General features: G+C 60.3%; 90 protein-coding genes and 1 tRNA gene (2 of these 91 only partly in view). 44 read left to right on the forward strand and 47 right to left on the reverse strand.

The genetic code is table 11. From position 1 onward, the window contains the following. Positions 1-1,331: the 3' portion of a penicillin acylase family protein gene (locus J8C06_RS07680; protein WP_211428130.1), read on the forward strand. Its footprint begins 1,216 nt before the window's first position; the window shows 1,331 of its 2,547 coding nt (coding positions 1,217-2,547); the start codon falls outside the window, past its left edge; the stop codon is at positions 1,329-1,331. Here J8C06_RS07680 and J8C06_RS07685 read toward each other — a convergent pair. From J8C06_RS07685 to J8C06_RS07695, 3 genes are read right to left on the reverse strand one after another with little or no spacing between them, the layout of a single operon-like run. After that, positions 1,328-2,599: a thymidine phosphorylase gene (locus tag J8C06_RS07685; RefSeq protein WP_211428131.1), complete on the reverse strand. Its 1,272-nt coding sequence runs from the start codon at positions 2,597-2,599 to the stop codon at positions 1,328-1,330. The two genes, J8C06_RS07680 and J8C06_RS07685, sit on opposite strands and share 4 nt — an antisense overlap. A 10-nt stretch (positions 2,600-2,609) precedes the next feature. Then, entirely contained in the window at positions 2,610-4,106 is a 1,497-nt protein-coding gene (locus J8C06_RS07690) for an energy transducer TonB (protein WP_211428132.1), read from the reverse strand. Between the two features lie 39 nt (positions 4,107-4,145). Next, entirely contained in the window at positions 4,146-4,775 is a 630-nt protein-coding gene (locus J8C06_RS07695) for an RNA polymerase sigma factor (protein WP_246602006.1), read from the reverse strand. A 285-nt stretch (positions 4,776-5,060) separates the two neighbouring features. On the opposite strand from J8C06_RS07695, the gene rpsU reads away from it, so the two are divergent. Together rpsU and J8C06_RS07705 are read left to right on the forward strand one after the other, a co-directional pair. Beyond that, positions 5,061-5,261 carry a 30S ribosomal protein S21 gene (gene rpsU, locus J8C06_RS07700; protein WP_211428133.1) on the forward strand — a complete coding sequence of 67 codons (201 nt, stop codon included), beginning with the start codon at positions 5,061-5,063 and terminating at the stop codon, positions 5,259-5,261. A 159-nt stretch (positions 5,262-5,420) separates the two neighbouring features. After that, positions 5,421-7,022, forward strand: coding sequence for a penicillin-binding transpeptidase domain-containing protein (locus J8C06_RS07705; protein WP_211428134.1), 1,602 nt, complete (start codon positions 5,421-5,423; stop codon positions 7,020-7,022). A 72-nt stretch (positions 7,023-7,094) separates the two neighbouring features. Here the strand turns inward: J8C06_RS07705 and J8C06_RS07710 are convergent, their stop codons facing one another. Together J8C06_RS07710 and J8C06_RS07715 are read right to left on the reverse strand one after the other, a co-directional pair. Then, positions 7,095-8,129 carry a M28 family peptidase gene (locus J8C06_RS07710; RefSeq protein WP_211428135.1) on the reverse strand — a complete coding sequence of 345 codons (1,035 nt, stop codon included), beginning with the start codon at positions 8,127-8,129 and terminating at the stop codon, positions 7,095-7,097. Between the two features lie 29 nt (positions 8,130-8,158). Further along, a complete protein-coding gene (locus tag J8C06_RS07715) occupies positions 8,159-9,439 on the reverse strand; it encodes a M16 family metallopeptidase (RefSeq protein ID WP_211428136.1) in 1,281 nt (426 codons plus the stop codon). Between the two features lie 172 nt (positions 9,440-9,611). On the opposite strand from J8C06_RS07715, the gene J8C06_RS07720 reads away from it, so the two are divergent. Next, entirely contained in the window at positions 9,612-10,574 is a 963-nt protein-coding gene (locus J8C06_RS07720) for a GGDEF domain-containing protein (RefSeq protein ID WP_211428137.1), read from the forward strand. Positions 10,575-10,608: 34 nt separating this feature from the next. On the opposite strand, the gene J8C06_RS07725 is transcribed toward J8C06_RS07720, so the two are convergent. Continuing rightward, positions 10,609-10,872, reverse strand: a complete 264-nt coding sequence (locus J8C06_RS07725) for a glutaredoxin family protein (RefSeq protein WP_281423816.1) — start codon at positions 10,870-10,872, stop codon at positions 10,609-10,611. Positions 10,873-11,156: 284 nt separating this feature from the next. On the opposite strand from J8C06_RS07725, the gene J8C06_RS07730 reads away from it, so the two are divergent. From J8C06_RS07730 to J8C06_RS07765, 8 genes are all read left to right on the forward strand, one after another. Further along, positions 11,157-11,879, forward strand: coding sequence for a hypothetical protein (locus J8C06_RS07730; protein ID WP_211428139.1), 723 nt, complete (start codon positions 11,157-11,159; stop codon positions 11,877-11,879). After that, a complete protein-coding gene (locus J8C06_RS07735; protein WP_211428140.1) occupies positions 11,876-12,667 on the forward strand; it encodes a hypothetical protein in 792 nt (263 codons plus the stop codon). Before J8C06_RS07730 ends, J8C06_RS07735 begins: the two co-directional genes overlap by 4 nt. Positions 12,668-12,669: 2 nt before the next feature. After that, the gene (locus J8C06_RS07740; RefSeq protein WP_211428141.1) at positions 12,670-13,761 is read left to right on the forward strand and encodes a hypothetical protein; all 1,092 of its coding nucleotides are present in this window, start codon (positions 12,670-12,672) and stop codon (positions 13,759-13,761) included. Positions 13,762-13,802: 41 nt separating this feature from the next. Beyond that, positions 13,803-14,564, forward strand: a complete 762-nt coding sequence (locus tag J8C06_RS07745; protein WP_211428142.1) for a hypothetical protein — start codon at positions 13,803-13,805, stop codon at positions 14,562-14,564. 135 nt (positions 14,565-14,699) lie between these two features. Further along, positions 14,700-16,580: a serine/threonine-protein kinase gene (locus J8C06_RS07750; protein WP_211428143.1), complete on the forward strand. Its 1,881-nt coding sequence runs from the start codon at positions 14,700-14,702 to the stop codon at positions 16,578-16,580. A 198-nt stretch (positions 16,581-16,778) separates the two neighbouring features. Continuing rightward, positions 16,779-17,546 carry a pilus assembly FimT family protein gene (locus tag J8C06_RS07755; protein WP_211428144.1) on the forward strand — a complete coding sequence of 256 codons (768 nt, stop codon included), beginning with the start codon at positions 16,779-16,781 and terminating at the stop codon, positions 17,544-17,546. An 86-nt stretch (positions 17,547-17,632) separates the two neighbouring features. Next, entirely contained in the window at positions 17,633-19,249 is a 1,617-nt protein-coding gene (locus J8C06_RS07760) for a PilW family protein (protein WP_211428145.1), read from the forward strand. A gap of 92 nt (positions 19,250-19,341) precedes the next feature. Then, positions 19,342-25,356 carry a hypothetical protein gene (locus J8C06_RS07765; protein ID WP_211428146.1) on the forward strand — a complete coding sequence of 2,005 codons (6,015 nt, stop codon included), beginning with the start codon at positions 19,342-19,344 and terminating at the stop codon, positions 25,354-25,356. 89 nt (positions 25,357-25,445) lie between these two features. Here J8C06_RS07765 and uvrB read toward each other — a convergent pair whose 3' ends face one another. The 4 genes from uvrB to J8C06_RS07785 all read right to left on the reverse strand — a co-directional run bounded on the left by uvrB (position 25,446) and on the right by J8C06_RS07785 (position 32,252). Further along, on the reverse strand, positions 25,446-27,431 hold the full coding sequence (uvrB, locus tag J8C06_RS07770) for an excinuclease ABC subunit UvrB (RefSeq protein WP_211428147.1): 1,986 nt from the start codon (positions 27,429-27,431) through the stop codon (positions 25,446-25,448). Positions 27,432-27,507: 76 nt separating this feature from the next. Continuing rightward, positions 27,508-28,677, reverse strand: coding sequence for an acyl-CoA dehydrogenase family protein (locus J8C06_RS07775; RefSeq protein WP_211428148.1), 1,170 nt, complete (start codon positions 28,675-28,677; stop codon positions 27,508-27,510). Between the two features lie 49 nt (positions 28,678-28,726). After that, positions 28,727-30,418 (reverse strand): S41 family peptidase, encoded by a 1,692-nt coding sequence (locus tag J8C06_RS07780; protein WP_211428149.1) that lies wholly within the window; start codon positions 30,416-30,418, stop codon positions 28,727-28,729. A gap of 7 nt (positions 30,419-30,425) precedes the next feature. After that, the gene (locus J8C06_RS07785; protein ID WP_211428150.1) at positions 30,426-32,252 is read right to left on the reverse strand and encodes an HD domain-containing phosphohydrolase; all 1,827 of its coding nucleotides are present in this window, start codon (positions 32,250-32,252) and stop codon (positions 30,426-30,428) included. Between the two features lie 332 nt (positions 32,253-32,584). Between J8C06_RS07785 and J8C06_RS07790 the strand changes: the two genes are divergently transcribed. Both J8C06_RS07790 and J8C06_RS07795 read left to right on the forward strand, forming a co-directional pair. After that, positions 32,585-33,985 (forward strand): phosphoglucomutase/phosphomannomutase family protein, encoded by a 1,401-nt coding sequence (locus J8C06_RS07790; protein ID WP_343216846.1) that lies wholly within the window; start codon positions 32,585-32,587, stop codon positions 33,983-33,985. Continuing rightward, positions 33,954-34,382 (forward strand): FtsB family cell division protein, encoded by a 429-nt coding sequence (locus tag J8C06_RS07795; protein ID WP_211428152.1) that lies wholly within the window; start codon positions 33,954-33,956, stop codon positions 34,380-34,382. Before J8C06_RS07790 ends, J8C06_RS07795 begins: the two co-directional genes overlap by 32 nt. A gap of 83 nt (positions 34,383-34,465) precedes the next feature. Here J8C06_RS07795 and J8C06_RS07800 read toward each other — a convergent pair whose 3' ends face one another. The 4 genes from J8C06_RS07800 to ruvA form a co-directional block, all read right to left on the reverse strand. After that, complete coding sequence (locus J8C06_RS07800) at positions 34,466-35,833, reverse strand: spinster family MFS transporter (RefSeq protein WP_211428153.1); 1,368 nt, start codon at positions 35,831-35,833, stop codon at positions 34,466-34,468. A gap of 148 nt (positions 35,834-35,981) precedes the next feature. After that, complete coding sequence (locus J8C06_RS07805; protein WP_211428154.1) at positions 35,982-37,568, reverse strand: phytoene desaturase family protein; 1,587 nt, start codon at positions 37,566-37,568, stop codon at positions 35,982-35,984. A 151-nt stretch (positions 37,569-37,719) separates the two neighbouring features. Further along, entirely contained in the window at positions 37,720-38,175 is a 456-nt protein-coding gene (locus J8C06_RS07810) for a hypothetical protein (protein ID WP_211428155.1), read from the reverse strand. 37 nt (positions 38,176-38,212) lie between these two features. Then, entirely contained in the window at positions 38,213-38,866 is a 654-nt protein-coding gene (ruvA, locus tag J8C06_RS07815) for a Holliday junction branch migration protein RuvA (protein ID WP_211428156.1), read from the reverse strand. Between the two features lie 165 nt (positions 38,867-39,031). On the opposite strand from ruvA, the gene J8C06_RS07820 reads away from it, so the two are divergent. The 3 genes from J8C06_RS07820 to J8C06_RS07830 all read left to right on the forward strand — a co-directional run bounded on the left by J8C06_RS07820 (position 39,032) and on the right by J8C06_RS07830 (position 43,191). Beyond that, positions 39,032-40,306 carry a ferredoxin:protochlorophyllide reductase (ATP-dependent) subunit N gene (locus J8C06_RS07820; protein ID WP_211428157.1) on the forward strand — a complete coding sequence of 425 codons (1,275 nt, stop codon included), beginning with the start codon at positions 39,032-39,034 and terminating at the stop codon, positions 40,304-40,306. Positions 40,307-40,406: 100 nt separating this feature from the next. Further along, on the forward strand, positions 40,407-42,056 hold the full coding sequence (gene bchB, locus J8C06_RS07825; protein WP_211428158.1) for a ferredoxin:protochlorophyllide reductase (ATP-dependent) subunit B: 1,650 nt from the start codon (positions 40,407-40,409) through the stop codon (positions 42,054-42,056). Positions 42,057-42,117: 61 nt separating this feature from the next. Further along, complete coding sequence (locus tag J8C06_RS07830) at positions 42,118-43,191, forward strand: hypothetical protein (RefSeq protein ID WP_211428159.1); 1,074 nt, start codon at positions 42,118-42,120, stop codon at positions 43,189-43,191. Between the two features lie 97 nt (positions 43,192-43,288). Here J8C06_RS07830 and J8C06_RS07835 read toward each other — a convergent pair whose 3' ends face one another. Next, entirely contained in the window at positions 43,289-47,401 is a 4,113-nt protein-coding gene (locus J8C06_RS07835; protein ID WP_211428160.1) for a two-component regulator propeller domain-containing protein, read from the reverse strand. Positions 47,402-47,459: 58 nt separating this feature from the next. Here J8C06_RS07835 and J8C06_RS07840 point away from each other — a divergent pair, with 58 nt between their 5' ends. Together J8C06_RS07840 and J8C06_RS07845 are read left to right on the forward strand one after the other, a co-directional pair. After that, positions 47,460-48,125 carry an FFLEELY motif protein gene (locus tag J8C06_RS07840; protein WP_211428161.1) on the forward strand — a complete coding sequence of 222 codons (666 nt, stop codon included), beginning with the start codon at positions 47,460-47,462 and terminating at the stop codon, positions 48,123-48,125. Then, positions 48,091-49,488, forward strand: coding sequence for a patatin-like phospholipase family protein (locus J8C06_RS07845; protein ID WP_211428162.1), 1,398 nt, complete (start codon positions 48,091-48,093; stop codon positions 49,486-49,488). The genes J8C06_RS07840 and J8C06_RS07845 overlap by 35 nt, the downstream gene beginning before the upstream one ends. 79 nt (positions 49,489-49,567) lie before the next feature. Here the strand turns inward: J8C06_RS07845 and J8C06_RS07850 are convergent, their stop codons facing one another. Both J8C06_RS07850 and J8C06_RS07855 read right to left on the reverse strand, forming a co-directional pair. Then, positions 49,568-50,485 (reverse strand): DNA methyltransferase, encoded by a 918-nt coding sequence (locus J8C06_RS07850; RefSeq protein ID WP_246602104.1) that lies wholly within the window; start codon positions 50,483-50,485, stop codon positions 49,568-49,570. A gap of 58 nt (positions 50,486-50,543) precedes the next feature. Continuing rightward, positions 50,544-51,803, reverse strand: a complete 1,260-nt coding sequence (locus J8C06_RS07855; protein ID WP_246602007.1) for a TolB family protein — start codon at positions 51,801-51,803, stop codon at positions 50,544-50,546. 38 nt (positions 51,804-51,841) lie between these two features. Here J8C06_RS07855 and J8C06_RS07860 point away from each other — a divergent pair, with 38 nt between their 5' ends. From J8C06_RS07860 to J8C06_RS07885, 6 genes are all read left to right on the forward strand, one after another. Then, positions 51,842-52,426, forward strand: a complete 585-nt coding sequence (locus J8C06_RS07860; RefSeq protein ID WP_211428163.1) for a hypothetical protein — start codon at positions 51,842-51,844, stop codon at positions 52,424-52,426. Positions 52,427-52,450: 24 nt separating this feature from the next. Continuing rightward, positions 52,451-54,271, forward strand: coding sequence for an LIC_10190 family membrane protein (locus J8C06_RS07865; protein WP_211428164.1), 1,821 nt, complete (start codon positions 52,451-52,453; stop codon positions 54,269-54,271). A 98-nt stretch (positions 54,272-54,369) separates the two neighbouring features. Further along, positions 54,370-54,945: an acyltransferase gene (locus tag J8C06_RS07870; protein WP_211428165.1), complete on the forward strand. Its 576-nt coding sequence runs from the start codon at positions 54,370-54,372 to the stop codon at positions 54,943-54,945. After that, positions 54,890-55,669, forward strand: a complete 780-nt coding sequence (locus J8C06_RS07875; RefSeq protein WP_211428166.1) for a glycosyltransferase family 2 protein — start codon at positions 54,890-54,892, stop codon at positions 55,667-55,669. The genes J8C06_RS07870 and J8C06_RS07875 overlap by 56 nt, the downstream gene beginning before the upstream one ends. 19 nt (positions 55,670-55,688) lie before the next feature. After that, positions 55,689-56,789, forward strand: a complete 1,101-nt coding sequence (locus J8C06_RS07880; RefSeq protein WP_211428167.1) for a DegT/DnrJ/EryC1/StrS family aminotransferase — start codon at positions 55,689-55,691, stop codon at positions 56,787-56,789. A gap of 212 nt (positions 56,790-57,001) precedes the next feature. Continuing rightward, positions 57,002-58,870: a lysophospholipid acyltransferase family protein gene (locus tag J8C06_RS07885; protein WP_211428168.1), complete on the forward strand. Its 1,869-nt coding sequence runs from the start codon at positions 57,002-57,004 to the stop codon at positions 58,868-58,870. A 60-nt stretch (positions 58,871-58,930) separates the two neighbouring features. Here the strand turns inward: J8C06_RS07885 and hutF are convergent, their stop codons facing one another. Genes hutF through hutI form a run of 3 tightly spaced genes read right to left on the reverse strand, consistent with a single transcriptional unit; the run spans position 58,931 to position 62,383 of the window. Then, entirely contained in the window at positions 58,931-60,370 is a 1,440-nt protein-coding gene (hutF, locus tag J8C06_RS07890) for a formimidoylglutamate deiminase (protein WP_211428169.1), read from the reverse strand. After that, positions 60,367-61,176, reverse strand: a complete 810-nt coding sequence (hutG, locus tag J8C06_RS07895) for an N-formylglutamate deformylase (protein WP_211428170.1) — start codon at positions 61,174-61,176, stop codon at positions 60,367-60,369. Before hutG ends, hutF begins: the two co-directional genes overlap by 4 nt. Further along, positions 61,145-62,383 carry an imidazolonepropionase gene (gene hutI / locus J8C06_RS07900; protein WP_211428171.1) on the reverse strand — a complete coding sequence of 413 codons (1,239 nt, stop codon included), beginning with the start codon at positions 62,381-62,383 and terminating at the stop codon, positions 61,145-61,147. The genes hutG and hutI overlap by 32 nt, the downstream gene beginning before the upstream one ends. 145 nt (positions 62,384-62,528) lie before the next feature. On the opposite strand from hutI, the gene hutU reads away from it, so the two are divergent. Beyond that, entirely contained in the window at positions 62,529-64,199 is a 1,671-nt protein-coding gene (hutU, locus tag J8C06_RS07905; RefSeq protein ID WP_211428172.1) for a urocanate hydratase, read from the forward strand. A gap of 5 nt (positions 64,200-64,204) precedes the next feature. Beyond that, a complete protein-coding gene (cobU, locus tag J8C06_RS07910) occupies positions 64,205-64,750 on the forward strand; it encodes a bifunctional adenosylcobinamide kinase/adenosylcobinamide-phosphate guanylyltransferase (protein WP_211428173.1) in 546 nt (181 codons plus the stop codon). A 69-nt stretch (positions 64,751-64,819) separates the two neighbouring features. On the opposite strand, the gene J8C06_RS07915 is transcribed toward cobU, so the two are convergent. From J8C06_RS07915 to J8C06_RS07925, 3 genes are all read right to left on the reverse strand, one after another. Beyond that, positions 64,820-65,215, reverse strand: coding sequence for a hypothetical protein (locus J8C06_RS07915; RefSeq protein ID WP_211428174.1), 396 nt, complete (start codon positions 65,213-65,215; stop codon positions 64,820-64,822). A 14-nt stretch (positions 65,216-65,229) separates the two neighbouring features. Further along, complete coding sequence (locus J8C06_RS07920; RefSeq protein WP_211428175.1) at positions 65,230-65,514, reverse strand: hypothetical protein; 285 nt, start codon at positions 65,512-65,514, stop codon at positions 65,230-65,232. Positions 65,515-65,706: 192 nt separating this feature from the next. Continuing rightward, positions 65,707-66,150, reverse strand: a complete 444-nt coding sequence (locus tag J8C06_RS07925; RefSeq protein WP_211428176.1) for a YkvA family protein — start codon at positions 66,148-66,150, stop codon at positions 65,707-65,709. A gap of 237 nt (positions 66,151-66,387) precedes the next feature. On the opposite strand from J8C06_RS07925, the gene J8C06_RS07930 reads away from it, so the two are divergent. After that, a complete protein-coding gene (locus J8C06_RS07930) occupies positions 66,388-67,674 on the forward strand; it encodes a cation:proton antiporter (RefSeq protein ID WP_211428177.1) in 1,287 nt (428 codons plus the stop codon). A 15-nt stretch (positions 67,675-67,689) separates the two neighbouring features. Here J8C06_RS07930 and rfaE2 read toward each other — a convergent pair whose 3' ends face one another. Next, on the reverse strand, positions 67,690-68,166 hold the full coding sequence (gene rfaE2, locus J8C06_RS07935) for a D-glycero-beta-D-manno-heptose 1-phosphate adenylyltransferase (protein WP_211428178.1): 477 nt from the start codon (positions 68,164-68,166) through the stop codon (positions 67,690-67,692). Positions 68,167-68,271: 105 nt separating this feature from the next. Between rfaE2 and J8C06_RS07940 the strand changes: the two genes are divergently transcribed. From J8C06_RS07940 to pxpB, 3 genes are read left to right on the forward strand one after another with little or no spacing between them, the layout of a single operon-like run. Beyond that, positions 68,272-68,553 (forward strand): hypothetical protein, encoded by a 282-nt coding sequence (locus J8C06_RS07940; RefSeq protein WP_211428179.1) that lies wholly within the window; start codon positions 68,272-68,274, stop codon positions 68,551-68,553. A gap of 6 nt (positions 68,554-68,559) precedes the next feature. Then, a complete protein-coding gene (locus J8C06_RS07945; RefSeq protein WP_211428180.1) occupies positions 68,560-69,330 on the forward strand; it encodes a LamB/YcsF family protein in 771 nt (256 codons plus the stop codon). Continuing rightward, entirely contained in the window at positions 69,327-70,043 is a 717-nt protein-coding gene (pxpB, locus tag J8C06_RS07950) for a 5-oxoprolinase subunit PxpB (protein ID WP_211428181.1), read from the forward strand. The genes J8C06_RS07945 and pxpB overlap by 4 nt, the downstream gene beginning before the upstream one ends. A gap of 5 nt (positions 70,044-70,048) precedes the next feature. On the opposite strand, the gene J8C06_RS07955 is transcribed toward pxpB, so the two are convergent. Both J8C06_RS07955 and J8C06_RS07960 read right to left on the reverse strand, forming a co-directional pair. Then, the gene (locus J8C06_RS07955) at positions 70,049-71,548 is read right to left on the reverse strand and encodes a magnesium chelatase (RefSeq protein ID WP_211428182.1); all 1,500 of its coding nucleotides are present in this window, start codon (positions 71,546-71,548) and stop codon (positions 70,049-70,051) included. 58 nt (positions 71,549-71,606) lie between these two features. Next, the gene (locus tag J8C06_RS07960) at positions 71,607-72,623 is read right to left on the reverse strand and encodes a hypothetical protein (protein ID WP_211428183.1); all 1,017 of its coding nucleotides are present in this window, start codon (positions 72,621-72,623) and stop codon (positions 71,607-71,609) included. Between the two features lie 227 nt (positions 72,624-72,850). Between J8C06_RS07960 and mqnE the strand changes: the two genes are divergently transcribed. Continuing rightward, entirely contained in the window at positions 72,851-74,002 is a 1,152-nt protein-coding gene (mqnE, locus tag J8C06_RS07965) for an aminofutalosine synthase MqnE (protein ID WP_246602008.1), read from the forward strand. 84 nt (positions 74,003-74,086) lie between these two features. Here the strand turns inward: mqnE and J8C06_RS07970 are convergent, their stop codons facing one another. From J8C06_RS07970 to J8C06_RS07980, 3 genes are all read right to left on the reverse strand, one after another. Further along, entirely contained in the window at positions 74,087-74,425 is a 339-nt protein-coding gene (locus tag J8C06_RS07970) for a hypothetical protein (protein WP_211428184.1), read from the reverse strand. Then, positions 74,422-75,540, reverse strand: a complete 1,119-nt coding sequence (gene ygfZ, locus J8C06_RS07975) for a CAF17-like 4Fe-4S cluster assembly/insertion protein YgfZ (RefSeq protein WP_211428185.1) — start codon at positions 75,538-75,540, stop codon at positions 74,422-74,424. The genes J8C06_RS07970 and ygfZ overlap by 4 nt, the downstream gene beginning before the upstream one ends. Before the next feature lie 635 nt (positions 75,541-76,175). Next, on the reverse strand, positions 76,176-76,322 hold the full coding sequence (locus tag J8C06_RS07980; protein WP_211428186.1) for a hypothetical protein: 147 nt from the start codon (positions 76,320-76,322) through the stop codon (positions 76,176-76,178). A 244-nt stretch (positions 76,323-76,566) separates the two neighbouring features. On the opposite strand from J8C06_RS07980, the gene J8C06_RS07985 reads away from it, so the two are divergent. The 5 genes from J8C06_RS07985 (at position 76,567) to queG (ending at position 81,745) form a co-directional block, all read left to right on the forward strand. Next, on the forward strand, positions 76,567-76,815 hold the full coding sequence (locus J8C06_RS07985; RefSeq protein ID WP_211428187.1) for a hypothetical protein: 249 nt from the start codon (positions 76,567-76,569) through the stop codon (positions 76,813-76,815). 3 nt (positions 76,816-76,818) lie between these two features. Further along, entirely contained in the window at positions 76,819-77,100 is a 282-nt protein-coding gene (locus J8C06_RS07990) for a hypothetical protein (RefSeq protein ID WP_211428188.1), read from the forward strand. Positions 77,101-77,547: 447 nt separating this feature from the next. Further along, positions 77,548-79,194 carry a collagen-like triple helix repeat-containing protein gene (locus J8C06_RS15300; RefSeq protein WP_211428189.1) on the forward strand — a complete coding sequence of 549 codons (1,647 nt, stop codon included), beginning with the start codon at positions 77,548-77,550 and terminating at the stop codon, positions 79,192-79,194. 116 nt (positions 79,195-79,310) lie between these two features. After that, positions 79,311-80,735, forward strand: a complete 1,425-nt coding sequence (der, locus tag J8C06_RS08000) for a ribosome biogenesis GTPase Der (protein WP_211428190.1) — start codon at positions 79,311-79,313, stop codon at positions 80,733-80,735. A gap of 38 nt (positions 80,736-80,773) precedes the next feature. Then, on the forward strand, positions 80,774-81,745 hold the full coding sequence (queG, locus tag J8C06_RS08005; RefSeq protein WP_211428191.1) for a tRNA epoxyqueuosine(34) reductase QueG: 972 nt from the start codon (positions 80,774-80,776) through the stop codon (positions 81,743-81,745). A 43-nt stretch (positions 81,746-81,788) separates the two neighbouring features. Here queG and J8C06_RS08010 read toward each other — a convergent pair whose 3' ends face one another. Continuing rightward, positions 81,789-83,792 carry a tetratricopeptide repeat protein gene (locus J8C06_RS08010; RefSeq protein WP_211428192.1) on the reverse strand — a complete coding sequence of 668 codons (2,004 nt, stop codon included), beginning with the start codon at positions 83,790-83,792 and terminating at the stop codon, positions 81,789-81,791. Positions 83,793-83,808: 16 nt separating this feature from the next. Further along, complete coding sequence (locus tag J8C06_RS08015) at positions 83,809-84,870, reverse strand: ABC transporter permease (protein WP_211428193.1); 1,062 nt, start codon at positions 84,868-84,870, stop codon at positions 83,809-83,811. Positions 84,871-84,937: 67 nt separating this feature from the next. On the opposite strand from J8C06_RS08015, the gene J8C06_RS08020 reads away from it, so the two are divergent. After that, positions 84,938-85,888, forward strand: coding sequence for a DUF445 domain-containing protein (locus tag J8C06_RS08020; RefSeq protein ID WP_211428194.1), 951 nt, complete (start codon positions 84,938-84,940; stop codon positions 85,886-85,888). Positions 85,889-85,921: 33 nt separating this feature from the next. Here J8C06_RS08020 and J8C06_RS08025 read toward each other — a convergent pair. Together J8C06_RS08025 and J8C06_RS08030 are read right to left on the reverse strand one after the other, a co-directional pair. Continuing rightward, a tRNA-Arg gene (locus J8C06_RS08025) sits at positions 85,922-85,995 on the reverse strand. A 41-nt stretch (positions 85,996-86,036) separates the two neighbouring features. Further along, entirely contained in the window at positions 86,037-86,750 is a 714-nt protein-coding gene (locus J8C06_RS08030; RefSeq protein WP_211428195.1) for a DUF2499 domain-containing protein, read from the reverse strand. Between the two features lie 106 nt (positions 86,751-86,856). On the opposite strand from J8C06_RS08030, the gene J8C06_RS08035 reads away from it, so the two are divergent. Then, a complete protein-coding gene (locus J8C06_RS08035) occupies positions 86,857-87,795 on the forward strand; it encodes an ABC transporter ATP-binding protein (protein WP_211428196.1) in 939 nt (312 codons plus the stop codon). A 199-nt stretch (positions 87,796-87,994) separates the two neighbouring features. Here the strand turns inward: J8C06_RS08035 and J8C06_RS08040 are convergent, their stop codons facing one another. Then, on the reverse strand, positions 87,995-89,491 hold the full coding sequence (locus J8C06_RS08040) for a mechanosensitive ion channel family protein (protein WP_211428197.1): 1,497 nt from the start codon (positions 89,489-89,491) through the stop codon (positions 87,995-87,997). A 207-nt stretch (positions 89,492-89,698) separates the two neighbouring features. Between J8C06_RS08040 and J8C06_RS08045 the strand changes: the two genes are divergently transcribed. Beyond that, on the forward strand, positions 89,699-90,667 hold the full coding sequence (locus J8C06_RS08045) for an FAD-dependent oxidoreductase (RefSeq protein ID WP_211428198.1): 969 nt from the start codon (positions 89,699-89,701) through the stop codon (positions 90,665-90,667). A 99-nt stretch (positions 90,668-90,766) separates the two neighbouring features. Here the strand turns inward: J8C06_RS08045 and J8C06_RS08050 are convergent, their stop codons facing one another. Together J8C06_RS08050 and J8C06_RS08055 are read right to left on the reverse strand one after the other, a co-directional pair. Further along, positions 90,767-94,690 (reverse strand): S8 family serine peptidase, encoded by a 3,924-nt coding sequence (locus J8C06_RS08050; RefSeq protein WP_211428199.1) that lies wholly within the window; start codon positions 94,688-94,690, stop codon positions 90,767-90,769. Positions 94,691-95,027: 337 nt separating this feature from the next. Further along, on the reverse strand, positions 95,028-100,130 hold the full coding sequence (locus J8C06_RS08055; RefSeq protein ID WP_211428200.1) for a S8 family serine peptidase: 5,103 nt from the start codon (positions 100,128-100,130) through the stop codon (positions 95,028-95,030). A gap of 368 nt (positions 100,131-100,498) precedes the next feature. Between J8C06_RS08055 and fmt the strand changes: the two genes are divergently transcribed. The 4 genes from fmt to J8C06_RS08075 are packed head-to-tail and all read left to right on the forward strand — an operon-like array spanning position 100,499 to position 103,774. After that, the gene (gene fmt / locus J8C06_RS08060) at positions 100,499-101,473 is read left to right on the forward strand and encodes a methionyl-tRNA formyltransferase (protein WP_211428201.1); all 975 of its coding nucleotides are present in this window, start codon (positions 100,499-100,501) and stop codon (positions 101,471-101,473) included. 20 nt (positions 101,474-101,493) lie between these two features. Continuing rightward, positions 101,494-102,279: a DUF309 domain-containing protein gene (locus J8C06_RS08065; RefSeq protein ID WP_211428202.1), complete on the forward strand. Its 786-nt coding sequence runs from the start codon at positions 101,494-101,496 to the stop codon at positions 102,277-102,279. Between the two features lie 8 nt (positions 102,280-102,287). Next, positions 102,288-102,635, forward strand: coding sequence for a DMT family protein (locus J8C06_RS08070; RefSeq protein WP_211428203.1), 348 nt, complete (start codon positions 102,288-102,290; stop codon positions 102,633-102,635). Next, on the forward strand, positions 102,632-103,774 hold the full coding sequence (locus J8C06_RS08075; protein ID WP_211428204.1) for a tetratricopeptide repeat protein: 1,143 nt from the start codon (positions 102,632-102,634) through the stop codon (positions 103,772-103,774). Before J8C06_RS08070 ends, J8C06_RS08075 begins: the two co-directional genes overlap by 4 nt. A gap of 163 nt (positions 103,775-103,937) precedes the next feature. Here the strand turns inward: J8C06_RS08075 and J8C06_RS08080 are convergent, their stop codons facing one another. From J8C06_RS08080 to J8C06_RS08120, 11 genes are all read right to left on the reverse strand, one after another. After that, positions 103,938-104,654: a M48 family metallopeptidase gene (locus tag J8C06_RS08080; protein ID WP_211428205.1), complete on the reverse strand. Its 717-nt coding sequence runs from the start codon at positions 104,652-104,654 to the stop codon at positions 103,938-103,940. Further along, positions 104,654-105,148, reverse strand: a complete 495-nt coding sequence (locus J8C06_RS15490) for a hypothetical protein (protein ID WP_455423688.1) — start codon at positions 105,146-105,148, stop codon at positions 104,654-104,656. Before J8C06_RS15490 ends, J8C06_RS08080 begins: the two co-directional genes overlap by 1 nt. Before the next feature lie 25 nt (positions 105,149-105,173). Beyond that, positions 105,174-107,732 (reverse strand): type I restriction endonuclease subunit R, encoded by a 2,559-nt coding sequence (locus tag J8C06_RS08085; protein WP_455423689.1) that lies wholly within the window; start codon positions 107,730-107,732, stop codon positions 105,174-105,176. Continuing rightward, positions 107,722-107,988: a four helix bundle protein gene (locus J8C06_RS08090; RefSeq protein WP_343216847.1), complete on the reverse strand. Its 267-nt coding sequence runs from the start codon at positions 107,986-107,988 to the stop codon at positions 107,722-107,724. The genes J8C06_RS08085 and J8C06_RS08090 overlap by 11 nt, the downstream gene beginning before the upstream one ends. A gap of 156 nt (positions 107,989-108,144) precedes the next feature. Next, positions 108,145-108,531, reverse strand: a complete 387-nt coding sequence (locus J8C06_RS08095) for a type II toxin-antitoxin system VapC family toxin (protein WP_211428206.1) — start codon at positions 108,529-108,531, stop codon at positions 108,145-108,147. After that, positions 108,528-108,773: a type II toxin-antitoxin system Phd/YefM family antitoxin gene (locus tag J8C06_RS08100; protein ID WP_211428207.1), complete on the reverse strand. Its 246-nt coding sequence runs from the start codon at positions 108,771-108,773 to the stop codon at positions 108,528-108,530. The genes J8C06_RS08095 and J8C06_RS08100 overlap by 4 nt, the downstream gene beginning before the upstream one ends. 173 nt (positions 108,774-108,946) lie before the next feature. Then, on the reverse strand, positions 108,947-110,200 hold the full coding sequence (locus J8C06_RS08105; protein ID WP_211428208.1) for a restriction endonuclease subunit S: 1,254 nt from the start codon (positions 110,198-110,200) through the stop codon (positions 108,947-108,949). Next, positions 110,191-111,108, reverse strand: a complete 918-nt coding sequence (locus tag J8C06_RS15495) for a hypothetical protein (RefSeq protein WP_455423690.1) — start codon at positions 111,106-111,108, stop codon at positions 110,191-110,193. Before J8C06_RS15495 ends, J8C06_RS08105 begins: the two co-directional genes overlap by 10 nt. A 17-nt stretch (positions 111,109-111,125) precedes the next feature. Further along, on the reverse strand, positions 111,126-112,616 hold the full coding sequence (locus J8C06_RS15500; RefSeq protein ID WP_455423691.1) for a type I restriction-modification system subunit M: 1,491 nt from the start codon (positions 112,614-112,616) through the stop codon (positions 111,126-111,128). Between the two features lie 3 nt (positions 112,617-112,619). Then, the gene (locus J8C06_RS08115) at positions 112,620-112,823 is read right to left on the reverse strand and encodes a MerR family transcriptional regulator (RefSeq protein ID WP_211428209.1); all 204 of its coding nucleotides are present in this window, start codon (positions 112,821-112,823) and stop codon (positions 112,620-112,622) included. Between the two features lie 294 nt (positions 112,824-113,117). Next, positions 113,118-115,343 carry the 3' portion of a UvrD-helicase domain-containing protein gene (locus tag J8C06_RS08120; RefSeq protein ID WP_211428210.1) on the reverse strand. It continues 1,614 nt past the right edge of the window, so the window shows 2,226 of its 3,840 coding nt (coding positions 1,615-3,840); its start codon lies off the right edge, out of view; it ends in the stop codon at positions 113,118-113,120.

Genomic DNA, 115,343 nt, shown 5'->3' on the forward strand with positions numbered 1-115,343 from the left:
TAGATACGGTCACCCATGAGGTCACCGTCACCCGCCATGGACCTATCTTGCTCGAACGGGATGGGCAACGGCTTGCACTTCGGTGGACGGCGCTGGATATCACGCCACATGAGTCCCGCTGCTACCGGCGGCTGGGTCGCGCCACCAACTGGAACGAGTTTTGCCAAGCACTGGCCGATTATGGCGGCGCAACCCAAAACTTCGTCTATGCCGATGTGGAGGGCAACATTGGCTACTACGGCGCCGGACGCATTCCGCGCCGGAAACAGGGCAACGGGACGCTCCCGGTCCACGGCGCAACCGATGAAGGCGACTGGCTCGGACTGATTCCTTTCGATGAGCTTCCCCACGTTTTCAATCCGCCCACCGGGATCATCGTCACGGCCAACAGCCGTATCGCCGGGCGCAGCTATCCGCACTTCCTCACCACCCAGTGGTCGCCACCCTACCGCGCGCGCCGGATTTATGACCTGCTGACCGCGCAACCGAAGGTGTCAGCAGCCGACTGCCTGCGCATTCAGGCCGATGTCACCGCGCTTGGCGCGCTTGGCTTCGTCCGGCAAGTGCTCCAGATTGCCGAAAACGACCCGGAAGCGGCCAACGACGCTGAATGGCAAGCTACGCTCCAGCTTTTCCGCCAGTGGAACGGCGAACTCACGCCTGAATCGCAAGCTGGTGTCTGGGCGGCATTGCTGGCGGACGCGGTTCGGGAACAACTGCTGACAGCCATGTTTGGCGCGCCCCCAACGGAAACGGTTTCGCGCGTCCGGCGGCGTGAGCTGACTGACTGGCGGCTCGTCGTGTTTGGAGGGCCGGAGCTGGCCTACCTTCTGGCGACCCAGCCAACCGACTGGCTGCCCAAAGGCATACCAAGTTACGCTGCGCTCTTGCGCCAAGCGCACCAGACAGCGCGGCAGCGCCTGGCGGCGCGGCTAGGCAACGATCCCAGCCAGTGGACGTGGGGTCAATGGCGGCCGATTACCTTCTCGCACCCCCTATCGCAAGCCCCACTCATCGGACGCCAATTCCAAACCCCGACCCTGGCCCAGTTCGGCGGCGGACGCTTCATTTTGGCGACACCCAACGTCGGCGAAGCGGTCTCGATGCGCTTTGTTGCCGATGTGAGTCAGTGGGACGCCACCCGCCTGGGACTTCCACTCGGACAATCAGGCGACCCACGCAGCCCACACTGGAGCGATCAACTTGAGAGCTGGAAAACCTGCCAGCCACCGGTTTTCCCGTTCGGGCCGACCGCCATTGAAAAAGCTGCCGTCGGCCGGTTGACCCTGCGCCCACCGGCCGCAAGCACCGGTTCGACGGCCGTTCATTAGTGCACCGCGATGGTGACAGCCGCCCGCAAACGGCGCTCAACTTCCGGCACCGGGCCGGCATCATTGTAGTGGATCCGCGCCAGCGCATCACCGGCGGCAACAGGGCTTCCCAGCTCAACTTCCATGCGAAAACCCACCGCCGGATCGATGGGCGAGGCGAGCGTTTGGCGTCCTGCCCCGAGGACGACGGCGGCCATGCCAATGGCTTCGGTGTCCATGGCGGTCACCGTGCCCGATTGCGGCGCGCGAACGACAAGTTCGTGCGCGGCCTGTGGGAGCCGCGTTTCATCTTCGGCTACACGCGGATCCCCCCCCTGTGCCTCGATAATCGTTTGCCATTTCGCCAGTGCCTGGCCAGATGCCACCACGTCGCGGGCCAGGATGTGGCCGGCAGCGACTGACTCAGCCGCGCCACCCAACCAGAGCATGTGCGCCGCAAGCTCAAACGTCAGCTCGGCAAAGCGTCCGGTCGTCACTTCGCCACGCAGGAACTGCTGGGCCTCGATGACTTCCAGGGCGTTGCCAACGGCCCAGCCAAGTGGTTGATTCATATCGGTCAACAGCGCCACGACGCGCTTGCCCATCGCCTCGCCGGTCGCCGTCAGCGAGGCGGCCAACTGCTGGGCGTCGGACTGGGTCTTCATGAAGGCCCCGCTCCCGACCTTGACATCCAACACCAGGGCGTCAATGCCTTCGGCCAGCTTTTTCGACATGATGCTGGCCGTAATCAAGGGAATGGACTCCACCGTTCCCGTCACATCGCGCAGGGCATAGAGCTTTTTGTCGGCCGGAGCAATCTCCGGCGTTTGTCCGATGAGGGCAACCCCCAGGCGCTCCACCAGCGCCCGAAACGTGTCCAGTGAGAGGCCGGTCTGAAACCCTGGAATGGCTTCGAGTTTGTCGAGCGTCCCCCCGGTGTGACCGAGGCCACGCCCAGAAATCATTGGGACGGCAACCCCGGCCGCCGCAACCAACGGAGCCACCCCCAACGAGGTTTTGTCACCGACCCCACCGGTGCTGTGCTTGTCCACTTTGGCAACTGGCAAGTGGGAAAAGTCCACAACCGCGCCTGAAAAGAGCATAGCCTCTGTCAGGGCGCGCGTTTCAGCAACGGTCATCCCACGCCAAAAGGCGGCCATCAAAAAGGCCGCCATCTGGTAATCAGGAATATCGCCGCGCGTGTAGCCGGCAACGAGTGCCGAAAGGTCGGCAGCCGACACTTCGCCGCCATCGCGCTTTCGACGAATGATCTCAACCGTGGTCGGCATGCCAGCGGGCCTAAAGCAACCTAAACTCCATCGAGAACTTCACCGTTGCCGACACCGGACGACCATCGGCTATCGCCGGTTGGAACCGGCACTGACGAGCTGCTTCGATGGCTTTCTCATCCAGGCCATAGCCCAGCGACTTGACGACGCGGATGTTGCTCAACGAACCATCCGGTCCGACGGTTGCAGAGAGCACAACCGTTCCCTGAATTTTGTTGACTCGGCCTTCCTCGGTGTATTTCGGCTTGACAGAGTAAATAAGCTTCGGGCGCTGCGTGATGACACCGGTGCCATCGCCATCACCGCTGCCGCGTCCGGCCGGACCACCGGCCACACCGCCGCCAACACCGCCGCCACTACCGGGACCGCCACCGGGACCTGTTCCGCTTCCGACGCTTCGCCCGTCACCGCCACTACCAATCCCGGCGTTTTGCTTACCTGTCCCATCCGAGGGCTTCGTCGTGTTGCTGCTGTTTGGATCGCCGATGGGCACTTTCAGGTCCGGTGGCGGCACGGCGCGGGGATCGGCAATGATCTTCGGCGCGACCGGAAGTGAAGGCTCCTCGATACGCGGTTTTGTCGTCGGATCAACAATCTGCTGATCCTTGTCGAGCGTTGGCTCAGGCAAACGCCCTTTCATTGGTGGATCAGGGTCCGTTTTGCCACCACCACCACCGCCTTTCCCCGGTGTCTTCAAACCAAAACCGGCGCCACCACCACTATCCCTGTCGTCAGGTGGCGGAGGCGGGGGGAGCGGGGGCAGCTCCAGCATCGAAATGAGTTGCAGGTCTTCCTTTTCTTCCTCCTGAACAACCGGCGGCGGCGCGGATGGCCACACCAGCATCACCCCGATCAACCCTGACATCAGGAAAAACGCGAACAGAAAGCACAAACCAAAAAGCTGGGCGCGGCGCCGTTCCAAGCGCGTCAGCGTGAACTGTGCCGCCACGAAACCACGGGGGTCACTCCCCAAACGTCGAGATAGCTCACCAACCTCGCGCCCAATCCGCGTCCACAGTGGCGGCAAGTCAACCTGCGTTAGATTTGGCGCGTCGGGAACCGGAACCGAAGGCTTGCGACTCAGGAAGGCGCTGGGCTGGCGGACAAACTGGCCAAGCTTACGGAACAAACTCCGTGAAGCCGGCTCGAAATACAGCCCGGCTGAAAACATATCCTGCTCGGCTGGCGAGGGTTTATGCCAAAAAAACTGTGCCGGATGACGGATGAAATCTCGACCGGTATCCCTGAGATTGCCCCACAACCGAACCAAAAATGGGGCGTCCTGGAGCCCGGCAAAGCTTGGAACAGGTATCTCATGGGACGGGAAGCGGGAGGTATCCTCTGCTGATGCCCCGGTCACTGTCGCTGTTTCAGAAATCCGATTGAAGTCGTTCACCGTCATTACCCTCCCGACATGTCGAAAGCCATACTGGCCAAGCTGAGTTTCGAGTTCCACGACATCTGGCGACGGCTCGCCGGACTTATCCCAAAGATAGTCGTCTCGCATGGTTTTGGCTCCCTTTTCTGCCAAGCTCCCAATGTTGCTTTATTTGCTATCAGCATTCCAGTTTTGACCACTAGGTAAGCCAAGCCGCTCGCGCAACAGTTTGAGTCCGCGATGTAAGTTTACACGCACGGAATCCGGCGTCAGCCCGGTGGCGGCGGCAATTTCGGGTCCGGTCAGTCCTTCCACCAAGCGTAAGGTCAGGGTTTCAGCATAGGTTTCCGGCAACTGGCGGATTTGGCCGAGTACCGTCCGCGCATCGAGCTGGGCATCGAGCCGTTTATCCACAGCGGACGTGATTCCTGATGCCGCATCGAGCGGTTCAGTTTGATGCGTACGGCGAAAAAAATCAGCCGACCGCTGCCGCGCAATGGCAGCTAACCAGCCACCGAAAGCCGCCGGTTCACGGAGCGCCGGCAGTTGCCGAAAAGCTGTGAAGAAAACGTCCTGCATCACGTCGTCCACCTCATAGAGCGGCAGGCGCGCCAAAAGTAAGCCGTGAACCATCGGCGCAAACATCTGGTAGAGCCGTTCAAAGGCGGCGACATCTCCCTGCTGCGCAGCCGTTGCCACTGTCGCCACATTGGACAACCACGCTTCAACTTCCGGCGACGACGGTTGGACGGCCACCCGGTCAGAGCCAGCGTGGGGCGACATATCACGATTGACCATTCAGTTCTCATCCCACGAAGCATTGCCAGCCTCACACCTTACGCAAAAGCTTGCCCATGGGTAAAGACGGATTTGAAACAAAACCGTTAACACTCGTGCGCAAAAAACCATAGCCCTGGTTCGTTAGACGTTCGATGCGTCAAAAGGTTTCATGCGACGCCCCAAACGCTTGGCTCAAGACGTTAGACGCTTGTCCACGGCTGCCTTGACAAAGGTTTTTGCAATACATAACCATGCTCTGCTTCGAAAAAACTCTGTGAAGCAGCAAGGTGGTGAACAATACGCATGGCCGTCGTCGAAGTCGCGCCGAATGAGTCTATTGACAGCGCATTGCGGCGCTTCAAGCGGATGGTGCAACGCGAGGGCATTATTGCCGATGTCAAGCGGCACCGGTTCTTCGTGCCGCCAGGTGAAAAACGGCGTCTCAAATCTGAGTTAGCCCGCAAGCGGCAACGTTCCAGCATGCGCAAGCGTCGGATGGAGTAGCACCGCGCACAACAGGCACTAACGCCTCAACCATAACAATCTTTTTCAACCCAGCGGTGGTCAGGGGACATTCGGAGTTATCTTCCGAGCGTTTCCGGCTGCCGCTTTTTTCTGGATAGCTTCTTTTTTGAGTAGCGTCTCTTGAGACAGGAGGCTTGCATGCTGAATCAAGTCGGTCAGCGTCGCCACGGTCTATTACGCAACGCCGTCATCACCGGCTGGCTGATGACGAGCTTGGTTCTGTGTAGCGGATTCACCGGGCTGGCCCGTGAGACGAAGCCATCCCAAAAATCAGCGCGATCAACCAAGCCACCATCTACCGCGGCGCGTCCAACGACAAAGCCAAGTGAACCCAAAGGCGTCCAGAAGACAGCGCGGAAACCAGCGAGTCCATCAAGCGCCGGCGTCAAAACCACCACCGCCAACGCTCCCAGAAACAAGCGCGCGGCTGGCAACCCAGGTACGGTAACCAAAGCGGCAACCCCGACGCGGCTCAACCCACAACCATCCAGGCGTCAACCAGACACCGCTCGTCAGACGGCGCCATCGGCCGCAACGGCGCGCACCAAACAGGCCCGGGTGTCAGCCGAGCAAACCGCCAAAGCCAAACGTGGGGCCGACCCGCGCCGTAGCTACGAAACCCAGGCAACTGCCGGTCGCCGAAGCCGCGCACACGCGGAACATGTCCGCGCCATGCGCCGGCGCGCCGAACAAGCCCGACTGGCCGAACTCGCTCGCATCCGCGCCCTCGATGAATCGCTCCAGCACGCAGCCCAGTCCAGCATCGAGCAAGACGACCTCCGTGGCGAAGACCCGACCATTCGCCAGATTGCGCTCAACGCGCTCGGCGGCCGCGCTGGTACGGTCGTCGTCATGGAACCAGCCACGGGACAAGTACTCAGCATCGTGAACCAGCAGTGGGCCATTCGGACGCCGTTCAAACCCTGCTCGACCATCAAGGTCCTGACTGCCTATGCCGCCCTTCAGGAACAGTTGACAACGGCAGATGAAGCCATCACCACCGGGGGACAAAGCTGGACCCTGCGGACGGCAATGGCGCGCTCAAATAACGAATACTTTCAGGTCCTGGGCCGGCGACTAGGCTTTGAACGGGTCGTCGCCTACGCCCAGCAAGCCGGCTTCGGGCGTAAAACCGGCATCAATCTCCCAGGTGAAACCAGCGGTGTCATCCCACGCCTGCCACCGGCGGATATGGGACGAACCTGTAGCCACGGGGATGGGTTTGGCGTCACGGCTATCCAGTTGGCGACCTTCATCAGTGCCATTGCCAACGGCGGAACGCTCTACCGCCCGCAAATCTTGCGCTCGCCACAAGATACGGCGACGTTCAAACCGATTCCCGTCAAGAAACTGGCGCTTTCCGAGCAAGTTCGTGGCGACTTGCTGGCCGGGATGGTGAGCGCCGTCGAGCGTGGCACCGCGCGTCGCTCCGGCGCGGCAGCGTTTGGCGTTGCCGGCAAAACCGGAAGCTGTAACTGCGACTTCGGCGCACGCACGCGCGTTGGGCTATTCGTGTCGTTTGTGGATGCGCCGGGCAAGCCCGGACTACTCGTCACCGTCATCACCAAGGGATCAACCGCCCGTGGGTCGAACGCTTCCGTGATCGCCGGAGAGGTTTACCGTGGGGCAGCGGTTGCCAGCCGAACGAAGCTACGGCCACGAGTCGTACCGACGACCAACCTACCTGGCGACCTGCCTGATGCGGACTCAGACGAAGAAGATGATGAGTCGAATGACTGAGCGACCACACCCCAACGGACTTGGCCGAACGTCTCGACCCTGAAACGGCCGCTTCTACCATCCGGGTTTCAACTAGCGCGCGGCTTTGGCAATCTTCGGCAGCGCACTCAAGACAGTATCGCCAACGATCTTCAAGCTGCGCGGACTCAGTTTGTCAGGCGTGTCACGCGCCGTGTGCCAGTAGGCGTTTTCCGGCCCGCCGGGCCCAAAGTTGACTTCATCTGTGCCATAGGTAAAGTCAATCAGGTCAACGGCCGGAATCCCGGCCTTCAAAAATGGCAAATGATCATCGGCAATGGCATGCGTCGTTTTTGGGAAATGTGCCCCATAGCCAAGGTCATGGGCGGTTTCATGGATGATGTTCGCCAACCAGGCCGATGACTGATATTCCTTTGGAATCGCCAGATCGGCGTCGCCCACCATGTCGAGCAAAATCATGGCCTTGATGCGCTTCATCTGCCCAGTTGCTCGAAGTTGCTCGACGAAGTGCCGCGAGCCATAGGTATTGTCATCCCCTTCCCATTCAACGACGGCTTCCTCGCCGTCAAAAAACACAAACTGCACGGTCTGGGAAAAACCCCGTTCTTCAGGCGACATGGCGGCCAACACGCGGGCCAGTTCCAAAACGACCGCGGTGCTCGACCCGGCGTCATTTGCGCCGACAAATACTTCATCTTCCATGTATTTCGTGTCGTAGTGGCTGGCAATGAGCAAAACGTCTTGGCTCGCGCCGGGCAACTCCGCAATCACGTTCTCCATGCGAATCGTGGGGAACTTTTTTGATGGCGTCCTGGCAGTGAAAGGCTGCGTCGTCACCTTCAGTCCGTAGCTTTTCAACTCTCCAATCAGCCACTCGCGCAGCTTTCCCAAGGCAGCCGAACCGGCCGGGCGCGGTCCATAGGCGACTTGCTTTTCAATGTGTCGGAAAGCCCGCTCCGCATCGAATGGCGTTGAGCGTTCGCGCGCCGTGGTTGTCGCGGCCGGACGGGTTGGTTCAGCCGCCGGGACAATCGTGGGGCTCGGCGCTGACTTGCAACCGGTCGCAAGGGCGACGGCCAAGCACAGCCCAACGAGGCAACCACGTGAAGCGGGGGGTAAGCATCGCATGAGATGTGAAAAAGCCTCCAAGCAAACCGTCATTCAGCCGCATCCGCCGTGACCGGCCCAGCCACGACCCTGGTGAATGCGGATGGGTTGAGATGAACTTGGCTAACGCGCAGGATGTCTTCCACCGTGACGGACTCAATCAAAGCCGGGTAACGCTCGGCGTAATCAACGCCCAGCGCATGAATCTCGGTTTCTATCAAAAACAACGCGCGCTGGGCATTGGTTTCAAAGTTGAAGACAAAACTGCCGGTCAGATAGGCCTTGGCGGCGGCAAGCTCCTCTGGTGTGACCGGGACTTGTTGGATGCGTTCAATTTCGGCCTGGATTGCCGCCAGGGCTTTTGATTGGTGCTCCGGCGACGTGCCGATATAAGCCACAAACCGTCCCGGATCAATGCCGGCCGTGGCGGTAATGTTCGCGTAGGTCGTGTAGGCCAGCCCTAGGTCGTCCCGTAGGATGCGCGGAATCCGCGCCGTCATCCCAGGACTATCGCCCAAGATGACATCCAACACCCGTAGCGCGTAGTAGTCGGGATGAGACCGGGGAATCCCCAAGTGACCGAGCATGACGTGAATTTGTTCTTTGTCCGGGCGCACAATGCTCCGCTGCCGAGGCGTGGTTTGGCGGGTCACGGCCGGCACACTTGGCAGTTTGAAGTCAGCCGCCGGTGACCAGTCCCCCAGCGCTTCGGTCAACAGCCGTTCCATGTCGGACACGGGCAGATCGCCGACCACCGCGATGAGCAGGTTGTTGGGAACGAAAAACCGCGCATGAGCGGCACGCGCATCCTCGGCAGTAAGCATCGAGACGGTGGACTCATAACCGACAATCGGCCGTCCGGCTGGATGGCCACCATACACCAGCTCGTCAAAAGCGTCAGATGCGACAACCCGCGCATCATCGGCCCGTGACCGAAGCTGAGCCAGCCGCCGCGCCTGGCACTGCGCAAAACGCGCTTCGGGAAATTGGCTGTGGCGCAAAAGATCAGCCGCAATCGTCAAGAGATATGGAAAATCATCGCGCAGCGCCGTCAGACTCAATCCACTTCGCGCATAGCCACCAAACGTGTTGAGCCGTCCGCCGGTGGACTCAATCGCCAAAGCGATGTCCTGTGCTGTCCGGCTGATGGTGCCTTCATCCAGCAAGTCGCCCACGAGCGACGCCAGCCCAGCTTGCGCATCCGGCTCATAGCGTGAGCCGTAGGCCACAATCGCATACATGGCAACGACGGGGAGATTAGGCTGTTCAGCGCATAGCGCGACGCATCCATTTGGTAGGACGATACGATGGGCAGCTTGTGGGATGGGCATATCAGAGCAATTCGAGTTGAGCCGTTGCGTGGCCTGTTTGCTTTTTGGGGAACATCTTGATGGATACAGCGCTCATGGCTATTCTGACGGCGTGAACAGTCTCAGTCAGACACAAAAATTGCAAGCCAACCCGCTTGCCCGCCCGCGGCAGGCCCGCCCAGCGCTTGTTCACATGCGTGGTGACTACCTGGGCAGTTCTTTCCGCATCGAGCGGAGTGTCATGCGCATCGGCCGTGGTTCGGATGCTGAGTTGCGGCTTGAAAATGATGATGAAGCGTCGCGTCTCCATGCCAAAATTGAGTGTTCCGAAACCCCAACTGGTCACTTTCAGTACTGGTTGACCGACCTGCGGAGCACGAATGGCACGCAGCTCAATGGCATTCCACTGACGCCGGGTGAGCCAGTGTTGCTGCATGACGGAGACAAATTCTCGATTGGCCGGCATATTCTGAAGTTCACCTTCCTAGACGACATTGACGAAGAATTCCACCGCCGGATCACAGACCTCATCACGCATGACGACCTGACGGGACTGCTCACCCGCAAAAGCTTCATTCTGGAAATGGAGCGGGAAATGGCACGTTCGAATCGCTATGGCCACCCGTTCGGACTGCTGATGATGGATATTGACTTCTTCAAGCGAGTCAACGATACCTACGGGCACCTGATTGGCAGCCAAGTCCTGCGTGAAGTGGCCGTGGTCATCCGGCAAACGCTGCGCGATTCCGACATCGCCGGACGCTATGGCGGCGAAGAGTACATTGCGCTCCTGCCGGAAACTGACCGGGTTCGGGCGCATGAAGCCGCCGAACGCATTCGGGCCGCAATTGAGAGCGCCCCGTTCACGGCGTCGCTCCACGACCCCAATCTCAAGCTCAACTTGACCATTAGCGTAGGGATTTCGAGCTACCCGGGAGACGCCACCCAAGTCAACGACTTGATTGAGCGCGCCGATGAAGCCATGTATGAGGCGAAAAGGCGCGGCCGCAACCTGGTTCAAATCGCTGGACAATCGTCAGCCACGCGCACGACACCGCCATCGCTTCCTACGGCCGGCCGACCAATGCCTCGTTTGGAAGCCAACCCAACCGAACACCTCACCATCGAACAACCGAAACCGGCCGGAGATTCGTGATGGCGCGTACTCACTGGCGAGCTACCGCTTCTGGCTAGTTGCCGCTTTCGGTGGATACGCTAGCATCCATCGCCAGTTCAGCCGTCAGACGATTGGGGTCAAACGGATTGAGCGAAAACATGCGGTCGCCAATCTCGATGACCGGAACCTTGGCCGACCGACCTAGCCGCTCAATAATATAAGACTTGGCAGCCGGGTTGCTTTCTAGCAAGATGTCCTCAAACGCGACATTGCGTTGTTTGAGGAACTGCTTGGCTAGCATGCAATCAGTGCACCACTTGGTTGAATAGACTTTCAAAGCGACTCTCAGCAGGTAATAAACTGACGACCACTTTCAGGATGGTAGCTAACTTGCGGACGAGTGTCCAATCAGACCGACATCTTCAGCAGTGGAACCCCGTTGAACCAGCTTGCTTCACGGCCGAGCGACACAGGGACTGAACCGGTAATATCACGCGCCACCCACGTTAGCAGACAAAATTCAAAGGAACTGGTAAAACTCAACAACGTTCGACGCACCAATGCGACTGACGACAGCTCAACCCGAGTGAGGCCGAGACACCGCCACAGCGCATACCGACAATGACAGTTAACCATATTCACCGGCTCAATCTTTCAGCCACCCCCTTCCACAATCGGCGACTCTTCTGGCTCGGACTAACGGTCGCGTTTGGACTCCTCTGTGGGGTTACAGGCTGGCTGGCCCAACGCTACCGGCAACTAGCCGGAGATGAACAACGCTACGTTGATCTTCGGAACGCCTCGCGGACCATGCTTGAGCGCGAGCAAGCACAACTCAACAAGGTACAGAAACAGAGCGCCGAGACAGGGCGGCAGCCCACCCCAGAGCAGGCGCGCGCCATGCGCGAAGCACTTTACTTGCTTGAGCGGCGCCAGCTTTCCTGGTCGCGCCTCATGCTTCAGATGGAACAGCAACTCCCATCCAACATTCGCATCTTGCAGATCGCGTTTACGGACAAAGACGATGAGCGCTTGGGAGCGGGCGGCCGAGCCGACCAAGACAAGAATCAAGACAAGAATTTCGACGCGCCGTTGCCGGTGTCGCAGGACATTCCATTTACCGTGACCGTTCGCGCTCCGACGCCGGAAGCGGTTACGGATTTTATTCGCGCTTGTGATCGCCAAGGGACGTTTTACTTCAACCCTGACACGCAGTCCATTCCATCCGATACCCGGACGGCTACGGACAAAAAGGAAGTCGAATTCATGTTGCGTGGGCGTTACCGTCCGGGCAGCCCGGCGCTAACGCCAGACACCCCACCACCACTAGAGGTCAAACGATGACTTGGCTACAGCGGCACCCACTGGCTTGGCTCGGATGGCAGGGGACAGTTATCCGTCGGGGCTACTTTCGGTGGATTGAATGGGCTGGACTGTTGGCTTTCGTCTTGGGCTTGGCGGCCGTCCTCACGGGCTACCAAACGCTGGTCGCTCCCTTGAGTCAGCAACTCAACCGTATTTCACGCGAAACGAGTGACCTCCGGCGCCAGACCGAAACAGCCCGGATGGAACGACAACGCTTGGAACGAGAAGCGGGGGCCTTTACCGAGGCAATGGAGAACTGGCGTCGCTTCGAGCGGGAGCACTTGCGCGACACCCGCACCGGACAACTCGCGCTGATTGACGAAATCAATGCCCTGGCCCGCCAACATCAAGTCAAGCTGACGGATACCATCGCCTTCGCTCTCACTGATCAGTCCAAGCCGGGTTCGGGTGGGGCATCCGCGAATAACCGTACCAATCAAAGCATCCAGATGTACCCATCGTTCGATGTCAAGTTTGGGATTGCCGGCAGCTATCGCAACATTCGGCGCTTCGTTCATGGTCTTGAGCAAAGCCGCCAGTTTATCTTGCTGGAGCTTCTGAGCCTCACGCCCGAAGACAGGGAGGCCAAGCCAGGCCAGGCGTTTGACGTGACAGCCACAGGAATGCCGGCATCCACGTCGGGAGATATTGCTGTAACCTTAGCCCTGACCGCCTACTTTCGGCATGAGCGATCCGAAGCAGTCGCAGCCCTGGCAACTGCGCGGCGCTCCGCCCAGGGAACCGCAGTTCAGCCGGTGAGACAGTAGCCATGAATCAAACGCACAAAACAATCGTTGTTGGCGGACTCTTCGTTGGCTCATTGGCGCTCCTCCTTTACGTCTGGTTCAGTGATGGCACGTCATCATCCGGCGGGGTCGCGCCGCTGCGCCCCGGACTCATCCGGGCAACGGATTTAGAACAGGGCACAGCGCCAACGAAGGAAGTTATTGCCTCCCAACCGACGGTGGCGGATGGTCTGCTCGTTCGCATGGCGCGGGTGACGCTCACGCCGGCACGGCCACGCTCCGTGCCGGAAGCAACGCGCAACATTTTTGATTATCCACCCCCGCCACCACCAAAGCCTGTTCCACCACCCCCGCCACCGCCGATTACGCTCCAGTCGCTTTCGCCACAGCGTGTCTTTGCCCGGTCAACACTCAGCTATGAACTCCTCGTGCAAGGTCAGCCCCTGCCTGAAGGGGCGCGGGTCATCCTGGACGGGCAACTCGTCGCTTCTGAGCGAACCAGTGACAACCAGCTACGTGTGCGCCTGACGCCCGACCTGACGGCAAACGCCCGCAATGCGACGGTGCGGGTCATTGTTCCTGGGCAAGCTACAAAGTGGTACTCCAACGACCTGACATTGATGGTTGAAGCTCCCCCCAATCCAAATGACCAGTATCGGTACATTGGTCTCGTCACGGATGCCGGAGGGCAAAATCCACGGGCCATCCTGGCAACTGACACCGAGTATCAAACCGTTCGCCCAAGTGAGCCGATTGGACGCTTTCGGGTCAAGACCATCACCCGCGACCAAGTCGTGCTGGAAGATACGCAACTACCGGGCGTCAGCCACACAATGCCGCTCTCCAGCGGCCCGCCGCTGGCAGGCGGGGTGCCACCGGTCAGCGGCTACCCGCAACCTCCTCAGCCCGTCTATCAAGCGCCACAGGGCTATCAGCTCCAACCTCAGTACAACCCCGGCCAACCTGTTACCAGCGATCCCAACCTGACGGTCAAACCCCAGGAAGGCAACGTCGGCATGCCGGTCATTGTTGGCGAGCCCGGTGTCCTCAAGCCGGTGGACGGTCAAGGGCGCCCCCAGCGACCTTTCAATCGCCAGCGTCCGCCCAACCAATAACCTTCACTTGCTTCACACCTGCTTTAGAACACTCGCTAGCGATGCGTATTTCCGGCTATAGCCGCCTGCGGACGACCACGGCGCGTTTGATTGGTTGGCGTCGGCGACGCCGTCGCCCTGAGCGCGGCTACCTGCTGCTCTTTTTCATATTTGCGTTGGCGGCAATGATGATTGTGCTCACCCTGACGGCCGACACGAGAGAAGCCGAGCGACAACGGGAACGCGAAGCCGAGTTTATCGCGCGCGGCTGTGCCGTCGCCCGCGCGATTGCCCGTTACAACAACGCCGGACGCATTGCTCCACTCAATCCTGGGACGCCATTTCCGCTCAAGCTCAGAGACCTGACCAAAGAAGTGAACATCAACGGGCTGCGGATGCGATTGCTCCGCCCCTCGGCCATCAACGACCCCTTTACCGGCCGCGAGTGGCGAGTCGTACGGATTGGCGATCCGCTGGTAAGGCGCTATCTGGAGCGCTGGTCAGCCTTCACCGGACAGCCCGTGCCAGCCAACTACGTGGCGCTCACCGCCAGCGTGCTGAACCAGGGCGGCTTTGGGGGGAACTTCGATCCACTGGGCGGCGCATCTGAACCCGGCGAGGATGACGACGACGATGGATTTGCCTCACCGCGGCCGATTGTCGGCGTGGTGGGCCGGCTGCCCAAGCCGGCCTTTACAGCGCTGTTTGGCGAAGACGTTACCTACGACGAATGGCTTTTCATGTATGGACCCATCGTGACTCGCCCGGATGGCATCGTCATTGGCGGCACACCCTGCGAGCGGCCAATCTTACCGCCACCGTAAACTTGCAGCCAATGACTGGACGCTCCCCAGCCCAACGTGTGATAGTTAGATAGGCTCAGTCCGCACATCATCTGGCGAAGCCTCTCCCGGTGCGCTAACGACTTGGTCTGATACCAATCCGGTCCTGATCTCTGTATGAAAGAGTGTCCCAAGTGCAAACACTGCTTTGAGGATGAACTCCTGACTTGCCCGCACGATGGGGCGGCGCTGGCTCAGTCCTTTCGTGGGAGCGTTCTTCTCGACAATAAATACCGACTCGAAAAGTGCCTGGGGCGGGGTGGCATGGGCGCGGTCTATCGCGCCAAGCACATCCATTTAGGGCGGACCGTGGCCATCAAAACCTTGCTTCAGGAATATGCGGCCTCGGATGCCACCGCAATTAATCGCTTTCAACGTGAAGCCCGCGCCGCCAGTGCGGTTGAGCACCCTAATGTGGTTCGGGCGCTGGATTTTGGCCTCACGGCCGAGGGAACGCGGTACATCGTTATGGAATATGTCGAAGGGCGACCGCTCAACGACATCATTTTCCGCGAAGCACCCATGGCCCCGTCGCGGGTGCTCAAGATTTTCAAGCAAGCCATTGCCGGTATCGCCGCCGCTCATGACCTGAAGCTTGTCCACCGCGACCTAAAACCCGCCAACATCATGGTTTATGAACCAGTGAAGAGTGGCAACCTGGAGGACATGGGGCTCATCCTCACCGAAGCCGACGCCCAGCCTACTGAAGAACCCGAAATGACCGTCAAGGTGCTTGACTTCGGGTTGGCAAAAATCCTCAACGATGAAATTCTCGGCGATGACCATGCTGACCTGAAAACCGGCATCATGGGAACGCCCTTTTACATGTCACCGGAACAATGTTCGTCCAAGCCGGTGGATGCGCGTTCAGACATTTACAGTCTGGGCGTCATTCTTTACCAAATGCTCACCAAGGACGTTCCCTTTCGGGGTGACTCCTTCGCGGCGATTGTCTCTGGCCACTTGACTCAGTCGCCACCAAGCATTCGAGCGCGGAACCCCGATGTGTCGCCAGAGCTTGAGGCGGTCATCTTGCGCGCGCTGGCCAAAAATCCGGCGAACCGCCACGCCAGTGCCCGCGAGTTGCTGGCCGAACTCGAAGCGGCCATTGCGCCCAAGCCATCGGCAAATACGGCGGCCCTGCTGCAAACCATACCGACCCTGTTCATCACCAGTGTCCCCGGCAACTGTAGCGTTGAGGTGGACGGTGACTTTCGAGGCAAGACCAACGCCAACGGCAAGCTCGAACTGCGGCTGCCGCCGGGGGAATATCGCATCCGGTTCACGTCCCCTGGCTGGAACGACCAGGCGCGGACGGTTGTGATGAGCCAGAGCGACCAAACGCTGGAGATTAAGCTGACCCACAAGACAACCGTCATGGCAACAGTGCCGGTGGGCCCTCCATCGCTCCCATCCCGGCCGGCTCCTGGCAGCTTTGCTCCCGCGACGCAGACGCTGTCACCCAGCACTGGGGGACTACGGCCGCCAGGTGAAAGAGCACTGGCGCCAACCAGCACTTCTTCACTAAGTGCATTGCCAAACGCCCCCCTGTCAGGCGCGGTCATCAGCACAAGTCTCAACCTGACAATTGACAGTCTGCTCGCCATCCTCGGCATCATCGCCGGCCTTGCCGCCTTCACGGTATTTCCATCCGATCCACTCTCGCTGCGCTGGGAGAAAACGCTGATGTCGGGGATCAGTTGGTGGGTTGCCGCAGCCGGGGTCCTCGCCACGCTGGCCGTGCCGGTCTGTCTTCTCTTGGCGGATTATGCCTATCCCTATCGGCCAGTCCCGCTGCTTGTCACCATCTTCAACATTGCCCGCGCTGGTTTTCTGGTCGTGTTGGTAGGCGGCACGGTGATTGCGGCCCTGGGGGCGCTGCTCAATCACTGGGAGCTACCTTCCTTTGCCTGGTTTGCCATCCGTGGGGCAGCGATTATTGCCTTCGCTGGGTTGTACCGCCGCCTGGCTGCCCGCCGGCGGGCAGTGATCGTCTGAGAAGTGTCTGGCTGAGACCGTTACTTTTTGTGACAGTCCTTGCCTGAGCTTCGTGGCGTGCCAGTCCGTCACCAAGTCGCTTTCATCGCATAAGGTCTTTACTGACACCATGTTACCGATAGCCAACGCAAAGCCGAGGGCTGTGGCATAGGATTTGTCTATTCTTTGGGCAGAAACTATCCAAGCGCGAGGTCAGGTATGCAACGCACAGGGCATCGGCTCTACCGTCAGGAACGTGGTTACTCACTTATCGAGATCATCGTTGTCGCCGCACTGATTGGTATCCTGGCAGCAATCTCGGGGATTTTTGTCATTTCCTACCGAAAGTCGGTAGCGGCTGATTCAGCCGGGAGCGATTTGGCCGCGGCCATTCGCGAAACCCGCGCGACGGCCATGGGACAGCGCAATACCTATCAAATGATCTTGTTCCGCCGACCGACCGAGAACTCCGATGGCTATGTCGTCATCCGCTACACGAACAATGCGCTCAACGTCACGACGGATACGGGTTACACCACCACGGCGACCCTGATCAGCCGCAATAGCTTGCCCACAGATTATCGGTTTCAACGCTTCACAGAAAGTGGAGCGGGGGTCATTACGCCCCCGCCAACCATCTTAAGTCTGCCGGAGCTTCCCTTCACAACGAACACATTCACATTCCTCACCGAGCGCGGCGTGGACCTTGGTATGAGCGGGCCGAGTGCCATCCTAACCTTCAAAAGCGATGGCTCGATCATCAACACCCCGCCCAACGCTGACCCAACCTCGAATTTGAACAATGTCCCCTTCAATGGTGTCATTTTCCTGAGCAGTGATATTGGCGACCCAGCCACGCGGAGTCGGCAGGCGCGCGCGCTGACTATCCTTGGACTGACCGGACGGGTAACCATGTGGAAAAACGCGGGTGGAAACGCCCCCGGCACGGGTATCTGGGTCAGCGGTAGCCGCCAAGCCAGCGAGTGACTGATGGTGGCACGCACTTCCACTGCCCAGTCATTCCTGACCAACAGCAGTCCAACCCAAATCTGATTTTTTGGAGGCTTGCCTCTATGCCATCGTCCACACGTTTTTCATTGCCTATCGCCCGGCTCCCCCGCCGTCCAGATTTGGGGTTCTCACTGGTTGAACTCCTGGTTGTCGCTGGCATCCTAACAATTGCCATGGCGGCCGTGATGGGAACGTTATCGCTGGCGCTCCAGACGAGTCGTAATAACTCCTCGCTGGTCGAGGCAAATAACAATGTCCGGGCCGCGCTCAATTTCATTAAAAATGATTTGGACAATGTTGGAGAGTTGCCGCTGACCAGCGTTTTCTCTACCGGAACGGCGAACCCAAAGTTAGGCGCACCAGCGGTCTACGTGCGCAGTGGCTTTTTGCAAGCGCGTGGCTTTCCGGTTGGCGTCGGCAGCACTGCGCCCAATCGCATTGGGGGAGTTGTGCCACTATTGGAAAGTGGCACCATTAGCACAACCTGCGACATTATCTCCCCAATCCAGGCCTGGACTAGGGTGGCTGGTGGAGCAACCGCCGTGGGGTCTTTTACGGCACCCAATATTGTTGCCAACCAAGGCTACGCTGCGGTGGATGGCACTTCAGCCGCAACCCGCTATCCGAATCTGCGCGTTTATCCAGGAGCCTGTGACCGAACAGAAGTCGCCACGGCCTACGGCAACGGGAGTCACCAACTCATCACCTTGCAGGTCAATCCTGTGCCGGTTGCCCTGCGCGTCAGAGTGCCAGACCCGGCTAACCCAGGTGGCGAGATTATTCAGCGCCAAATTTTCCCGGTTGAAGCAACATTCTCGGCGCGGGCGCAAGTGAGTGGTTCCAGCCTTGTCTTGCAGCCAGAAATCTACCCCGGCCCTGAAACCTATGGGGGAACGATTCCGCCGGGAACGCCAATCAATCTCAACCCGCGACGGGTCGCTCCAAACGTTGTTCTGAACGCAAACCCATTCGTCAATCCAGCCGACATTCTGCTTGGACGGCGGCTACGCCCCTACGTGGATACGCTGTTGTTGACCTACCAGTACACGCCACCGGGTTCACCGCCGCCGCCACCCACCCTGCTTTCGGTGCTCGGCTTGGTCACTGGCATTGACGGCAACAACATTGTTTTGCAAGGCAATGATTTGGCCGGCATCAACCCCGCCAACTGGGGGGATATCATCCAGAATAATGTGCCCGTCACCATTACGCGCATGCGCCTGTCGCACTATTTCGTCGGGTGGAACGGTGGCGACGCCCCGCCCATTCTGTTCTATCGGGAGGGAGGATTGCTGGCCCCGCTTGCCTTCGATGTTGAAAATTTTCGCATGTCTTTTGACTTGGTTGACGAGGGAGCCGTCACTGCGGCGGGCGTGCCCATCCAGGGAATTATGTTCAATACCGATCAAACAACCCCAGCCCCACCAGCCACCAGTTTAGGCGTGCCGGTTTCCTTTCCGCCAGGCGCGGGTCCATCGCCCGACCCCAACCCACCCCGCTCGCCGCTCACCACTAAAACTCAAGTGCGAATGGTTCGGCTGACGGTGTATGGACGCACCAATGAGCGCGAACGAGCGCTCATCAATGCTGACGCGCCCATTCCCGATGCTTTCAATCGCGGTTATTTCCACGTATCGGAGCGCACTACGGTTGGGTTACGTAACCTCGCGCCCCAGTAGTGAACTTCCACACCCAGTACATGACTGTCAAACGAACCCACACACCTGACATCCCTTGACCATGCAAGACTCTCTTGAAGGATGACATTGCCATGACACCACGATTTGCCAACTTGCTACGTCGCCAAGCTCGCCGCCGGGAGCGTGGGGTGGCGCTTGCTATCGCGCTCGTCCTGTTGGGCGTGCTGCTGGTCTTTACTTCCGTTTCCGCTACGCTCATAACGACCGAGGCGCGCCAGACGGCAGCGGAATACCAAAAGACTCGCACCTTCAACGCCGCGATTGCTTACTTGGAAACCATCACGGCCAATGTCAATCGCATCCTTTCACGCTCGCCAAACATCACGGCTGAAGACTTGGGACCGACCGGTATAGCGAGCAATAAGCCGCCTTTCGTTTTTGAAGACGGGCAGCCACTTTACACCTTCACGGCTGACACCCCCTTCGTTCCGCCTGGTGCATCCTCCCAAACGACGGTGACGGTCAATGACGCCCCCTTCAATGGCATGACGGCGCTCCGTCGCCAGTTTGTCCTGGGAGCGGCCGCCAAGGCAAACAATGCCAATGAGGAGGCACGCCTGATTCGGCAGGTCAACTTCTATCAGATACCGGCCTTCCAATTTGCCGTCTTTGGCTTTGATTGCTTGCAAGTTTCGCCTGGTCCACAGTTTTACTTGGGGGGGCGAACCCACGTGAACCGGCATTTATACCTTGGGGCTGGCAATCGTGCCTGGTTCTTCGGTCCGGTTACGGTAGCTGGCGAAGTCCTCCGCCGGATTACGCCGAGCAACAAACTCCGCGCCGACAACTCCCGCGTCCTCAATCCAAACCTCTCTGCCAGCGGGCCAGACCCGACCGCGCTGGCGGACAGTGTGACGCTCCCCATCATCTCCAGTCTTCCACCCGACAAAGGACCCCGTGGATACTCAAATGACCCAACGGTGTACCGTGTCGCGCCGGTCAACTGGCTCATCAATGACATCAACCTACCGGTTGGTGTTGGGAGTGGAACCCCGACTGCGCCGGGCCCCAACAACGGCGGCATCGGCACGCCCTGGGGGGTCACCGGCGGTCAGTCGCCCGGCAAGCAACGCATCGTGCCACTGCTCCTGCCAACCCAAACGAATGGTTTCAATGCCATTGAAATTCTGCGGCGGGCAAACCCGAATGAGAACCTCGAAGTTCTGCAAAATTCGCGCTTCGTCAACGGTCAGGTTTCAGCCCGCGCCAGCACCATCCGCATTTTATTGGATGATGACCTCGAGCACTTTCCGCCGGCGGCCCCCGGTGGAACCCGGGCCTATGATCTGGAAGCCCTCAGCAATCCAAACACGACACTGTTTCAGCAGTTTTGGATTGGGAACAACCCTAATGTCGTCGAATTCAATCCACTGACCGGGAATGACCACCCAGACCAGCCGGCGACCGTCCTTCCGGCCGGGAGCGGCGGACCGCCGCAAAAGTTTGACCAAAACGACCTGCTCGTGACCGCCCCCTCTGCTCAACGCCGGGTCTTGCCGCCGCAAACCAACTTAGTCAATCAACAGGCGTATTTTCAGTCCACAGCCAACAACGCTGACGATCCGATAAACCGCAAGCGCACCTACATCAAGATCGAGTTGCTGGTCAATAATAACCCCGCCGGGGCCTCAAATGTGTTTCCGGCGCGCTATGACATTACGCCGCATATTCTCAATCTTGGTATTACCTCTGGACCCATCCCGGTGCTGCGTGACCTACCGGCAGCTAACTTGGCGGGCGGACAGCCGGAACCGGAAACGACCTATGCGGCGGTTTACGCGCTCAACGATGGAGGGAGCATCACCCGTCTCCAAGATCAAAATGCCGCCAACCTTCCGCGCAACTTCCTTCCATTTTTGACGGAAAGCGCAACCGGCAGCTTCATCGGGCGTTTTGCGCAAGCCTTTGGGGCTCCCCCCACCGTCGCCATTAGCAGCCCGACTGGCTTGGTTAATCAGCGTGTTACCTACTGGTATGAACCCAACACCATCTTGACGCTTCAGCGGACGATGCTGCCCTTCACGCCGCAGACCAACGTCAACATGGCGAATGCCGACCCGCCACAGGTTGATGATCGCGGGCGTCCGGTGATTACAACTGAAACAGCGTCGCTGCGCGGACGACTGGATAACAATGGCGACCCAGTTGTGAACGGCTATCCGGCGCGCTTCAAGAGCCTGTTGGCCAAGCCGTACTTCCGCTTCACCGATGACTTTGACAACAATAGCTACATCAAGGGTTCCTATGACATCGGTCCCGACGGCACCCGCAACACGGCGGATGACATGTTTCTGATGCCGAACCCGATGAAAAGTGAACTCCCCCGGGAAGAAATCTTCAACGGTGAAAACAGCAATGGTGACAAGCGGCAAGAACGCTTTATCCGGCGGGTGCGCGTTCAAGCGGCTCGCTTGCAGCAACTGACTGCTGGTTTGGCTCCAGTTGCAGTGACCAGCGGAACGACGCTCACGCCGCGCCGGTTTCTCGTGCCCGATCTCACGACACCCGGTCATGACCCGGTCTATGACAGCGGTATTGTGAACGGCGTGCGTTACCAGACGAGCTTCAACCAAATCATGCGCTCGCCGAACTTCTGGACGAATGATCCAGGCAGTCTAGCCCGCGTGCTCCGGGTTGAAAGGCAACTGGTGCGCCTACTGCGTCACTTCGTGTTCCGTCCTGGCATCCCTGGCTTCTATGCCATGCGGCACGATGACGTCAGCATCACCGGCGGCCCGGTTGCGCCGGGCGCGGGTGCCAACAGCTTGGGCGACAGCTTGCTGGACAACGACCTAGGTTACTTCAACCAGGGACCGGCAACGCTAACGGGTTCCAACTACGTCGTCGGACCGTACACGAGAATGCTCAACACCAACCTCAACACCACGGCTGGCGATGCGCCAGTGGCTGGTGCGCCGCCAACCGGGTATCCTGGTACCGGTCCGACTGGAACGATTGACCTTCAGGACATGACGCCCTTTGCCAACGTCGCCGACCAGCAACTCTTGGCCAAATGTCTGTTCAACCCGACCGGACTGACGCCGGCAGAACAGGTTCGGCTGTTTCCACATTTGCTGCGCACCGCGCCACAGTTCACGGTCAACTTTCTCCAAACGCTGCGTGGGGCGGAGCTGGGCACGCCGGGTCGCTCAACCGATCCATCACTTGGTAACATCACGGGGATTGGCGATTTTGCCACGGCTCAAATCTTGGGCACACCGGAAATGGCCCGTGAGAACCTGACCTTCGACTGGAACGGCGATGGCATCATCGAGCCTCCGCACTACCCCTTTGAAAATCAGCGGGTTGATCTCCACGGAGGGCGCCGCATACCTGACACTGAGGGCGGCCAGTGGTTCCCCGGCGATGGCGACACCGACGACGGTGGAGAGCAAATGTCCGCGCTCCCACGCTCCGTCGGCAGTACAAGCCAAGGCACCAACGGACAGGGAGTGATCCGGATGGGCTACTCCCCGGAAAGCAATGTCAATGCTTTGCTTCCATCTACCCTCCGGGTGTTGCATACACCGCCGCCCGACAATGAGCTGAACCGCATTACCCGACGCACGACTTCCATACCGATTGAAATCATCTTCTGGGAAGCCGCGTACAACGACGGCGACCCAAACTTCCAGCCGCTCACCGATCCGGCTGTCGTGGCCAACCCACTCCTTTTCAGCGACTCGGTTCTCAATCAGGCTGATCCTGGCCAAACATCCCTCATTTTCCCAGCGTCAGCCGGGTTCACCGAAGCCGGTGACTTCCGGAGCTGCTTCCGGATCAAGGTTCCGTTCAATACGTTTCTCGGCAAGGCCAGCGCCAGTGTCAATGTGCCCGGCCTTGGAACGGTGACCGTCGGCTACAACGTCCGCGAGGCCGTGGCCATCATCTTCCAGCACCCGTTGGCTTCACGGGTGTATCCGGGCGCGGTCGGCATCGAGCCGACTGGGATTGGTCCAACCACTCCGCCCCTGGATACGGGCGCGGCAACCAACCCGTTAACGCTGATTGGACCCCCAGCCGGGACGAAAAACCTCAATCTTGAAACCCAAGTTGGGCGGCGGCTTGGACTGAGTGATGCCCACTATGCTTTTCCGGGCCACGCCTACATCGCCTTCCAACCCAATGAGACCAACCCGCTCCTGCCACCTGGTCCAGGTGCGTCCCTCATTCCACGAATACGCATCGAGATGGATCGCGCCTTCCCCATCAATGTCTATGACCAGCGGGAAGGGCGACACGTCAACCGCCGCTACGGACTCCAGGGGATTGCAACCGCATCGGACTACTACGATGGCAGCATTGGTGGCGCTCCCAATCGGGTGGTGGCGAATGTCTGGCCCCTCTGGCCTGGCAACGGCGTCGGAGACAACCAGCTCGCCGACAACCAGCGCATCTTGGCTAACATGGCTTACAAGCTTCCCATGCCAAGCCCGCTCGCTTATGAGCGCCGGGGTCTGATGAATTTGACCGATCTCAACATAGGGAATCTCAAGCGCCTCTTCCGCGGCGACTTTGACGCCTACCTTGCCACCGTCGAAGCGGCTACCTCCGCCTTGACAGCTAACCCGAGTGGGGGCTTTACCTCCGGACGTCCCGTTCAATCGGGGGCCTCCGGTTCACGGATTGATGTCTCCGACAACGGGTTCGTCGTTTATTTCTCTGACCGACGCGGCGACTTCAACAATGATGGCATTTACGATTTCAATGATGTCTATGGTGAGAACAACGTTCTCAACGCCCTGGACGACAGTTTTGAAACCGACCCCGACACGGTGTTTGACCCACAGCAGGGCATTACCGTCTCGTATGCCAACGTTGCCAACGCTCCTGGTCCAAAACCTGGTGATAGACGCCTCCGGCGGGATGTCGCCTGTGAAACGCAACCAGTTACAACGCCGACCCTGAGCAATCCGGCGCGCTGTGGCGAGGCGCCGCATGGCGCCGTGCCGGTCAACGATGGCTATGAGTATTTCGGAGCATCGGCCAATCCCAACGCACCAACCGCCGGCAACGGGCATGGCGTGGTCGCCCAGTCCACACGCTATACCTACACACCCAACCCGGACGGCACACGCACCATTTCTGGCACCTTCACCGGCGTCGTGTATCCATCGAATGTTTTCCCGACAGCACTCACGGCTGATACCAACGGCGGTGCCGGCATGCGCACGTGGCGGGTTGTGGATTCGGCCAAGACCGGACGTATCCGGGCATTCCGCCGGGCGCTCAGAATCACGAACGCGATGGACATTCCCCGCTACTTTGTGGATCGCCCAACCGGCAGCGGGCGGGGCTTCACCGGACTGACGGTCGTGACAGAAAATCCGTCATATCTCTACGGCAACATCAATGCCATTGGCGTAACGGAAAACATTCAAGGGGCCGACACGTCACTCAATAGCCGAATTCCGAGGGGCGGGCCAACCCCATCCGAGAACTATGCGCAAACTGGCAACGCCAATGTCCCGACACCCCCGCCATCGGACTGGTGCAGCAATCCGCTTGAACCTAACGATCCACTCCTGCATGGCTCGATGGGTATCTACGCTGATGCTGTCTCGATTCACTCCAACGGCTGGTCAGATGGGCGGATGTTTATCACCGGCTTAAACTACCTTTACCGCCCACAGAACAATGCACTTGATCGAATTGCGGTGCGTACGACTATCAAGGCGGCTTGGCTAACGGGCGCGCCACGTACCGGAGCGGGCAACAATAACCTTACTGGGCAGGTTCAGGATAGTAACAACGACGCACCAGACCCTGAGAGCAGTATGAATTTCGACAACAATACCGACGGGGGTCTGCATAACTTCCCACGGTTTGCCGAAGACTTCGGTGGCACCGAGCACAGCCGCAACTTCAACTACAACGGGTCGTTCATCTTCCAGTTCTTCAGCCACCAGGGGAATGGACCGTTCCTCATCGGGGGCGACGGCAACTACACGCCGCCTAACCCACGTAACTGGAACTTCGACACGGCGTTTCTCGTGCCAACTGGCGTACCGGCCGGAACACCCTTCTTCTTCTTCTACAAGAATGGCAGTTACCGGCAGGTCTTCCTTGAAAACAATCCGAACTGAAACGCCTGTAGCCAGCTAGGATTGGGGCGGAGTCGCTTGGCAGCGGCTCCGCCTTTTTTGCCCAAACAACGCAATGCCCTGAGCAGGTTTCAGGCAAGGATTTGCCTTGATTTGAGGTACTTGATTTTATCGCGCAGTGCCGCGGCCTTCTCGAATTCGAGCGCCTTGGCGGCAGCCCGCATCTCGACTTCGAGCTGGCTGATGGTCACGGCCAACGTTTCCGGGCTGTCGTCCTCAAACGCCGCCAAATCCGGCAGTGTTTTGAAGTACGCTGCTTCGTGGGCCGTCACCAGGGTAGCTTCGATGGGCTTGACAACCGTGCGTGGCGTGATGCCGTGTTCCGTATTGTAGGTCTGCTGGATTTGGCGACGGCGCTCCGTAATCTCTATGGCTTTGCGCATCGAATCGGTCATCCGGTCAGCGTAGAGGATGGCCTTGCCGTTGACGTGCCGCGCGGCCCGCCCGATGATCTGGATGAGTGAGGCTTCGCTGCGCAAAAAACCTTCCTTGTCGGCATCGAGAATCGCCACCAGCGATACTTCAGGCAAGTCCATGCCTTCGCGCAGGAGATTCACGCCGACCAGCACGTCAACCTCCCCCCGCCGCAGGTCGCGGATGATCTTGACGCGATCGAGCGTTTCGATGTCGGAGTGCAGGTAGCGCACATTGACGCCAACCTCGGCGTAGTAATCGGTCAAGTCCTCCGCCATCTTTTTCGTCAACGTCATGACTAGGGCGCGTTCACCGCGCGCTAGGCACTGCCGAATCTCGCCCAGTAAATCGTCAATCTGGCCGCGTACCGGACGCACCAGCACCGCCGGATCGAGCAGTCCGGTCGGGCGAATGATTTGCTCGATGATTTCCCCGCCCGTGCAGGCCAACTCGTAGGGGCCTGGCGTCGCGGAAACAAAGAGCACCTGGCCGACGCGCTGTTCCCACTCGGCAAAGTTGAGCGGGCGATTGTCGAGCGCACTCGGCAGCCGAAAACCAAAATCCACCAGGGTTTGCTTGCGCGAGCGGTCGCCGGCGTACATGCCACGCACCTGCGGCACGGTTTGGTGGCTTTCGTCCACGACGATGAGCGTGTCATCCGGTAGGTAGTCAAACAAGGTCGGCGGGGGCGCGCCCGGCGGACGCCCGGTCAAATGGCGTGAGTAATTCTCAATGCCACGGCAGAAGCCAAGCTCCCGCATCATTTCTAAATCATAGGTCGTCCGTTGGCGGAGCCGTTGGGCTTCCACGGTTTTGCCCTGCCCGATCAGCACCGGCTCCCAGGCGTCGAGTTCCTGCCGGATGGTCTCCACGGCGCGCTGTACGATGGGCTTGGGCGTCACATAGTGCGACTTTGGATAGATGGGATACTTGTGTGGGATGCGCTCGATGGTCTCGCCCAGCAGTGGGTCGAATAGCTCCAGGGTGTCAATTTCATCCCCCCAGAACGCAATCCGCAGCGCCTGCTCGGCATAACTCGGATGCACTTCGACCGTATCGCCGCGCGCGCGAAACGTCCCGCGGGCGAAATCTTCATCATCGCGGTCATACTGCAACTCGACCAGCCGCTCGATCAGCTTGTCGCGCCGGAGGTGTTGACCCGGCTCAACGAAGCAAATCATCCCAAAGTAGGCGTCAGGATCGCCGATCCCGTAAATGCACGATACCGAGGTGACAATGATGAAATCCCGCCGCTCAAAGGCCGCCCGGGTTGCCGACAGGCGCAGCCGGTCAATTTCGTCATTGATGGTGGCTTCTTTTTCAATGTAGGTGTCGGTTGAAGGAACGTACGCCTCTGGCTGGTAGTAGTCGTAGTAGCTCACGAAATACTCGACGGCATTGCGGGGAAAAAACCCCTTGAACTCCTGATAGAGCTGCGCCGCCAGGGTTTTGTTGTGCGCCATGACCAGCGCCGGCCGCTGCAAGGCGGCAATGACATTCGCCACCGTGAACGTCTTGCCGGAACCCGTGATGCCCAGCAGGATTTGGTGCTTGGCATCCTGCCGAAAGCCATCAACCAGGGCCGCGATAGCAGCCGGCTGGTCGCCACTAGGGGTGTACGGAGCAACGAGTTCAAACGGCATGACGCAGCCCTCGCGCCGAAGCGCAAAGATGCGGCTCGACTTTAGCGCCTTTCAGCCTCAGCGCAAGCCCCGCTGACTACTTGAATGCCTGGATGCCCGTGACTTCCGCGCCGATGATCAACGTGTGGATGTCGTGCGTGCCCTCATAGGTCAGCACGGACTCCAGGTTGTTCATGTGGCGCATGACCGGATATTCGGCGCTAATCCCATTCGCTCCAAGGATCGTCCGAGCTTCGCGCGCGACTTCGAGCGCCATGGCGACGTTGTTGCGTTTGGCCATCGAAATCTGCGCCGGCGTGACCTTGCCGGCATCCTTGAGCTTGCCGACGTGATAGGCCAGCAGTTGCGCCTTGGAGATTTCGGTAATCATGTCGGCCAGTTTGCGCTGCGTGAGCTGGAAGCTGGCAATCGGCTTGCCAAACTGAATTCGTGACAGCGAGTACTCCAGCGCCGTCGTGTAGGTGGCCAGAGCCGACCCGACCGCCCCCCAGGCAATCCCGTAGCGCGCCTGGTTCAAGCACGAGAGCGGGCCGCGCAACCCTTCCACATTCGGCAGAATGTTTTCTTCGGGAATTTCGCAATCCTGAAAAATCAACTCGGAGGTGATGGAGGCCCGCAGCGAGTGCTTTTTCTTGATTTCGGGCGCGCTGAAGCCGGGCGTTCCTTTCTCGACCAGAAAGCCTCGGATGCTGCGCGTGTCGGTGCCGGTCTTTGCCCACACCACCGCCACGTCGGCAATCGAGCCGTTGGTAATCCACATCTTCGCGCCGTTGAGCTTCCACCCGTATTTCGTCCGTTCGGCGCGCGTCACCATATCGCTTGGATTGGAGCCGTAATCGGGTTCGGTGAGGCCAAAGCACCCAATTTTTTCACCCTTGGCCAGCGCCGGCAGCCATTTGCGCCGCTGCTCCTCCGTGCCAAAGGTATAGATCGGATACATCACCAGCGAGCTTTGCACAGAAGCAAAGCTGCGCACGCCAGAATCGCCCCGTTCAAGCTCCTGCGTGATCAGCCCGTAGGCAAGGCTATTGAGACCGGCGCAGCCATAGTCTTCGGGCAGGGTACAGCCATAAAACCCCAGCTCTCCCATGGGCTTGATCAGCTCGGTGGGATAGACGCCGCGCTCATAGCAATCCTCGATGACCGGCAAGACACGCTCACGCACAAACTGCTGGGCGACATCTCGGATTTGCAGTTCTTCCGGGGTCAACAAACTATCAATGTTCAAAAAATCGGTCTGAGGCATGGGTATGGTTCTCTCCTTTTCAAAACGTGATGCGCCGCCAGCCGGGATGCTAACGACGCGGCCCAGATTCACTAACCAACCACGCCCGCTGCGCGAGTTCAACTGCTTTGGGAACGGACTCAATGGCGCGAAGGAGCTGCGGGTCAGCCGCTAACTGCACCCGAAAGCCGGCTTCCGTTCCATAGGCCGCCGTTGCCAAGTGCTGCCGGATTTGGTTCTTGATGAAATCCAGGTTCGAGGTCACGGCCGGTTCAAGCGCCGTGAACCGAGGATTGGTTTTGAGAAACTCACGAAAAGCGGCGATCACCTTGTCGGTGATCGGAAAATCGCCATCGCGGAGCTGCCGCCGATAATCCGTCCGCTCGATACGGTAATTGACCAAGCCTGGGACGAGACCGGCCGACAAGTGGCGCGCAAACTCAAACGTAGCATCTGAAAGCCGCCCCTGGGCGGCAGTGAAGGTTTGGGGCTTGACGATGACATCCGGGGTAATGCCGCCGCCGCCATACACTGTTCGCCCGGTATCCGTGGCTGCCGCTTCGCCGGTCGGCGGCGCGTCGGACGGCTGATGTGTGTAATAGGCATACAGCAACCCGCTCGTGTAAGAACGCTGGATGCAGCGACCACTCGGCGTGTAGTACTTTGCCGTCGTGAGTGTCAGCCCCGAACCAAAGGGAAGCTCAAACACGCGCTGCACCAGGCCCTTGCCGAAACTCGGTTCCCCAACAATCAGCGCCCGGTCGTGATCCTGAAGGGCCCCGGCAACGATCTCGGACGCCGAAGCCGAGTTGTGGTCAATGAGAACGACGATTGGCTTCTCAAACGGCGCGGTATTCTTGGCGCGATATTCGCGGGCTTCCTCTCCGTTGTAGCCCGCGCGCCCACGGACGGCGACAATTTTTTGGTCGCGCCGCAGGAACATGTCAGCCACGCTGACGGCCTGTGGCAACAGCCCACCAGGATTGCCCCGCAAATCGAGCACCAGGGACTGCATGCCCTGGGCGGCCAGCTCATTCATGGCCCGCCGCAGTTCATCTTCCGTCGTCGTGTTGAAGCCCCCGGAAAGCGCAACGTAGCCAATCCCAGGCTGAACCATGAAGTAGGTTCGGATCGAAGGCAGCGGCACCGCATCCCGGACAATCGAAAACGTCAGCGGTTTGGGAACCCCCAGGCGCTCGACCGTGATGGAGACCGGTTCGCCGCGTTCGCCACGGACTTTTTCGAGAACCTGGCGCGTCGTCCAGTCGGTTGCCGGCTCATCATTGACCTTGATGATGGCATCACCGGCGCGCAGTCCGGCGCGTGCGGCTGGGGTGTCTTCGATGGCTGCCAGGACGTACACCCGGTCGTGACGCCGCGCAATCGAAACGCCAATCCCATAGAAACGGCTGTGCTGCTCGGTGCGCATCTCCTGAAACTCTTTGCTGTCGAAAAAGTTCGAGTGCGGATCGAGAATTCGGAGCATGCCCTGGATGGCCGACTTCGTGAGCAGCTCAGGCGGGGTCTCAACGACGTAATTGGATACAACCACTTCCTGGGCTTCACGGATGACTTGTTCAAGCTCAACGCGCTGCTGCTGCTCCGGCTGCCCCAGCCGGCTGCCCCAGCCGGAGGCGCTCAAATGCATGGCGAGTCCACCTAAGCCGGCGGAGAGCACCACCACAAGCAACGTGAAGGGAGCGAAATAGCGATGCAGCATGGGTGTCATGACCAGTTCATACTGTGCGTCGAGGCGCAGCACAGGCAGATTAGGCCTTGCCGGCCGCCAGGGCAACTTGGTAGCCCTGAATCACCTCGTCAAGTTTTCCGGCATTGAGTGCGCTTTCGAGTGCCGCAACGACGGCCGGATCGTAGCGCGTGCCGGCAAACGACCAAATCTTTTGCACGGCAACTTCGGTGGACATCGCCCGCTGGTAGGGACGATTGGTCGTCATGGCGTCGAAGGTGTCCGCCACGCTGATGATACGCGCCATGAGCGGGATTTGATCGCCTTTCAGACCAAGGGGATAACCGCGTCCATCCATGCACTCGTGGTGGTAGTACATGCCGGGCACATACTTCTTCATCTGGGGAATCTCGGCCATGATCTTTGCGCCTTTTTCCGGGTGGGTTTTCATGATGGTGTATTCATCCTCGGTCAAGGCAGCCGGCTTTTTCAGAATGCGGTCCTCGATGCCAATCTTGCCGACATCGTGAAGCAGGGCCGCTACGCGAATATCTTCGATTTCTTCCCGACTTAGCCCCATGTGCTCGGCCATGAGCACGGAATACATTTTGACGCGCTCGGAGTGTCCACGGGTGTAGGGGTCTTTACCATCAATGGCTTCAGCCAGCGCCTTGACCGTCCCCAGAAACAGTTCTCGGTTTTCATTCACGGCAAACCGCAGGTCATTGATGTAGCGCTGGATATGCTCGGCCATCGCGTTGAAGTCATCCGCTAGTTGGCCGATTTCCGAGTGGCTGCGCACCGTGATGCGGCGCGAAAAATCACCGTCGGCAATGGCGCGCGCGCCACTGGCAACGGCAGCAATCGGCGAGGTGATCCAGTAGGCCAGCAGCAAGCCAACCAGGACCGCAAGCAGGGCAGTCACGAACGTGAGCGCCATTGCCTGCCAGATCATCTTGGTCACCGGTGAATACGCGGCCTCCTCGTTGATGACGGCAATGACACCGACCGGTAAGTCGGGCGCAATCATCGCCGTGGCGCAACTGCCCAGCATGGAGAGCTTCTGCTCACCCAGGCGGATTTCAAAAGGCTCGGCCAGGGGCGCAGAGATGTTGATGGCAATCGTGTCCTGCCACTTGGCGACAATTCCCCAGTCGCTGACATCGGTGGACGTGTACACCAGCGCCCGGTCAGGATGAGCCAAGATTCTTCCCTGCTGATCAACCAAAAACACGACGCGGCTGCCATTGCGAAGCAATGCCGCGTGGTCAAGGTTGTCACTGGCCGAGGTGACATTCACCAGATTGAAAATTGGCTCGAGGCTGGTCACGGCAACCACGACTTCCGCGCGCTCTGGGGAAGCATCTGGCCGCTGGAGCGAATGTGCCAGGACGATGGCAAACTCATTGCTCGAGGGGATATAGCGGGGCGTGCTGACATAGGTTCGGTCAGGGCGGCGACTGACTGCCGTCAAGGCTTCACCAACCGTCTTGCTGACTTCTTCAGCCGCGATTTTCCGAGTGTCCCACTGGGCAACGAGCTCAGTTTCCGCAGTTTTCCCCTGCGGCACGATACCAAGCAAAATCAAGTTGGGGTCATCCTCGAGAAACTGTGCCAGATGCCGGTTCCGCGTGGTTTCATCCTGCTTGAGGAGTGTGTCAACCCCGCCGATGGACTCAAAGGTGCGCGCCATGCCACTAATCTGGTGGCGGTAGCCGCCAATGTAGGTGCGCAACTCATTGGCGACCAACACGACCGACCGAAGCTGCTCGGCCCGCTCATTGAGGCGCATGGACTCACGCCCAATCCCAATCAGCTTCCAACTCACGGCTGCAAGCGGCAGCATCACCAAGGCGAGAATGACCGCCAGAAACGTGTAAAGAATTTTCGTTGACTTCTTACGCTTCACGGGGACACCTAACGACTCAAAGAAATCAATCGGCGGACTGGCAGGCGGAATCCGTGTTTTGTCGCCGACGGTCACGGGGTTGGCATGTGAGTATTCACGCCGCCTTCCTTTCACGCAAGCCAAGCTGACACGCACTTGACCAACCGCCTCAAGCCGAACCAATGTGCCGGTGTCACCCAGCAGTCCATGAAAAAGGCGTTGTCCGCCTCCGCTCGCGCATGGTAGTGTGAACTACTTTCTCGGAACAAATCTTCTCCCATTGGTAACAAGCGGTTTATCAAGAGCTTTCTTGAAAAGGTTCGAAGGCGGCTTCGGACGGCGGTGGAGTGTCCATGATTGCATTTGGTACATCGGGTTGGCGGGCGATCCTCGCGGATGATTTTACCTTTGCCAACGTTCGACTCGTGACCAACGCCATTGCCGACGAGCTGCAAAGCACCGGCTCTGGGGGGCTGGTTCTGGTTGGATACGATCCACGCTTCATGGCGGAAAAATTTGTCTCGCTTTGCGCCGAGGAGCTTGCCCTGCGCGGCTTTGACGTGCTGATGACTGCGCGCGACACGCCAACGCCGACCCTCTCGGTGGCCATTCGTGACCGTGGTGCGCGTGGTGGCATCAACTTCACGGCCAGTCATAACCCCCCGGAGTATGGGGGCATGAAATTCTCAACCGCCAACGGCGCTCCGGCGTTGCCGGAAGTCACCCAGCGGGTTGAAACCTTCATTCGGCGGCGCGTGGCTGACAGCACGCTGGCGATTCCGGTCATGCCCCGCGGGAACATCGAAACCGTTGACCTACGCGAGATGTACCTGGCCGTTCTTGCCGAAAAAGTGGACGGGGATGCGCTTCACCACCGGCCGCTGCGGATTGCCTATGACGCCTTGTGGGGAACCGGCCGGGGCTACCTCGACACGTTTTTGCAAGCCCTTGGCTGTGAAGTGACCGCGCTGCATAACTGGCGAGACCCGTACTTTGGCGGACGCAGCCCAGAGCCATCGGAGGCAAACCTGGCGGAGTTGAAGGAAGTGGTTCTCCGCGACGGCTATGACCTGGGACTCGCCACCGACGGCGACGGCGACCGCTTTGGCATCGTGGATCGGGACGGCAGCTTCATCCCACCCAATGCGATTCTCGCGCTCCTGGTTGACTACCTGCACGAGTCGCGTGGCTGGCGCGAAGGTGTCGGGCGGAGTGTGGCCACGTCCCACTGGTTGGATCGGGTGGCCGCTCTTCACGGCATTCCGGTTTACGAAACGCCGGTTGGCTTCAAGTATCTTGGCGAACTGATTTTAGAAGAAAAAATCTTTCTCGGCGGTGAAGAAAGCGCCGGATTGTCCATCAAGGGACACATCCCGGAAAAGGATGGGCTACTGGCTTGCGCGCTGGTGGCTGAAATGGTGGCGCGCCGGGGGCAATCGGTCGGCGAGATGCTGGCGGCGCTGTCACGCGCGGCCGGGCAGGTGGTGAATCGGCGGGTTGGGGTCCGCCTGTCTCCAGAGGGACAAGCCAAACTGCGGCAGACATTAGAGGAAACACCACCGGAAGCTTTCGGTGGTAAACATGTGAAACGCATTGATCGAACCGATGGGGTGAAGTTTTTCTTGGAAGATGAAGCATGGGTGTTGATCCGCCTGTCAGGCACGGAGCCGTTGGCCCGTTGTTATGCCGAGGCGCGCACAGAGGCGGAAGTGGAGGTGCTCCTTGAGTCAGGCACGAGTTTCATTCATCAGTGACTACCAACTACGCAACGAACAAGTTCTAGCTCTGCCCAAGCCGCGGTCGCTGGCATTTGGCATTCCCTTTCACGCGATTGTGGCGATGGTCATCATCGGCCTGACGGGCGTGTGCATTACGGTCACGCTCCGCACCCAAGCTGAACTTCACGCCGCCGCCGCCGAACACACCCGCTTACGAGCCAGCATCGAAAAGCAAGCCGCCGAAAACCAGCAACTCCAGTTCGAGCTGAACCAACTTGACCGCGATCCGCGCGCCATCGAGCGGTCGGCGCGTGAAATGGGATGGGTCAAGTCCAACGAAGTGGTCATCATTCTGGGCGAACCAGTCCCCGTGCGGACGCCTACCTTGCGCAGCGACAACGAGACAATCAAAGCACAGGCCGGTAGGCGCTAGCGGTTTGGTGGAACAGTCTGTCTTGACCGGTCGGGACGTAGTTGTGGACGGCATCGGTCCTGACCCCTCCCCGTTTCAAGCGCCTAGGACTGCGCTGAATCGCCTTTTGCTTCCGGGGCAAGCAGCCCAAAACCATAGAGTAGCCCGGCAACGATGAGCGCCACCGGCATAAGCAGGAGCGCCACGGACAAGGTCTGTGTCGTTGGCGATAACCCACACCAGGCAGCAACCGATGAAACGACCGCCGGTGGCGGCTGCCCGGCAGTTGCCAACCCGCGCAGGTACGTGGAAATCCATCCGACCAGCGCCAGCGAAATACCATCGCCAAAGACGTGAATGGCCACGACGAGAAAGCCGGTCGCGGTCGTCCGCAAGTTGGGGGCAACCAAACTGACCACCAGCGTATTGGCCGGCCCATTGCCAATGTAAACCAGAAAGAGCGTGATGAACGTGCACGCCTGATACACCCACGGCGTCGTTGAAACCAAGGCCACGAACATCGGGATACAAGCCAAACCACCGCTTACCGCGCACAGCAGGAAGTAGCCACGCACACCACGGAGCCGCTGATTGAGCGCATCGCCCAGAAACCCTCCGATCAGGCTGCCAAATGTTCCCCCAACCACGGCGCAGATACCGAGCACCAGGTTGGCCTCTTTCTCACTGAGGCCCTTGTCAGTTTTCATCCACTCCGGCGCCCAAAAGACCAGGGCCCCCAGCGCGAAGGTCACGGCGGCATAACCCAGGCAGGTGAAGACATAACCACGGTTGTTCAGCAGCCGCCAGTACCCTTCCATCCAACCGATGGATTCCAATGCCGCCGCCTGTTCCGTGGGTTCGTCCATCACGCCGCGCTGTGGCTCGCGGATAAACGCCATGGCCGTTGCGGCCAACAGACCCGGCAACCCAACGATCAGGAGCGTATGCCGCCAGCCAAAAGCATCCGGCGCGCCGAGGTAGCCTCCCAAAATGAAGCCGGCCGCCGCGCCAATCGGAATTGTGGACTGGAAGATGCTCATCACCAGTCCACGCCGCGCCTTGGGGAAATAGTCCGCCAGCAGGCTGGGCGCAATCGTGGCATAGTTTGCCTCGCCAACCCCAACCGCGGCCCGCGCCACGAGCAACTGCATCAGGCTACGCGCCAAACCGGCGGCGGCGGTCGCCAGGCTCCAGATGAAAATCCCAATGGCAATCAGCCGGCCGCGGTGATACCGGTCGCCAAAGTATCCGAAGAGTGGCGAACACAGCGTATAGACCCAGGTGAAGGCACTTCCCACCAAACCCAGTTGGGCGTCGGTGTAGCCAGTCTCAGCCTTGATGTATGGAACCAGCGCCGAGAAGATATACCGGTCAACGTAGTTGAGTAAGTTGAGCAGCGTCAGCGTTGCCAACACAAAATAGGCATAGGCCGTCGCCTGACTTGCCGGCGAGGTCGGAGCGGCAGCGCGCATAGGCGGCAAAACACCCTTGATGTAGTCAGTGCATGCGCCCTAGATACTAGAGGACGCCAGCCGGGTTGGCTAGCGAACAGGCGCGGGCAAGCCGTTTGGGGTTTGCCGCACAAATCGCAAGGACGACTGACCTGGAGCCTGGCGCGCCCTAGGCCGACCGATCAGCCAAGACGACCCGCGCCGTGTTGTAGCCGCTCGCGCCAAAGACGCCGCCGCCCGGATGTGTACTCGCGCCCGTCAAGTAAAGCCCCGGAATCGGCGTTTTGTACGACGCCAGTTCCGGCAGCGGACGAAAGAAAAACATCTGATCCAGCGACATTTCAACGTGCATGACGTTGCCGCGCAGCAGCCCTAGCTTGCGCTCGATTTCCACCGGCGTCTGGATGTAGCGCCCGATGATTTTTCCACGCATGTTGGGCGCGTAGCGGCAAACCACATCGTAGATTTTATCGGCCTCCCGTTCGGCAATGGCATCCCAGTTTTCACCGTTTGAAAGCTCGTAGGGGTGATACTGCGCCCACGTAAAAAGCGTGTGCTTGCCAGGCGGCGCGAGCGTCGGGTCAATGGCGGAAAAGGTCATGGCGACGACGCTTGGATGCGCCGGGGGCCGCCCGAGTGAGAAGTCCCGGAAGCTGCTGGCCAGGTACTCGGCCGACGGGCACAGCAGTTGCAGCGCGCTATGACAGGGCGCGATGCCGTGCGCATCCGCCGTTACCCCTTCATACTGCGGCAGTTCCTCGACCGCATGCCGGACAATCATGCCAAATCCATTGCCAACCCGAATGTTGGCCACGCGCTGCTTGAGGTCGCCGGGACAATCCTCGAGCAACTTGAGAAAGGTGGTTTGCACGTGACAGGCGCTGACGACGCGCCGCGCCTGAACCACCTCGCCGTTCGTCAGCTTGATGCTGAAGGTGCCGTTGGCGAGGCGGGCAATGGCGGAGACTTCGGCCTCGACCTGGAGTTCCCCGCCATGCGCCACGAAGCATTTGGCCAGGGCCTGGGTCAGCGCGCCCGAACCACCCTTGGCGCGCTTCGCGCCGGTCTGATGAATCATGGCATTCCAGCCAAACATATCTCCGCTGGCGACTTCATTCGGCGCTGGGCCCGACTGCGCCGCCAGCCAGAGCATAGCCGCCCGCAGGTGCTCGTTTTGGAAAGTTTCACGAATGACCTGCCCATAGGGGGCCATGAGCTGGCGCGCGGTTTCGAGCGAACCCCAGGCCCGCCGCGACCGAAAACTGGTCACGCTGCGCTTGAGCGCCGTCCAGAGAATTTTTTGTGGATCGGGAGCATCGAGAAAGACCTCGAAAATCGCTTCGTTGAGTTCGCCCCAGTGAGCGACGAACTTGCGGTACTGCTCGGCGTCGGCGGGCGAAACGCGGGCAATGCTGGCACAGGTGGCTTCGATATCCCGGTGAAATGAGATCGTGTGTGGGGTTCCCAAAACCGGGTAAAACGCCCAGGGGTCCATCTCGATATATTCTAGCCCGTACTTGGCCAGCTCGAGTTCGGCAATCACCGGCGTCCCGTGAATCATGATGTGCGCCGATGAGCCGATATCGAACTTGTAACCCGGAATGATTTCTTCCGTGCAGACCGCCCCGCCAACCACCGGACGACGTTCCAGCACCACAACCGAACGTCCGGCTTTTGCTAGGTAGGCGGCGCAGATGAGTCCGTTGTGTCCGCCGCCTACCACGGCGACATCATAACAAGTCGCTACCTCTGACATAGTTTGAACCAGGCCGCGGCGCATCCGGGGTCGCGCGGCAAATACTCCACAGTGAGATAGAGCCAAAAAAGCGGTGAGGGGTGAGAGGGGCGCATCACCGGCGGAGCATCCAGACCCGGCCGCAAGTCTCGCCCGCCGAAAGTGCCTCTGGTCATCGGCTGTGAGCGAGGTCGGCCGGGACGGCCAACTGCGCGGCAATCGCGTCGGTGATGATTTGAAAACTCGCCGGCGTCGCCGTTCCATTCACGGCCTGCACCATCGCGCCATCGGGTGCGATAACGACAATCCGACACTGTCCGAAGGTCAGTCCGTACGCTTCTGAAACCACGCCATCCCAGTCAATCAACACTTCTTTTGGGGAAAGCTTTTCAATGCTTGTTCGCACCAGCTCCCGAAACAGTTCCGGTACGCCCCGAAAAGCCGCAATGCCGACAATGTCAATCTGATCTCGAAACTTCAGATACAACGGCTCAATCCAGCTTGCCAACTGAAACGCGCTCACCATATCGCCAAAGCATAAAACTGTCACCAAGTCACGCGGGAAAGCATAGACATGGGTCACACCATGGTGATCGTCGAGCGAAAATGCTTGCGCCTGAGTGGACATCAAAAGGAAGTTCCTCAGCTAAAAGATACAGGGGGTTTTAGCGATAGAGCCGCTTCATGGTTTGCTTGATGAGGTAGCTCAGTTCCCGGCTTGTTTCCTCAGCCAGGGTTTGGGCAACTGCTTTTTCCACCACTGGTGGAGACCAGCCAAAGTTGATGAGCGCCGAAACGACATCGCGCTTCAGCGGCTCGTCGCCATCCACGGCGGACGGAGCCGTCGGCTGGGGGAGCGTCACGGCAGGGAGCTTGTCGCGCAGTTCAATAATGATACGCTCGGCCGTCTTTTTTCCGATACCCGGGACGCCGGAAAGCCGCCGCCCATCACCAGACAAAATCGCCTGCGCCAAGTCAGGTGGCGCAAAGCCGGAAAGCACGGCCAGCGCCATCCGCGCGCCGATCCCGGAAACCGAAAGCAATCGCACAAAGAACTCCCGCTCCGTACGGTCATGAAAACCATAAAGCGATAATGCGTCTTCGCGGACGAGCAAGTACGTGTGCAAGACTACGCTTTGCCCGACTTCCGGCAGGCGGTCGTACGTGTAAAGCGACACCCCAACGTCGAAGCCCACACCACCCACGCCAATCACGACTGACGCCGACATTTTTTCTAAAAGCGTTCCAGCAAGCTGACTAATCACCGCGGCCGTCCCTTTCCCAAGGTAGGCAGTTCCGTTGCAGCACACATGTACCATACCGCAATCGGCCTGCCTTTGCCGCACGTCTGATGCCCGATACGGAAAGCCGCGCGCGTTCTGGGTTGCGAAATGTGTTTTTATAAACGAACTTAGGTGCAAGGCAGCTTGTGCATACGATTCGACCACGCAAGCGGTCTGAACAACCTACCTGGAGATCCCCCTATGGCGTCGTTGAATGTCATCCGCGAGGCGAGTTGTGCTGAAGGCTTCTGCTCGCTGGGCTGTATTGCTTGGCTCTACCGCAAAATTCGCGGTTCGTTTTTCCTCATCGTGGGCAGTCATACTTGCCAGTACTTCATGCAATCGGCGTTGAGCGTGATGATTTTTTCCGAACCACGCTTTGCCACAGCCATTATCGAAGAAAGCGACTTGGCAGCGAAAACCGCCGACTTCGCCCACCTCGAACTCGACCGCATCGTGGGTGACATCGTGCGGGAGTACAACCCGACCATCGTGTTTCTGGTTGGCACGTGCCCGGCCGAGATTATCAAGGTTGACCTCCAGAACATCGGCGAAATGCTGACGCAAAAATACGGTCGCCCGGTGATGTTCGCGCCGGTTTCCGGGCTTGAACACACCTTTACCCAAGGTGAGGACGGGGTGTTGCAGGCACTGCTCACCATTTCACCCGAAGAAGCGCCCGGCACGGCGCGGGAGCTACTCCTGGTCGGCGCGGTCGGCGACCTCGTGGAAGATGAAATCCTGGAGCAACTCGCCGAACTCGGCATTCCGGTGCGCGGTGTCTTGCCAGCCCGTGATCCCCGCCGCTTGCCGGCCATTGGGCCGAATACGGTCGCCGTCGCGCTTCAGCCTTACCTTTCCATGACCATGAACGCGCTCAAGCGCCGGGGTGTGGAAGTCCTTGCCTGCCGAACGCCCATCGGCCCGGCGGCAACCCGGCAGTTTTACGAAGCCATTTGCCGCGCCTTTGGGAAAGAGCCACCAGACCGCCTGGTGGAACTCGAAGCCGAGGCCTGGGAACGGATCGGGCCGGAGCGCGAAATGCTCATCGGCAAACGCATTGCCATCATTGGTGATAACCTGCTCGAACTGCCCATTGCCAACTTGCTCTATGAAATGGGGGCGGAGATTGTCGAACTTTCAACGCCTTACTTCAACCGCAAAGCCATGGCAGCCGATGTTGCCTGCCTGCCGGATGGACTGACGCTTTACGAGAAACCAGATGTGATCGCGCAAGCCGAGCGGGTGATTGCCCTCAAGCCCGACCTGACCATCTGTGGGCTGGGGCTGGCCAACCCGTTCGAGTCGCGCGGACTTCCAACCAAGTGGTCAATCGAGTTCACGTTCACGCCGATCCACGGCTTCAAGCATGCCAAAGACCTTGCGGAAATCATTGCGCGGCCTGTCCGCCGTGGGAACTTGATGGCGCAACGTGGCTGGTATGTTGACCAATCCGCGCCCCGCGTCCCGGCCTAAGCGCCGCCGTCTCTCTCCCGACCGCCGCCGCAGGTTGTGAGACTGCCGCGGCCGGCGGGTAGGCTTTGATTGTCTTGGTCTTTTTTTAGGAGTCATATCCATGCGATTGCACTATTGGACGTATGAAGGTCCGGCCCACGTCGGCGCGTGTCGGGTGGGAACCTCAATCCCCGGCGTACATACCGTGCTCCATGCGCCCGGCGGCGACTCTTACACCAGCGTGTTGTTCACCATGATTGACCGGCAGTGCGGATTTCCAACCGTGACGAACGTCAGTTACGGACGCAAGGAAGTTTCCACCACCGGCGTGGACCGGATGATGACTGTTGTCGAGCAAGTCGAACGAACGCACAAGCCGCGGGTCATCCAGGTGATTCCAACGTGTACGTCCAACCTGCTCCGGGAAGACGTTGGCGGCGCCCTCAATCGCTTACAGCCCCAGTGCGAGGCCCAGCTCGTCTTCCTGCAACTCAATGCGTTCTGCGAAAAGGAAGACCAGGGCGCGGATATGACCTTTGCCGGACTGGTTGAACAGTTGGCAACGGGCAGCGCGGAACGGACGCCGGAGCCAAGCGTCAACATTCTCGGCCTCACCAGCCTCGGTTTCCGCCACCGGGATGACCTACGGGAAATCACGCAGATGCTTCACCAGTGCGGGATTCGGGTCAACGCGGCGCTGCCCTTTGGCGGCTCGGCCGCCGACTTTCACCGCCTAGGACATGCCTGGTTCAACATCGTGCCCTATGCCGAGATTGGGCTGCGCGCGGCCAAGGTGCTGGAGCAACGCTTCGGGCAGCCCTACCTGGCCCATGCCCCAATCGGCATTCAAGCCACTCAGGAATTCATTGAACTTGTGCAAGCCAAAGTCGAAGAACTCGGTGGGAAAACCACCAACTTCCGCCCCCGCCCAGAAACCATGAGCCGTGTCCCATGGTATTCCCGCTCGGCCGACAGCCACTACCTAACGCCGAAACGGTCATTCGTCTTTGGCGTCGCGTCCCACGCACTCGCCGTCGCTCGGATGATGGAAGAAGAAATTGGCATGCGCCCCCTGGCCGTTGGGACATTCTCCTACGAGCATTCGGAAGCTTTTCTGAATGAATGTCAGCGCCGTGGTTGGCAGGGTTTTTACTCCGATGACTTCAAAGAGGTTGAACGACAGATTTCAGACCTCATGCCCGACCTTGTCTTGGGAACCCAAATGGAACGCCATTCAGCGCGACGGCATGAACTGCCGGCGACCGTCATCAGTTGCCCAGCTCACGTCACCGACTTTCCGGCTCGCTATTCTCCATTTGCAGGTTGGGAAGGCGCTAATGTAATCTTCGACGCAGTAACGCACACATTGACGCTTGGTTTGGAATCGCACTTGATTGATATGTTCCGCGAAGTACCGGGCGCAGAACATGACTCAGTACTCGGCGCTGTCAGATTGCCAGACTTGCCGCCGGATTCGCCGTCGCCAACGGGTGCCGTCACCAGTGGGACATCACGCCCGACTGAGCCGGCGGGAGCCACCCAAGCGGCGACGCCAACCGCAGTTGCCACGCCCCCCCAGGCAGTAGCGGCAGGTGAATGGTCCGGTGATCCACGGTGGACGGATGAGGCGCTAGCGGAGTTGAAAAAAATTCCTTTCTTCATCCGTAAGAAGGCAATGCACAACACTGAGAAATACGCCCGTGAGCATGGGCTGCGTGAGATCCTCCCTCAGACCATTCACGCCACGCGGGATGAACTGTCACGCAAGTGAAATTCTCACCGGCTGATGTGCGCGCACCAACCGAGCGACATCCTAAGGAGCCTATTCAGTAATGGGTCTTTACATCGCGATTGGTTTAGTCGTTGTCATTCTCGTTGGCGCCGTCGCATTCTTTTTACTCAAAAGCAAAAAACCGGAGGAAGCGGGCCTAGGGCTGACTGGAGGCGCGCCGCCAGCCCTAGACAATCGCGCTGAGGAACAGCGCCGACTCGAAGAACAACGCCGTGCCGAGGAAGCTACCCGGCTTGCCGCCGAAGAAGCCCGCCGTGCTGAGGAGCAGCGCCGACTCGAAGAGCAACGCCGCGCTGAGGAAGCTGCCCGGCTTGCTGCCGAGGAAGCCCGCCGTGCTGAGGAGCAGCGCCGCGCTGAAGAACAACGCCGTGCTGAAGAACAACGCCGTGCTGAGGAGCAGCGCCGACTCGAAGAGCAACGCCGCGCTGAGGAAGCTGCCCGGCTTGCTGCCGAGGAAGCCCGCCGTGCCGAGGAGCAACGCCGACTCGAAGAGCAACGCCGCGCCGAGGAAGCCGCCCGGCTTGCTGCCGAGGAAGCCCGCCGTGCCGAGGAACAACGCCGACTCGAAGAGCAACGCCGCGCCGAGGAAGCCGCCCGGCTTGCTGCCGAGGAAGCCCGCCGCGCTGAAGAAGCCCGCCGTGCCCTGGAAGCGCAACAGCGAGCGCAGCCGGTTCCAGACTTCGATGTCAACAAGGTGGCCGACCCACCACCACCCCCAACGACGGGGGAAACTGAGATTCCAGCGTACTTCACGCCACCAGGCAACCAAACCGTTCCGGCTGGCGGACAAGTGGCGGTTGGTGCAAGCCAGCCATCACAGCACAAAGCCAGCGAAGACCTGCACAAGATCGCCCAGCGGGTGGCGCGGACGATTGTCAGTGACATCAAAATCTACAATCCGCAGAAAATTGAGCAGGGCATTGCCCAGAAAAACCTCTATGACCTGCTCAAGAAAGAGTTTGACAGCAGCATCAAAACCTATGAGGACCGAGCTGATCCGCAGGTGCGTGCTGAGTCAAACTACCTGTATGAACATATCGTCAAGTCACTCTGCAATGGCGACCCATCCGTGCTGGGCATCAACTTCCCCATGGACAAGTTCCGCCAGCCATAAGCGTAAACCACTTCGATGCCCCAAAAGCGCCCTCCATGGTGGGGGCGCTTTTTTGGCTATGTTGTTTGGTGACGCTGGCCAGGCCAGGAACGCCTGATTACCTGGAACGAACTTCCCCAATGACTTGCCATACGCTGTGCCGCCGCCGAATCCAGTAACGGAGCAGGTCCACGCGGTAGGCAAAGGTTTCATCGCCGTGTTTTTCGAGTACTTCGTTGCGGAATAGTTCTTCAAGCGTCAAACGAATGGTCGTTTCGGAGAGCGTTACCGGATAGTTTGACTCGGCAATCCGCGCTACCAGTCGCCCGGCCGTGATGACATCGTTTTCGTCAATCAAGGTGTCGGCAGCCAACGCCAAGACCAATTTTTCGTCATCGCTCAACCCATCCCAGAAATACATCATTTGCGGGAGCGGGTTATTAACCACTTCTTCGACGATTGTAAGAACATCGGCACGCAATACGTAGTGCCGCTCTTGCTCGTTGAGCAAGTCAACGATGTTTTGGCAGAGCACCTGCGTGTAAAATGGTTGCCCGGCTGTCAGCCGGACGATCGCATCCACCACGCCACGCCCATAGACGACGCAATCCTTGACCGGGTCTGTAATCAGACGCCGGGTGTCATTCGGCGTCAGGTAAGACACTTTGCGAAAGAGCGACCGGCGCAGCAGGTCACGCCAGAAACGCCGATCCCGGTCTTCGAGTCGCCGCGACCCGGTAAAGACAAACGACAACCGCTCGTGGCGGTCGAGCAAGCTTGCCAGAAAGGGCAGCAAGTCACGCGAGAGCTTGCCATCTTCAACTTTTGTTTCAAACAGCTCGTACTCATCCACCAACCACACCATTTGCCGGTTGCCAATGTGCCGCAATGCCGCGCCGATGAAATCTCGAAACCGGTCATACGGGTTGCCAGAGTGTCCGCCGGACTCGGCGGTGAAGTCCTGCCCAGACTCAGGCAGCGGGTCGAGGGGCAACCGCGCGAGGGCTTCCGTGATCAGCCGGGCAACCCGGTTGAAAAACTCACCGTCACTCCGAACGAGCATTTCCTGCATGTCAATGAAAACCGGGGCGAAGGCTTCGCCCAGTCGTCCATTCGCAATCTGGTAGAGAATGGAGCTTTTTCCGGTGCGGCGCTCACCGCAAAATACGATGACCAAGCCCTGCGGTGTGCCTTCGAGCTTGCGCGCGACATATTGGAAATCGTCTTCTCGCCCAAAGAACATGGCCTGCGAGCGAATGGGGTTCCCGACAACATAGGGATTGCGCCCGATGGGGGTGAACTTGCGCAGGGCCGGCGGCAGCACGTACTCGCGGCTGCGCGCGCGCTGCACAAACCAAGCGCCGGTTCCCCCGCCGGTCATGACCAGCACGCAGACCGCCCAGAACCAACCGCGTAAGTAAAAAGGTGGATCAATCCACACGATGTAGCGCTGCACAGGCGCATGGCGGCCATACAAGTCACGGCTCAGGGCGCGAACCTCAAAAACATGCTCGCCGGCCGGGAGACCCGACACGGCATATTCAACGGGCACGGTGACGGCGCTATCTGGTGAAACCTGTCGCCAGTCCGCGTCACGGCCAGCGATTCGGTAGAAGTACGTGATGGGTCCAGCTTGACTCACCGCCGCGAAGCGAAATTTCAGGCGATGAAAACCGGCACGGAGTGAAACCTTTTTCCCCGTGGCTTCCGTGCCAGCCACGTCCAGGGCATCCGCTTCCGCGCCATCCACTTCCAGGCGAATGTCCACCGTCGGCGGGCGGGGATTCGGGCGATGCCGCACCAACCCGGCATCCGTTGCCATCCAGATGACGCCATCCTGGGTTTCCACCATCATTCGCAGACGTGGACCGCCTAAATCGTAGTGGTCGCGCCGATAGGTCTGCACCACGGTTTCATTGTCGAGCAAAAATTTGCGCAGGTTGCCGTCCCGCAGCCCAACCCACAGAAAAGACTCCAACGGGTCTGGCTCAACATAGAGTGACTGCACATCTCCCCCCTGCACCGCCGCGCGAAACCCATCTGGGACAAAACCCACGCCATCGAAGGTCTCTATGCCCCGTCCGGTTGCCAACCAAAAGCGGCCGGCTCGTGGCTGCTCGACGATGGCGCGCACATCGAGGCTTTCCAGCCCAAGTGTGGCGCCGATGACAACGAGTTCAGCCGTGCTTGGCTCGTAACGGTACGCACCCTCGCTGGTGGCAAGCCACACGGCCCCGGAGCGGGAGAGCATGGCCATGCGGACTTCCCCATCGAGCGGAATGGCTTCGCTATCCAACTTGAGCGTTTCAGGGTCGAGTTTGAACAGGGCTTTTGCGGTTGCCACCCAGAGCGTTTGGCGCGTCGCGTCGAGGAGCAGTGAGCGCACTTGGGCAAAGGGCCGGTCGCCAGCGCTCACCGGTCGGACGCTGGACCCATCCCACAGCCAAAGCCCTTGTTCCGCTCCAACCCACAGACGCTGGTCGGTCGCCAGCAAGGCCCGAACCGCCAGCGTTGACAGCTCCGGGCGCAGGCTCTGGAACTGAATCCCATCAAAGGCATAGACGCCGCGCGCGGTGCCCACCCAGAGACCACGCCCATCGGCGCGCGGCGCGATCGCGTAAACATCGCTGTCAGGCAGTCCCCGGCTGGTGTCAAACACCACAAAACTGTAGGCATCATGCCGCAGCGCCCCGTTGCGGGTGGCAAACCAGATGTTTTGTTCGAGGTCACAGGTCACACTGGTGACGTCGGTATCCGTGAGAAGTTCCGCCGTCTCGTTCCGGCGCGGGTCATAGACCAGAACACCCCGCCCGTCGGCGCGGGCGCACCACACCCGCCCCTCACTGTCCACACAGCAAGCGCGCAATGGCTGCTGGAGCAGCGCGCCGGACACCGCAGTGAGGGGTCCACCCGGCGGAGCCATCCACAATCCAGTTGCGGTGGCGCACCACAGCGTCGGCTCATAGGGATCGGCGGCGATGCCATACACTGCCTCGGTGGTCGGTTGGGTGAGCCAAGGTAGCCGTTCCCAAGCTTGCCCCGGCTGCCACCAAAACAACCCCAGCCCGCTGGCTACGGCAAGTCCTCCGCCGGGCAGCGCCTGAAGCGCCGTGACCGGCGTTGTCCCGATTTCAGCCATCCACGCGCTATGTGGCGCAGACGGCGAGTAGCGATACAGCCCGCTTTCCGCGCCGACCCAGAGTTCACCACCAGTTCCGGGCAGGAGACACCGAACATTGGGGATGGATTCGTCACGGAACACAACCGCTGTGGCGTCTGGCGGTAACGCGGCCAAGCCGCTGGACGTGCCAAACCACAATGTGCCATCAGCAGCGCGCGCCAGCGCCGTCACCGATCTTCCGGCCAGCCGAGAGAGCTTTGACTCTGGCGTTTCCGATGACCAAAAGGCTTGTCCATCAAAGCGGCACACCCCGGCGGAAGTGCCAAACCACACACTGCCATCACGGTCGGCGAAAACGGTTTGAACCTGATTGCTTGGCAAGCGTGGCGTGACGAACGAACGATCCAGGCTGCGGACACCCAGCGGAATCGTGGAAACCCGGCTCAGAAGCAACGTCAACTCCATCGTCGTCCGCTCGCCGGTGATGACGGTCTCGACGGTTTTGGCTTCGTAGCCGGTCACAACCGCGGTGACTTCATACGTGCCGGCTTCCATGCGCCCAAAGAAGTACTCGCCCCGCCGTCCTTCAAGGGCGCGCAGGGCGCTCACTTCCCGCCGCTCCTTGAGGCGCGCGGTGACGATGGCGCCGGACATCACGGTGCTGGTTCGCCCGTCACGCACGGCCACCCGGAGCGAACTCGGCGACAACTGAAGCTTGATGTCACCCACGGCTTCATCTGGACGATTGAGGGTGACAGCCTGCGTTTGCGGACGATAGCCACTCACGGTTGCGGTCAGCACATACTTGCCGGTTCGCGGGATGGAAAAGGCAAAGCGCCCATCGCCAGTCGTAAGCAGGGAGGCAGTCGGAAAGTTTGGTCCTGCGCAGGTCACTTTGGCATCCGCCATCGGCGCGCCCGTCTCGCTCACGACCAGGCCACTGATGGTCAACCCCGGCGTGGTAGGTGACTGCGCGATCAGTTTCCCGCCCAGTGCCGCCAACCAGAGCATCAGCCACCCACCGATAAACCAGCCAACTGTGCGGCCGCGGCCGCTCACACTCGACAACTTGTACTGTTCCGGCTTTCCCACGGCGAAGTATAATTGCATACTGAGTAGCCAACCCGTTGCCTACGATTCTCGATTCCGTTGTCTCCACACTGCTTCCATGCCTAAAAAAGCGTCGGCTTCATCCAAGATTAATCTTGCGCTCAAGCGCGAACTCCAGGACTTTCAGGTCAACCAACTCAAGCGAAACTTCAGCGACCTCTATGCCTCGAAGGACTATGGCCAACTGTGCGAGTTTTTTGCCCAGGATATCTACGCGCCGCGTGACTTCGAGGAACGCAACCGCAGTTTCGAGCAAATTTCCAGTTACTTTCGCAACTCGCTCGGCGAGCGGTTCTTCCACGGACTGATTCGCCTGCTCGACCTCTATGAGATGTCGGATGGCATGGACAACCTCATGGTCATCACGCTCGAAAGGATGGGGGTCAAGAAGGGTATTTCGCAAGCGCAGTACGACGAGGCCTACTATCTGTGCAACAACTATGACGAGCGGATCGAACAACTCGATCTCATCGTCGAATGCTTTCACTTCACGCACAGTCTCTGTCGGTATCGGTTGATCGGGATGATTCTCAAAACCGCCCGGCTCACCTCGCACATGTTTAGCTCATCAAAAGACAACATCGTTGACATGCTCCAGCGTGGTTACGATGCGCTTCGTCCGGTCAAGGACATCCAGCCATTTACCGACACCATCTACGACCGCGAACTCAAGCGGCTGAACCGTATTTATGACTTCTACAGTCAACAAGTTGCCTCGTCCTAGCCCCTCCCTCAGCCCGGCCGGCCGGCCGCCGTCACCGCCAACGCCCCGCCCACCATCCAGCCGGCGTCACCGCCTGCCTCAATCGAGACAACCAGTCGGCCGCGATAAGACGGCCCTCGTCCTCGCCGGTGGTGGCATTACCGGCGTTGTCTATGAGATTGGAGCCCTTCACGCGCTCGACCAGTACTTCGGGAAGGACTTCACCATCGCCGATTTTGACATGATTGTTGGCTTGTCGGCCGGTGGTTTCGTTGGCTCGTTCCTGGCCAACGGGGTCACGCCCGAAGCGATGTTTACCGCGCTGCGGAATGACCCGCACGCGCCGATTGCCCCATTTCCGAAGTGGGATGTGTTTCAGCCAAACTTCGCCGAGTTTTTTGAGCGTGCGCTCGCCCTGCCCTGCACCCTGGCCGCAAACACCTTCAAGCGGCTGCGGAGCGCGACGGTGGGTGGCAACCCGTATGTGAGCGTTTTTGATGAAATTCTGCCATCCGGCCTTTTCACCAATGACCGCGTAGAAAGCTACGTACGGCATAGCCTGCACCGGCTTGGACGCACCAATGACTTTCGCCAGCTTCGGCGCACGCTCTACATCGTGGCCACCGAACTGGACACCGGCGACCGCATCGTGTTTGGGGATGAGGCACATGACCATGTGCCGATTTCCAAGGCCGTCCAGGCCTCAACCGCCATTCCGCTGTTTTACCGCCCGGTCCGAGTTGGCCGTCGTGACTACGTGGACGGCGCCATGCGCAAAACGCTGCACGTGGACATTGCCATTGCCAAAGGGGCAAAGCTCATCGTGTGCATCAACCCAGTCGTGCCGCTGCGCAACGACATCGAACGAGAAGCCGTGCCACTGTTTGAAGGCAAGGGGCGCTACTTGCGGGAAAAAGGCTTTGGTTACATTGCCTGGCAAATGCTGCGCGTGCTGCTGCATTCGCGCATCGAGCTGGGACTCGAACGCTACCAACGACTCTACCCGGACGTGGACATCATCCTGATCGAGCCACGGATGGATGATTACCGGATGTTTTTCCACAACATCATGGACTACGAGGCCCGCGTGCCACTCGCCAAGCATGGCAACGACACGGTGATGGCGCATTTGTCCGAGCACTTTGACGAATACGCCGCCATTTTTGCGCGTCATGGCATCGAGCTGGCGCGCCCCGGCCGGCGCATTCCGCTCTCGGTGCCGGCTCACCGACCGGCGCCCCCGCGCGCGCCGGCCCTTCGGTCAGACCTGGACATCTCGCGGTTGCAGGCATCGCTCGACGCCCTCGAGGCGCGGCTGACCGACCGGACGCCACCACCGCCAGAAGCCGTGGGACGGCTCATCGCAACGCAAAGCGAGCGCTAAAGACAAAGCGATGAAAGAAGCTCGTGAGTAGTTCCTCGCTCGAAAGCCACAAAAAAGCCTCCAGGATGAGGCTCTGCTCTCATGCTTTCTTTTTCAGCACAAACACATATTCGTGCCTGAAGACATAAAAGCCTCCCAAGAGCGCGCGATACCGCCAAAGCTGCTCCTGGTTCTGCTTTGCGCGGTTTCCCTGCATGTCTTTCACAACAATCGACTTCAAAATAAATTCTCGTTTCAGTGCTTCCTGCATGACATAAAAGCCCAGAGGAATCCACGCCGAGTCGGCGTATTTGTCACCGATGACGATTATCAAAAAACGACCCGGACGAAGTTTTTCGGTCGTATTTTCAATGACTCGTCCCAATGCCTCACAAAATGCTGCTACAGTTGCCTGATTTGATAAGTCATCAGGGCTGTCAGAGAATTTGATGATATCGTGATAGGGTGGATGAAGCATGACCAGATCGACTAGGTCACGACCTATGCGCTCCAAGGCTTCAACGATGCGGCCTTTGATGTCTGGGCTTGAAGAATCGCCAATAATGACGTGGTTTTGAATGCCGTGCCGGTTTGGTTCGAGCGCGATTCGCGCCGTGGCCTTGTGCGCCACTTCGGACAAAAGTTCAATCCCGATTCCGTGCCGACCGCAGCGCTGTGATTCAATCAGGGTCGTTCCACTGCCAAGAAATGCGTCCAAAACCACATCGCCCCTTTTTGTGTAGCGCTGAATCACCTGCCGGGGAATCTGAGGCACGAAGTTGCCGTGGTACTCGGCGGTATGTGCGCCGCTCTTGTCCCTTGATGGGATGAGCCAAAGACTGTCGGTCCAAATGTCCGTGAGCGATTTCCAATTCTCTAAATCGAGGTCGTTGATTGGATTTTGTTTTTTCTTTCCCTTGGCTTCATGACGTTGTTCTTCAAAACATGACCCGCTGCCAAAGTCGGGGAAGCTTTGCATCGCCTTACTTTTTGTTTTCATCGTTTTTGATGAACGCATCAAGTGGTTTACCGTAGGACGGGAACGGGCACCGGCCTTTCGGTCAGGCCTGGACATCTCAGGGTAGCCAGTCAGCGATGAAAATGTTGGTCTCGCCCATGGCGCGGCCGTTGCGGTTCGAAGCAAAGACCAGCTTTTTCCCATCCGGTGAAAACATGGGAAAGCCATCGAACGTCTCCTCATAGGTGACGCGCTCTAGCCCCGTGCCATCCAGATTGACCAAATACAGCTCGAAGTTGCGTCCGCGTGGGTCATCCATATTCGATGAGAAAATAACCTTTTGGTCATCGGGCGTGAAGAATGGCGCAAAGTTGGCTTTGCCGTTGTTGGTCAACCGGCGGGGGTTCGTGCCATCCACGTCCATCACGTAAATATCCAGTTGTGACGGGCGGATGAGGTGCTCTTTCAGCAGCGCTTGGTATTCGTCGAGCGCCTGGCCTTGCGGGCGGCTCGCCCGCCAGACGATTTTCTTGCCATCATGGGAAAAGAATGCGCCGCCATCGTACCCCAGCGCATGCGTCAACTGCCGCACGTTCTGGCCATCGGTATCCATGATGTAAAGCTCCAGGTCACCGGAGCGGTCAGACGTAAACACAATGTGCTTGCCATCCGGTGAAACCGTGGCTTCGGCATCATAGCCGGGCGAATCGGTGAGGCGGATGAGGCGTTTACCGTCCAGGCTGGCTTTGAAAATGTCGTAGCTCGGATACAGCGCCCAGACATAGCCACGTGAGAAGTCCGGGCGCGGTGGGCACTCACGCTGCATGAGGTGGGTCGAGGAATAGATGACGTGTTTGCCATCGCGGAGAAAATAGGCGCAGGTCGTCCGTCCGAGGCCGGTGCTGACCAGGCGCTGGCGCGCGCCGGTGATGTCCATGACGTAGATTTGATCGCAGGCGCGGCCGTCGCGGGTGGATTGGAAAATGAGCCGGCGGCCGTCGAATGAAAAGTACGCTTCGGCATTTTCGCCGCCAAAGGTCAGTTGACGCAGATTGGCCAGGTGCTTTTCCCGCGAATCGAGCTTGGGTGCCGGGTAGGTCTTCGGTGAGCCTTGCTGGCCGAGACGGGGCTGCTGGGCGCTGCCCGGCAACGCCGCCGTCAGCCACAGGAACGCGCCGGTGAGGCACAGGTAGGTGGCTTGCCGTAAAACCAGGCCGGGTCGCCGACAGATGCGCATTGCCATTGTTTCTCCGAATGTCAAAAGGTTTTCAATGCCAAAGCAGAGTCGGCTATCATTGCCGTCCGAGCTGATTTGGGCAAGCGGTTCAACCACTTCACGCGCGGCTGCCAGCACGCCACCAGAATCGTTTCTGAGCAAAAGGACTGCACATTCCGCGTGACGCAAGGTAATTTGGCATGACCCTTTGGATGCGCCTTCTGACAACCTGCCCGGCTTGGGTAGGGCTGGCGCTTTGGTGTGGACTGTGGGCGACGCCGACCGCGGCCACCGACCAAGGCGCACCCCTGAAGCGCCAAGCCTCCCGCGCCACCTCCCGTACCCTGGCCGAATGCTTCCTTGCCATTCCAGATGATTTGCTGCCTGAGCCGGCCCGTGCCCGCCGTCGCGCGTTGCTTCGTCCCGAACATGTTGTCGTCCGCGATGAGCGCAACGGCTACCTTCAAATTGCCGGCGACGGCGCGCGACCAACCGTCACCGTTGCCAAGTTTCGGCGAACCGACGGCACGTACCTGATTGCGTTCACAGCCGACTACGAAATGGTCTCGACCTGCCACCTGCTGGAAGAGCGGCAGGGAGGACAGTTGGTGGAAGTTTCGGCGGCGCTCATCCCGGACTACCGAATCTGTGGCGATTTCGAGTCCGCGGATTGCCAGGTTTATGAACTCCCACGCTATGGCACAACCATCGTCGTCAAAGATGGACAAGGGCGCGTGCGCTATCGGCTCGCCTGGCGCGGCAACCGTTTTGAACGCTCGCCGTAAAGGACGATGCGGACCGATTGACCGATGCTATTCCTCGTTTTGGCCTGGTTCCTGCTGGGCGTCGTGAGTTACACCGTTGGGGTGAGCGTGCTGCATTCGTTTCAGGCCCTGCGGACGCAACACCGGCTTGGCGACTACTGGTTGGCGGCAACGTGGTTAGGGCTGCTGACCCTGGCCAACGCCTTGCTGGGCTTGTCGCTGGTGACGCCGCTGACACCGCTTTCCGGTGGCTTGCTGGCCCTGGCCCTAAGCCTACCGGCGCTCACAACCGGCAGAGCCGATTTGCGCCTGCCAGCACTCCGCGCCGCGCTGCTGGGCAGAGCGGCACACTGGCCGGCGCTGGCAGGACTGCTGGCCGTCGCCACAGGCGCGCTTCTCAACCGACCAATCTTCATCATTGACGCTGGGGCGTACCACATTGGCAGCATCGAGTGGCTGACGCAGCACGGCACCGTCCCAGGACTGGCGCTGCTCAACCCGACGCTTGGCTACAGTTCAGCCTGGTTTGCGTTGGTGGCGCCGTTCAATGCCGGATGCGCTGCCGGACGCGCCTACACGGTCGCCAACGGCTTTGTCTATTTCTTGCTCTTGCTTCAGATACTGCTCGTTACACGCCGTGTCTGGCAGAGCGCGACCCAACCGGTGGATTGGTTCTTGCTGGCGGTTTCAGGGTTGACGTGGCTTCTGGTAACGCGCTTTCTCGGAGGGTTGGTGTTTTCGCCATCCCCGGACATCCCCGTGATACTGGGGCTACCGGTGTTGGCCTGGCTGTTGTTTCTTCCAGAAGTGCCGTTGGCGGGGACTCACCCTTCCGCCGCCGGCCAAGAAAAGCTCGCCCCGTGGGTGATGGCCCTGGGGTTGGCCGGTGTCAAACTCAACGCCTTGCCGATTTTAGGGTTGTCCATGCTCTTCCTTTTGGCCGGAAAACCACCGGCCCGCCGCCTCGTCCACGCCGCTGCCCTGGGCGGGTTGCTGATTTGGCCGGGTATCGTGACGCGCGTCGTGGCGTCAGGCTATCCGTTTTTCCCATCGCGGGCGCTGCCGCTGGGACTTCCCTGGCAATATGAAGGGAGCCATCCGGCGTTCACAAGTAGCGGCATCCGGGCCTTCGCGCAATGGTCCGGTCAGCCGGTTCCGCCTGGCCTGGACTATCCGGGGCGCTGGATTCCGCACTGGATAGCCCACGAACCGGTTGCTGTGACGCTCATTGGGTTGCAGGTCGTGACGGTGGTCTGGGCGCTCAGGCGCTGGAGATGGTGGACGCCGGCAATGCGCTGGGGAGGCGCGCTTGCGGCTTTGGGAAGCCTCTATGTTTTGACGGCCGCCCCTTCCCTGCGTTTTCTGATGGGCTATCCCGTCATTGCCCTCGGCCTGGTTCTGACCGATGTGTTCTCCGGCGGTTCAGCGCCTACCCGATCAACCGCCGACCTTGCTACCCGACAACGCCGGTTTCCAGGGCTGGCCCGGTACGCAAACGGCGTGGGTATGGGCGTCGTGGCGGGCGGACTCGCCTTGGGGGTTGCCGTTGCCGCGACCAGAACGACCAATACCGAGCAATTGATTCGCCAGGGGATCGCTGCCGGGCGCGTCACGGATGGTCCCGACTATGCTCCAGGGTGGCTTCAGCCGCCACGGTCACGGCGCATCGAATACGATGATGGGTTGCCCCGCGACACGTCGGTTACGCGGCAGCAGGTACATGATGTCGAGGTTATCGTCCCCCATGCCATGTGCTGGGACTTACCGCTTCCCTGCTCGCCCCCCTACCACAAGGTTGGTTTCCGGCTGCGCAACCCCCAACGAGGCCTCGCCGGCGGGTTTGTCCGTGCTTCACCAAAACCATGAGCTTGGGCTGGCAACAGCCCACAATTTCCCCTAGCATAGCAAGCATTACTGGCAGACCGAACGTTCCGTGCTTGGGCTGGCGTCCAGCCTACTTGTTGATGACCGAAACGCTCCATTACCGCAAACATCCGACGGCGCTGGTCGAGAGCGACCAGATTGGGCGCGGCACGCGCATCTGGGCATTTGCCCACATTCTGCGCGGGGCCGTGATTGGCGAGGACTGCAACATTGGTGACCACTGCTACGTCGAGTCGGGCGCAGTGGTCGGCAATCGAGTCACGATCAAGAACGGTGTTGCCGTCTGGGATGGCGTGCACTTGGGGGATGATGTGTTTCTGGGGCCAAACGTCGCGCTGACCAACGACCTGCTCCCACGCAGCCGGAAGCCCGATTGGATCTGCCATCCGACCTATATCGAACGTGGGGCGACCATTGGCGCGAACGCGACGATTGTGTGCCGGGTACGGATTGGCGAATACGCCATGGTCGGCGCCGGGTCAGTGGTCACGAAAGACCTGCCGGCCCACGCACTCTGCTTTGGCAATCCGGCCACGGTGCGCGGCTGGGTGTGTCGTTGTGCGGCGCGCTTGATTTTTGATGGAGAGGAAACCACCTGCCGTGAATGTGGCGACCGGTACTGCCAAACCACAAGTGGCATCGTCCGCATCGAGTAACCAACGGGCTACGCTCAAGGTGCTTGCCGTCCCGATTGCCTTCAACGAGGAAAAAAAAATCGGGCGCGTCCTGGATCGGTTTTCGCCAAACCTAGTGGACGCCATTGCCGTCGTGGATGACGCCTCAACCGATGGGACGCCCCAGGTCATCCGCGAGAAAGGCGCCATCCACCTGCGTCATGACAAGCAATCCGGGGCCGGCGCGGCCATTCGGACGGCCATCCGCTACGCCCGCGAGCAGGGCTACGACGTGATCGTGATTCTGGCCGGCAACGACAAAGACCGCCCGGCCGAAATTCCACGCTTGCTTGAACCAATCGCCAGTGGCGCATGCGACTTCGTGCAAGGCTCGCGCTACTTGCCGGGCGGCGACTTCGGCAACATGCCGTTCTATCGCCAGATTGCGACGCGGTTCGTTCATCCAATCCTGTTTTCACTCGCCGCGCGGCGGCGCGTCACCGACAGCACCAATGGGTTTCGCGCCATTCGGCTTTCGATTTTTGACGACCCACGGATTGACATTGACCAAACGTGGCTCGACAAGTACGAGCTTGAACCGTACCTGATGTTCAAAGCGATTCGCCTGGGCTATGGCTTCCAAGAAGTGCCGGTAACGAAGATTTATCCCCCAAAAGAACTTGGCTACACGAAAATGAAACCGTTTTCGGGCTGGTGGAGTATTCTTCGCCCGATTATCTATCTTGGACTTGGCTTGAAAAAGTAACGGGAAATGAGGTCACCGGATGCAGATTCCCTTTGTTGATTTGCAGGCGCAATACCAAGCCCTCAAAACTGAGCTGGACGCCGCTGTGCTGCGGGTCATGGGGCAGTGCAACTTTATTCTGGGCAAGGAAGTGGCGGACTTTGAACAAGCGTTTGCCGAGTACGTTGGCGCACCCTATGCCGTCGGCGTTGCTAGTGGGCTGGATGCCCTCAAGCTGGCGCTCGAAGCCCTCGGCATTGGTTCGGGCGATGAAGTGATTGTCCCGGCGCATACGTTCATCGCTTCGGCGCTGGCAGTATCCGCCGTCGGGGCGCGCCCGGTCCTGGTGGATGTGGATGAAGCCAGCTTCAACCTCGATCCGGCGCTCATCGAGGCAGCCATCACACCACGGACGAAGGCGATCATGCCGGTTCACCTGTACGGACAACCCGCCGACCTCAGCCCACTTCTTGACATCGCCCAGCGGCATGGCTTGCGGGTGGTCGAGGACGCTTCACAGGCGCACGGAGCGCGCTACCAAGGGCGGCGCGTGGGCGGGTTTGGGGACGCCGGCTGTTTCAGTTTCTACCCTGGCAAGAATCTGGGCGCTTATGGTGACGCGGGCGGGTTGGTCACCAATGACGCCGGGCTGGCCGAGCGGGTGAGGTATTTGCGCAATTACGGGCAGGAGGTCAAATACAAGCACGTCGTCAAGGGGTATAACCTGCGGCTCGATACGATGCAGGCGGCCATCCTGAGCGTCAAGCTTCGCCACCTCGACGACTGGAATGCCCGCCGCGCTGCCCACGCTGCGGCCTATACCCACGCGCTCGAAGGCGTCGGCGACCTGCGCCTGCCGCGCGTCGTCACGGGCGATCATGTGTTTCACCTCTATGTCATCCGCACCAAGCACCGTGACGCGCTCCAGGCGCACCTGACCGAGCGCGGCGTTGCCACGGTCATTCACTACCCGGTGCCAATTCACCTCCAGGCGGCCTACGCCGACCTTGGCTACCGACGCGGGAGCTTCCCAGTTACAGAACGGTTGGCAGATGAAATTTTGTCGCTTCCCATCTATGCCGAGCTGACGGCTGAGCAACAGGCCCACGTCATCAATGCCGTGAAGTCCTTTTTTGCCTGAGTTGAACGAAATGGTAGTCAGAAAGAAATGGTAGTTAGAAAGAAATGGCACGGTGGGTCGGTGGCAACGAACTCGCCGCTTTTCAAGGGACAGGATCATTCAGACATCTTCTTCAGTTGCCGGAAAGACTGACGAAGGACGCCTTTCACACTGGCGTTACATCCTGCGGATAGGCCGCAGCAGCCGCTTTCAAGGAGCTTTGCATGTGCGCCATGTCTCGTCGTATTTTTCAGCTACCAACGCTCTTTCCTGATCCACTCCGCCAGCGGATGTTTGCTCCGATCAAGAGTCTCCTGGAACGCTGGCTGCTCTTTCATCAGCTCAATGAGCTTTACACAGAGGCGATCACGGCGACGAGTGGGGATACCCATGCCCTCTTTGAGGCCGTGCTCGAAGCGCTCAATGTCCGCTATCACGTTCTTGAAAGCGACCTAGCACGTGTGCCCATGACAGGGCCGGTTGTCGTTGTGGCCAATCACCCGTTTGGTGGCATCGAGGGCATCATTCTGACCTCGATGCTGCGCTCCATTCGGCCGGATGCCAAGGTCATGGCTAACTACTTGCTGGGTTGCATCCCCGAAGCCCATGACTATTTCATCCTGGTTGACCCATTCGAGCGCACAGCTTCGCAAAAGGCCAACATTCGTCCACTGCGCGCCGCCTTGCGCCTGCTGGCACGCGGCGGGGCGGTGGGGATTTTTCCGGCCGGTGAGGTGGCGCACTGGCAAACGGGCAAGCGCGTCGTCACGGACCCGGCCTGGAAAGTAACCGTTGCCCGGCTGGTTCGCGCAAGCGAGGCCACGGTGGTGCCGGTGTATTTCGACGGCCGCAATGGAGCGCTCTTTCAAATGGCCGGGTTCGTGCATCCACGCCTGCGAACGGCGATGCTGCCCCATGAGTTTCTCAACAAACGGAACCGTGAGATCGAAGTTCGCATTGGGCACCCGCTTCCGTGGGGGAAGCTCAAGGCGTTCGACGACGAGGCGCTGACGGCCCACCTGCGCCAGCGAACCTATCTGCTTGCCTCGCGCACCGAACCCGTCTCCCGCTTGCCGCGCGCGCTCGCGGCGCCGCTCCGGCTGCCAAAGCTGCCGATTGGGCAACCGCGACGCCATCCACGCGCGCTGTCTGCGGTTGCGACGGCGCGGGCCAGCGCGCTCCTGGAAGCTGAAATCAAGGCCCTGCCGGAGACGTGCCGGTTACTTGAACAAGGCGATCTCACGGTCTGGTGCGCCAGCGCCGAGCAAATCCCCCATCTCCTGTACGAGATCGGCCGCCTGCGCGAAGAGACGTTTCGGGCGGCCGGCGAAGGCACCGGCAAAGCGCTTGACGTGGATACGTTCGATGCCTATTACCAGCACCTTTTCATCTGGAACAGCAATCGGAAGGAAGTCGTCGGGGGCTACCGCTTTGGAAAGACGGACGAGATCGTGGCGCGCTTTGGCAAGCGTGGACTGTACACGCATACGCTCTTTGCCTACCAAACTGCCTTTTTGCGTAGCATTGGACCGGCGCTCGAATTGGGACGGTCGTTCGTCCGCCAGGCATACCAGAAAAACTATCTGCCCCTGATGTTGCTGTGGAAAGGCATTGCGCGTTACGTGACGCAGCATCCACGCTACCGGGTTTTGTTCGGCCCAGTCAGCATCACGAACGAGTACCGCACGGCATCGCGGCGGCTCATCGTGGAGTTTCTCAAGGCCAACAACTTCCAGCCCGACTTGGCGCGCCTGGTGCGCCCACGAACGCCTTTCGAGTCGCGTACGGTGGCCATCACCCAAACGCTTCTGGGGTGGAAACCACGCCCGATTCCGGCGGCCGACATCGAAGAAGTTTCCGCCTTCATTGCCGACATCGAACCAGATGCCAAGGGCGTTCCGGTACTCTTGCGGCAGTATCTCAAGCTGGGGGGCAAGGTCCTGGCGTTCAACGTTGACCCGGATTTTGGCGACGCGCTCGACGGACTCATCATGGTGGACCTCCTCGACAGCGACCCGCGGACGCTCGAACGCTACATGGGACGCGACGAAGCCAGGGCGTTCCGGGCCTATCACGCCGAAACGCTGACCCGGGCCAGTTAGCAGATCATTTCATTCAAAGCGGTGGACGCGCGGCCCGTCGCGTCCGTGTCGCCGTCGCTTTCAATGTGGCGCGCAATGTGGCGCGACGTCCACTGGGGCAGAGTCCGCAACGCGCCAGGCGGATGACCAGAGTGATTGCATCGTGTCACCGAAACGGGCCGCGATGCGTCCCTGGCGTGGATGTCGTCCATGCCGAATCACCCAGCGGCCGGCGACGAGAACATCCGACCAGCTTGGCCCTGGACTTGAAAACACCACCACATCCAGCAGATGCCTTGCCGGCGCGCCGGCCATCCCCGGAAGGCTTGGCGCCAGCACCAACGCATCCGCCCGCGCGCCCGGCATCAATCCCCAGACCGGCTCGCCGGCCGCATCGCCGCCTCCCGTCTGGGCTCCGGCAAAGAGCTTTTCAGCCGGCGCCAACAACTCCGGCACGCCCCGCCGCCGCGTTACCAATCGCGTGCCATAGACCAGCCAGCGCAACTCTTCGCGCCAATCACGGGTGACGTGACTATCCGAACCAACGGCCAACGGCACGCCCCGCGTTACCCATCCGGCCAAGTCTGGAATACCATCGCCTAGGTTGGCTTCCGTTGTTGGGCAAACCACGACGCCGGCGCCACTTTGCGCAACGGACTCTTGTTCGTCGGCCTCAGTATGCGTGGCATGCACGAGTTGCCAGCGCGGATCGAGCCAGCGTTCACGCGCCAACCACGCGACTGGCCGCGCCCCCGTCGCCCGCAGACAAGCCTCGACCTCGCCAACCTGTTCGGCGACGTGGATATGAATCGGGCCGGTGAAATCTTCGGCCAGCCGATAGACATGGCGAAAACTCTCCGGGCGCACGGCGCGGACGGAATGCAGCGCCAGACCGACGTTGATGCCGGGGCGGCGGTCTTGCTCCAGGGTTTTGACCATTTCCCAAATCATATCCGGCGACGCCAAAAAACGGCGTTGTTCGGGCAGGAGGTCGGGTTGCCCAAAGCCGGCCCGCTCATAGACCGTTGGGAGTAAGGTCAAGCCGATGCCGACTTCGGCTGCCGCGCCCACCAGGGCGTCCATCATCGCCAGTGGACGGTCGTACGGATCGCCCTGCTCATTTCGATGCACATAGTGAAACTCGCAAACTTGGGTGTACCCCCCACGCAGCAGCTCCAGGTACAGTTGGGCCGCAATGGCTCGGAGATGTTCCGGTGTCAGGCGCGCGGCCAGGGCATACATCCGGGTTCGCCACGACCAAAAATCATCCTGGTCATCCGTCGTCGTTTCTGCCAGTCCGGCAAAGGCGCGCTGGAAGGCATGACTGTGGGCGTTGACCAGTCCCGGTAGCACGGCTCCGGTCAATACAGTCGCTTCAGCCGGCGGGGACGACACATCGGGTTCGACCTGGCGCCAGCGACCATCCGGGCCAATGACAAGCAAAACCTGACGCCGCCACCCATGCGGCAACCACGCCAACGGCGTCCACAACGCAGAGGCAAGCGGGAAGTCAGCCGTCATGCGGACCTCCAGGCCAGTGCTGCTCGGAGCAGGGCTTCAAGCACGGGGAGCAGACGCTCCAGCCGCGCCGCATCAGGGACATAGGGTGGCGCTTCGTCCATGTAGCAGGACCAACCCATTTCAAGCTGAACGGCCTGCCATCCCTGGTCGGGTCGGCCATAGTGGCGCGTGATGTAGCCGCCTTTGAAACGGCCGTCCACCACATAGGTAAAGACGGTCTGCGCCTCCAACACGGCACATAGCGCCTGACGCAGCGCAGGGGAACAGCTTTGGCCATCGGCTGTGCCCAAGTTCAAGTCGGGGAGTTGACCGTCGAACAGCCAGGGAAGCCGTGACTTGATGCTATGCCCTTCCCACAGGATGACCTGACCGTAACGCGCTTGCAGGCGCGTTAGCTCCCGGCTGAGCGCGTCATGGTAAGGCTGCCAATACTGAGCGCGACGCCGTGCAACTTCAGCGCGATCGGGCGCTCGTCCATCCTGGTAGATGGGCTGTCCGTCGAACATGCGGGTTGGGCAGAGTTCAGTAGTGCGCGCGCCGGGATAGAGCGGCTGGTCATCGGGTGGACGGTTGAGGTCCACGACGTACCTGGACACCTTGGCGCGCAAGATGCCAGCGCCAAGCTCCCGCGCAAAGGCATAGATGGTTTCCAAGCGCCAGTCGGTATCCGGCAAGGCACGGGCGGCTTCAGTCCAGTCAGCAGCAATTTCCGGTGGCACATCCGTGCCGACGTGCGGCAGGCTGATGAGCAAGGGGGTCGTTCCCGGCTCCAGGTCATAGGTCATGGCATGTGTCGTGGCCGACATCGTCACGAATCACCTCCCTTCCGCCACTGACCACGCGCCGCGGTCGGCAGCCGCCCAACCAGTAGGTTAGCTCACGGGGATGGTCGAGCGCCCAAACGGCAAAATCAGCCCGCTTGCCCGCCGCCAAGACACCCCGATCTGACAAACCAAGCGCCTGCGCCGCGCACTTGGTGACACCGCGCAGGGCTTCTGCGGGGGTCAGTCTGAAGAGAACACAAGCCAAGTTGAGCATCGCCAGGAGCGAGAGAACAGGCGACGAACCGGGATTGTGATCGGTGGCAATGGCGATGGGGATGCCGGCCTCGCGCAGCGCGACCACCGGCGGGCGGCGGGTTTCGCCGAGAACATAAAAGGCGCCGGGCAACAGGACGGCAACGGTTCCCGCAGCCGCCATGGCGCGGATGCCCGACGCGCTCAGGTACTCCAGATGATCACAAGACAGGGCGCCAAATTCTGCCGCCAGCGCCGCTCCCGACTGATCGCTCAACTGCTCGGCATGGAGCTTGACCGGTAACCCAAGTCGCCGCGCCGTCTGAAAAACACGCCGTGTCTGCTCAGGAGAAAAACCGATGGTTTCGCAAAAAGCGTCCACGGCATCCACGAGTCCGGCCGACTGCAAATCAGGTAACCACGCGCAGACTTCAGCAATGTAGTCATCCGCGCGGCCGGCAAACTCCGGTGGGAGCGCATGCGCCGCCAAGTACGTGGCACTGACGGTGATTGGCAAGGTCTCGCCGAGCCGGCGCGCCACGCGCAGGCAACGGGCTTCATCGTTGTAGGTCAACCCATAGCCGGATTTGACCTCCAGCGTTGTGACACCTTCGGCCAGTAACGCGCGGGCGCGGCGACAGGCGGCGGTGAGCAGGTCGTCGTCAGAAGCGGCGCGGGTCGCCCGTACCGTGGATAGAATCCCCCCGCCGTGGCGGGCAATGTCAGCGTAGGTAGCGCCGTGCAGACGCGCTTCAAACTCATCGGCGCGTGTGCCGGCATAGATCAGGTGGGTATGGCAATCCACCAGTCCCGGCGTGACCAGCATGCCATCGAGGTCATGTTCGGCCGTGATTGGGAGCTGGCGTGGAAGCCGGCGCAGGTCACCAACCCATAGCAAACGGTCGTCGTCAACGACCAGGGCTCCCGGCTCAATCCAGCCCCAGGGCGACTCGCCGGTGAGCGTGACCAATCGCGCATTTCGCCACAGTGTCAGCATATCGGTACGTCATAGACCATCATCAGCCCGGATGATGACATCCTAGTTGCGCAGCTTGCGGCCAACAAGGCACCGGCTTGACGGCGTTTGAAGTGCCAAACTAACGTCACGTTTAGGTTATCTCTGCAAGCGACGACTTTACTCCATGACGTACGAGATTCGCGCGCCTCGCGGCGCAACGTTGACTTGCCGCAACTGGCAAATCGAAGCGGCCTACCGCATGCTGCACAATAACCTCGACCCGGAGGTTGCCGAACGCCCGGCAGAACTCATCGTCTATGGCGGCTTCGGAAAAGCTGCGCGCAACTGGGACTGCTTTGACGCGATTTGCCGTGCCTTGCGTGCCTTGCAAGCGGATGAAACCCTCCTGGTGCAATCCGGTAAGCCGGTTGGCGTCTTTCGGACTCACCCAGACGCCCCACGGGTTCTGCTGGCCAACTCGAACCTCGTTCCGAAGTGGGCAACCTGGGAACACTTCGCCGAACTCGACCGACGCGGCCTGATGATGTATGGGCAAATGACCGCCGGTTCGTGGATTTACATTGGGACGCAGGGGATTGTGCAGGGCACCTACGAGACCTTTGCCGAAATGGGACGCCAGCACTACGGCGGCGACTTGCGCGGGCGCTGGGTGTTGACGGCCGGGTTAGGCGGCATGGGCGGCGCGCAACCGCTGGCAGCGGTTTTTGCCGGGGCCTCGGCGCTGGTCATCGAGTGCCAGCCAAGCCGCATTGATGCCCGATTGCGAACCCGTTACCTCGACGAACAAGCTACCAATCTCGACGATGCATTGACGCGCATTGCGCGTTACACATCCGAAGGAAAGGCTGTTTCGGTCGGCTTGCTCGGCAATGCGGCTGAGTTGTTACCGCTGATCGCACAACGCGCGCAGGCCGGGGGGCTGCGCCCGGACATCGTGACTGACCAAACGGCAGCGCATGACTTGGTTTACGGCTACCTTCCGATGGGCTGGACGGTTGAGCAGTGGCAGGATGCCCAGCGCGACCCAGCGCAGCACAGCGCGTTACGTCAAGCAGCGGCTGAAAGCTGCGCGCGTCATGTCCGCGCCCTGCTGGATTTGCAAGCGATGGGCGCAAAGGTCGTGGACTACGGCAATAACCTTCGCCAAGTCGCGTTTGATGAAGGCGTGACGGATGCGTTTTCGATTCCGGGATTCGTGCCGGCCTACATTCGTCCCCTGTTCTGTCGCGGCAAAGGACCGTTTCGCTGGGTGGCGTTGTCAGGCGACCCGGACGACATCCGCCGCACCGATGAACGCCTCATGGAACTGTTTCCCGACAACGACCACCTGCACCGCTGGCTGACGATGGCACAGCAACGCATTGCCTTTCAGGGGCTTCCGGCACGGATTTGCTGGCTTGGCCTGGGAGAGCGCCATCGAGCCGGGCTGCTTTTCAACGACATGGTGCGCCGTGGTGAAGTCAGCGCGCCGATCGTCATCGGACGCGACCACCTAGACGCCGGCTCGGTGGCCTCCCCCAACCGTGAGACGGAGGGGATGCTGGATGGCTCGGACGCTGTTTCTGACTGGCCCCTGCTCAATGCGTTGCTCAACACGGCAAGCGGCGCAACCTGGGTTTCACTCCATCATGGCGGCGGGGTTGGCATGGGCTATTCCCAGCACGCCGGCATGGTGATTGTGTGCGACGGGACGGCCGACGCTGACCGCCGACTGGAACGGGTGCTGTGGAACGACCCGGCCACTGGTGTCATGCGGCATGTGGATGCCGGCTACCCAGAGGCCGTGGCCTGCGCCCGCGAACAAAACTTACAACTGCCCATGCTCGACAGGTAGGCTTCATGACACGCGAACTCGTGTTCATTCTGGGTGGCGCGCGCGCCGGAAAGAGTCACCTAGCGCAAAAACTCGCCCAATCGAAAGCCGAGCAGACCGGCTCCAGCGTGTGTTTCATTGCCACGGCGGAAGCCCTCGATGAAGACATGCAGGCGCGGATTGTCCGCCATCGGGAAGAACGTCCGGCAACTTGGCGGACAATCGAAGAACCACGGGCGCTGGCGGCAGCCTATGCCCAGGCCGCCGACGCGGGCGTCGTGCTGGTGGACTGCCTCACCTTGCTGGTCTCCAATTGGCTCATGACCATGCCGGACGCCGAAGCCGATTGCCTCAAGGCGATTGAGACGACCCTGGCGGCTTTCCTGCAAACGTTTTCACGCCGGCACCAGACGGTGATCGTCGTGTCGAATGAAGTCGGCCTGGGGATCGTGCCCGACAATGCCTTGGCGCGGCGCTACCGCGACCTGCTTGGCAACGTCAACCAAACCGTAGCGGCAGCCGCAACCGAAGTGTATTTCGTCGTTGCCGGACTCCCATGGCGGATCAAGTGACGATCTACTCAACCAGCCTTTCGACGCTGGAAAAGTCGTACTGCCCCGGTGGCTCCCCATATCAGCCGCCTACTCGACAACTCCATGTTCCCCACCCTGAACGGCCGGGACAGGCGTCTGTACCATCATGCCGCGGGCTGCCAGTGCCTGCCGGACACCGGTTCGCAAGCGGTCGAGGAAATCCACCGGAAACGGCGTCGGGTTTTCACCGGTTTCTGACATGACGGCAAAGGCTTCTTCCAGCCGGGTTGGGTTGCCGCTCGAAAACGCCCGCCGCAAGGTCTGGTAGCTTGCGGTGGCCTGCGCCTGTGAGGCATAAGCCCGCAAGGGCTTGATGTCACAGCCGGTTGGCAGGAACCAGAGCTGAAACTTCCCCGTCTGGGGATGCTGCACAACGCCACCGACAAAAGCCCGCTGATGCGAACAGGCCAGGGCGGCACTCGTCAAACGATCCAGGGTCGTCATGAGCTAAAAACCTTTCAGTGCGTGAGACGCGCAGGAATGACCGTTGCAACGCTGTCCTTGCGTGAGGACCGCGATTGGGCTTGACCGAGCGGTTGGATTTGGTTTCGCGCTACAGGCGACGTAGCGCCTTCCCAGGGATGCGAACCGCCGGTCGGCGGTCGGCGGGTTGGCACAGCCGCGTACAACCGCCGCACAAACTCCGAAGGCGGGAGCGTTTGTCGCCAGTGCGGTGTTTCAATGCGGACATCGCCCCAATCCGTCACATAGATGCGGATGCTCAACGCAGATGGTGAAGTCATGTCAGTACGCCTCAAAGAAAATGAAAACGACTTTCAATATGAACGTACTAAACAAGACGACCAGCGTCAATGAACAAAATCGTCATTGGCGACAAGGTGACCGGGGAAGTTGGGACCGGGTGACCGGGAGAAAGGGCGACCGGGTGACCGGATATTTCGCGCTTCGTCTCCTCGTCTCCCGGTCTCGCCGTCTCACCTAGTCAGCGGCTCGACCTGTCCAACCACCACCCGCTGCACCCGCTTGGGCAAGAAAAAGGTCGTCAACACAATGACTCGGTTGAGCACCCGGCGGATGTCACCGGGGCCTTCCCAGTGTTCGGCAAGCGCCTCATTCGGTGTCCGGCTCAACAGACGCAACAACGCGACGGCAAGCAGGTAGCTATCATCGATCTGCCCAAAGAAGGGGATGAAGTCAGGCAGAACATCCAACGGGGTGATGACATAGGCAATGGTCGCCGCCAAAACAATCTTATCTACCTGTGGCACGCGGGGGTCACGCGCCAGGCGATAGGCGAGCTTGAGCAAGTTTGGCAAAAAGCGGAGGGCTTCACGCATCAGGCGACGCAGCCGACTGGGAGAAGGATGTGACGCTGCCGACTCGCCGACGTGAACATCAAGTTCGGCATGACCGTTCATTGTCTCCAATCTGCTTGGTTGAGAACGCACTCGATTCGTCACAGGCATCACCTCTTGGCGGAAGATTCCTCATTGCTTGTGGTGGGGGATTGGGCCGTTTCCGGCACCGAGCCAATCCCAACCGTGATTTTGGCACGGCTTGAAACAATACGCATCTCGTGACCGTGTGGTTTTCAACACAGCCCACAAAAGCCCAACCAAGCCAAAATAAACAACCTTTTTTCCCCGGTGTTTGCCATGTCTGCCTACCACACGATTGCTATCTTGCTGACGCTGGCGGCGTTGGCCGCGTATGTCAACATTCGGTGGATTCGCTTACCGACGACGATCGGGCTGATGGCGATTTCGCTGGTCATTTCGTTCGCACTGCTTGCGCTCGGTGAAATGGGACTCGTCCCACTGCGGGCCTTCGCGCAGTTTGTGAGTTCGATTGATTTTGGCGACGTACTGTTGCACGGCATGCTGGGCTTCCTGCTGTTTGCCGGAGCCATGCACGTCCATGTCGAAGACCTCCGGCTGGCGAAGTATCCGGTTGGGATCCTCTCAACCATTGGCGTCGTGCTGTCCACACTCGTGACTGGGACGCTCTTTTACTACTCAGCCAATGTTCTGGGGTTGTCGCTCACCTACTTGGAGTCCCTGCTCTTCGGAGCGCTGATTGCGCCAACCGATCCGATCGCCGTCCTGGGCATCGTCAAGAAGGTCGGCGCGCCGAAGCAGCTCGAAACCAAAATTGCCGGCGAGTCACTTTTCAACGACGGCGTTGGCGTGGTGGTCTTTCTGACACTGCTTGGGGTGTACCTGGAGCCGGCGTCACTGAGCGCCGTTGGGGTTGCCAAGCTCTTTGCGCAGGAAGCACTTGGGGGCGCACTGCTCGGCTTCATCACCGCTTGGGCGGCCTACTTCATGCTCAAAACCGTAGATGCCTACCAAGTTGAGGTGCTCATCACTTTGGCGCTCGTCACCGGCACGTACGCGCTCGCCGAAGCCCTGCATCTGTCGGCGCCGATTGCCGTCGTCATCGCCGGACTCTTTATCGGCAACCGTGGACGGATCAAGGCCATGTCGGACGAAACGCGCCTGCGGCTCGATGTTTTTTGGGAACTGGTTGACGAGATTCTCAACGCCGTGCTCTTTTTCCTCATTGGCTTGGAACTGATCGTCATCGCGCTTCAGCCGACTTACTTCGTGATTGGACTGCTGGCCATCGTGGCGTCGCTCGTCGGACGCGCCGCCGGCGTCGGACTGACGATCACGACCTTGCGGTTCAAGCAGTGGCTTCCGCCGGGAACGATTCGCATTCTGACCTGGAGTGGCTTGCGGGGCGGCATTTCAATTGCCCTTGCCCTGGCGCTCCCGCCATCGCCGGCGCGCGACGTGATTGTCGCGGCGACTTACGTGGTGGTTGTGTTCTCGATCCTGGTTCAGGGGCTGACGGTTGGGCCGCTCGTTGCCTATTTCGTGGCAGCGCAAGGCAGCTCAACCGACGACGCGGACGCAGCCCCAGCGGGGGAAACGGCCTGAGTTCCACGCCAACCGTCACTGGCGGAGCCGGTCGAGCAGTGCGCTCGTGGCATGCGCTTTGGGGTCGCCTACGATGGCGACCTCGCCACCGTAGGCGCGAACAATATCGCGCTCAGGAACGGTCTCCGGTGTGTAGTCCGTGCCTTTGGCGTGAACGTCTGGGCGGAGGGTTTGCAGCAGGTTTTCGACTGTCAGTTCAGGGAAAATCACGACGGCATCCACACAGGCCAGCGCGGCGAGGATTTCAGCCCGCTCGGCGGCGGGGGTGACAGGGCGATTTGGACCCTTGAGTTCCCGGACGGCCGCATCATCGTTGACACCAACGATGAGCGCGTCGCCACAGGCTCGCGCCGCCTGCAAGTAGCGAACGTGACCAACATGTAGCAAGTCAAAGCACCCATTGGCCAGCACAATCCGCTTCCCGGCGCGCCGCCAGTCCGTGACGCGCGCCGTCGCTTCTGATAGAGAACACAGCTTCCGATTCGATTCCATGTTTCGCACTTCACCAAAACTCAGCATGATTGTGCAACCAGAGCTGCGTGGGGATGCATCAAGTTCAGCGTAGCCTTGCGAGTTGAGGGACTCATGGCGTTTCTTATGCGCGGTACTGTCTGGTTGTTGGTTCTGGCCGGTTGGCTTTCCGGGGTCTCACCCATGCCCGCTCTGTTGCTTGCCAAGGGGGACACTGATGCGGCGGCGACAGACCGAATCGCCTACGCCATCCAAAACAAGGATGAAAAAAAAGACAAGCCATCTGATGACAAAAAGAAAGAACCCCGCTTCATTGACAAGAAGCCCAAAGAAGACGAACGAAAAGACGACAAGAAAAAAGACAAGCCGCAATCCAACGACTGGCAGCAAAACTTCTCAGCGCGATAGGGCAGCATGGCGACCATTGACCTCAATGCCGACCTGGGCGAAAGCTTTGGTGCATGGACCATGGGGCACGACGAAGCCCTGCTTCGCTATGTCTCTGCCGTCAACTTGGCCTGTGGCTTCCACGCCGGCGACCCGCACACCCTGCGGAAAGGTATTGTCCAGGCACTGGCTCACAACGTAGCGATTGGCGCGCACCCAAGTTACCCTGATTTGCTCGGCTTCGGCCGGCGCGACATGGCGCTGACCCCAGACGAAGTCTTCGACTGCGTGCTGTATCAAGTGGCAGCCGTCAAAGGCATGTGCGAAGCTCTTGGCGGACGGCTTCACCACGTCAAGCCCCACGGGGCGCTCTACAACCGCGCTGCGCGCGATGCTGCCGTTGCCGCCGCCATCGCTGATGCCGTCCGGCGGATTGACGACCGACTCGTTTTGTACGGGCTGGCCGGAAGTTGCCTGATGACCGAAGGCACAGCGGCCGGCCTGCGCACGGCCGGCGAGGCCTTTGCCGACCGGCGGTATGGCCCAGATGGCACGCTCGTTCCACGGTCGCAGCCGGATGCGCTAATCACGACTACGGATGAAGCCGTCGCTCAGGTGCGGCGCATTGTCCATCAGCAGCAGGTTGTTGCCGGGGATGGGAGTCTGGTTTCCGTCCGTGCCACGACACTTTGTCTCCATGGCGACGGACCGCAGGCGCTGGCGTTCGCGCAAGCCATTCGTCAGGCACTCGAAGCCGACGGCGTCAGCATCGCCCCACCATACGCTGCCGCGCCATGAGCAATCCGCGCATCTTCCCGATTGCTGATGATGCGCTGACCATTGAATTCGGGCAGGCCATTGACCTTGGCTGTTACGAGCAGGTACGCCGGCTTGAGCAAGCCCTGCTTGCCCGGCCTTTTGCCGGTTTTCTGGAATCCATCCCGGCTTATGCCTCGTTGAGTGTGTTTTACGACCCGGAAGTTGTCGCGCGCGCTTACCCACGGTTTCCGACAGCCCAGGCCGCGGTTGTCAACTACGTTGAAGGGTTGTCGCACGCCCCATGGACCGAGTCGGTTGAAGCGCATCGGGAGATCGAGATTCCGGTTTGCTACGACCTGCGGTGTGCCTCCGACTTACCCCTCGTCGCGCAGCGGTGTGGGCTGTCGGTCGCGGAGGTGATTGCCTATCACAGCACCCCTACCTATCGCGTCTTCATGCTTGGGTTTTTGCCGGGCTTTGCCTACCTTGGGCTGGTGGATGAACGGATTGCCGTGCCGCGCCATCCAACACCGCGCGCGCAGGTTCCGGCCGGCAGCGTCGGCATTGCCGGCCGGCAGACCGGTGTGTATCCGACGGTATCCCCCGGCGGCTGGCAACTCATCGGACGAACGCCGGTGCCGATGTTTGACCCGCAAGCCAACCCACCGGCGCGCCTGCAACCCGGCGATGAAGTCCGGTTTGTGCCTATCACCTACGAAGCGTGGCTGGACGCAACCACGCAGACCCAGTGACGATGTCAGTTGAGGCTTCCAAAGCCGCCGCCCCAGTTGCCGAGATCGTCTTCGTCATCACCGCGCCGGCCACGTCGGCGGTCGGACGGCGCGACTTTGCCATAACCTCGCTCTTCCGAACGGCTGACTTTGCGCTGCGCATGAAGACCTTCCAGAATGAGTTCGGCGGCCGCGACCAAGTGAGATGGCGTGTTTCCTTCGGCGTAACCACCCATTTCGGCAACTTCGAGGAGCGTCCGAATGGCACGCATTTTTTCCAACACTGACGCGGACGAATCCGCCTCGGAAATCTTCAGGCTACGTCCCTGGTTGAACCACTCGACGATGCGTCCGGTTTCGGCCACCGCCAGATAGCTGTCATAGACGCGCCCACAAGCTGCGCGGATGAGTTCACGGGCAATCCGCTCCGCGCCAACCTGTTCGCCCTCGTATTCCAGTTCAATCTTACCCGTGATGGCCGGCAGCGAAGCGTAAATATCAGAAATCCGCGGGACGATGATGGGTTCCCGATGACGGAGCGCGCGGCGCTCGGCGCTGCTCACGACGTTTTCAAGTAGCGAAATCGGCAACCGCTGACTGACACCCGACCGGCGGTCAATGCGCTGGTCCTCGCGCGCCACGAAGGCAATGGTTTCCACGACTTCTTTGATGAACTTTGGAACGTGGATCGGGGCGCGGGCTGGTCGGTCAGTCCAGGCTTCCTGGGCTGTGATTTGCACGCCTTCCTCGACGGTTTGCGGGTAGTGCGTCAGAATCTCCGAACCGATCCGGTCCTTGAGCGGCGTGATGATTTTGCCGCGCGCCGTGTAGTCTTCGGGATTGGCCGAAAACACGAGCGCCACATCGAGCTTGAGCCGCACCGGGAAGCCCTTAATCTGCACATCGCCTTCCTGCATGATGTTGAACAGCCCAACCTGGATTTTACCGGCCAGGTCGGGCAGTTCATTGATGGCAAAAATGCCGCGATTGGCCCGGGGCAGCAGCCCAAAGTGCATCGTGGTTTCATCACTGAGCAGGTTACCGCTCTTGGCAGCCTTGATTGGGTCAATATCCCCAATGATGTCGGCAATGGTCACATCTGGCGTGGCCAGCTTCTCGACATAGCGTTCCTGGCGCGTCCGCCAGGCGATTGGCGTGGCGTCCCCTTTTTCAGCCATCACCCGCTGCCCATAGGCGCTGATGGGCGCAAACGGGTTGTCGTTGATTTCGGAGCCGGCAATGACCGGCATGACCTCATCGAGCAGGTTCGTCAGTGAGCGTAGAATGCGACTCTTGGCTTGCCCACGCCGGCCCAGCAAAATCAGGTTGTGGCGCGACAAAATGGCATTGATCAAATGTGGCTCAACTGAGTCTTCATAGCCCACGATACCCGGAAAGACCTTCTCGCCACGTTCAAGCTTGGTGACGAGGTTGTCCCGCATTTCATCCTTGACCGAGCGTCCGTGGCGGGCCGAGTCACCCCACGGACTATTCTTGAGTTCGCCGAAGGTCGTAGGCAAAGCCATAGTTTGAAAAAAGCCTGGAGGAAATACGCCTTGGGGGAGAGCGGTAGGCTGGGGGCCTTCAACCTAACTTCCGACGCCGGATGAGATGCTTGACTTCAGCTTCACCGGCATCGGTCGTCACGCTGATCACCACGGCAGCCGTCCCAGCGTGAAAGTTGGGCAGCGTCAATGTCAAGACGGCCGTGCCGTCCTCACCCGTCGAGGCGGAACTGCGATGGGGGCGGTCGTGCGTGCCAAACACCTTGGCAATGACCGGCGCATTTGGAATGGGCTTGCCGCCAACACCGCGCGTGACATGAGCCTGGATGACGACCGTTTCCCCAGCGTAAAAGGCCGGCTCGCCGAGCAATGTAATGACCGGCTTTTCGGATTGCAGGTTACTGGCCACGTATTGGTTGACCACGCTGTTGAGGTCAATCGAGGCCTTGGGAATGCCACCGGTCGTTGGCGGCAGATGGTCGGACGATGACGACTGACCAAGCGATGGCAGAAGACTGTCAAGCATCGTCGTCACGGCCGGGCCGGATGCCGACGGTGGTGGTGGCGGCGGCGGTGGCGGCAAGCGCGATGACTCTGGAGCGATGGGGAGAACGCCATCCAGCGCCGAAGTAACACGGATAAACCCGGGCAGCGCCGGCGGCGGCGGCGGTGGGAGTGGTAAACCGCCGGTGGATGGATGAGCTGGAACACCCTCTGAAAAGGAGGCCGCCAGAACCGGTGACAGTGACTCGGTCACAGATGCAGCCGAAGGCATGGACAGCGGCGGTGGCGGCGGTGGCGGCCCGGCAGGTGCCGGGACACTTGCCGTGTCCCGCTTGGTGATCAGTTCTTCGACGCGCCCGCGCGCAATGAGCGCCAAAATCGCCTTATGCTGCTTTTCAAGCTTCTTTTGCAAATCAGACGGCGTTGCGCCCTCTTCCAGGTCCTTGGTGTAGTAAGTGCGCTTGGCTGCCAGAATCTGCCCGCCAACGTACACGAGCGACAAAATCAGCGGATTCACCGGACCTTTGTCTTCGGTCTGCACGTGATACACAACACCGTTGTGCGTGATGTCGGTATTGAAGCCGGTGAGCATGGATAGCAACGTACCAGAAGAAGAATCAGCAAAGCCGGTTGTTGACTGGAAGAAACCAAAGTCAAAGTAACATAGGCTTTTTCAGTGCGTCAATGCGCTGGTTCCACCGGATGACGGTTTTACCGCGCAACCGCTTCAGCGCATTGCTCCACGATTGGGTGGCCAGTAAGATGCATCGTCGCCGTACCCCCGTCTGGTGAATCCCGTACATTTCTCAACTCATACTCATGACAACTGATCCCATTTTCCGCATTGCTGACAAGGCACGAGCCGGCGAGCGGCTGTCATTCGACGACGGGGTAGCCCTGTTTGAGACCCAGAACGTAGCCTTTCTCGGCCACCTGGCCAACACCGTTCGCCAATCCCGGCATGGACGTGTCGCTTATTACAACGTCAACCACCACCTGAACCCAACCAACGTGTGTTACTGGGATTGCACGTTCTGTTCGTTTTACCGGAAGCCTGGCGACGAAGGGGCTTACACCTACACGATTGAGCAGGCAGTGGCCGAGATTCGCCCCTACTATGAAGCCGGTATTACCGAAGTCCACATTGTCGGCGGACTGCATCCGACGCTCAAGTTTGACTACTACCTTGACCTCCTGCGCGGCCTGAAACAAGCCTTCCCCGGACTGCACCTGAAAGCGTTCACCATGGTCGAACTCGACCATTTCAAACGCATCACGCGGCTCTCGGATGATGAAGTCATCGAGCGTCTCCGGGAAGCCGGGCTGGATTCCTGCCCTGGCGGTGGCGCGGAGATTTTCGCCGAGCCGGTGCGTGAGAAGATTTGCCGTCACAAGTGCGATAGCCAGCGGTGGCTTGACATGGCGCGGGCCGTTCACCGAAAGGGAATCCGGTCCAACGCGACCATGCTCTATGGTCACATCGAGAGCTATGCCGACCGGGTTGATCACATGCTGCGGTTGCGCGACTTGCAGGATGAAACCGGTGGCTTCCAGTGCTTCATACCGCTGGCGTTCTACCCGGAACAGACGGAGCTTGCCCACCTGCCCGGTCCAACCGCCGTGGACAGCCTCAAAACGATTGCCGTCTCGCGCCTGATGCTTGATAACTTCGAGCACATCAAGGCCTACTGGGTCATGCTGGGACGGCAAACCGCGCAGATGGCACTCCACTTCGGGGCGGATGACCTCGACGGCACCGTGTCAGGCGGCGGGCCGCTGGTGGAAACCTACTCCGCCGACGGACGCGACCGCTGCATGACGACCCGCGAAGAAGTCGTTTCTCTCATCCGGGATGCCGGACTCGAACCGGTCGAGCGGGATACCCTTTATCGTCCCGTCGTCCGTGAACCTAGGCTGGTGGCGGCGCTGGATGACGCGAAGCACCAACCGATACTCCACGCCGTGGGATGATCGTGGCCATTCAGGATGAAGTGTGACCGCCTGCCTGGAAAGCTCCGCCGATGACACCCGCTTCCGTGCCACCGTCGGGACGGCTCAGTCCGGCTCGGAGGCATCGGCTTCAATCCGGTCTGGCTGATTTGCCGCCAACCGCTGCATCGTGGCTGAGAACTTGTCCAGGGTCGCCTGAAGCTGTTCCATCTGACGGCGACCGGCTTGGTACTGCGCCCACTGAGGCGTTTCCACAACCGGCTTGAGACGGTCTTCGCCCAACAAGGTCGCCAGCAGCACGATGAGGTCATTGGCGGCCGTCACTTGCGCGAGCAGTCCATTGACGAGGTGGTAGGCATCTTCAGCCGTTGCCCAGTCGAGGTTCCGGTTCGCTTCTGAAGCCGGGCTAGCAGCCGGCGACGGTTGGTTTTGGGCATCGGTCACGCCGAAACTCCTTCCCTTATCCGAACGGCGCGGCCGTTTACCGTCATGGCCGGTGGATTGGCCAAAATGGACGAACGGACATAGCCCAGCGCCAGAACTTCATTTGTGATCGGATGGCGAATCGCACTCGTGATCTGACCGACTTCCCTGCCGTCGGCCAAAATAGGGGTTCCCTTGGTTGGCACCGCGTCACTTTCCCCGGCGTTATCTTCGATGACCAGCGCGGTCAGCCGCCGGGCCGTCTGGTCGTGTCCGCGCCAGTGAATCTTGGCCACAGTTTCCTGCCCCACATAGCAGCCTTTCGTATAACTGATGGCATGGCCGAGACCAGCTTCGGGAGCAAGGGTCGTCTCGTCAAAGTCCTGGCCAAAGCGCCCGACACCCCGTTCAATCCGGCAAACATCGAGCGCATCCCACCCAGCCGGGGTGGCTCCAGCTTGTGTGAGCCGGAGCCAAGTTGCGACGGCGGCTTCATGGGGGACAAAAATCTCAAAGGCCGGCAGTCCATAACGCGGACGCTGCACAACCAGCGCCACCGTGTCGCCAAGGCATAGGCGTTCGTGGGCAAAGATCGCCAGTGATTCTGTTCCGCCACCCACTTTTTCAACGGTCATAGTTGTCCGCCAAGTCGTCGGTGTCGCGCCGGTTAGCTGTTCGATAAGCTGAGGAGAGGCCGGGCCAATCAGGCCCAGCCAAGCGTAGGCTTCGCGTAAGTCGGCGAGACGAAAATCACCGGCGCGCGCCAACGGCGCAAGTTTCTTCTGAATTGCCGCCGCCGCCGCCAGGTCGGTCGTCAACCAAAACTCATCGGTCAAGCAATCGAGCGTGACATCGGCAATGACCCGGCCCTGTGCCGTCAGAAACAGCGCTGCCACGCCGGTTCCTGGCGTGAGTGGTTTGACATGCTGACTGACCCAACCGTTGAGGAAGGCAACGCGGTCCTTGCCGCCAACGGCGAAGCGACCGTGCGCACTCAAATCAACGACCCCGGCCTGCTGCACCAGCGCCTGATACTCAGTTTCACGCCGACCGTAACACGCCACAACCGAGGCGGTTCCCTCATTGCGCATGACGGCGCCGGTTGTTACCTGGTACGCATCAAGCGGATACGCCATACACCCTCCTCGAACACATCTTCAAACCATCACACATCGCGTTCATGCCGCATCAGAGGCAGCACAAGCAAACCCATCTCGCGTAGTGCAAGGCCCTCCGTCGAAAAAACCTGTCTGTCACCAACTTGACGCGCAAAAAAAAAACGCGCCTAGCTTGTGGAAGTGCAACTCTGAGTTTCAATTCAGCACGATACCTTGTCATCCGGGAGAACGTCATGACGCACCGTCACGCCCCTGTTTCGCTACCCGCCTGGCGTCTCGCCCTGGCATTCACCCTGACCTTGTTCCTGACCAGCCCCGGTCTGGCGCTGCGCGCACTGGTCAGCCGCCAGCCCCACGCCACCCAATCAACCAGCAAGCCAACCAAGCCGCTTGAAATCATGGTGCTGCGCCCCCAGGGTTCACCACCCACCCCCCCCACGTCCGATGAAGTTGCCTACTTCAAGGGCAAGTACGCAATGACCAGCCAGCAAAGGTTGGCAACTACCTACGCTCGGCAGGCACTGGCCTTTCGTCCCGGAGCCGAACTGTTGCGTCGCCTTGGTGTGGGCTTTGAACCCTACTTGCTCTTGCGGAGTGATTGGTATCGTCAACTGCATTCAATTCTGGAAGGCTTGCCACAGTTTCGGTCACGACTAGAAGTTGGGGAGCAAGTGCAGGGGTTGTGCCTGGGCGATACGGTGGTGCTGCCTGAGCGTACACTGGTGACAGGTGACTTGGTCATCATTGCGCGTCAGGTCGTGGTTGAAGGCAAGACGTTGGTGCTGCGCGGCAATTGCCATATCTATCTGTTTCAGGCCGAGCCAGCGCGTTTTACGCAAGCATCGAGAGGACATATCGTGATTGACAGTAGTGGCTGTGGGCGCGAAGCGTGGCTCAGGTCAGCCGGACAGCCAAGTAGCTCCCCACAGGACCCTTGTCCACTAGGTGATGGAACCCCTGGGAGCGATGGGCTGGCCGGAACTGACGGATTACCCGGAGCCGATGGCGTCTCGCCACCTGATGCGCCTGATGGGCGCTGTGATAATGCCAGCACAACTAATGGGAGGGATGGGAGTCACGGAGTGCCTGGCGGGGCGGGTCAACCAGGTACTGATGGTAGCGACGGAGGGGACGGCGGAAACGCACACGATATCATTTGTAACATACCGGCTGGCGACTACCACGACTACACCTTTTATGCCAGAGGTGGCAATGGGGGTAACGGTGGTCGAGGTGGACACGGTGGCCGAGGAGGTAACGGCGGCAATGGAGCCAAAGGCGGCAACGGTGTAGCCTGTGGCTGCCAGGTTGGCCGGGCTGGTAACGGTGGCAATGGGGGTAACGGCGGAGATGCCGGCGACGGCGGAGATGCCGGTAACGGCGGAGATGCCGGTAACGGCGGAAACGGGGCAGCCATCCTTGTTACCTATTGTGGACTTCACGGAGAAATCAACCATCACAACGGAGGTGGAATATCCGGCCAGCCCGGAGTGGGAGGGTATGGCGGACGGGCAGGAAGCGGCGGTCGCCCTGGGGCAGGTGGACGGGGGGCAACTTCCATGTCTTGCTATGGTATAGACGGTCATGACGGGGCTTGGCCTCAGAGTGCACCGAGCCACGGTCGTAACGGTCGGGGCGGACGTAACGCAGAGCATGGACAACCTGGGCCGTCTGTCAGCATTGTGCCACGTGACAATTGTAATAGCGGCGGAGGTGGCTCTGGCGGGACGCCTAGTTACCAGTGTTTTAGCTGGTGTTATTACGTCTCCTACGACGGCGGACTGTCATGGCAATTTGTGAGCTGTGAGTTCGCTGGCTGCTGGTGATTGCTGGTGATGGCTTCTTTGATGGGTGCGGTGGTCTGAGGCTCTCCCCTCCGACCACGGCAACCCCATCTTCGCCGGGGCGGGTCGTTGAAAAAGCCTCCTGTCACCAACTTGACACGCAAAAAAAAACACCCAGCTTGTGGAAGTCCAATCCTGAAGTTTCAATCCAGCGCGACACCTTGTCATCCGGGAGAACGTCATGACGCACCGTCACGCCCCTGCTTCGCTATCCGTCTGGCGTCTCGCCCTGGCATTCACCCTGACCTTGTTCCTAACCAGCCCCGGTCTGGCGCTGCGCGCACTGGTTAGCCGCCAGCCCCAAGCCACCAAATCAACCGGCAAGCCAACCAAGCCGCTTGAAATCATGGTGCTGCGCCCCCAAGGTTCACCACCCACACCCCCAACCCCGACCGAAGTCGAAGCGTTTACGAAGCTCATCACCGGCCAATCCAATCCGTTTTCCAGGCCACCGGAAACTGTCCGCGCCGCGGCCGCATTGAACTTTCGTCCGGCCGCCGCCCTGCTGCGCCGCCTTGGTGTGGGCTTTGAACCTTACCTGCTGCTGCACGACGATTGGTATCGCCTCTTGTGGTCAACCCTCAAAAGCTTGCCACAGTTTCAGTCGCGCGTGGTTGTTGGACAACAGGCGCAGGGCCTGTGTATAGGGGACACCGTCGTCCTGCCGGAGCGCGCGCTGGTCACAGATGACTTGGTCATCATTGCCCGGCAACTGGAGGTTGCAGGGAAAACCTTGGAGTTGCGCGGTCCGCACGGCATCTATGTGTTTCAAGCTGAACCAGCCCGTTTTACCCAAGCCGCCAAGGGACACATCACACTCAATGCTAGTGGCTGTGGGTATCAGGAGTGGCGTGAGGCCGTCGAGCATCCGAACAGTGTTACGGCCCAGCTTTGTCCGCCGTTTTATGGGGCTCCAGGCAGTCCGGGCAACGCTGGAAACCGTGGGGAAAATGGAGCAAACGGCGAATCTCCACCACCGGCACGGAATGGAAGCTGTGACAATGCCAATACCATTGATGGGACCGATGGCGCAGATGCATCTGACGGCATGGCGGGAGCACCTGGGGAACATGGCAGTCACGGATACGAGGGGCAGAAGGGCAAGCCAATCCACTGTGATATTCCGGCGGGTGATCAGAACGAATACACGTTTACATCCATTGGCGGCGTTGGTGGCATCGGTGGTCGTGGGGGCGATGGTGGGCATGGGGGCGATGGAGGCCGAGGGGGCAAGGGTGGCGATGGCGTGGACTGTGGATGCCAATTCGGGCGCGCCGGCAATGGTGGCAAGGGCGGAAGAAGCGGCAAGGGTGGCGACGGTGGCGATGCTGGTCGGGGTGGCAATGGTGGTGATGGCGGAGCGGGTGGAACAGTTACCTTTACCTATTGTCCGCCGAGGCCTTTCTATCAACAAAATATTGAGGGTGGGCTGGGTGGTTTCACTGGATCCAGCGGGACGCCTGGAACAGCCGGGAAAAACCCTTTTGGAGGAGAAGGTGGCAAGGCCGGGGCTTCATTTTCTTGCAGTGGCAAGGCTGGGGCTAACGGACAAATAACAATACTCGCCCCACGTAATGGGCATTTTCCTTTGGACGCGCCTCAACCCGGGAGGCAAGGATCACATGGTTCCGTGTCTCACACGCAGAGACAGAATTGCCCACCTCCTCCACCCCCTGTCCAGCCCGACCCGCCCGGCGGCGGTGGACCTGGCGGGACGCCTAGTTACCAGTGTTTTAGCTGGTGTTATTACGTCTCCTACGACGGCGGACGGTCATGGCACTTTGTGAGCTGCGACTTTGCTGGCTGCTGGGCGGTGATTGCCTGGTGATGGCTTTCTGAACGAGCGTCCCGGCCCCGCGTGCTTTGGTAGGCGTGTATAATCATCGCTCAAAGACCTTCGGCGCTTCGACTGAAGCCGTGAAGTCCCGCGTTCACCGCCTTGCCATGTCAAATCAAACGCCACTGCTCCCAACCGAAGACACGATTCCCCTCGACCATCTCGCCGATCTGGTGGATGAGCTTCCACCAGGGCTTCAGCCGCCACAACTGCTCCCAAGTGTTGTCATTCTCGGACGCCCAAACGTTGGTAAATCCACGCTGTTCAACAAGCTGATTGGTCGCCGACAGGCGATTGTCGGCGACGAACCGGGGATTACCCGCGACCGTCACTACGGCGTGGTTGAATGGCTTGGGCGGAATTTTGAGCTGGTGGACACAGGTGGCATCGTCCCCGACGACGAGGCCATCATCCCGGTCAATATCTTCAGGCAAGCGTCTTTCGCGATTGAGGGCGCGACCTTGCTCCTGTGGGTCGTTGATGCCCGCGAGGGCGTCACGCCGCTCGATGAAGAACTGGTTCGCCACCTTCGCGCGACGGGCAAGCCGGTGTTTATCGTAGCGAACAAAGTCGAATCGGAGAGCGTCCGCGCTGCGGCCGGTGAGTTTTACCGCTTCGGATTTGACACGCTCTTTCCGGTCTCAGCCGAACACGGAACCGGGACGGCGGAACTTCTCGATGCCATTCTGGACTTCACCCAGGCGCCCGTTGCGGCTCCACCGCCACCAGAGCGGATTCGGGTGGCGGTGATCGGGCGGCCGAATGTTGGAAAGTCCTCGCTCATCAATGCCATTCTTGGCGAAGAGCGCGTGATTGTCAGTCCGATTGCCGGAACAACGCGCGATGCGATTGACACCGACCTGGTTCACAACGGGCGGGCTTTCACGCTCATTGACACGGCCGGAATCCGCCGCAAGGGGCGAACCACGGCGATGGCGGAGAAGTTTTCCGTCATTATGGCGCGCAAGGCACTCGAACGCGCCGATGTTGCCGTCCTCCTGCTTGACGCCGTCGAGGGGCCGACTCACCTGGACGAGGTCATCGCCGGCTACGCGCTTGAAAGTGGGACGTCCATTCTGCTCGCCCTCAATAAATGGGACACGATTGAAAAGGATGCGAATACGGCCAAGCTGTACGAACGACAACTGCGCGAGCGCGTGAAGTTTCTGGATTACGCACCGGCCGTCTTCATTTCGGCGCTGACCGGGCAGCGGGTGACACGGGTGCTCGATCTGGCGGTTCGCGCCTATGACGCGCGTTACCGGCGGATACCAACCGGCGAACTCAACCGTTTCTTCACCGAACACTTGGCCACGCCCCGCGCGACGATGCCGACCAGCACGCCGGTCAAGGTCCATTACGTGACCCAGGCGCGCAGCGTACCGCCGACCTTCGTGCTGTTTACGAACTCCACCAAGAAGCTCCATTTTTCCTACATCCGCTATGTCGAGAACCGGCTGCGTGAAAACTTCGACTTCTTTGCCACGCCGCTGCGCATCGTGTCGCGCCCGCGCCTGGGCAAAAAGTCCTGAGCGCCAAAAGCCATGAGACGGAAGTTAGGAGAAAGGCCATGAGCGCCGCATCGGAGCCAGCTTGGGCAGCGGTGGCCGACCTGACCCGCCGCCTCAAGGCCCAGGCCCTGGCCGTGGGATTTTCAAAAGTCGGTATTGCGCGCGCCGAAGCCCTCGAACCGGAAGGCGACCGCTTACGCACTTGGCTGGCGCGCGGCTACCACGCCACGCTGGGGTGGATGGAACGGACGGCTGACCAACGCGCGAATCCGGCGCGGCTGTTGCCGGGCGTCAAGTCGGTCGTCGCGGTTGCGCTCAACTACGATACGCCACCACGCCACGTTGACGCGCCGGAAATCGGCAAAATCTCACGTTATGCCTGGGGTGACGACTACCACGACGTGCTCACCGCAAAGCTCACCGCTTTGCTTGACTGGATTCGTGCCGAATGCCCCGGCGCCAACGGCTACATTGCCGTGGATGCCCAACCTGTCATGGACAAGGCCTGGGCCGTCCGTGCCGGCCTGGGCTGGCTCGGCAAGCATGGCAATGTCATTACGCGAGAATTCGGTTCGTGGGTCTTTCTTGGTGAGTTGCTGCTGGACATCGAGCTTGAACCCGAAACCGAGCTTGTGCCGGATCACTGTGGCGTGTGTACCGCCTGCCTGGACGCTTGCCCAACCCAGGCCATCGTCGAACCCTATGTCGTGGACGCGCGGCGGTGCATTGCCTTTGCCACGATTGAGTCCAAAAGCGAAACGCCCGATATGGATACCCATGGCTGGGTCTTCGGGTGTGACGTCTGCCAGGATGTGTGTCCGTGGTCGCGGTTTCGTCAACCCACCACGGAAGCCCGTTTCACACCGCACGATGGCATGGTTGCCCCGCCCCTTGCCGAACTCGATGCGCTGACGCCGGAAGACTTCAAGCGGCGCTTTGCCGGGACGCCTGTTCTACGCGCCAAGCACCACGGCCTGCGTCGTAATGTCGCAGCAGCGCGGGGCGCGGGTCTGGGGTCTGAAAGCGATTGAACCAGTGCCGTCCGCGGTAGGCTTCGTCCGCCGACAAGTCCGTTCAACGCGCCAGCGCGGCGTCAAAGCCGTCGAGTGAGCCATGCAGGCGCTTGTACACCGCCTCCAGCTTGGCGCGGCGGTCGCTGGCGGTTGGCGCGTTGGCATCGTAGCCTAGCTTGTACGCCTCGAAGGCTTCGGCATCCTGCTTGGTTGCTTCGAGCACGACCCCCAAGCGCCAGGCGGCTTCGCGGCGCGATGGGGCCGTTGGATACGCCTTGACGGCTTCGCGCAGGCGCACCGTCGCGGCGGCCGTTTCACCCTGCTTGTAGAGAACCCAGCCCAGCGTCATCTGGGCGCGGACGTAAAACTCAGCCAATCGGTCTTCGGCGCGTGGACTGTCAACGCCACCGCCCGCGACACGGGACGCCTCGGCCGTGGCATCAATTGCCTGGCGGGCAAAGCGTTCGGCAATACCGAGTTCCCCAACGTCGGCCAGGGTCTCGGCGGCGCGCAGCAGTCGCCACCCACGCGCCGGGTCCTTGCCCGCAACAAACTCCCTGGCGGCGATTTCGAGCGGCGACTCCATCAATCCCTGGCCGGTGGTCGCGCCTTTGGCACGGGCCTGCTTGGCCAGCAGGGCAAAGCGCAGGTAACGCTCGATGAAGGTCACTTCGTCATCACTCAGCAGCGAGGAAGCAACCAGCAGGGAGGCGCGGCGTTCGAGGTCGAGCAGCCGCGCCAGGCGCGGTCCACGTACCGGCAGCGCGCCGCCCAAAACAGCTTCAAACTCGCCATCCGGCGTCACCTTGAGAAAGGTTTCAAAGGGTTCGAGCGCCTGGTCATAGGCATTGGCCAGAATCAAGGTTGCCCCTAACTCAAACTGGAGCGTCGCAAACTGAGCCGTTTGCAAGGCTTCGCCCAGGATGTTTTCAGCCTCGGCCAGGTCGCCGGCCCGGCGCATCAGGTGGGCTTCAACAATCCGCAACCAGGGATAGTTCGGCTGGATGCGCTTGGCCTGCGTGCCGGCCGCAATGGCGGCCGTGAAGTCTCCGTTGACCGCATGGACGTACGCCAGTTGCGTGAAAAAACGGACATCGCGCGGGTTGATGGTGAGCATGCGCGCCATGGGTTCGATGGCTTCCCGCTCGCGCCTCTGGGCGACATAACAAATTGCCAGCCCGCCCCAGGCCGTCGGATGCTCCGGGTCAAGCTCGATTTGACGCCGGTAGTTGGCTTCTGCCTTCTCGTAATCACCTGCCGAGCGCTGGAGATCGGCTAGCGCAGCCCACGCGACGCGGCTTTTGGGGTCCAGCTCCAGCGCCTTCTGAAACGCGGCGGCCGCTTCTTCGAGGCGCAGCCCAATCTGGTAAGCCACGCCCAGGCTGTGGTGGAAATTTGCGGAGGTGGCGTCAAGCTCGATGGCGCGCTTGAACACTTCCTGAGCATCTGTCGGCACTTCCAGGCTGAGATAAAACAAGCCGATTTGTTCGAGCGCCGGCGCATTGTCCCAGGCTCGCGGCTGAAACTCACGCATGAGGAGCACGGCTTCCTTGCGCAGCCCCTGGGTCGCCAGAAGCAGCGGCATCGGCAGAATCAATGACCGGAAGAGGCGCGCGGCGTCGGCGTTGGGAAGCGTCTTGACGGCCTGGCGAAAGACATTTTGCGCGCCTTCGGCATCGCCGGCGCGCAAACGCTGCTCGCCAAGCTGCGCCTGGGCCCGCACCAGTGATTGCCGGGCGGAGGACTGCAAGGGTGAAGCCGGGTGTGTCCGCAGAAACTCACTGAGTTGCGTCACGTACGCTTCAAGGTTGGCGGCGGATAGTGCAGCTTCCAGGTCGGCTTGCTCACGCAGCAGCTCGCTGGTCGTCGTCGGCGCGGCCAGTACCACCATCGGCGCCGGCGGCACTTCACGCGGCGGCTCGGCGGCTGGATTTGGGCGTGGCGCGCCGGTGGCCGTCCCGGATTGCGTCGGGACGAACTGGGCTAGGGCCGGCACGGATAAACTGCTCAAGGTAACGCACAGGAGAAAGCGCCGGGCAGTGGCGCGTACGACATCGGTCGTCATGGGTTCAAGTCCTGGATCAAGCTTCAGATTTCGTCAGTTTGGCAAAGGCGGTTCGCACCGGATATTCACATGCCACACACAGGATGATGATGGCCTGCAGAACGATGGTCAGGTCTTTTGAGACGTGTTCGGTAAAAATGCCGATAAACAGTTGCGACCGAATCAGCGCCCCAAAGAGGATGGCCGCCAGTACAATCCCGACCGGATGGTTTCGTCCCAGCAGCGCGACCGCAATCCCCGTGAAGCCGTAGCCCGGCGAAAAACCGTCGTAGTACCGATGGCGGTAGCCCAGCACCTCGCCCGTCGCCACCAGTCCGGCCAGCGCGCCGCTGATGACCATCGCCAGCACGATGTTACGGGCAACGTTGATGCCAGCGTATTCCGCCGCCGTGGGGCTGCTGCCGACGGCGCGTAGCTCGTAACCCCACTTCGTTTTCCAGAGAAAGACATACACCGCGCCACAGGCCAGCAAGGCAATCAAGAAACCCAGGCTGAGTGGGATGCGCTCCGGGATAGCCGGAATGAACTTGTGCATGCGCGCCAGATGTGCGCCGGAAGCAATCTCATACGTTTGGAGAATCGGATCGCCCGTCTCACGGTAGTGATACTGGACAAGGTAGCTCACCAGTCCCACGGCAATGAAGTTCATCATGATCGTGTTGATGACTTCGTGCGAGCCAAACCGGGCCTTGAGGAACCCCGGCACGGCCGCCCACAGCCCGCCGGCTGCCATGGCCCCCAGGATGCAGGCGGCGACGAGCAACGGAGACGGCAGCCAGGTCAGCGTAAACCCGACCCAGGCTGCCGCGAAAGCGCCTACCGTGAGCTGCCCTTCGGCACCGATATTGAGCAATCCGCATTTGAACGCGACCGAGACGGCCAGGCCGGTAAAAATCAATGGCGTGGCATAAAAGAGCGTGTAGCCAATGCCATCGAGCGAGCCAAAGGCGCTCGAAAAGAAAAGCTCATAGACTGCCAGCGGGCTGTCGCCCATCAGCAGCACAATCCCACCGCCCAACAGAAAGGCAAACACCACGGCCAGCGCCGGAAACAGGAGGTCGAGAAAAAATTTTTTCATAGATGCTTCGCAAAGATCGCCATCATGATGCGCTACGATAGCATCAAATTGCGTGTTTGATTTCTAGATGCTTGATGTTTCCAGATGCAAAGCGATGGCCGGCGCGCTACAACATTACCTTGCCTGGCGCTTGCCCCAGTTCCTTGCCCCACCGCGCACGGTTATGAACCTCCCGCGCTTGCTTTTCGATTGTAGCCCACTCCTGATTGCCACGGCTCACGGTTACGGCGCGGCCTGGCTGGCCGTCAAGATGCTCTTCCGCCCACTCAAGCCGGTGTATGTCTTTGGCTGGAAACTTCCATTCACGCCCGGCCTGCTCCCTGCCGAGCGGGAACGCTTCGTGGACGCCCTGGCCGGGGTCATTGCGGAGAAGCTTCTCACCGCCGACATCCTGGCTTCGGCGCTTCACGAACTCCAGCTCGAAACCGACGTGGAGAAACTGGCCCGCCTGCGCTATGCCGAGCGCTCCCAGCCCGACACCCTGCTCCCAGTGGTCGCCGGGCGCATCACGGACATGCTTACCACGCTCAAGCACTCCTCCGAAGCCAAATGGCGTATTGCTCACGAACTGCGCGCGGTCGTCGTCCGGCGACTGGAGCGCGACTACCACCCGGCCGTCCGCCAAACCGCCACGTTTCTGGTGGGCAACAACTTGGTTTACCGCATCGTGGACCGCGCCATCAACGAGTTGGCCGACCAGCTTTCCGAGAGCATGGCCATCCGCGAAGTCGTGGATGAAGCCCTGCGCCGCTTGTCCGAGGTGGTGTTCACCAGTGAACAGCCGCTTCAGAAACGAATTGCTCAGGACCTGGTTCACCAACTCAGCCAGCGGCTCGACATCAAAAGCATCATCAAGCGTCGCTTTGAATCCTTCTCGAACGATATTTTTGAAAATCTCGTCTATGAAACCGCCGGACATGAACTGCGCGGCATCATGGTGTTTGGGACGTATGTTGGCTTGGCCGTCGGCGTCCTGCAAACCAGCATCAACCTGTGGCGCACCTTCGCCGGGCCCTGACGGGACGGGTCGGCAGGATGCGCCGATGTGGAGTGCGCCCGGAGAGACTCGAACTCCCAACCCTCAGATCCGAAGTCTGATGCTCTATCCGATTGAGCTACGGGCGCAACGGTCAGCAAGTCGGATATAACCCGCCACGTTCGGCTTTTCAAGCTGGCGCGGTTCGAGCCAGCGGCGCAACCCCTTCCAGAGCGCGCAACGAGCGCCGCAATCCCAGCACGAGCACCAAGTTGGCGACGGTCATCGTGCCTTCAGCCACGCCATGGAGCCAGTCCACATGGGTCAGCGACGGCGCGCGATAAACCTGTCGCGCCACCACGCTCAACGCAATCGTGACCACGACGAACAGAATCAGCAGACCGTACCCGACGATGGTTTGCCGATTGAAGGCTTCCCGGTCCCACCGGTGGTTGAGCGCCAGAAAGACGACGAACAACCCATAGGCCACCCCGGCCGATTGAATCATCGCGCCGCGTGTGCCGCCATAGGGCAGCCAGGCCCGCGCCAGGAGGAAGCCCCCGACCGTAAGCGTTGCCACCGTCGTCGCGGCCAAGACGAACCGCGGGTAGCGGCGCGTCCATTCGCGCAGATGTAGCGCCGCAACCGCCAGCCCGACGCTCCCCATGAGGGTCAACAACTCATGCGTCCGCGGAATCCACATCAGCGTCGTGGCATCATCCGTGGCGTGCCAGGCCAGTACGCACAGCCCGGCAACCCAGTGCGGCAGCATGGCCACGGCCAGCCGTTGGATGTCAGCCCGTCCCAACGTCGCGCCCAGTCGCCACACCAGGCCAATGGCCAGCGTCCATTCGGTGACGCTGGCGATGTGAATCATCCAAACCGGGGGTGATAGTAAGCTCATGCCGACCTGCTCGCTTGACGAAGCATCAGTTGAATCAACTGTTTACTTTCACCATACTGTGTCGGCCGAACGAAAAAACTGGAAATCTTTGGTAGGACAAGCGGCTATGCCCCCGGTGGTTGAGATCGAGCACCTCTCGATGGAATACGTCACTGGCTTTTGGCGCAATAAACGCGCCAAGTCACTCGTGGATGTGAGTCTTGAAGTTTACGAAGGCGAAGTGTTCGGGTTTCTTGGCCACAACGGCGCGGGAAAAACCACGACGCTCAAAATTCTTATGCGGATTGTCTATCCAACCGGCGGGACGGCGCGCATCTTGGGCCGCCCGTTGGACGACCTGACGATGCGGCGGCGCATCGGCTACCTACCGGAAACGCCTTACTTTTACGACTACCTGACCGGGCGTGAACTGCTCGACTACTTTGGCCGCCTCTGCGGGTTGGACGCTGACCAGCGCGCTCAACGGATTCGGGACATGCTGGCACTGGTGAGCCTCCAGCATGCGGCCGACCGCCCGTTGCGGAAGTACTCCAAGGGGATGCTCCAGCGGATCGGCATTGCCCAGGCCCTACTGCACGACCCGGACGTGGTCTTTTTGGACGAACCCATGACCGGGCTTGACCCCATCGGACGCCGTGAGGTCCGCGACATCATCGCCGGACTGCGCGACCGTGGTAAAACGGTCTTTTTCTCAACCCACATCCTATCGGATGTCGAAGCCCTGTGCGACCGGATCGCCATTCTCAAGCAGGGACGACGGGTAGCCTATGGGACGCTGGCGGAGATTCAGGCCGGGCGTTCGGTAACACTCGAAATCGTTGCCACCGAAACGACACCGGAAACTGTTCAGGCCCTGGAACCATACGCCGCCCGTCTGCGCCAAACGGCCGCCGGGCTACACTGTGAATTGAAGTCAGCCAGCCAAGTAAGCGATGCGGTCGCGGCGCTGCACCACCACGGCGGACGACTGGTTTCCATCACGCCAATCAAGTCGGCGCTGGAAGAGTTTTTCATCCGGGATGAGGCAGTCAACGAGGTCGCCTGACCGGCCAGCCCCCTTGCCAAGCGACTGTCAAGACTTCTTGCGGGGAAAGGTCTGGGGGTTACCACCGGCGTCAAAACCGTTGCCGGCCGAGCAGCGCCGAGGGCCTGTAGCAAAGGGGAGCGCACCCAGCAAGGAAAATCACCTCACCGGCTAAACGTTGTTGAGCAGATTGAGCATATATGTTGATGTATCTTCGTTGTCACTCCAGCGCGAACAGGCGCTTGATTTGCGCCAGTAACTGGGACGACTTCTCATTCAGGTGGAGCGCTGGGATTGCAGCGATGCGCGCCGCTTCCAACCCTGCACGCCGGGCTTCCAGGCGTTCGGCGAGGACTTGACTGAAGGCTTCGGCAAGGCGCGGGTTGGTTCGCAGCAGATGGCAAAAAATATCCCGGTGGATGGTTTGCACGGTCACTTCCCCCACGGCGCGAATCGTCGCCGAGCGTGGCTCACCGGTCATCAGCGCCATTTCCCCAAAGCAATCCGGCGCGTTCATCTGCCCGACCTGGAGTCCATCAACCTCGATGCGTACGACGCCGGCCTCCAGAATAAACAGGGCATCGCCTGGCTCTCCCTGACGCACAATGGACTCCCCAGGCGCATAGCGTTGCCGGTGCATGCTCCGGGCCACCAGCAGGCGCTCCGTTGGCGACAGGCACGCCAGCAACGGCACCGTGCTCAGCAGTGCCTCACCTGCCACAGCCGCCTGGTGCGCCCGCGCTTCCACCGATACCGGACGGCGTAACTCAATACCCGACAGTGGCAGCGGTATATCCACCGCCGCCCGATCCAGGGCATACCACACCCGATCGCGCACCAGACTGGCGATGGCCTCGCGCCGTCCAAAGTTCGTGATGAAATAGCGAATGGCGTAGCGGATGGTTGCATTTTCCAAAAACGCAACCGTCGCCACCACCGGCGCTGGGTCGGCACAAATTTCGGGAATGTCGTGCAGTGCGGTCAGAACCGCAGCCCGTACCCGTTCCGGTGGGATGTGATATGACGACTGCACAAAGACCGTCTGGCGTGCCAGTGCCGATGGTTTCGTGTAGGTCACAATCTGGCTCTTGGCAAGCAACCCGTTGGGGATGGTGACCTGTTCCTGGTCAAGCGTGAAAATTTTGACTGCCCGCCAGTTGATTTCGATGACTTCGCCGGCGCGCTGCCCGTCGTCGAGTTGAATCCAGTCGCCGACTTCAAACGGCTGCTGCACCTGTAGCGTCAGCCCGGCCACGATGTTGCCCAGTGTGTCTTGCAGCGCCAAACCGATGATGGCAGTAAAGAGCGCCGACGTAACCAGCAGTGAAGTAATCTGTACGCCGGCCCAACTCAGGGCCAGGAACACCACGGCTGCATAGACGATGCCCTGGATGATGTCGCGGAAAATGCGTTCCGCGGCAAGTCCTAACCAGTTCGCAATACCGGCATCAAAAAAAGCCAGCACTGACAATCGCCCCAGGGCCAGTGCCAAACTCACTGCCGACGCATGGCGAAAGAAAGCTGGTGGGGCATAGTCAGCCGCGACGTAATCGGCCAGGGCCGTGACGACGGTGACAACCAGACACCACAGGGGAAAGCGGAGCGCCTCCCTGACCGCAGCCGCGACACTTGACTTCTTGATGAAGAAGATGGCCAGACCAGAAGTCAGTATGCCGACCACAATCCACCAGTAGTATGTAAAGTCCGTAGGATTCATCGTTATGCTGACCCGGAGAAGACTTACCGGGTTGGGTTGTAAACGCCCCGCATCCGAGCTTCAAGTGTTTGTTGACGCTTTTCATGTGCCTGTCAGGTGGACTGCGCCGCCCGAACCGGATACCGCGCGGCGGTCACGAAGGTTTTGACGTGCCTGCCGATGACGACCATCATAGCGGGCGACCACGTACGCGCTTTACCTAAACGTATGCCTCAACCAACTTCAGTGCTCGTGATTGGATGTGGGATTTCAGGTCTGGCCAGCGCCCTACGACTGCAAGCAGCCGGTTATCACGTCACGATTTACACCCGCGAGCCTCCATCGCAAACCACCTCGAACGTCGCGGCGGCGCTTTGGTATCCCTACCGCTGCGCGCCCCAGGAAAAGGTCCTGGCCTGGTCGAAAGTGACGTTTGATGAACTGATGCGGCAGCATGCCGCCGGCGTGCCGGGCGTCACGCCAACAACGTTTATTGAACTCTTTGACACCGACGCCCCAGACCCGTGGTGGGCGGCCGCCGTTGGGGGTGTCACCCGCCAGGACAGAGAAGCGTTGCCGCCGGGGTATGTCGTCGGCTTTTCGGCGACGGTTCCGGTTGTTGAGACGCCACGCTACCTCCCCTATCTCGTGCAGCGGTTTGAAACCGGCGGCGGCGTCATTGTTGAGCGTCAGGTTTCCAGTCTGGACGAGGTTGGCGCAGACTACCCACTGATCATCAACTGTACCGGTCTGGGCGCGCGCCAGTTGGTGAACGACCCAGAAGTTTTTCCCATTCGCGGGCAAGTTGTGCGTGTTTCCAATCCGGGCATCCGGCGCGCGTTGACCGATGATGAAGGTCCACGTCGCATCAGCTACACCATCCCGCGCCAAACGGATGTCATCCTTGGTGGGACGGCGCTGCCCAACGTCTGGGACACGACGCCCGAAACAGCCACAACGGAGCGGGTTCTGCGGAACTGCCGTGAGTTGGAGCCGGCACTGGCGGCGGCCCAAGTACTCGAAACGCGCGTGGGATTGCGGCCCGGACGCTCCGCAGTACGACTGGAGGTAGAGCGCATGAGGACGGCGGTTGTCATCCACAACTACGGGCATGGTGGGGCCGGATTTACCCTCGCCTGGGGCTGCGCCGACGAAGTCTGCCGCCTGGCGCATCTGGTGTTGGGTCAGTGGGCCTGACCCGCACATCCGGCAGCGCCAAAAAACCAAAAAAGAAAAACCAAAAAAGAAGGGCGGAAAGCTATCTTCCGCCCTTCACCACGAGCCAATCACACGACGCTAACGCCGCGTGTGACCACGTTGCCGCTCACCGGCGTTCGGCTGACCAGGCTGCCGGTTGGCAACTGTCTTTTGTGGCGGCAGCACACCATCCACATTGACTTCTATCGGCAGCGCGTTGGCCATCAGCCTCGACTTGCCACCGAGACTGTCACTCCCGCCACTGGCGCAGCCCAGCACGTTGACAAAGAACCGGAAGCGCCGGATGGAAGGCATTGCAATCCGAAATGTCGCTGTCGCGCTCTGCCCGGGCCCAAGCGTGACACTGGTGAGTGCTTGCGTCGCTCCAGCCACCCCGCCACTGGAACACGTTGCCCCATCGGCTGAAGTCAACCGGAACACCGGGGATGGCGCCGGCCCACCGGCGTGCTGTAGCTCAACCACTTGGTACGACAGATCAGTGAGCGTCGCGCTCGACAGATTGGTGAGCGTCGCTTGAATCAGAAAGTCATTTGAGTAGCCATCGGCAGCACAGGTTGACGTCCCCTGTACCCCAAACGGCGCGCCGGTATTGGTTGTCACGCTGACTAACGAGTTGATCACACTTGGTGTACAGGCGACGCTACACGAGCTGCAGGATGGCGTTTGTGTCTGAATGGTCAGTGACCACCCACCGGCAAAGTTACCCACATCACCACCAAGATCATCCACAACATAGAGATTCCAGACACCGTTCGGGTCAACGCCATTGAAGACAGAGAGTGCCGGCGTCGCCTGAGTTACCGAACCAGGCCCGGGCGCGGGGAAATTGTCTGTGGCACCATAGTTTGTCGGACGGTATGTCCCAGAGGTGATAAGTGTAGCGTCAGGTAGGAGGGATGCCGCCGCATCATCAAACACAAGATTGACGTTGACCACATCGGCACTGCCCCCGGCATCGGACATCAAAACACACTGTTGCCCGCCAGGACCAACCAGCAGCACATCCACATCATCGGGAAACGTGTGGTTATAGCCATTGATGGAAACCGTGACCTTGCTCACCGTGCCGGAGACTCCAGATACAGTGATGGTGGAGGGATAAGGGGTAGCAGGCCCCGAACTCGGAATGCTGATATTTGCCGGGTTACTGAATGGACCAAAGGTGTTGGTCACGGTAGTTCCGACCTGAAGTGTAAAGGTGACGTCCTGATTGATAATGCTCACCCCGTCGTTGAGCCGCAGTGTAGCCGTAATGGTGCCGCCGCAGGGCAAACTTGAATCTACGGTGAAAGTAAACGGACGAGTCGCGCTGCCACCGCCGGCAGTGAGGACACCATACACTTGGTTCGCACTCGGCGACGTCACACCGCCTGTTGGAAGAAGCTGGGCAACCAGTGTTCCGGTGTTAGCCGTGCCAACATTCTGGAGTCCGAAATTAAAGGTGACAACTTCGCCCGGGTCAGGAGCACTGTTTGGTGGCGTGCAGCTTTCCGCCGTCAGGGTAGCGCCCGTCCCAGAGACCACCGGCAAGGACTCAGGGTTGGCATTGAAAATGACCAGTGCAAAGTGCTGGTTATTGCCCGGCATACCAACAATGCCATTCCCATTGAGTGCTGCCGGCGTCACCTGGACCGACAGCGGTGTGCTTGCCGGAATACCGTTGAGGAAGACATTTTCCAGGTTATTGCGGCGGTCGGCACTTCCACCTGTCACAGATACGCCACCTGAAAACACATTTCCGCGATACGTGTTGCCACCAACGGTGACGGTCAGATCGAGGTCATTGACCAGCGCAGGGTTCGCGCCAATGGCTCCCGGTGCATCCGTCCAGACCAGCGAAATGCGCAGTGGGCGTGTCCCATCAGCAACGCGCCCGGTAAAGGTGTAACTGTCTGAAAGTGAGGTGAAAGGTACGGTCTGGTCAACATATTGCGTCGGAACACCGGTGTTGACAGAGTTTGTGAGATTGACACGTCCCCATCCTTCGGTGTTGTTCGGAATTGGGGTAACCGTGCTGCTCCCCGGCACACCGGGTTGTTCAGCATTCATATCAACTGCACCGTTGACCAGTGCAGCCTTGATCATTGCCGGTGAGGGTATAGCCCCAGCATTCTGTCCGCGCCACCAACCGGTGAAAATAGCAGCCGCACCAGAAAGATGGGGGGCGGCAAAAGACGTACCACTTCCGTAAATGTGTACCCCATCACCGATGGCTGTAAAACCAACTGAATTCGATGTCGTGCGGGGGCCTGTGATCTGCTGGCCGGGCGCAGAAATTTCCGGCTTGATGCGCTGATCCTGCGTCGGCCCGCGACTGGAGTAGTCCGACATGAAGTCAATGTTGGTGTTGGGAACACTTAGAAATGGTGGTAGTTCGGGACGAATTCCCACCGATGAACCGACCGTAATAACATTTTTCGCAGCTTTTGGACGGGTAAGGGTGGAAGCTCCAGGGCCGCTGTTGCCGGCTGAGAAGACGATGCACAGTGGGTCTATACTACTCCCCGTCGAAGCATCACGAACGAAACCATCGTACTGGGCTTCACGAGTCTGGTAGTCCACGCCGGCTCCGGCTCCCCAGCTATTATTGGAAATCGTCGCTCGCTGATTGTTCGGGGGGAGGGTTGTCACGGTGTCATCCACTGCAACCGCGTCGGTCCCGGTATAGCCACTTGTGATCAGGGGGACACTCACAAGGTGCGCACCCGGTGCGACACCCAGCCCGTAGTTGTAGTTGAGTGGATCAAGGAACGTTGGAAAGGGAGCGGCGCCGGCAATGATGGAGGCGCATAAATGTCCGTGCCCGCCCTGAAAAGAAGGCGGGGCAGCCCCACGTGGCGGGGCAGCTACGGCATTGGCAGTCGTAATGTAAAACCCACTTGGACCAGGAATCTGAAAACCGTCATCCACGACACCGACCGTTACGTTACTCCCATTCGTCAAGAACTGGGCAAGTGGGTTATAGCCAGGCGCAGCGAGTCCGCTAATCCCGGTGGCGGTGTAATTGCCAGCCGTGACGTGTGCATTCCGTTCGTCCTCAGGTGTCGGCGCAACGTATGGCTCGACGGCATAAACACCTTCAATGGCAGCGACCGATGGAATGTCCGTCGGCGACAGTTGCACCCGCAACACATCAAACACGTTGCTGTCAGGCATGACTTCCCGGCTGAGAATACGTCCAGAACGCGCAACCAACCGGCTGACCGCATCTGGTTTGTCCTGCTTGAAAACAGCGACTAAATACGTGCCGTCCTTGGCTAGCCCACGGGTTTTAGTTTCCAATCCGAAGGTCCATAACAACTCCGGGCTCACCTTGTGAGCGGCCTCAAAAGCACCCATCCACCTGACACGTGGATGGTCTGCCGCGCGCAAGGCAGTGTCGCCGTCAGCACACACAATGTAGGCATGGTTAGGGACATACTGCACAACTTCGATGCCCATCCCACGTAACTCGGCTAACCACTGTTCACGCACCGGTGCCAGAAATTGCACGAGGAAGTAGCTCCTTCCAGTTTTACTGGCTTTTGGCTGTGAGAGCTTTGCAGTTGGGTGTTCGATGAGTGGATCGTATCGGAAACCGTGTAAACCGATTGAGAAATCAATCGGTTCAATGTCAAAGCTATGTTGAGCCGCCGTTTGCTGAACTTGCTCAACGTTTTTGGTTTCGACAGCGACTACCACGAAGCGTCCATAATCTTCAATCACACGGCCAAGCTGTTCGGCTCTTGCTCGCTCGGTTTGGCTTGTTGTCGCCAGACGGAAGAATTGAACGTTTCCAGACGTCGCAACTGCTTTTGCCCCATCATCACGGGTGCGGATGGTCGGCGCGGTCGGCAGCGCTGGCCGCTCACCGGCCGCCCCGGCTGGGCGGATCAGTCCACTGCCTGATGCCATAAGGAAAAACGCTAGGCAAGTCGCAAAAAGCCGTATGCGCTGCTGCTTGGTCGGACGGCGCACCGACGAACCGGACGATGACGCATTTTGATCACTCGGTATTTTCATAGTGCTCTCCTTATCTAGAGTTCTGAAGCAGTTTTCGATGCGGAGACATCCACGACCAACCTGCAACTAACCTCAAACAAGTCAATGGAGTGCCGGTGAACAAGCTATCGCAGCGCCAGTTGCCAAACTGGCAGGACGATAGTGCAACCAAAGCACTTGCAGAGCGGACTGTGACCTCTTACTAGTTTCAGTGCAAACTAAAGTGTGTGTTAGCTAACTTACTTATCAAAATTATCAAATGTGAGTCTAGTTAAAACTAGACTAAAGCCTCAAAGAAAAAGCGGGTGGTGAGCGTCCTCACCACCCGCCAAGGTTCGGAGAAGCTGAACTAACCGGCTTACCGCCGTCCAGCCGTTGGCTGCTCGCCTTTGGTCAGACGCGACTCCACCGGCTTGACCGTCACGCCGCCCTTGTCGCGTAGCAACTCAAAGCCCAGCGCCGGACCTTCCAGTTGCGTCATCGTTGCCATCACCGGCCCCGTCAACCGCGTCTCATTTGAGGCTACCGGACACGCCGTCCCCCCAACCCCAAACACGTTGACGTAGAACCGCAGCCGCCGTACCTGCGGCAACGCGATGCGGAAGGTGATGGTGCGCGTGTCACCTGGGTTGAGTGTCCCAATCGGTGTATTGCTGCCAATCGGCGCTTGACCGTTGACCGTGGACTGGCTGGCGCCGGCCTGTCCGCCACTGCTACAGGTCGCCCCATCCGCCGTCAACAGGCGGTGCGGCGGCGACGGCACGATCACGCCCGTCGGCGTGCTGTCCGGGTAGCCCAAGCCCGCAACCTGGATGGAAACATCCGAGATCGTCTGCGAGCTGATGTTGGTCAGCACGGCCGTCAGCACCAGGTCGCCGGCATAGTCTGGCAACCCACAGGTGTTGCCCGACAATGACTGCCCGGTGATATTGAGCGACACCCGGCAGTTTTGGAGGACACTCGCTCCACAGGCGCTTGTCGAGCAATCCGGCATCCCCGTCTCGATGGTGATTGACCAGCCACCGTTGATGTTCCCGGCATCACCGCCAACGAAATCCTGTACAAACAGCTCCCACGTCCCGTTGGCGCTCCCGCCGGACAGACCGTTGAAGATGTTCAGGTTGCTGTTGTACGGCGGCGCCGGCAGACTCGTGAAGGCGCGTGTTGCACTGTTGTTGTTCGGACGGTACGTCCCACTCGGCGGGAAGCCGGTCGTTGGCAACGCCGTCGCTGCCGTCTGGTCAAACGTATAGGTGCGATTGGTCACGCCACCCGAACCACCTATCACGTTGTTGAACAACACGCAAATCTGACCGCCCGGCCCACGCAGCAGCACGCCCACATCGGACGGCCATGTGTGGTTGAAGTTGGTGATCGTTGCCGTCACCTTCGTGATCTGACCGGTCAGTCCGCTCACACTGATGGTGGACGGATAAGGCGTTGCCGTACCTGACGCTGGAATCGTGATGGCGCTCGTGTTGGAGAACGTAAACGTGCCACCCGGTGCCAGCGGACAACTCGTCGCCACCGTGTAGCTCGCCGTGCTTGGACTCGGACCACCGGGACCAAACGCCACCGACACGTTGACCGTGACCGTCGTCCCCGGCACGAACGTCGGCTCGAGCTTGAAGGTCACATTCCCGGTTGCCGTACCACCTGGTGTGATCGGACCAAGGTCTGGCGTGCTGCCGCTCACAATCGTCACGCCAGGCGTCGGAGAAGTGATCGTCGCTATCGCCGTCGTGGCCGTCGCACCGCCGGTGTTCGTTACCGTCAACGTCGAGCGCAACGTCTCGCACGGCTCAAAGAACCCATCGCCATCGCTGTTGGAAGCACCCGGTAGCTCTGCCGTCGTCTGACCGGTAAAGACCACATTCGGCGGAGCTCCACAGCAGGTGAAGCCATCCTGCACCACCAGCGTGTCAATCCGCCACCCAGGCGCGGAAATAATCGTGTCACTGCCCATGCGGAAGCGCAGCACCACCGTCCGCGAGCCACTCCCCGGCAGGTTCACCGTCGTCGTGATGTAGCCCCCGGAGTTCCCGGTCCACGCCGGCCGCCCACCAATCGGGTTCGAGCAGCACGTCGAGATGGTCCCATTGTAGCCACCCGTCACAAAGCTACCCCCAGCAGCCACGATGTCCTGGAATGGACCACCGTTGATGCTGATTTCCAGCACTCCACCGTCAAAAGTATTCTCGAGGTTGTAGTTGTTGCGGAACGTTAGTTGCGCCTGGCTCGTCGTCAGACTGATCGGCGGCGTATCCAGCCGCTTGTCGCTGACCACAGCCGGGTCATCCACAAACGCGCAGTTCGGCGCTGTGTCTGGTGTCGTTGCCGACGTCTCCCACAAGGGTGACGGACCCGACGCATTCGTCGCAACCCAGCCCGCCGGTAGCGCTGGCGGCGTTACCGTGTCAAAGTTCTGCGTCAGCACATTGTTCGGCGTTCCAATCTGGCGCGAGAACGTCACCGCCCCCAGACTCCCGCTGCCGTCACTCAGATTCAGCGTCGGCATCAGCATTGTCCCGCACAGTCCGCTCACCGTGAACGTGAACGCCCGCGTCGCGCTCGCTCCAATCCCCAGCGTCCCGTAGTTCTGCGGGTTCGTGCCACCTATCGCGCCCACGCCGCCACCCGGCGTCAGCGTCGCAATCAGGTCTCCGCTAGTCGGTGCCGTCCCGTCGTTGCGCAACGTGACGTTGTACGTCACCGTCTCACCCTCATCCGGCACGCCATTCCCCGGCGCGCAGCTTTCCGCCGTCAGCGTCGCGCTCACCACGCTGATGACCGGTATCGTCGCCGGCTGCCCGTTGTGGACCACCAGCGCAAAATCCTGGTTGTTCCCGGTCACCTCCGGGTCAGCCTGTCCGGCAATGTTCGTCGCCCGCACCCGAATCACGAACGGACCCGTCACCCCGGCCGGCAAAAACACGCTCTCCACGTTGTTCCGAAAATCCGCTGCGCCGCCCGTCACCGAGTTCGCCCCGCTGAACACGTTCCCACGATAGGTGTTCCCACCCACCGTCACCTCTAGGTCGAGGTCGTTGATGTACGCATTCCCCATGGTCGGCCCAGGCGGCTCCGTCCACGCCAGCGTTACCCGAAACGGTTGGCTCGCGCTCACCACCGTCCCCACGAACACCCGCTCCTGTCCCGTCGCCGTGAACCGATCCGCCGGCACCTGGTCGCGGATGATCCGCTGCACCCCGTTGAACGCCGTGCCAAGGTTCATCTCTCCCATCCCCTGGCTGTTTGACCACAGCGTGTCGTTCGCTCCGGTTCCCGTCATGTACCGCGTCGTGTTCATCAGGTACGCCTTCAATGCCGCCGGACTCGGTGGCGCGCTCCCCGCCGGCGTCCGATGCGCCCCTATGTACGCCGGGTTGTTGATGAACTGCTGGTACACCAGCGCCGCGCCACCTGCTACCGCCGGACACGAATGACTCGTCCCAGACGATGTCGTGTACCACCGCTGTCCCGTCGGAAAGTGGTTGTCGGGCGCAGGCAACGCGCATACCCCAGTCGCCCGGAAACCAGGATCGGCCGTCCCAGGATTGTTCGGGGGACTCGTCGGGTCAGAGGTCGCCGTCACATACGCCATCCCCGTCACGTGCGTCCCAGGCGCCACGATGTCCGGCTTCCGCCGCCCGTCACTGCACGGCCCACGGCTCGAAAAACTGATCATATCGTTGGCGCTGTCCGCACCCGTATCCCCAATGTTACACCCATCGTTGCCAGCCGCGTTGTTCCCGCCATTAGCCGACGCATGCGAATGCACATTCTCCGCCGCCCCAACCGTGATGACGTTCTTCGCCGTCCCAGGCGCGCCGACCGTCTGCGCCCCAGGCCCGCTGTTCCCAGCCGCAAACACCATCGCCAACTGCTGATTCCCAGCGTCCAGCGGCCGCGCGTCCCGCGTCCGCGCATCATAGGTCTGCGAGTTGATGTTATACGCCCCGGCTACGGCCGCGCCCCAACTGTTGCTCGTGATCCGCGCCCCATCGGCGTAGTTCGACGCCAGCATGTCGTTGAAGTTCGGGTTGGTGAAGTTCGGGTCGAAAATCACCGAGTTCGCCATCCGCACGAACGGCGCCACCCCAAGCCCGTACCGAAACCCATCCGGATCGCGGTGAATCCGCGTCCCGCCTGCGTCAAACCCATCCGGCACGAACCCGCCCACGATGCTCATGTTGAGCTGACCGTGACCATCGAATCCAAGCCCCTGATCGCTTCCCAGCGTCCCCCACAATCCCTTGTAGATGAACCGCGAGGTCCCTGTGAAGTTCCCACTCTCCCGCAAGCTAAAGTGCCGCGCCGGCACCGGTCCCGCGCTCCCGTTCACCGGCACCGTCCCAGGGTCCGTGCCCGTCGGATTCCGATCCGCTCCGTCATCCGTCACGTCCACGATGAACCCCGAACTGTTGAACTGCGCCTGCGTAAATCCCCAGCTCGACAGCAACGTCAAGTAGTTCCCAGGGTTCGGCACGTTCCCCGTGAGATTCCCGGCCACGATCATGTTCTGCCGCTCGTCCAGCTTCTTCACCGGCACGTTCGGATGAATCGAGACCACATCCGGCCGGTTCGCCACATCCATCAGCGAATCCGGCGACATCCGCACTGTCAGGTTCACGTACCCCCCCCAGGCCTCCGTCTCCCCAATCTGCCGCGCCCCGAGCGACCGCAGCAAATCAAACGTCCCCCGATTCCCCTGCTGGTCGTTGAAAAGCTGAAGCTGGTACTCCCCGCCCGTGTCAATGTACCCCCGACTCCCAGGCCGCGCCGTCGGGTGAATCTTGAACAACCCGTAGTACGGCCCGTCCCACTGCACGGCTTCCGTCCGCTGTGCCAGCGCGCTCAACGCCCCCAGCGTTTTGGCATTCCCGTACACCAAGTAGGCGTTGCTCGGTACGTACGTCACCACCTGCACGCCCGTCGCTTCCAGCATCCGCATCCAACTCGGCTGCACCGGTCCGGCAAACTGCACCAGCCGCATCCCAACCCCTTCCACCAACGCCTGCTCCGACCGCAGCGCCTGCGCCGCCGCCGACGTGGTGTTGATCTCGACCGCGTTCAAATATATCGAGTTGAAATCATTGCGCTGCGTCACTCCAGGCTCATTCGCCAACCGGGCCGCTTCTTGCTCCGATACCTCGAGAACCCGAAAACCCTCGTATTCGCTGATGACTTTGGCACCGCGCAGCGACTCCGTTGCCGGAGCGCCCGCATCCACCATCAGCTTGACCCGATTCCCAGCCACCGAGAGCTGATTCAGGTCATTCACCTTGAGTTTCCCGGCCGTCCACGCCGCCCGTCCGGCGGCGCGCGTCATGGGCGCGCGGAAGGTCAGCGCCACACAGGCCACAAACACCGTTGCCGCTACCGCCAGCGGCAGCAGTCGTCGCCACGTCGAACGTCGCGGTGGACGCTCGACCGGCAATGAAGAAGTACTGTCATTCATTTGGCTTGTCCTCATGGGTGTTATCAAACTTCACGCCGTCACCGACGTGAAGGGTTTGTGGAAGGCAGCTCCGACACAAGCCGCAGGGGCCGTCCAGGCATGAAGCCTGTGGCGCGAGCCGCACACCAAAAACTCATCGTCTCCTCAAAAATGGCTTAACGGGCTGGAAATCTGCCACGACAAACCGTCTTCAATGTGTGTGCCTTTGTTTACGCTTTTGTTCACACGGTTGTCAAACACAAAACAAAGTTTCCCATTGCTAGATCAGCGTTTATGGCTTCTTGCGACATGCCCTTTGCTTATGCGGCGGCACGCGATAGAGATGCCAAGGCCAGATATGAAAACCGTGAGGCAGGGCTAGCCAAGCTATGCGCATCATTTTCATGGGAACACCGAGCATCGCCGTACCAACGCTCCAGCGACTTCACCGGGACGGTCACGATCTTGCGGCGGTCATCACGCAACCAGACCGTCCGGCCGGGCGCGGCCACCACGTACAGCCACCACCAATCAAGGCTGCGGCACAGGCACTAGGGCTTCCGGTCTGGCAACCGACCAAGATCAAGACCCCTGAGTTTCAGGCTCAAATCGAAGACTTGAAAGCGGAAGTCGGGGTGGTCGTCGCGTATGGACGCATCCTCCCGCCGCCAATCCTTGCAGCGCCGCGTCAGGGTTGTTTGAACGTCCACTTTTCACTGCTCCCGAAGTATCGGGGCGCGGCGCCGGTCAACTGGGCCATTGCTCACGATGAAGCCGTGACCGGCATCACCGTGATGTATATGGACGCCGGTCTCGATACCGGCGACATCGCGCTTCAAACCGAATGCTGGATCGGACGCGATGAAACCGCGCCAGAGTTGGGAGAACGACTGTCCCACCTCGGCGCTGACCTGCTGAGCGAAGCGCTCCGGCAACTGGCGGCCGGGACGCTCCCCCGCCGGCCGCAAGATGCCACGCAAGCCACCTACGCTCCGCTTCTCAAACGTGAAGATGGTTGGATTGACTGGGGGCTGCCGGCCACGGCGGTTGCGGCACGGGTTCGGGCATTTCAACCCTTTCCCGGCGTCCATAGCCACCTTGCCGGTCGGCGGGTGACGCTGTGGCGAGCGCGGGCACAACCCGAACGTGCGCCCCACGGCAAGCCACCGGGGACAATTCTCGGCATCGAAGCGGACGGGCTTTTGGTTGCGTGCGGCGCGGAAACCCACCTGGTCGTTCAGGAACTTCAACTCGAAGGACGCGCACGGGTCTCGGCGCGTGACTTCGCCAATGGGTTGCGATTGCAGCCGGGGGCATGTTTCATTTCAGCCACGCCAGCTTCGCTGAGCGCTGACTCTGAGTAAGGCATCAGACAACCCCAAGCATGAGTTCACCGCTGAGTTGGGACGCCTTTTGTGGACAGTTGCGCCCGCCATTCGTCCCGCCTTTTGGATGCCCGGAGACCCTGGCCTTTGCCCTCCCGACGCTCGACGCCCTGCACTGGCTGGATCGCCAAGCGATCAAGCTTGCGGCTCGGCTGGACCGTCCCACCCGGCTTATCTTTGATGAGTCCCCGCCGCCCTACCTTCAGGCGCGCCTGGAAGCCCAGTGCTTCGCCCGGACGGAAGCCGACCCACAGCTTGGACAGATTGTGCCCTATGCAGCGGGCTTTATCCTGCACTGGGTACGGTGCGCCATCCCGACATCAAAGCTCGTCATCCTGTGGCGGGACTATCAAACCAGTCTGGATCGCGCGCACCACATCCCGGCCGGGAACAGCTATGCCGAACGCTTCCCTCACCTGCGCCTTGGGTTGATTGCCGGGGCTGACTTGTTCAACTGCGGGGAATTTTATGCCGCGCACGAAGACTGGGAATCGCTCTGGATGCGCCTGCCTGACGGCGGGGAAAAACTGGTCGTGCAGGGGTTGATTCAACTTTGCGGCGTCCACATCCACCGCCTCAAGGGACGCCAGGAACCCATGCAAACCATGCTGGACAAGGCGCGCGCCAATATCGAGGACGGCGCCGCGACCACCCCTTGGCTCGATGCCGAACGGCTGCTGCGTGACACCGAAGCGATCGTTCGGTCTCCAATGGATGCCCCGATTGGCGCGCCCGAAATCCCGCTCGTCAATGAGCACCCGGATGTGCCGCGCAAGCATCGGTAGCGAGCCTTATGCGAACGATTCTCCTCCTGCTCGCCAGCAACCTGTTCATGACCATTGCCTGGTACGGACATCTCCGACACCGTGGCGTTGCCCTCTGGAAGGTCATTCTTCTGAGCTGGGGAATTGCTTTTTTTGAGTACTGCCTTCAGGTGCCGGCCAATCGCTGGGGGTATGGGCAGTTCACGGCGTTTCAACTCAAAATCATCCAGGAAATCATTACGCTGCTGGTCTTTGTTGGATTCGCCCTGGTGTATCTGCACGAACCCCTGCGGTGGAATTACGCCGTGGCGTTTCTCTTCATTCTGGCGGCAGTGTATTTTGCCTTCCTGCCGGCCCAGTCTGAGGCGAATCCATGAGACCTCTACGCTTCAAACTCGTCGGTATCTGGCTGTGGGGAGTTGCGCTTCTGGCAAGTGCGCTGGGAGCGCCGGAGATTCCCCGTGACAGCCTGCGCTGGCATTACGAACGGGCGCTGGTCCTCAACGCCCAGGATCAAACCGGACGCGCCATGGCGGCCCTGCATCGAGCGCTCGATGCCGCCGAAGATGAGCAACACAGGTTTGAGCGTGTCATCAAGACCAAGCTCCCAGAAGCTGACCGTGCCGCGCTGGAAAACCTGGAGCGCACGGCCCGCGACCGGCGACTTGCCGGCTCACCCACGCAGCGCCAAGCTCGCGCAGCCTTGGGAATGGAATTTGACCGGCTGGCCAGCCGTCATTTGTCAGCGACTGACTTGGAAATCTGGCGGGACTTACCGCTGCGCATCGCTGAATGCCGCTACTTTCTGGCGCAAATTTACTGGCGCAGCGACCGGGCGGCGGATGCCATTTTGGCATTGACGCAAGTCGTTGACGTGCCTGGCCTACCGGAGCACTTTCCGGCTCGTCTGCTGCTCGCGCAGTCCTATAGCCAGCTTGGGGCCTGGGAACGCGCACAGCCACACTTGGCCCGATTGATTGCGGCCACGAATGTCAGCGATCCGGCCGCGCGGCGCGCCCTGGAGCGGCTCCAGAAATCCGCAACCCGGTCGTCAGCCATAGACCACAACCGGGCCTGTGCTGATCTACGGACCGTGGTCAGCGCGGTTGAAAGCGCTTTTCTGGCGAGTCCGGCGACCTACCGCGAGCTGACCCTCGGACGCGGACTCAAAGACCCCCTGGCCTACCTCGAACTGGCCCACTTGGCCGAAGAAGAGGAACAGCTTGCGGATGCCCGCGCCGCCCTGACCGAGGCCATTCGCAGCCGGTCGGACTTCTTCCCGATTGCCTGGCTGGCGCTCGGCGCGGAAGACGAAGCCCAGGCCGAGGAACTTGAAATCGCCGGCAAGCCGGCAGAGGCCTTGGTGGCCTACCAGCGCGCGGCCGAAGCGTTTGAAACGGCCTTCAAGCAGCTCCAGCAACTCGATTTCCAGCCCACGCAAGACTTCGACTCAGAACGCCTCACACGCATTCGCCAAAAGATGGCGGCGCTTCAGAAAAAAGCTTCAACCACCTGAACGCAGCCTGCCAGCGCTCCGGCGGCCAACGAAGTCGGCACGCGGGTACGGTTTGCGGCACGCGCTCGGCAGAATCAGAGTCGCCGATGATGTTACGACTAGACCAATGACTGCCTAGCCAGAAGCAATTCATCGAGATCATCCCGATTTTGTACGCTACGGCTCAATACTCCCAGTCCTCGTGCCGAACCGGCAGGCGGTTGAGAGCTTGCTTGTGTTGCTTCCAAGTCGGCATAAACCGGTCCATCAGTGCGACAAACCGGCGGTTGTGCGTTGGCTCCAAAAGATGCACCATCTCGTGAACGACGATGTACTCCAGACACTCACGCGGCTTCTTGGCCAGGTCAGTGTTGAACCGCAAGTTGCGGGCCTCGGGGTTGCAACTCCCCCAGCGGGTCCGCATCCGCTGCACGAAAAATCGCGCCACCTTCACATCCAGTTCTAGCTCCCACTTGGCGACTAACGGCGGCACGGCCAGCTTCACTTGCTCTCGATACCACGCCTCCAGGAGCGTTGCCCGCTTCGCCGCGTCGGTGCCGGGGCGGATGCCGAGTATCAGCTTGTTGTGCCGGATCTCAATGGCAGGCGGCTCGTCTCGCTCCACCACTGAGAGCAGGTATCGCCTGCCCCAGAGGTAGTGGCTCTCGCGGTCGATGTACTCGCGCTCCGGCTCACGCTCCTGGGCGCAGATTTTTGTCTGCTGCTGGCGAATCCAGGCGAGCTTTGAGATGGCAAACCCCCGGATTGCGTCCATGCTCATCCGCCGCGGCGCGGAGATGCTGACCCGGCCCGCCGGCGGGTGAACGCTGAGGTGGAGGTTCTTGATGTCCTTGAACACCACTTCGATGGTCAGTTCGCCCAGTTGGATCTGCTCGCCCATCAGTATTCCGGCTGCGCCTTAATGATGAGAAACACCCGCTCGACCTCGTCCACGTCTTGCAGCACGCCGTAGAGTGCCGACTTGATGACCTGCTCGCGGGACTGCACACCCCGCCAGCCGTCCGGCCGCGCGTTCTTCACCGTGTCATCGATCCGCAGGGCCAGGTCCACGTTCTGCGCGAGGTTGTTGTAGAGGGCCCGCTTGCCCGGCGTGTCGAGCGTCTCCGGGGTGCCCTCGGCCTGGCCTCCCTCGACCTTCTTCACCAACTCGGCGATCCGCTTCAGGTACGCCTCATACTCAATGGCCTTGGACTTACGGGCGGCGATGATCTCGGCCAGCAACTTCGACATCGTCTCGTAGTACGCCGGGTCGTTCAGGTGATCCTTGATGATCTTGCTACGGACGTTGTTCTCGATGGTCTCGGCGATGGCGTCCTTGTTCCCCTTCATTACTCCCAGCTTCTTGGCAATAGCGTCGGCGATGCCGGTCTTCACGATTAGGTCGAGCAGTCCAATGCTGTCAAACGGCGATATCTTCCGCGGCTCGTCGGCCTCGATAATAGGTATCGATCAGGTGCCGCATGTCGGCTTCGTAGGTCTTCAGGTCGAGCGTCTCACCGCTGGCCATACGGACCACCTCGCGGACCTTCAGGTAGTGATCCATCTGGCCCTTGATCCGGGCGACATCCGCCTCGCTGTAGCCGGCCGGTTCCATCTCGCCAGCCATGTTGGCGTAGGCCCGCACCAGCGCGACCACCGCCTTGTACAAGGCCGTCCGCCGCGGCTCGCGATCCTTCAGGTCGGTCGGCATCTCGGTGTTGCCGCAGAAGTAGTGGATGTGTTCCAGTTCGCCCTTCGGCGGCTCGACCGGCTCGCACAACAGGGCCAGGGCCTCGATGGCGTTGTCCAGCCGCTCCTTGCCCCTGGTCAGGCGGTCTTGCAGCAGCACCTCGGGGTCGGGCCCGCCCGCGCTGTGGTCGAGTTCCGACGTGTACACCGCGATAGCCTTCTCGACCTTCTTGAACAGATCCTTGTAATCCACGATGTAGCCGAAGTCCTTGTCCTCGCCGTCGAGCCGGTTCGTCCGGCAAATGGCCTGGAACAATCCGTGGTCCTGCATCGACTTGTCGATGTAGAGGTAAGTGCAGGATGGCGCGTCGAAGCCGGTCAGCAGCTTGTCCACGACGATGAGCAGCTTCATGTTCGCCGGCTCCCTGGCAAACAGTATCTTGGCCCGCTCCTCGTAGGTCTCCGTCTTCGTCTGGCCGGCGGCCGGCTTCACGTCCTTCAGCAACTCGGTGTAGGTGTTGAACACGAACTGCCTGTCCGTCTCCGTGTTCGCGCCGATCTCCTCCTTCGTCACGTCCTTCGCCTGCGGGTTGTACGATGTGACGACCGCGCACTTGCCCTTGAACGGCGTCTTCTGGAACAGCGTGAAGTACTTGCACGCCTCGTAGATGCTGCCCGCCACCAGGATGGCGTTGCCCCGCTCGTTCGACAGCCGCGGCTTGACGCTGAAGTCGAAGACGATGTCCGCGACCACCTTTTCCATCCGCGAGCGGGAACTGAGCACCTGCTGCATCGTCCCCCACTTGGCCCGCAGTTCCGCCTTCTGCCAGTCATTCAGCCCCTTCGTCTTGGCCTCGAACCAGGCATCAATCCTGGCCTGAGAGCCGAGCCGCTGGTCAATGTCGCGGGCCTCGTACACCAGGTCCAGCACGACCGCGTCCTCGACCGCCTCGCTGAACTTGTACGTGTGGATGTACCCCCCGAAGACCTCCAGGCTCGTCTGTTTGTCCTTCTTCAAAAGCGGCGTGCCGGTGAAGCCGATGAACACCGCTTCGGGCATTATCGCCTTCATCACTCGATGCAGCTTGCCGCTCTGGGTGCGGTGGCACTCGTCCACGAACACGAACACCTCGCCGACCGTCGCGCTGGGCTGTTCCTTCAGGCCCTTCAGGAAGGCATCAATGTCATCCACGTCGCGCCGGCCGAACTTGTGAACCAGCGAACAGAGCAGCCGCGGCGTGGCCTGCCCAAGCTGTTTCAGCAGGTCGTGGCCGCTGCTGGTGCGGTGGATCGTCTCGCCCGCCGCCTCGAACACGTTCTTGATCTGCGCGTCGAGTTCGTCGCGGTCGGTGATGATCGCCACGCGGGCGTTCGGGTTGTTCTCCAGGATCCACTTGGCCAGCAGCACCATGACAATGCTCTTGCCACTCCCCTGCGTGTGCCAGATGATGCCACCCTGCTTGCGCTTGACGAATTCCTGCGCCGCCTTGATGCCGAAGTACTGATGCACCCGCGGCAGCTTCTTCACCCCGCCGTCGAACAACACGAAGTCGTGCATCAGTTCCAGCAGCCGCCGCTTCTCGCATAGCTTGAGTAGGTACTTGTCCAGCTTGAACCGGCTGTTGTCGGCTTCGTCTTCCTTCCATTGCAGGAACATCTTCTCCGGCGTGCCGATGGTGCCGTAGCGTAGCCCCTCGGTGTTGTTGCCGGCAAAGACGATCTGCACCGTGCTGAAGAAACTAGCGTTGAACTCCGGCTGCTGATTGGAGAGCAGTTGACGGATGCCGTCGCCCACGCTCACCGTGCTGCGTTTCAACTCGATGACGCCGATGGCGAGGCCGTTGACGTACAGCACCAAGTCGGGCCGGCGTTCGAGCCCGCCCTTGAGCGTGACCTCCTCGACCAGAACGAAGTCGTTCGCCTCGGGGTTCTGCCAGTCGATCAGGTGGACGGTCGCGGTCGGCTGACTCGCCTCGATCTTGACCGGCACGCCGTAACGGAGCAGCGAGTGGACGGCCTGGTTGTTCTGGTACAGGCTGCGGTTGGGGTTGTCGGCCTCGGTGCGGAGGCGGTGCAGCACCACGGCGATCTGCGGACCGGTCACGCCTCGCTTCGCCAGCCAGGCGGTCAGTAGACCCTCGTCGATGTTGCTGTTGCCGGGCCGATCGGCCCACGAGCCGAGGAAGCGATAGCCGAGTTCGTCGCGGAACAAAGCGATGACGCGATCCTGGGTCGCGCGTTCGGAGGGAAATGGGGAAGTGAGAATGGAGAATGGAGAATTAGTTGGCATCTGGGGTTCTCCGCGAGGCTTTGACAATGGCGACGAGCAGACGGAGGACTTCCTCGCTATCGGCGGCGATGGACTCGTAAGCGGGGCGGTCGAGATACTCGGAAGCGTGAAGAAGTTCGAGCCAGTATAGCGTTTCGTTGGCTTCCTTTAAGGCAATGTCATCTAAGGCAATGCTCATCTTGGGGGTGAAGTCCGGCCTGCTCTCGGCATGTTCTGCCTCGCGCACCAGCGCCCCGATAGCCGTGCTGCTCCGCACGACTTACTTAGAGATGACAAACTCGCGTTTCTCACTCTGCAGAAACCGCGCCAACTTTACCACCCGCACCGCCAAGGCAAACGACTTCACCCTCACCACATTATCTTTCATTCTCCCTTCTCCCTTCTCAACTCGCCATTCTCCATTATTCATTCGCTACCAGATGCGGGTGATGCCGTAGGCGTCGAAAATCGTGTCGGCACTTACCAAGGGAATGTTCTCGATTAACGATTGAGCGACCAGCATTCGGTCGAATGGGTCGCGGTGATGGAACGGCATCGTGGTCAGGCTGTCGAAATGATCGTCGCGGAAAGGCAGCCAGTCGAAGTAGGTGCGTAACATGTGCTGGCGGAAGAACCCGGCATACGGCCCGCCGATATCCAGCTTCTTCAGGCTGAGCTTGATGGCCACTTCCCACGGCGAGACGAGGCTGACGAACTTCTGATTCGCCGGGTCGCAGATGGCCGCCTTCGCGGTCGCGCTGAGTTGCGAGTCGTCCCACCAGAACCACAGCACGGTATGGGTATCCAGCAGCAGCTTCACTCCATGTACTCCGCGAAGTCTTCCAGCGGCGCGTCAAAGTCGGGGGACATCCAGAACGAGCGGTCCTTGGCGGTGCCGGGGACGCTCGGCCAGCTCGCGCGTTCCAACCGCGTGACCACGGCCACCGGCACGCCGTCCGTTGTGAGGATCAATTCTTCCCCACCGGCCATTCCGGCCAGGAGTTCGGGCAACTTGGCTGTGACGGCCGAGAGCGGAAAGGTGCGGGCCATGGTGTTGATCATGTCGTTCTCCTTGGTGCGCCTGTGCAACGATTCCATTATACCAGTTGCGTCCTTCCGGTTATCAGTTCCACCATCACTGTCTTCCATTCTCCATTCTCACTTCTCCATTCTCACTTCTCACTTCTCCATTCTCACTTCTCACTTCTCCATTCTCACTTCTCACTTCTCCATTCTCACTTCTCCATCAAGCGTATTCGCCCGGTGAGTAGTTCCTGCATCATCCCCTGCTTGACCTGTCGGGCCTTGGCCAGCTTCGCCTCCAACGCCGCGATCTCCACGTCCATGTCCGACAGGATGGCAGCGATGGCTTGCTGCTCTTCCAACTTCGGGAACCTGCCTTGAATGGTTGCAAGTGCAGATGCGCTGATGTGAACAACGGCATCGCCTTGTCCAAGACTTGCTTTCTGCCGCGCAATCTCGGACGTGTTCAGGTAAAAGCCAAGAAACAGCGGATCAGCCTTCCCTGTTCGCAGAATGACGATGTCGCCGCCAGCATAGGCTTCGATGTCGTGAATGAATGCGACGCACTTTCCGATCTCCTCTTTCGTCTCACCGGAACCAGCGAACAAGATGTCTCCACGTCTGAGCCGAGTAGCGGTCTGAGCGACCTCTCGGGAAATCCACGAGAAGTACGTTGTTACGTAGTCGTTGTGCCGGGTGTAGATTTCGCCGTAGCGCACACAAGGCAGATCGCCGCTGAACGTCTGCGACTTCGTGACACCGCTGCCTTTCAAAAAAGTGCCCAACTCTCCCAGTCGCTTCGTCTCCCACTCGCCGCTAAAGCCGGGGAGGCGTTTCTGGCCGGTGAGCAGTTGCTGCATCGCGCCGTGCTTGATCTGCCGCTTCTTGGCGACGAGTTGCTCCAGCGACTCGATTAGGGCATCCGCATCCGACAACGCCCCCGCAATCGCCTCCTGCTCCGCCAGCGTCGGCGGAAGGGGAAACGGAACACGATAGAGCGTTTCAGGGGGAAGCCGCTTCGTCCCATGTGTAGACTCTGTGGTGAGTCCACGCAGCTTCTGCGCGTGCCCGATTAACCAGTACAAGACGTAGTTGCTTGCATACCCGTCATGAACAACCAAGCCCTTCATGTCTTGGTTGAATGCGACCGGTAGTTCTGCACGAGCGACGGGAAAAGAATGGGCGAGGATCATTCCCCGAATGACCATGAGGATCGTCCCCGAAGGCATCAGCCGCGCACCCTCCGACACCGCAAGGTTGCTGATATGGTCAACCGAATCGCGAAGTCTTGAAACCTTCATGTCCTTGGGGCTTACCCAAGGAATGTCGCCTTGCCAGTACGCTGGATTTTTCATGCTTGGCGTGCCGCCACTGTACCACCGGCCGACTTCGCCCAGAGGAACGATCCGCCAGTCACTCGGTAGCGGACCGATGTCGAATACATAGTTTGGGGCCGCTACTTCCATGAGAAACCCATCCTTTCCAGATGACTATTCACTTTGGCTTCGAGTTCGGCCACTTGCAAGGTTAGTTGCGGTAATGTGCGTTCGTAGCGTTCAGCCAGTTCTTTCACCCGTTTGGTCAATTGCTGGCTGATGCGGTCCATTTCGCCGTGGATGCGGGCGTCGAGCGTGGCAAGCCATTTGTCCTCGACGACGAGGGTCTTCACCTCGGCCTCGGTCAGCGTCGGGTACTTGGCATAGGCCTTGGCGTCGAGTTCCGCTTCGGCTTTTTTGAGTTGCTGCTTCAGGTCCGTCTCCTCGGCGTTGAGCGTGATCCATTGCTCCAAAACCGCGATCTCTTCCATTCTCAATTCTGCATTCTCCATTCTCCATTCGCGAAGCGTGGCGGAAACGGTCGCCTTGGTGATCTTCTCCAGTTCGCTGAACGCGCCGTCCTCGCCGCCGTGCTCCTCCTCCAACTCGGCCAGCTTCGCCGACACGCCTTCGAGCTTGGCCGTCAGATCGTCGAGGGCGGCTTGTTCCGTGGCGAAGTAGCGGGCGACAATCAACGCCTTCGGCACGAGGTCGCAGGTCCAGCCTTTGTCTTTTTCTTTGCCTTTCTTGTCTTTCTCAATCACTCGATAGGTCTGTACCTTCCAACCGTCGGCGGCGATCAGGTAGCAATCGTCCTGCATCGTCTCGGCCCAGTAATCCATCAGTTGCTGGTAGATGTCGTAGGCGTCGATGAGCGGCTGGCCGTGGTAGTGGTTCAGCAGCCCCTCGGAGAGTTCGCCGATGATCGGCTTGGGGTGGCAACCGGGAGTAAGAGCTTTTAGCGATCTTGCGGCCTTAGTGCGCCAGGCGGCGAAGTGGGCTTTCATCCCGGCGATGAAGGCAGCGAACTCGGGATGCTCGTAGATGGCCGACTTCAATTGAGAATGAGGAATGGCTAATTGAAAATAGCCGGGGCGAATTGAAAATAGCCGGGGCGAAGCGGCTGAAATAGTGCATCGCGCAGTCCGGGGCAGACGGCCCAGTATGGGGCCAGGGCGTTCACGTCGCGGTCGGGAATACCGCCTTGCAGATGGCCGGCGATGTCCTGGATGTCCTTGGGCGTTTGGCTGTCGATGTAGCGCGGCAGGTTCAGGTTGAAGTCGTTCTTGGCGATCTCGTCGAAGGGGACCAGCCGGGAGAAGCGCGGTACCTCGATCTGCCGAGTGAACACGTCCACGATCTTGTGGATGTCCTGGTCGCGGAGGCGGTTCTTCGGCCCGTCCTTCATGAAGCCGCCGCTGGCGTCGATGAGGAAGACCGGTCGCTGATCCGTCGCCCCGGCCTTGTCTATGACGACGATGCAGGCGGGTATGCCGGTGCCGTAGAACAGGTTCGGCGGCAGACCGATGATGCCTTGGATGTACCCCTTGCGGACGAGCTTCTCACGGATGACGGCCTCGGCGTTGCCGCGAAACAGCACGCCGTGCGGTAGGATGCACGCGCCGCGGCCGGTGCTCTTGAGCGAGCGGACGATGTGCAGCAGGTAGGCGTAATCTCCCTGCTTGGCGGGCGGGATACCGAAAGCGGCGAAGCGATCGAACGGATCGTTGGCGGGGTCGAGGCCGGTGCTCCAACGTTTGTCGGAGAACGGCGGATTGGCGACGACGTAGTCGAAGGTCTTGAGGGCGTCGCCATCCTTGAACTTGGGATCGGTGAGCGTGTTGCCCTGCACGATGAGGGCGGTCGGCTGGTTGTGCAGGATCAGGTTCATGCGGGCCAGGCCGCTGGTGGTGGCGTCCTTCTCCTGGCCGTAGAGCGTGACGGCAGTAGCAGCCTCGTCGCCGACCTTCAGCAGCAGCGATCCGGAGCCGCACGTCGGGTCATAGACGGTGGTGCTGGCACTCGTCTTGGCGGTGCGGATGCCAAGAATCTGGGCCATGACGCGGCTGACCTCGGCCGGGGTGTAGAACTGCCCCTTGCTCTTACCGCTTTCGGTGGCGAAGTGCCGCATCAGGTACTCGTAGGCGTCGCCAAGGATGTCGTCGCCGTCGGCCCGGTTCTTCGAGAAGTCGAGGGCTTTGTTCTCGAAGATGGCAATGAGATTGGTCAGCCGCTCGACCATCTCCTTGCCGCTGCCGAGCTTGGTGGCGTCGTTGAAGTCCGGCATGTCGGACAGCTTGTTGGCCGACGCCAGCGGGGCAATGATCTTCTTGTTGATTTGGTCGCCGATGTCGGCCCTGCCCTTGAGGGCGACCATGTCAGCGAAGGACGCGCCTTGGGGAATGGTGATCGGCGCGAACGGCTGGCCGGCGTACTTGTCGCTGACGTACTTGATGAACAGCAGCACGAGGACGTAATCCTTGTACTGGCTGGCGTCCATGCCGCCGCGGAGTTCGTCGCAGCTCGACCAGAGCGACGAGTAGAGTTCGGATTTCTTCAATGCCATCGGTCACTCCCCGTGTCGTGCCGGCCGCTCGACCATCCGCAAAAAGACCTCCATTTCAGCCTGTTCGAGCCGCAGATAGTGGTTAGCCCGGTGGCGATGCGCCTTCACCTTGCCGGGTACAGCCGCCCACCGCCGCAGTATGTTGCGCGAGACGTCCGGTAGCCGCGCAGCCTCGGCGATCTTCACGTAGCTACTCAGCTTTGTCATCTTTCAGTTCCTGACTGAGCGAGGACAGGCAGGAAGATACCTGCCACAATTCCAGTCCACAACCTTTTGCACGGGTTTTGCTGGGTGAACTATGTCTGGGAGGCCGGACGTTCCCGCCGCTTGGCTCACAAGAGCAGAGAGTTCGGAAAATTCGGACAAAGCAATGGGACGCGAAGCCGATTTTGCGGCTTTGAATCATAGCCACCCTGCTTCGCTGTTCTCGGCCGTTCCTGTCTCGAGGTCGGTGAGCGCCGGGTCTGTCGCCCACGGCCGGTCTTTCGTGAAAACCAAGGCCTACAATCGCGGTGGGGCGTCGGCTTGGCGGTCGGCGACCGGCTCTTCACGAAGGGCATCGGCGCAAACCGCCGCGTAACGACACACCAAACACCGCGCGCCCGGCTTGGCTTGAACGTCGGTGGCGGCAAACGTCTGAATCGCGATCAACTCCTGGACGGTGTTCCCGACCACCCGCCGGACGGCGGCGCGGGTGACCTGCTCCAGTGGCAGCTCGAAGCTGCGGTCTGGAGCAAGAAAGTGCAGCGTCGCGCGTACTTCCCGAACGTTTGGCGTCAGCTCCCACAGCGCCAGCGCATAGGTCTGTAACTGAAGCCGGTACTGGGCGACCTTTTCGGCCAGTTCGGCTTCAAAGCCCGGCTCGGCGGGCCTGGCCTTGAACGCATTGGTCTTGAAATCCACCACATGGGCCGTCACGCCCGATCCGGTCGCGGACGGCGTCACCAGTACCTTGTCCATCACGCCCACCAGCAGCGCCGCATCGCATCGCACGATGAATTCGCGCTCGTTCCAAATGGCATAACGCGCATCCGTGCGGGAGGCGCGCCGTACGGTATCAATCTGCCGGCGCATCGCACTCTGGGCGTACCGCTGCGCCAGCCACCATACATCCCGCAAGATGGCGTCATCATCCAGCGTGACGGCTTCCAGATGGCCGGCGGCGCGCAGAAAGGTAATCGCAGCGTGCAGTGCCCGACGCAGCGCCGCCGGAGTCTCATCCTCGGGCTCCAGGGTTTCGCACAACCGATGAATGATCAGCCCACGCGCGGCCGGCGCCAGCCGCGCCTCGGCTTCCGGGCGCTCAACGTCTTCGTCCGGCCGCGCGCCGCCAACGACGTCTTCCCCAAGCGGGTGCAACAATCGCGCGAAGTAGTATTGCCGCGGACAGTTGGCGAAACTGGCCAACTGACGCGCCGTGTAGCGATACCAACCACTGGCCGCGGCCGGGTCGGGCTGGATGGGCGCCAGTTGGTCGTCAAGGTCACGGATGAGGTTGCGCCGGTCGCGTTCGCGCTGCCGGGCGTCACGTTCTGCCTGCTTGACGAAGACCGCTCGACTGGGTGGCTCATCCACAACCGGAGCGGACGGCGCGGGCGCGGGACGGTCCGGCGCATCCGTACCCAGAAAGGCCACCTGCGCGTCATCCAGAGCAAGCGTCGTCACAACCGGCTCAGCGGGCAGTGGCAGCGTGGCTTTGATCCAATCCAGAAAACACCGGGCAGAGCCTTCGGCCGGACTTCGGTCAGTGGCTTCTTCGGCGGCCGAAAGCACTAGGTAGTCCTGCGCGCGCGTCATGGCGACGTACAACTGGCGCATCCGCTCAAACTGCTCCCGGCGCTCAAGCCACTTGAGTACCTGCGCCTTCATTTCGGTTTGGCGCAAACCGCCCAACGTGTCTGGAATCTCAAAACCCAGCCCGCCGTTGCGCTCAAAAACGAACCGACCGGACGTTTGATGCCACCGACGCTGCAAATCCGGGAGCAACACAATCGGGAACTCCAGCCCCTTCGACTTGTGGATCGTCAGGAGCGCCACGGCGTCGAGGCCGAGTTCGAGCTGGGCTTCGGCCTCGCGGGCGTCAAGGCGGCGAAATTCACGGATGTAACTGACGAAATCGCGCAGCAGGTGCGCTTCACGGCGCGCGAACCCACGGGCCAGTGACACGAGCTTGTCGAGATTCGACAACCGTTGCGGGCCGTCTTCAGCCGCCGCGCAGACAATATCGTAGCCGGTTCGGCGAATGACCTGTTCGAGCAGGGTCGGGAGCGGCAACCGGTTTCGGACGGCCAGCAGCTCGTCCAGAATCGTTACCGCCTCTTCCAGCAACGGGCGCTGGTCGTCCGGGAGCGCCGCTTTTTTTTGCCGCGCTTCCAGGCGTAGGTCACTGTAAAGCGATGACCGGCGCGCCACGCTTTCACCAGCCGCCCAGCGCAACCGCAGCAAGGTTTCATCCGACAGCCCAAACAACGGCGACCGCAAGACGCCAGCCAGGGCGATGTCGTCGGCGCGGTTGTCAAGAAACTCCAGCAACGTCAGCAAGTCGTTGACTTCCGGCCGCCCGTAAAAACCGTGGCCGGCCACGATGTAGCACGGCACGCCGGCCCGGCGGAAGGCGCGTTCGTAGGCTTTGACATCCGTCAGCGCGCCCAGCAACAGCGCCATGTCGCGGTAGGTCGGCGGACGCGGCTTCCCATCTGCCGTGTTGACCAGCGGAACCTGTGCTTC

The sequence above is a fragment of the Chloracidobacterium validum genome, assembly GCF_018304825.1.
GTDB lineage: Bacteria > Acidobacteriota > Blastocatellia > Chloracidobacteriales > Chloracidobacteriaceae > Chloracidobacterium > Chloracidobacterium validum.

Bases quoted from the DNA above. Each gene is read 5' to 3' on its own strand.
- J8C06_RS07715 (WP_211428136.1), bottom strand. From the start codon at position 9,439: ATGCCCATCCCACAAGCTGCCCATCGTATCGTCCTACCAAATGGATGC.
- pxpB (WP_211428181.1), top strand. From the start codon at position 69,327: ATGAGCAATCCGCGCATCTTCCCGATTGCTGATGATGCGCTGACCATT.
- J8C06_RS08065 (WP_211428202.1), top strand. From the start codon at position 101,494: ATGAGTTCACCGCTGAGTTGGGACGCCTTTTGTGGACAGTTGCGCCCG.
- hutU (WP_211428172.1), top strand. From the start codon at position 62,529: ATGACGTACGAGATTCGCGCGCCTCGCGGCGCAACGTTGACTTGCCGC.
- J8C06_RS08050 (WP_211428199.1), bottom strand. From the start codon at position 94,690: ATGAAAATACCGAGTGATCAAAATGCGTCATCGTCCGGTTCGTCGGTG.
- J8C06_RS08020 (WP_211428194.1), top strand. From the start codon at position 84,938: ATGCTTGATGTTTCCAGATGCAAAGCGATGGCCGGCGCGCTACAACAT.
- J8C06_RS07845 (WP_211428162.1), top strand. From the start codon at position 48,091: ATGACTTCTACAGTCAACAAGTTGCCTCGTCCTAGCCCCTCCCTCAGC.
- J8C06_RS08070 (WP_211428203.1), top strand. From the start codon at position 102,288: ATGCGAACGATTCTCCTCCTGCTCGCCAGCAACCTGTTCATGACCATT.
- hutF (WP_211428169.1), bottom strand. From the start codon at position 60,370: ATGACGGCTGACTTCCCGCTTGCCTCTGCGTTGTGGACGCCGTTGGCG.
- J8C06_RS08045 (WP_211428198.1), top strand. From the start codon at position 89,699: ATGCCTCAACCAACTTCAGTGCTCGTGATTGGATGTGGGATTTCAGGT.
- J8C06_RS07760 (WP_211428145.1), top strand. From the start codon at position 17,633: ATGCCATCGTCCACACGTTTTTCATTGCCTATCGCCCGGCTCCCCCGC.
- J8C06_RS07960 (WP_211428183.1), bottom strand. From the start codon at position 72,623: ATGCTCACCGGCTTCAATACCGACATCACGCACAACGGTGTTGTGTAT.
- J8C06_RS08080 (WP_211428205.1), bottom strand. From the start codon at position 104,654: ATGGGCGAGCAGATCCAACTGGGCGAACTGACCATCGAAGTGGTGTTC.
- uvrB (WP_211428147.1), bottom strand. From the start codon at position 27,431: ATGCCGTTTGAACTCGTTGCTCCGTACACCCCTAGTGGCGACCAGCCG.
- J8C06_RS08030 (WP_211428195.1), bottom strand. From the start codon at position 86,750: ATGAGCTTACTATCACCCCCGGTTTGGATGATTCACATCGCCAGCGTC.
- J8C06_RS07835 (WP_211428160.1), bottom strand. From the start codon at position 47,401: ATGCAATTATACTTCGCCGTGGGAAAGCCGGAACAGTACAAGTTGTCG.
- hutI (WP_211428171.1), bottom strand. From the start codon at position 62,383: ATGCTGACACTGTGGCGAAATGCGCGATTGGTCACGCTCACCGGCGAG.
- J8C06_RS07985 (WP_211428187.1), top strand. From the start codon at position 76,567: ATGCCAGCACAACTAATGGGAGGGATGGGAGTCACGGAGTGCCTGGCG.
- J8C06_RS07690 (WP_211428132.1), bottom strand. From the start codon at position 4,106: ATGCGAGACGACTATCTTTGGGATAAGTCCGGCGAGCCGTCGCCAGAT.
- J8C06_RS07750 (WP_211428143.1), top strand. From the start codon at position 14,700: ATGAAAGAGTGTCCCAAGTGCAAACACTGCTTTGAGGATGAACTCCTG.
- der (WP_211428190.1), top strand. From the start codon at position 79,311: ATGTCAAATCAAACGCCACTGCTCCCAACCGAAGACACGATTCCCCTC.
- ruvA (WP_211428156.1), bottom strand. From the start codon at position 38,866: ATGGTACATGTGTGCTGCAACGGAACTGCCTACCTTGGGAAAGGGACG.
- J8C06_RS08105 (WP_211428208.1), bottom strand. From the start codon at position 110,200: ATGGAAGTAGCGGCCCCAAACTATGTATTCGACATCGGTCCGCTACCG.
- rfaE2 (WP_211428178.1), bottom strand. From the start codon at position 68,166: ATGGAATCGAATCGGAAGCTGTGTTCTCTATCAGAAGCGACGGCGCGC.
- J8C06_RS08085 (WP_455423689.1), bottom strand. From the start codon at position 107,732: ATGCCAACTAATTCTCCATTCTCCATTCTCACTTCCCCATTTCCCTCC.
- J8C06_RS07775 (WP_211428148.1), bottom strand. From the start codon at position 28,677: ATGCCTCAGACCGATTTTTTGAACATTGATAGTTTGTTGACCCCGGAA.
- J8C06_RS07720 (WP_211428137.1), top strand. From the start codon at position 9,612: ATGCGTGGTGACTACCTGGGCAGTTCTTTCCGCATCGAGCGGAGTGTC.
- J8C06_RS07940 (WP_211428179.1), top strand. From the start codon at position 68,272: ATGCGCGGTACTGTCTGGTTGTTGGTTCTGGCCGGTTGGCTTTCCGGG.
- J8C06_RS07745 (WP_211428142.1), top strand. From the start codon at position 13,803: ATGCGTATTTCCGGCTATAGCCGCCTGCGGACGACCACGGCGCGTTTG.
- J8C06_RS07945 (WP_211428180.1), top strand. From the start codon at position 68,560: ATGGCGACCATTGACCTCAATGCCGACCTGGGCGAAAGCTTTGGTGCA.
- J8C06_RS07830 (WP_211428159.1), top strand. From the start codon at position 42,118: ATGGGTCTTTACATCGCGATTGGTTTAGTCGTTGTCATTCTCGTTGGC.
- J8C06_RS07865 (WP_211428164.1), top strand. From the start codon at position 52,451: ATGCTATTCCTCGTTTTGGCCTGGTTCCTGCTGGGCGTCGTGAGTTAC.
- J8C06_RS15500 (WP_455423691.1), bottom strand. From the start codon at position 112,616: ATGGCATTGAAGAAATCCGAACTCTACTCGTCGCTCTGGTCGAGCTGC.
- bchB (WP_211428158.1), top strand. From the start codon at position 40,407: ATGCGATTGCACTATTGGACGTATGAAGGTCCGGCCCACGTCGGCGCG.
- J8C06_RS07925 (WP_211428176.1), bottom strand. From the start codon at position 66,150: ATGAACGGTCATGCCGAACTTGATGTTCACGTCGGCGAGTCGGCAGCG.
- J8C06_RS07820 (WP_211428157.1), top strand. From the start codon at position 39,032: ATGGCGTCGTTGAATGTCATCCGCGAGGCGAGTTGTGCTGAAGGCTTC.
- J8C06_RS07810 (WP_211428155.1), bottom strand. From the start codon at position 38,175: ATGTCCACTCAGGCGCAAGCATTTTCGCTCGACGATCACCATGGTGTG.
- J8C06_RS07880 (WP_211428167.1), top strand. From the start codon at position 55,689: ATGCAGATTCCCTTTGTTGATTTGCAGGCGCAATACCAAGCCCTCAAA.
- J8C06_RS07885 (WP_211428168.1), top strand. From the start codon at position 57,002: ATGTCTCGTCGTATTTTTCAGCTACCAACGCTCTTTCCTGATCCACTC.
- J8C06_RS08015 (WP_211428193.1), bottom strand. From the start codon at position 84,870: ATGAAAAAATTTTTTCTCGACCTCCTGTTTCCGGCGCTGGCCGTGGTG.
- J8C06_RS07735 (WP_211428140.1), top strand. From the start codon at position 11,876: ATGACTTGGCTACAGCGGCACCCACTGGCTTGGCTCGGATGGCAGGGG.
- J8C06_RS07920 (WP_211428175.1), bottom strand. From the start codon at position 65,514: ATGACTTCACCATCTGCGTTGAGCATCCGCATCTATGTGACGGATTGG.
- J8C06_RS08075 (WP_211428204.1), top strand. From the start codon at position 102,632: ATGAGACCTCTACGCTTCAAACTCGTCGGTATCTGGCTGTGGGGAGTT.
- J8C06_RS07695 (WP_246602006.1), bottom strand. From the start codon at position 4,775: ATGGTCAATCGTGATATGTCGCCCCACGCTGGCTCTGACCGGGTGGCC.
- J8C06_RS07805 (WP_211428154.1), bottom strand. From the start codon at position 37,568: ATGTCAGAGGTAGCGACTTGTTATGATGTCGCCGTGGTAGGCGGCGGA.
- J8C06_RS07730 (WP_211428139.1), top strand. From the start codon at position 11,157: ATGACAGTTAACCATATTCACCGGCTCAATCTTTCAGCCACCCCCTTC.
- J8C06_RS08055 (WP_211428200.1), bottom strand. From the start codon at position 100,130: ATGAATGACAGTACTTCTTCATTGCCGGTCGAGCGTCCACCGCGACGT.
- J8C06_RS07685 (WP_211428131.1), bottom strand. From the start codon at position 2,599: ATGCCGACCACGGTTGAGATCATTCGTCGAAAGCGCGATGGCGGCGAA.
- cobU (WP_211428173.1), top strand. From the start codon at position 64,205: ATGACACGCGAACTCGTGTTCATTCTGGGTGGCGCGCGCGCCGGAAAG.
- J8C06_RS07740 (WP_211428141.1), top strand. From the start codon at position 12,670: ATGAATCAAACGCACAAAACAATCGTTGTTGGCGGACTCTTCGTTGGC.
- J8C06_RS07790 (WP_343216846.1), top strand. From the start codon at position 32,585: ATGATTGCATTTGGTACATCGGGTTGGCGGGCGATCCTCGCGGATGAT.
- J8C06_RS07850 (WP_246602104.1), bottom strand. From the start codon at position 50,485: ATGCGTTCATCAAAAACGATGAAAACAAAAAGTAAGGCGATGCAAAGC.
- J8C06_RS08100 (WP_211428207.1), bottom strand. From the start codon at position 108,773: ATGATCAACACCATGGCCCGCACCTTTCCGCTCTCGGCCGTCACAGCC.
- J8C06_RS08010 (WP_211428192.1), bottom strand. From the start codon at position 83,792: ATGACGACCGATGTCGTACGCGCCACTGCCCGGCGCTTTCTCCTGTGC.
- J8C06_RS07980 (WP_211428186.1), bottom strand. From the start codon at position 76,322: ATGGCAATTGCCGCGCAGCACCAACGTCTTGCCTTCAACCACGACCTG.
- J8C06_RS07710 (WP_211428135.1), bottom strand. From the start codon at position 8,129: ATGCGATGCTTACCCCCCGCTTCACGTGGTTGCCTCGTTGGGCTGTGC.
- J8C06_RS07870 (WP_211428165.1), top strand. From the start codon at position 54,370: ATGACCGAAACGCTCCATTACCGCAAACATCCGACGGCGCTGGTCGAG.
- J8C06_RS07765 (WP_211428146.1), top strand. From the start codon at position 19,342: ATGACACCACGATTTGCCAACTTGCTACGTCGCCAAGCTCGCCGCCGG.
- J8C06_RS07930 (WP_211428177.1), top strand. From the start codon at position 66,388: ATGTCTGCCTACCACACGATTGCTATCTTGCTGACGCTGGCGGCGTTG.
- J8C06_RS07955 (WP_211428182.1), bottom strand. From the start codon at position 71,548: ATGGCTTTGCCTACGACCTTCGGCGAACTCAAGAATAGTCCGTGGGGT.
- queG (WP_211428191.1), top strand. From the start codon at position 80,774: ATGAGCGCCGCATCGGAGCCAGCTTGGGCAGCGGTGGCCGACCTGACC.
- J8C06_RS07705 (WP_211428134.1), top strand. From the start codon at position 5,421: ATGCTGAATCAAGTCGGTCAGCGTCGCCACGGTCTATTACGCAACGCC.
- J8C06_RS15300 (WP_211428189.1), top strand. From the start codon at position 77,548: ATGACGCACCGTCACGCCCCTGCTTCGCTATCCGTCTGGCGTCTCGCC.
- J8C06_RS07915 (WP_211428174.1), bottom strand. From the start codon at position 65,215: ATGACGACCCTGGATCGTTTGACGAGTGCCGCCCTGGCCTGTTCGCAT.
- J8C06_RS07800 (WP_211428153.1), bottom strand. From the start codon at position 35,833: ATGCGCGCTGCCGCTCCGACCTCGCCGGCAAGTCAGGCGACGGCCTAT.
- J8C06_RS08040 (WP_211428197.1), bottom strand. From the start codon at position 89,491: ATGAATCCTACGGACTTTACATACTACTGGTGGATTGTGGTCGGCATA.
- J8C06_RS07755 (WP_211428144.1), top strand. From the start codon at position 16,779: ATGCAACGCACAGGGCATCGGCTCTACCGTCAGGAACGTGGTTACTCA.
- J8C06_RS07840 (WP_211428161.1), top strand. From the start codon at position 47,460: ATGCCTAAAAAAGCGTCGGCTTCATCCAAGATTAATCTTGCGCTCAAG.
- J8C06_RS08115 (WP_211428209.1), bottom strand. From the start codon at position 112,823: ATGACAAAGCTGAGTAGCTACGTGAAGATCGCCGAGGCTGCGCGGCTA.
- J8C06_RS07860 (WP_211428163.1), top strand. From the start codon at position 51,842: ATGACCCTTTGGATGCGCCTTCTGACAACCTGCCCGGCTTGGGTAGGG.
- J8C06_RS08035 (WP_211428196.1), top strand. From the start codon at position 86,857: ATGCCCCCGGTGGTTGAGATCGAGCACCTCTCGATGGAATACGTCACT.
- hutG (WP_211428170.1), bottom strand. From the start codon at position 61,176: ATGTCGGCCACGACACATGCCATGACCTATGACCTGGAGCCGGGAACG.
- rpsU (WP_211428133.1), top strand. From the start codon at position 5,061: ATGGCCGTCGTCGAAGTCGCGCCGAATGAGTCTATTGACAGCGCATTG.
- ygfZ (WP_211428185.1), bottom strand. From the start codon at position 75,540: ATGGCGTATCCGCTTGATGCGTACCAGGTAACAACCGGCGCCGTCATG.
- fmt (WP_211428201.1), top strand. From the start codon at position 100,499: ATGCGCATCATTTTCATGGGAACACCGAGCATCGCCGTACCAACGCTC.
- mqnE (WP_246602008.1), top strand. From the start codon at position 72,851: ATGACAACTGATCCCATTTTCCGCATTGCTGACAAGGCACGAGCCGGC.